This is a genomic window from Pseudomonas putida (genome assembly GCF_050990305.1).
GTDB lineage: Bacteria > Pseudomonadota > Gammaproteobacteria > Pseudomonadales > Pseudomonadaceae > Aquipseudomonas > Aquipseudomonas putida_AH.
The window spans coordinates 115,001-230,343 of record NZ_CP158817.1 but is presented as its reverse complement, the minus strand read 5'-3'; the positions used below and the strand labels follow the sequence as shown (position 1 = coordinate 230,343).

Sequence of the window (115,343 nt, the reverse complement as noted above, 5' to 3'; positions counted from 1 at the left end):
ATAAACGCGAGGAATTGGTCGAGAATCGCATCCATGTCTTCGATGTCGCGAACCATGTCGTCCGTTAAATCGTTGCGGTCCCCCATCAGCTCCAGGGACAGCCGCAGGCGGGTCAGCGGCGTGCGCAAATCATGGGATACCCCCGCCAACATCAGTTCGCGCTCTCGACCGGCCTGCTCGACGTCTTCGGCCATCTGGTTGAAGGCGCGGTACACCTCGGCCATTTCGCTGGGCGTATCGCTGATTGGCAGGCGCACGCTACGCCCCTGACCGAGTTGCCGCGCGGCGTAGACCAGACGCTTTAAAGGTTGATTGAGCTGGCTGACGAATATCCACGCCGAGGCCGTGGACAGCAAGCCGATGGCCAGGAACCAACCCAGCACATTCCAGATTTTCTGACCGCGCAACGGATGCGGATACAGCGGCACTTTCAGCCAGCCGTCACCCAGGCTCGGCGCCCGGACCCATAACGCTGGCGGCGAGTGCATGCGCAATCGCACTTCAGTGTCGGCCCCCAGTTCAGCCTGCATCTGCCGCTGATAGATTTCACTGTAAGGCCAATGTTGTTCGCCTTCCGGCACGCCAGCGCCCACCACCCGAATCAGGGTCGCAGCTTCGGCAATCTTGCCGCGATTGTTTTCATCGGCTGCCCAATAGGCGCGCAGTGTCAGGGCGACACCGTGGCTGTATTGACGGTCCACCAGCACGTCTTCGTTCATCAACAGATAAACCAGGGTCAGTGCCTTCGAGAACAGAACGACGATCAGCACCAGCCAAAGGGTGCGAGAGAAGAAACTCTGGGGGAACCAAACCGGGGTTTTCATGGATAACCGCTACACACTTGCAGGAGCGAGGGATGCTCGCACATTGCGGGTCGCGAGTCTGCGGGCAAGGCCATCTGACCCTTCGCCCCCACGACTCGCCCCTACAATTGGCCGATCATTTGGTGGCGGTGCCATCCGGAACAAACACGTAACCCACGCCCCAGACAGTCTGAATGTAGCGCGGCTTGGACGGATCCGGCTCGATCATCCGGCGCAGACGGGAAATCTGCACATCGATTGAACGCTCCAGGGCATCCCATTCGCGGCCACGGGCCAGGTTCATCAACTTGTCGCGGGTCAGTGGCTGACGGGCGTTCATTACCAGCGCCTTGAGTACCGCGAACTCACCGGTAGTGAGCATGTGCACTTCTTCGCCACGTTTGAGCTCACGGGTGGCCAGGGACAATTCGTAGTCACCGAAGGTCACGCTTTCGTCTTCGCTGCCCGGCGCGCCCGGCACCGGAGCCGACTGACGACGCAGGACGGCTTTGACACGGGCCATCAGCTCGTCTGGGTTGAACGGTTTGGCCAGATAATCGTCGGCGCCCAGTTCAAGGCCCTTGATACGGCTCAGCTCATCGCCCTTGGCGGTGAGCATGATGATCGGAATCTGATTATTCGCGCCGCGCAGACGGCGGCAGGCGGTCAGGCCGTCTTCGCCTGGCAGCATCAGGTCGAGAACGACCAGGTTGAACACTTCACGTGCCAGCAGGCGGTCCATTTGCTCGGTGTTCGGTACGGCGCGGGCGCGATAGCCCTTGCTGACGAAAAAACGCTCCAGCAGGCTGCTGAGGCCCGGATCGTCGTCAACAATAAGAATTTTTTCGCCTTCAGCAATGTTTGCAGTGCTGCTCATTGGATGCTCCTTTTAGCTCGGCGCGCATTATGGCGTAGCTGCCGTTATACGCACCGTGTGCATTGTTAGCAGATTTTTCCTTCACCGCCAGAAATCCGGGCATTTTGCCTACAGTCCGCGATGCCCCCGAAGGACAGATCGCTGGTTATAATGCGCGGCGTTTTGTGTCAGGCAACGTCTGATTGTTACGCCGGGTGACCCTGTTTTATTTTCAGGGCACTGGCAGTAATTGTTCGATTTTACGGGTCAACGGGATACCTTTTGATCCAGGTAGCGGCGCATGCCAGGCCGCTCAACCAGACTCGTCGGCCCCTTAACCCTGCGCCTGCGAGCCTGCTTTCACAATTTGTCAGGTGGTTTTATGGACAGCATCAACAGCCGCATCGCCGAGGAACTCGGCGTACGCCCACAACAGGTCGAAGCGGCCGTCGCGCTACTCGATGAAGGCTCTACCGTTCCCTTCATCGCCCGTTACCGGAAAGAAGTGACCGGCAGCCTCGATGACACCCAATTGCGTCATCTGGAAGAGCGTCTGCGCTACCTGCGAGAACTCGACGAACGGCGCATCAGCATCCTGGCCAGCATCCAGGAGCAAGGCAAGCTGACCCCTGCACTCGAACGCGACATCAAGCTCGCCGACACCAAGACCCGCCTCGAAGACTTGTACTTGCCCTACAAGCAAAAACGCCGCACCAAGGGCCAGATCGCCCTGGAAGCCGGCCTCGGCGAGCTGGCTGACGGCCTGTTCAACGACCCAAGCCTGACCCCGGAAACCGAAGCTGCGCGCTTCATCGACGCTGAAAAAGGCGTTGCCGACGTCAAGGCCGCCCTCGAAGGCGCCAAGTACATCCTGATGGAGCGCTTCGCCGAAGACGCGGGCCTGCTGGACAAGCTGCGCAACTTCCTCAAGCAGGAAGCCACCCTCAGTGCCCGCGTGATCGCCGGCAAGGAAGAGGAAGGCGCCAAGTTCCGCGACTACTTCGAACACGACGAACCGCTGAAAAGCATGCCGTCGCACCGCGCACTGGCGATTTTCCGTGGCCGCAACGAAGGCATTCTCAGCTCCGCGCTGAAAGTCGGCGACGAACTGCCGGGCACCATGCACCCATGCGAAGGCATGATCGGCCAGCAGTTCGGCATCCAGAACCAGAACCGTCCAGCCGATAAATGGCTGGGTGAAGTGGTGCGCTGGACCTGGAAGGTCAAGCTCTACACCCACTTGGAAACCGACTTGCTGGGCGAACTGCGCGACGGCGCGGAAACCGAAGCGATCAACGTCTTTGCCCATAACCTGCATGACCTGCTGCTCTCAGCTCCAGCCGGCCCACGCGCCACACTGGGCCTCGACCCGGGCCTGCGTACCGGCTGCAAGGTCGCCGTGGTCGACGCCACCGGCAAGCTGCTGGATCACGCCACGGTTTACCCGCACGTGCCGCACAACAAGTGGGATCAGACCCTCGCGATTCTGGCGGCCCTGTGCGCCAAGCACTCGGTGGACCTGATTGCCATTGGCAACGGCACCGCCAGCCGTGAAACCGACAAGCTGGCCATTGAGCTGATCAAAAAATACCCAGCCATGAAGATGACCAAAGTCATGGTGTCCGAGGCCGGCGCATCGGTGTACTCGGCATCGGAACTGGCGGCCAAGGAATTCCCGGACCTGGACGTGTCGATCCGTGGCGCGGTGTCGATTGCCCGTCGCCTGCAGGATCCGCTGGCGGAGCTGGTGAAGATCGATCCGAAATCCATTGGCGTTGGCCAGTACCAGCACGACGTGTCGCAGCTGAAATTGGCTCGCGGCCTGGATGCCGTGGTTGAGGACTGCGTAAACGCCGTTGGTGTGGACGTGAACACCGCGTCCGTGGCACTGCTGGCGCGCATCTCCGGCCTCAACGCGACCCTGGCACAGAACATCGTCAGTCACCGCGACGAGCACGGCGCCTTCAAAACCCGTGCTGCGTTGAAGAAGGTTGCACGCCTTGGCGAAAAAACCTTCGAACAGGCCGCCGGGTTCCTGCGCGTCATGAACGGCGAAAACCCGCTGGACTCGTCCGCCGTGCACCCGGAAGCCTATCCGCTGGTACAGCGCATTGCCGCCGAGACTGACCGTGACATTCGCTCGCTGATCGGCGACGCCGCGTTCCTCAAGCGCCTCGATCCGAAGAAATTCACCGACGAAACCTTCGGCCTGCCAACCGTCACCGACATCCTGCAAGAGCTGGAAAAGCCGGGCCGCGATCCACGTCCGGAGTTCAAGACCGCTGAATTCCAGGAAGGCGTCGAAGATCTCAAGGATCTGGAACTGGGCATGATCCTCGAAGGCGTGGTGACTAACGTGACCAACTTCGGTGCCTTCGTCGATATCGGCGTGCATCAGGACGGTTTGGTGCACATCTCCGCACTTTCGGAGAAGTTCATCAAAGATCCCCGCGAAGCGGTCAAGGCCGGCGATGTGGTGAAAGTGAAGGTCATGGAAGTCGACATTCCGCGCAAACGCGTGGGTCTGTCGATGCGCATGAGCGACACCCCGGGTGAGAAAATTGACGGTGCCCGTGGCGCGCGTCCGGGTTCGGCGCCACGCCAATCCCAGAACACAGCCCCACGCAAGGAAACCACGGCAGCGGCTCCAACCAACAACGCCATGGCTTCGCTGTTCGCCAACGCCAAGCAGTTGAAGAAACGCTGATGGACATCCCTGCCGGCCTGACCGAAAGCGCGTTTTTCAATCTGCTGGGCTGTCGCTTGCACAGCCTGGAAACCGGGGTGGCGCAAGTCGCCCTGGTGCTGGAACCAGAGCTGCGCAATCGCGCCGGCAAGCTGCACGGCGGGGCGTTGTTCAGTCTGGTGGACATTGCCATGGGGCTGGCCTGCTCCAGCACCCACGGCTTTGACCAGCAGAGCGCGACCATCGAGTGCAAGATCAACTACATCCGCGCCGTCGCCGACGGCGAGGTAATGTGCACCGCCCGGGTGATCCACCCGGGCCGTCGCACGCTGGTGGTCGAGGCCGATGTGGTGCAAGGCGACAAACTGGTCGCAAAAGCACAAGGCACGTTCGCTGTCCTGTAGCTAGTCGCCATCAATTTGAGTTAATTTCGCCGCAATGCCTTTCCCTGTAGGAGCGAGCATGCTCGCGATGGGCGTCAACGCTGACGCTGCAAGCCTGACACCTCGCGGTGTTCTCGGGTCCATCGCGAGCATGCTCGCTGCTACAAGGGATCTGTGCAGTTTTTGATCAATCGGCGACAAAAACCAGGCGATAACGCCAGTTTTAACTTCACCCTTGTAGACCGTCCTGCCCACCCCCATATTGGGGCGACTGACGCGTGAAGGAATCCAACTTGAGCGAACTTCTCAACCGCCGCCTGGCCCTGCTCGGCGAGCGTGCCAACCTCTCTCTGCTCGAACAGTGCCTTCACGGCATCGAACGTGAATGCCTGCGCGTGACCGGCGAAGGTCGCCTGGCGCAAACGCCGCACCCGGAAGAACTGGGTTCCGCGCTGACCAACGAACAGATCACCACCGACTATTCCGAATCGCTGCTGGAGTTCATTACCCCGGCCCTGACCGATCCGGCCGATACGCTGGCGAGCCTGGACAGCATTCACCGTTTTGCCTACAGCAAGCTCGGCAACGAGTACCTGTGGAGTCCATCGATGCCGTGCCCGTTGCCGGCCGAGGAAGATATCCCGATCGCCTATTACGGCACGTCCAACATCGGTCAGCTCAAGTATGTGTACCGCAAAGGCCTGGCCCTGCGTTACGGCAAGACCATGCAGTGCATCGCCGGGATTCACTACAATTTTTCCCTGCCGGAAAAACTCTGGCCGTTGCTCAAGGCGGCTGAGGGCAGCGATGCCACCGACCGCGATTTCCAGTCGTCGTCCTACATCGCACTGATCCGTAACTTCCGCCGCTACAGCTGGCTGCTGATGTACCTGTTCGGTGCATCGCCAGCGCTGGACGCCGGTTTCCTGCGCGGTCGCTCGCACCAGTTGGAACAACTGGACCCGGACACCCTGTACCTGCCCTACGCCACCAGCCTGCGCATGAGCGACCTGGGTTACCAGAGCAACGCCCAAGCCGGCCTGACGCCGTGCTACAACGATCTGACCAGCTACACCGACAGCCTGCGCAAAGCGGTCGCCACGCCGTACGCGCCGTACGTCGAAGTCGGTACGCACAAGGACGGTGAGTGGGTTCAGCTCAACACCAACATCCTGCAGATCGAAAACGAGTACTACTCCAACATCCGCCCCAAACGCGTGACCTACTCCGGCGAGCGGCCGATTCAGGCGTTGATGGCCCGTGGCATCCAGTACGTCGAAGTGCGTTGCCTGGACATCAATCCGTTCCTGCCGATGGGTATCGACATCACCGAGTCGCGTTTCCTCGACGCGTTCCTGCTGTACTGCGCCTTGAACGACAGCCCGCTGCTGACCAACACCAGCTGCGGCAACGCGACGTCGAACTTCCTCAGCGTGGTCAAGGAAGGCCGGCGTCCTGGCTTGCAGTTGCAACGCGACGGTCACCCTGTGGACCTGAAAGACTGGGCCGGCCAATTGCTGGAAAACATTGCACCATTGGCCGCGCTGCTGGATCAGAGCCACGGTGGCGATGCCCACAGCAAGGCGCTGGATGCGCAAATGGCCAAGGTCAAGGACCCGTCCTTGACGCCATCGGCCCAGGTCCTCGCGGCGATGGCCGAGCACAAGGAGAGCTTTGCCCAATTCTCCTTGCGCCAGAGCCAGGCCCATGCGGAGTTTTTCCGCAGCGAGGCGCTGCCCGCAGACGTGCAGGCGACCTTTGAAGAGCGCGCACGCTCGTCGCTGGTTGAACAAGCGGAGCTGGAGCAGAACGAAGTCGGCGATTTTGATGTGTTTGTCGGGGCTTATCAGGCCAGTATTCTCGCGATCAGCAATTGATCCCTTGAAGGTCCTGCGGACCTTTATCGCCAGCAAGCCGGCTCCTACAGGAACTAAACAAACCCTGTAGGAGCCGGCTTGCTGGCGATGACCGCGCAGCGGTCATTTGAAAATTTTCCACTCATAAGCTCATTCGAAAAAGTTATTTATTTTCGAATTCTTAGATCATTTAGTCTCCTTTCACGCCGACTCTCGGTCGCCTGACAAGGAGCTTCCCCATGAAATTCACTTTCCCCCTTCGCTTGCTGGCGGCCGCGTCTTTGGCTGCGGCGAGTTTGTTTGCCCAGGCGGCTGATGTCACCGTCGCCTACCAGACCACCGTCGATCCAGCGAAAGTCGCCCAGGCCGACGGCGCCTACGAAAAAGCCACCAAAGCCGATATCAACTGGCGCAAATTCGACAACGGTGCCGACATCATTGCCGCCATCGCGTCGGGTGACGTGCAGATTGGCTACCTCGGTTCCAGCCCGCTGACCGCCGCCATCACCCGCAAGGTTCCGGTGGAAACCTTCCTCATCGCCACCCAGATCGGTGCCGCCGAAGCCCTGGTGGCGCGCGACGGTTCCGGGATCAAGACCCCGCAAGACCTGATCGGCAAGAAAATCGCCGTGCCCTTCGTATCCACCGGCCACTACAGCCTGCTGGCCGCACTGAAACACTGGAACATCGACCCGTCGAAAGTCACCGTGCTCAACCTCTCCCCGCCAGCGATCATCGCCGCGTGGAAACGTGGTGATATCGACGCCACCTACGTGTGGGACCCGGCGCTGGGCGTGGCCAAGGAAAACGGCAAAGTACTGATCACCTCCGGCGAGCTGGCCAAGTTCGGCGCACCGACGTTCGATGCCTGGATCGTGCGCAAGGACTTCGCCGAGAAGCACCCGGAAATCGTCTCCGCCTTCGCCAAGGTGACCCTGGATGCCTACGCCGACTACCGCAAAGACCCGAAAGCCTGGCTTGCCAACCAAAACAACGTCGACAAGCTGGTGAAACTGTCCGGTGCCAAGGCCAGCGATATTCCGCTGCTGCTGCAGGGCAACGTCTACCCGCTGGCAGCTGATCAGGTGATCACCCTCGGCGCCCCCACCACCAAGGCCATCACCGACACCGCCGCGTTCCTCAAGGAACAAGGCAAGGTCGAGGCCGTGCTGCCGGACTACGCGCCGTACGTCAGCGCCAAATTCATCAGCAACTGATCGGGAGTCAACCGCGATGGCCTTGTTACAGCTGGAGCGTATCAGCGCACAGTACCCCGGCAGCCCTACACCGGTGCTGGCGGATATTTCCCTGACCCTGGGGCCCCAGCAGTTGCTGGTCGCCCTCGGCCCGTCCGGCAGTGGCAAGACCTCGCTGTTGAACCTGATTGCCGGTTTCGTCGAACCCAGCGCCGGGCGCATCACCCTCGATGGCGTACCGGTCAAAGGGCCGAGCGCCGAACGCGGCGTGGTGTTTCAGGACGACGCCCTGCTGCCTTGGCAGGACGTGCTGGCCAACGTCGGCTTCGGTCTGGAACTGGCTGGTATTGCAAAGGAAAAACGCGAGCTGCGTGCCCGTGAAATGCTCTCGCTGGTGGACCTTTCCGGTTTCGAACACCGTCGTATCTGGCAACTGTCCGGCGGCCAGAAACAGCGTGTCGGCCTGGCCCGAGCCCTCGCCGCCGACCCGCGTGTGCTGCTGATGGACGAGCCGTTCGGCGCCCTCGACGCCTTTACCCGCGAACAAATGCAGGAGCTGTTGCTGCAAGTCTGGCGACGCACCGCCAAGCCGGTATTCCTGATCACCCACGACATTGAAGAAGCAGTGTTTCTCGCCACCGACCTGGTTCTGTTGGCGCCGAATCCGGGGCAAATCGTCGAACGGCTGCACCTGGATTTTGGCCAACGTTACGCCGCCGGTGAATCGGCCCGCTCAATCAAGTCCGACCCGCGCTTCATCGAAACCCGCGAACACGTACTTGCCAAGGTGTTCTCCCAACGCAGCGCCGTTCAACGGCAGGAGCGCGCATGAGCAGTTATGAAATCCCGGCCGCCGCCATTAAACCCGGCACAACGTTAATTCCGGTACGTCGCCGTTTGAGCACTCGCTGGATCAGCGTGCTGACACTGGTTGCACTCATTGCGCTCTGGTGGGCCGTGACGGCGAGCGGTCTGATCGAACCGCTGTTTTTGCCGCCACCGTCCGCCGTGCTGCAAAAAGGCTGGTTGCTGGTGACCACGGGGTACATGGACTCGACGTTGTGGCAGCACCTTGGCGCGAGTCTCAGCCGCATCGGTCTGGGCCTTGGTTTTGCGGTGCTGACCGCCGTGCCAGTGGGAATTGCCATTGGTGCCAATCGCATTGCGCGAGGCGTGCTTGATCCGCTGATCGAGTTCTATCGCCCTATTCCACCGCTGGCCTACCTGCCACTGATCGTGATCTGGTGCGGCATCGGCGAGTTGTCGAAAGTCCTGCTGATCTACCTGGCGATTTTCGCGCCGATCGCCATTGCCACTGCCACCGGGGTGCGCACGGTCGACCCGGCCAAATTGCGCGCTGCACAGTCGTTGGGCGCAACGCGGACGCAGTTGATTCGCCATGTGATTTTGCCAAGTGCCTTGCCGGACATTTTGACCGGTGTACGTATTGGCCTGGGTGTCGGTTGGTCGACCCTGGTCGCCGCCGAGCTGATCGCCGCCACCAGTGGTTTGGGCTTCATGGTGCAGTCCGCCGCGCAATTCCTGGTCACCGATGTGGTGGTGCTGGGGATTCTGGTGATCGCCCTGATCGCCTTCGCCATGGAAATGGGCCTGCGCGCCCTGCAACGCAAGCTGGTGCCGTGGCACGGCCAGGCCCACTAAAGATTTTTGCCCCTTTTTGAATCACCCCCTGTAGGAGCTGCCGAAGGCTGCGATCTTTTGATCTTGCCCTTTAAAAGATCGCAGCCTTCGGCAGCTCCTACAGAGGCGGTGTTGCTCACAACATCCATGTAGACACCCCCGAATTGAAGAGAACTTTCATGAGTATCTTGAACATCGTCCCTTTAAGCTCCGCCCTCGGCGCGCAAATCAGCGGTGTCGACATCAGCCAACCGCTGAACCTGGAACAACGCGACGCCATCGAGCAGGCGTTGCTCAAGCATCAGGTCCTGTTCTTCCGCAACCAGCCGGTCACCCCGCAGCAGCAGGCGCGTTTCGCCGCCCACTTCGGCGACCTGCACATTCACCCGATCTATCCGAATGTGCCGGAACAACCGGAAGTGCTGATCCTCGACACCGCCGTCACCGACGTGCGCGACAACGCGATCTGGCACACCGACGTGACCTTCCTGCCGACCCCGGCCATGGGCGCGGTGCTCAGCGCCAAGCTGTTGCCGCAGTTTGGTGGCGACACGTTGTGGGCCAGCGGCATTGCGGCGTACGAAGCTTTATCCGCGCCCTTGAAAACCCTGCTCGAAGGGCTGACCGCCACCCACGACTTCACCCGCTCGTTTCCGCTGGAGCGCTACGGCAACACGCCAGACGCGCTGGCCCAATGGGAAGAAGCACGACGCAAGAATCCGCCGCTGTCGCACCCGGTGATCCGCACGCACCCGGTGAGCGGACGCCGCTCGCTGTTCGTCAATGAAGGTTTCACTTCGAAGATCAACGAACTGTCGGACACCGAGAGCGAGGCAATCCTGAAATTCCTGTTCGCCCACACCACCCGGCCGGAATTCACCATTCGCTGGCGCTGGCAGAAAGACGACATCGCGTTCTGGGACAACCGCGTGACCCAGCATTACGCGGTGGATGATTACCGCCCGGCGCGGCGGGTGATGCAGCGGGCGACGGTGTTGGGGGATGTGCCTTTCTTTCGCTGATCAGTCAGTTTTGCACTGACTCTGATGGCCCCTTCGCGAGCAAGCCCGCTCCCACAGGTACTACGGTGAACCTGTGGGAGCGGGCTTGCTCGCGAAGGGGTCGGAACAGGCGCCGAAAAAATCGGCGCCAAATACTTACTCCGCCGTCGAAGGCTTCTCCCAAAGATTGATCCCACCCTCCTGGGCAAACCGATCAATCTCCGCCAGTTCCTCCACGCTGAAACTCAAGTTCTTCAACGCCCCGACGTTCTCGACAATCTGCTCCGGCCGGCTCGCGCCAATCAGCGCCGAGGTCACCCGAGGATCGCGCAGCGTCCAGGCCAGCGCCAGTTGCGCCAGGCTCTGGCCACGACGTTTGGCGATCTCGTTCAACGCTCGCACATGAGCGATGTTGGCTTCGGACAAATGCGAGGCTTGCAACGAACCACCACCCGGACGATTAACCCGCGCATCCGCCGGCACGCCGTTGAGATACTTATCCGTCAGCAATCCCTGCGCGAGTGGCGTGAAGGCAATCACACCAGTACCGAGTTCGTCGGTGGTATCCAGCAAGTCTTTTTCCACCCAACGATTGAGCAGGTTGTAGGCCGGCTGATGAATCAACAGTGGCACCTTCCACTCTTTAAGCAAGGCGGCCATCTCACGGGTTTTCACCCCGGAGTAAGACGAGATGCCGATGTACAGCGCCTTGCCCTGCTGCACGGCTGTAGCCAGGGCGCTGGCGGTTTCTTCCAGCGGCGTGTCCGGGTCGAAACGGTGCGAATAGAAAATATCCACGTAATCCAGACCCAGCCGTTGCAGACTCTGGTCGAGGCTGGCCAGCACGTATTTGCGCGAACCACCGCCCTGGCCGTAAGGACCCGGCCACATGTCCCAACCGGCCTTGCTGGAGATGATCAGCTCATCGCGATATTGCTTGAAGTCTTCGCGCAACAGACGACCGAAATTGATCTCGGCGCTGCCGTAGGGCGGGCCGTAGTTGTTGGCCAAATCGAAATGGTTGATCCCCAGATCGAACGCGGTACGCAACAGCGAACGCTGGGTATCGATCGGCGTGCTGTCGCCGAAGTTGTGCCACAGGCCCAGGGACAACGCCGGCAGCACCAACCCGCTGCGGCCCACGCGGCGGTAAGGGATGGAGTCGTAGCGGTTTTCGGCAGCGGTGTAAGTCATCGAATCCTCTCTTGTCTGTCTTGAATCTGGTCTCGACTGCTTCGCCAGTCGCCCAGCATACGCCCGGACAAACGCCAAAAAACCTCTGACTCGACCAATTGCTGAAACGTTTCACACAAATGCAAAAGATCGCAGCCTTCGGCAGCTCCTACAGGGGAACGATGTACGTCTGTAGGAGCTGCCGAAGGCTGCGATCTTTTGACTTTTACCTTGCCCCGGCAAACACCTCCCCCAACCAATCCACAAACACCCGAACCCGTGGCGACATGTGGCGGTTGTGCGGGTACAGCACCGAGACCGGCATCGGTGGCGGCGGTATGCCGGGGAGAATTTCCTTGATCAGGCCCTGGGCGATCTGGGTTTCCATGCGGTAATGCGGGCACTGGATCAGGCCGAGGCCTGCGATGGCAGAGGCGGCGTAGATTTCGGCGCCGAACACCGACAGGGCGCTGTCGATGGCCACCTCCCTGAGTTCACCATTGAGCATGAATTCGAAGGGGAACACCTTGCCGTCAGTGCGCGAAACGTAGTTCACCGCGCGATGGATTTTCAGGTCCTCGAGGCTTTTCGGTTCTCCATATTTACGCAGGTAGGCAGGGCTGGCACAGGTGATCTGTCGCAGATTGGCGACCCGTTTGCCGATCAGCGTTGAGTCGTTCAAGGTGCCAGCGCGCAGCACGCAGTCGACGCCTTCGGCGATTAAGTCAACCAGGCGGTCGGCCTCGCTGATGGACAGTTCGATCTCGGGGTAGCGCGCCATGAATTGCGGCAGTGCAGGAATCACAAAGTGCCGGGCCAGGGTGCCATGCACATCCACCCGCAATCGCCCCTTCGGCGCCACGCTGCGAAACGCCAGTTCGGCTTCTTCCAGCTCCGACAGCAACTGCACACAACGGTGGTAGTAAGCCTCGCCATCCAGTGTCGGACGCACCTTGCGCGTGCTGCGCTCCAACAACCGCGTGCCAAGCCAGGCCTCGAATTGATTCAGGGTGTGGGTCAGGGCCGCGCGCGGCAAATTCAAGTCCTGCGCCGCGTGGGTAAAGCTGTTGCGTTCGTAGATCCGCACGAACACTTTCATCGCTTTGACCTGATCCAAGGCGGAATCCTCGATTGTTGGCGATTTTTGAACAGTCAAGGCAACTCTGCTGCATTTATCGGCTTGGGTAAACATGTGAAATTGGCCTCATACCCACACCACAGGATCACCGACATGACTCACCCAACGTCGAAAGTTGCCCTCGTAACCGGCGCCTCCCGGGGCATTGGCGCGGTCATTGCCAAACAACTGGCCAGCGAAGGTTTTGCTGTCGCCATCAACTACGCCAACAGCGCCAGCGAAGCCTCGAAGCTCGCGGTGGAATTACGTCAGGCCGGCCACCAAGCCATAGCGATCAAGGCTGACGTAGCCAATGCCGATGACGTGCGGCGGATGTTCGAGGAGGTCGAAGCGCATCTGGGCAAGGTCGACGTGCTGGTCAACAACGCCGGCATTCTCAAGGTCATGCCATTGGCGCAGCACAGTGACGAGCTGTTCGAGCAGACGTTCAACATCCACGCCCGCGGGACCTTCAACACCCTGCGTGAAGCCGCCACGCGCCTGAACGATGGCGGTCGGATCATCAACTTTTCCAGCAGCACCGTCGGCCTGAACCTGCCGGGTTATGCGGTGTACATCGCCAGCAAAGCGGCTGTGGAATCCCTGACCCAGGTGTTCGCCAAGGAAATGCGCGGACGCAACATCACGGTCAATGCCGTGGCGCCGGGTCCAGTGGCGACTGAGCTGTTTTTGCAGGGCAAGAGCGAGGAACAGATCCAGACCTTTGCCAAAATGGCGCCGCTGGAGCGACTGGGGCAGCCGGAAGATATTGCCCGTGTGGTGTCGTTTTTGGCCGGGCCGGAATCGGCGTGGGTCAATGGGCAGATTTTGCGGGTCAATGGTGGGTTGGTCTGACTATGCTCAAGCGGATACCGAGGTGACCCCTTCGCGAGCAGGCTCGCTCCCACAAGGACTACCGCAATCCACTGTGGGAGCGAGCCTGCTCGCGAAGGCGGCCGCCCCGTCAACGCACACCTGGCAGGCAAAACCCACCATGCACACCACTATCATCATCACCTTCGGCCTGATCCTTCTGGCGCTGATGCTCTATATCGGCGAGAAAATCGGCTTCACCCGCCAGACCCTCGCCTACAGCTTTGTCGTGCTGTGGCTGGCGCTGACGTTGATCAATGGCGCGGTTGGCATGGTGCACGCCGGCCAGTCATTGAGCACGGAGCTGGCGGTCGGCAGTGCCGTGTTCGGTGTCCCAGTGGCCGCCATGGTGTTGTTCATGGTGCTGACCACCGAGACGTAACGGTGCGATCAACGCACCAAGTGCAAGAACTGCATGTGCCGCTCGTACTGATCAAGAATGTCGTTGATCACCTGCTCCCGGGTGTAGCCCACCAGATCGTAGTCCTGGCTCCCCTCGCTCAAATGCACTTCAGCCCGGTAATAACGGCGGTTGTTGAGTTGCTTGGAACCCATGCCGCCACGGGCAAACGACGGCGTGAAATAGCCGCGCATCTGCACCTGATAAATGAACGGGTGCTGATCGCCGTGCCCGATCTCCAGGCTGACGCAGTCATTGACCGGCTCGGGGTGGGTGACGACGTTAAGGCCCTTCTCGATGAACACCGCCGACACCTCTTCGATGGCCGGCCGTACCGTCGTATCGAGGAAGCGATACACCTCGTCCCGTGATGGGAAATGCACCGCCTGACTCAAGCGCTGACGCCAGCCACCGCGCCGTGCTCCGGAAACCGGCGCCAGGGAGCGCATCTGCGCAATCTGCTTTTGCGACTCCAGATAAAACGCCTTGTGCAGCCCCCACATCATCGTCAGCAAAATCAACGAGAACGGCAGCGACGTCAGCACCACCGCCGACTTCAGCGCATCGATGCTGCCGGAGAATAGCAATGCACTGGTCACCAGCGCCGTCATCGCGCCCCAGAACACCCGTAGCCATTTCGGTCCGTCCTCATCAGGACCACCGCCCTTGGCAGACAGCGTCGACAGCACCACGGTGCCGGAGTCGGCCGAGGTGACGAAAAACACGAAGCTGATGAACACCGTGACCGCGATCACGGTTTTGCTCCATGGGTAGGTTTCCAGCAGCAAGTAAAGGCTCATCGACGGATTGTCGAGGGCCGACATACCCAGCGCCGACATGCCGTGGTTGAGCACTTGGTCGATGGCGCTGTTGCCGAAAATCGACATCCACGCCAGGGTGAAACCGAGTGGAATCAACAGCACGCCGAAGACGAATTCGCGAATGGTCCGACCACGGGAAATCCGTGCGATGAATAGGCCCACGAATGGCGACCATGCAATCCACCACGCCCAATAGAACACCGTCCAGCCACCCAGCCAGTCGCTGGGTTTGTCGTAGGCGTACAGATCGAAACTCTTCATCGGCAAGGCGCCGAGGTAATCGCCGAGGTTCTGGATCAGGGTGTTGAGCAAGTGCTGCGTGGGACCGGCGAACAATACGAACAGCAGCAGCGCGCAAGCCAGCAGCATGTTGATGTCGGACATCACCCGCACGCCCTTATCGACGCCGGACACGGCCACGATAATCGCCGCGCCCATCATCAGCGTGATCAAGCCGACTTGAATCCACTGGGTATGAGCAATGCCGAATAGGTAATCCAGACCCGAGTTGAGGTGCAACACACCAAAGCCCATGTCGGCGCCGAGACCGAACACCGTGGCGATGATGCCAAAGCCGTCCACCGCGTAGCCGATGGGGCCGTTGATGCGCTTGCCAATCAGTGGATACAGCGCCGAGCGCAGGGCCAGCGGCAGGTTGTGCCGGTAAGCAAAGTAAGCCAGCGCCATCCCGACGAAGGCGAACACGCCCCAGCCGTGCAGACCCCAATGCAGAAACAGAATCTGCATCGCCTGACGCGCCGCATCCGCCGTGCCCGCCTCGCCTTGGGGCGGTTGGATCATGTGGGTCAGGGGTTCCGACACGCAGAAGAAAAACAGGGTGATGCTGATCCCGGCGGCGAACAGCATGCCGGCCCAGGACAGGTAACTGAATTCGGGTTCGTCGTGGTCGGCACCGAGTTTGATCTTGCCGTAGCCCGATAACGCGGTGACCACCACGAAGACCAGATACAGGGTCATCGCCAACATGTAGTACCAGCCGACCGTGTTGGCCGCCCAGTTTTGCGCTGCCAACAACCAGGCGCCAGCCTGTTCGGGCATGGCCATGACCACGACGCCGAATAACAGGATGAAGCTGGCGGCGAACCAGAACACCGGTGGATTCATGCGGACCTGGCCGCTTGAAGGGAGGGACGATGCACTCATCAACGGTGCACCTCGAAGCGGTAAAACGTGGCTGTAAAAATCGGACTCAGCAAAGGCAAGCCTCCTGTTGTGAGCGGGCGGCGAACCACCGGTTTAACTTGAATGAACGTTCAAGTTAAACATGGATAGGGGGCTAAGGACTAATCGCAGGGCTGGGCGGTTTTGTTCGAACACCAGATTTAGCAGGGTATGAGGCAGGATTCGCGGGGCCTGAAATCAATCGCGAGCAAGCTTTGCTCCTACAGATTTGTGTCGTTCACAGAATGATTAACTGACTCAAAACTGTAGGAGCAATGCTTGCTCGCGATGAGGCCCAAAAGATCAATAAAAATTCTGGCCCTTACTTCTGGGTCCCATCATCGAGCTGCAAATTGGCCTGAGTCAGGTTGCTGCCCGCCGGCACGCTGCGGGTCAGCCAGACGTTGCCGCCAATGGTCGAGCCCTGGCCGATGGTGATGCGCCCCAGAATGGTCGCGCCGGCATAGATCACCACGTCATCCTCGACGATCGGGTGGCGCGGCTGGCCCTTCTGTAATTGACCATCCTCGTCCGCCGGGAAGCGTTTGGCGCCCAGGGTCACGGCCTGATAAATCCGCACCCGCTCGCCAATGATTGCCGTCTCGCCAATCACCACACCGGTACCGTGGTCGATGAAGAAACTGCGGCCAATCTGCGCGCCGGGGTGGATGTCGATGCCGGTCGCCGAGTGGGCGATTTCCGCGCTGATCCGCGCCAGCAACGGCAAGCCTGCGCGATACAAATGGTGAGCCAGGCGATGGTGAATCACCGCCAGGATGCCCGGGTAGCACAGCAACACTTCATCGACGCTACGCGCCGCCGGGTCACCGTGATAGGCCGCCAGCACGTCGGTATCCAGCAGGCTGCGCAGGCCCGGCAGGGCGAGGGCGAAGTCCTGGATGATCTGGATGCTCTTGGCTTCGACTTCGGTCTCAGCCTGGGCACTGTGGCGTGCGGCGTAACGCAATTCGAGTCGCGCCTGAGCCAGCAGCGCATTGAGCGCCACATCGAGGGTATGGCCGACGTAGAAGTCCTCACTCTCCTCGCGCAGGTCCACCGGGCCCAGGCGCATTGGGAACAATGCCCCACACAACGCTTCGAGAATCTCGGCCATGGCCGCGCGGGACGGCAGTTCGCGTCCACCTTGTTCGGTGCTGGCGCGGCCGTTTTGCGCGCGCCACTGTTCACGTGCGGTGCGCAGCTGGCTGACGATGGTCTGCAATTGCCAATGGCTGGAACGCTCACTCACGGTAAAAACTCCTCACGGGCGACCGGACTGTCTGGCCGCGCTGACGGCGATTACTTTACGGCATGGCGCGCGCGCCAAATTAAGAACCAATTGTGCTGGCCTAAGCACCATTGGCTATAAGCGATTGGCGGTTGCCCAGACTTTTACCCGTGCCTATAGTCCAGAGATCATTCCCCGCCAGTACGGAACCATGATCATTCAACAACCGATCAAACAACAGCTTGCCCGCTTTAACCGCCTCGACCTGCTTGGTCAGCCCACCGCCCTGGAAAAACTCGAACGCCTGTCGTCCTGGCTGGGACGCGATGTGTACGTCAAACGCGATGACTTGACGCCACTGGCGATGGGCGGCAACAAGCTGCGCAAACTCGAATACCTCTGCGCCGATGCCCTCGCCCAAGGCGCCGACACCCTGATCACCGCCGGTGCGCTACAATCGAACCATGTGCGCCAGACCGCCGCCATCGCCGCCAAACTGGGCCTGGGTTGTGTTGCCCTGCTGGAAAACCCCCTCAATACCGAAGACCCCAACTACGTCGGCAACGGCAATCGCCTGTTGCTGGACCTGTTCGATGCCAAGGTTGAATTGGTAGAAAACCTCGATAACGCCGACGATCAACTGCACGCCCTGGCGGCGCGCTTGCGCAGCAACGGCAAGAAGCCCTATCTGGTGCCAATCGGCGGCTCCAACGCCCTGGGCGCCCTGGGTTACGTGCGCGCCGGCCTGGAGCTGGCCGAGCAGATCAAGGACACCGGGCTGAATTTTGCCGCCGTCGTCCTCGCTTCGGGCAGCGCCGGAACCCACAGCGGTTTGGCGTTGGCGCTGAGCGAAGCACTGCCGGAGCTGCCGGTGATCGGCGTCACGGTGTCGCGCAGCGAAGAAGATCAGTTCCCGAAGGTTCAGGGTCTGGCCGAGCGCACCGCCGAATTACTGGGCGTGACATTGCCGAAAAGCTTCAAAGTCGAGTTGTGGGACGAATATTTCGCACCGCGCTATGGCGAGCCGAATGCCGGGACGCTGGCGGCGGTGAAGCTGGTGGCGAGTCAGGAAGGCCTGCTGCTCGACCCGGTGTACACCGGCAAGGCCATGGCAGGACTGCTGGACGGTATCGGTCGCCAGCGTTTCGACGATGGCCCGATCATTTTCCTGCACACCGGCGGGGCACCGGCGTTGTTTGCCTACAAGGATTTCCTGTAACAGCGCGCCCCTGTAGGAGCGAGCATGCTCGCGATGGACGACAGGACACCGCTGGGTGTCAGGTTGCCAGCGTTATCGTTGACGACCATCGCGAGCCTGCTCGCTCCTACAGGTAAGAACCTTATTATTCCAACATGGAATAAATAACAGAAAAATCATTATTTTCTAATCTAAAAACGCCATCCTATAGTCATGCTACAGGCGAATTTCCCGAGAGACGCATAAGCTGCTTTAAGGCAGGATAGCGCTGTCGTGAAATTCCCTATTTCGCCAACTTTTTTAAACGCGTCTTCCATAAGAAAACACAGGGGCTAGTCATGAATTTTTCCGCACTACGTCGCAATCTGCTGGTGGGTTCGCTGGGCCTGGCACTGAGCGCTGGCCTGATCGGCCAGGCGGTTGCCGGTGAGCAGCTGCAAAAAATCAAAGATGCCGGCGTGATCAACGTCGGCCTGGAAGGCACTTATCCACCGTTCAGCTTTGTCGACGAAAACGGCAAGCTGGCGGGTTTCGAAGTCGAGCTCTCCGAGGCTCTGGCGCAAAAGCTGGGCGTCAAAGCCAAGATCCAGCCCACCAAGTGGGACGGCATTCTCGCTGCTCTGGAATCCAAGCGCCTGGACGTAGTGGTCAACCAAGTGACCATCTCCGAGGAACGTAAGAAGAAGTATGACTTCTCCGAGCCTTACACCATCTCCGGGATTCAGGCGCTGGTGCTGAAGGACAAGGAAGCCGCGCTGAACATCAAGACCGCCGCTGACCTGACCGGCAAGAAAGTCGGCGTAGGCCTGGGCACCAACTACGAACAGTGGGTACGAGCCAACGTGCCGGGTGCTGATGTGCGCACCTACGACGATGATCCGACCAAGTTTGCCGATCTGAACAACGGCCGTACCGACGCCATCCTGATCGATCGCCTGGCCGCACTTGAATACGCCAAGAAAGCACCGAAGACCGTGGCTGCCGGCCAAGCGTTCTCCCGTCAGGAGTCCGGCATCGCCCTGCGTAAAGGTGAGCCAGAGCTGCTGGCCGCCGTGAACAAGGCCCTCGACGAGCTGCGTGCCGACGGGACTCTGGCCAAGATCTCGGAAAAGTACTTCCAAGCTGACGTCACCAAATAATGGAAGCAGCTTTCCAACTCGCACTGGATTCCGCGCCCTTTCTGCTCAAGGGCGCGTACTACACAGTAATCCTGAGCCTCGGCGGGATGTTCTTCGGCCTCGTGCTGGGCTTCGGCCTGGCACTGATGCGCCTGTCGCGTTTCAAATCGGTCAGCTGGCTGGCCCGCATCTACGTGTCGTTCTTTCGCGGCACGCCGTTGCTGGTGCAACTGTTCGTGATCTATTACGGCCTGCCGCAGTTGGGTCTGGAACTCGACCCGCTGCCGGCGGCCCTGATCGGCTTCTCGCTGAACATGGCCGCCTATGCCTGTGAAATCCTGCGCGCCGCGATCGGCTCCATCGAACGCGGCCAGTGGGAAGCGGCTGCCAGCATCGGCATGACCCGCGCGCAAACCTTGCGCCGGGCGATCATTCCGCAGGCAATGCGCACCGCATTACCACCGCTGGGCAACAGCTTCATTTCGCTGGTCAAGGACACCGCGCTGGCAGCCACCATTCAGGTGCCGGAGCTGTTCCGTCAGGCGCAACTGATTACCGCCCGGACTTTCGAAGTCTTCACCATGTACCTTGCCGCCGCGCTGATTTACTGGATCTTGGCCACGGTGCTTTCGCACCTGCAGAACCAGTTGGAAGAGCGGGTCAATCGGCACGATCAGGAGTCCTGACCCCATGATTGTCGTGGAAAAACTGACAAAGCAGTTCAAGGGTCAAGTCGTGCTCAACGGCATCGATCTACAAGTGAAGGAAGGTGAGGTCGTGGCGATCATCGGGCCCAGCGGCTCGGGCAAGACCACGTTCCTGCGTTGCCTGAACTTCCTGGAGACCCCCACCAGCGGCCGGATCAAGGTCGGCGACATCGAAGTCGACACTAGTCGCCCGCTGAACCAGCAGCAAAGCCTGGTGCGCACATTGCGCCAGCACGTGGGTTTCGTGTTCCAGAACTTCAACCTGTTCCCCCATCGCACTGCCCTGGAGAACGTCATCGAAGGCCCGATCATCGTCAAGAAGATCCCGCGCGACGATGCCATTACCCTGGCGAAAAAACTGTTGGCCAAGGTCGGCCTGGCGGGTAAGGAAGACGCTTACCCGCGCCGCCTCTCAGGCGGCCAGCAACAACGCGTGGCGATTGCCCGCGCGCTGGCGATGGAACCGGAAGTGATCCTGTTCGACGAACCGACCTCAGCCCTCGACCCTGAGCTGGTGGGTGAAGTGCTGGCGACCATCCGCGGCCTGGCCGAGGAGAAACGCACCATGGTCATCGTGACCCACGAAATGGCTTTCGCTCGCGATGTGGCCAACCGTGTGGTGTTTTTCGACAAGGGCGTGATCGTCGAACAAGGCGAAGCGAAGGCGTTGTTTGCCAATCCTAAAGAAGAACGTACCAAACAGTTTCTCAGCAAGTTCCTGAACAACTCGCACCTTTAAAGCTTCCATCATAGAACCCCAACTTCCATGGATGGAAGTTACCTTCCCCAAGCCCCACACAATATATGCACTAAATATATATGTGCACTCCTGCGCCTATGGTGGTGAACACCATCAACTGTAGGAGCGAGCACGCTCGCGATGGTGGTCAACGATAACGCTGGCTTACTGGCGCCCCGCGGTGCCTTCAAATCCATCGCGAGCATGCTCGCTCCTACACAGATCGTGTTTATTTGCGACATTCCCTTAGCGCTAATTAACTACCCCACGTAGGAAACTTCTGAATAACAGTTGAACTCTCCTTTAACTAACCCACACCATTGACTCAACTTAAGCCGCGTTCTTATCTACTTCGGCTAGATAACTTTCTGCATGTTCCCGATATGGATTTCATTGAAATATCTCAAGGAGAGATACCCATGAACTGCATCCCGCGCATCCCGTCTTTAGCACCACCCACCCTGCCCCAGGCCAACAAGGCTGGTATCAATATCCTTGCGGCGACCAACCTACAGGTCGACATAGGGCCGTACACCGACATGGACACCGGTGACCTGATCGAATTGTTCTGGGACGGTTACTTCGTTGCCTCCTGCGCGCTGACGGCTCAGGACGTTGGCCATAGCGTCAGCCTGCGAGTACCGGAAAGCTTTATCGTCAGCGGCGCCACTTGGGTGCACTACCGAGTGATGCAGGTCGGCAGAAACCCGGCGCTGTCTTTGGCGACGCGGGTAGCAGTCAAGCTCGAGTGCCCGGGCGGCCCGCTCGGTGATGACGAAAATCAGTTCCTGACGCCGGTAAGTCTTCCCACCCCCATCCGCCGCCGGGGGCTTAACGCACGACAGATCCGGCGCGGCGTGCCGCTGACCATCGAACCCTATATCAACATGAGCGAGGACGACGCGATCACCTTGCGCTGGGGTGACGTACGGATGGATTTACCCAAGCTCAAGGCCTGTGATGTGGGCCTGCCGATCCAGGTCTGGGTACCGTCAGCGATCATTGTCGAAGCCGGCGAAGATCTGCGACTGGAAGTGACCTACTGCATTCTCGACCGGGTCGGCAACAACTCGCGCTGGGCGCCGGTGCGGACGCTGAGGGTTGGGTGTGCCGCCCCCTGCCTCAAAACCCGCACCCAACTGTAGGAGCGAAGCTTGCTCGCGAAGAACGATAACGCGGTGTGTCAGATTCGACGCCTTCGCGGGCAAGCCTCTCTCCTACAGGAAGGCGTGGCGCCTCTTCTATATATATTCCTAAAAGTTAGTTCATAACTTTTTTATAAACGCTTAGGGTATATACACCGGACCACCGGACATTCTTTTTCCGTTCGCCGCACAGCGGCGCTTCCATAAGATGTGAGGTAGGTATGGTCCGGAACACAATCACCCCAGTGCAGATCGCCAGGGCATTGCGTGTCGCCAAGGAGTGGCACTGATGTCCAGTCTGGCAGATGCAATCGTCCAGAGTGATCTGGATATCGCCCCATTGTTGTTGCCCGCACAAGTGCTGCGCAACGACGCACAAGCCATCAAGGCCGCCCAGGAGCTGGCGCAAGTCGCCCGCCTGCAAGCGGCCAAACGTGACCAGCAGCGCAAGCTGCCGTGGTCGGAAATCGAACAATTCACCCGCAGCGGCCTGGGCAGCATTGGCATCCCGCGCGAGTACGGCGGGACGCAGGTTTCGTTCGTCACCCTCGCCGACGTTTTCGCGATTATCTCCGCCGCCGATCCGGCGCTGGGGCAGATCCCGCAGAACCAGTTCGGCATCCTTAATCTGGTGCTCGGCTGCGCCACCGAAGCGCAGAAAAAGCAGCTGTTCAAAAGCGTGCTCGAAGGCTGGCGCATCGGCAATGCCGGGCCGGAACGCGGCACCAAAAACACCCTGGAACTCAAGGCGCGCATCACCGCCGACGGCGACGGCTTTGTGCTCAACGGACAGAAGTTTTACTCCACCGGCGCGCTATTCGCCCACTGGGTTGCGGTCAAGGCGCTCAACGACGACGGCAAGCAAGTGCTGGCCTTCGTACGTCGCGGCACGCCGGGGCTGCGGATCGTCGATGACTGGTCCGGCTTCGGTCAGCGCACTACTGCCAGCGGCACGATATTGCTCAACAACGTGCGAGTCGACGCTGAGCTGGTGGTGGATAACTGGAAGATCAACGACCAGCCCAACACCCAGGGCGCCGTTTCACAGCTGATTCAAGCGGCCATCGACGCGGGTATCGCCCGAGGCGCCATCGATGACGCCATCGAGTTCGTGAAGACCCGCGCGCGGCCGTGGATCGACGCCAACGTCGAACGGGCCAGCGACGACCTTTACGTGATCGCCGACATCGGCAAGCTGAAGATCGAGCTGCACGCCGCCGAAGCCCTGCTGCGCAAGGCCGGGCAAGTGCTCGACCAGGTGCACGCCGCGCCCCTCACTCCCGAGTCCGCCGCCCGCGCGTCGATCGCCGTGGCCGAAGCCAAAGTGCTGACCACCGAGATCTCGTTGCTGGCCAGCGAAAAGCTCTTCGAGCTGGCCGGCAGCCGCGCCACCCTCGCCGAATTCAACCTCGACCGCCACTGGCGCAACGCCCGGGTGCACACATTGCACGACCCGGTGCGCTGGAAGTACCACGCGGTGGGCGCCTATCACCTGAACGGCACTTTGCCGGCTCGCCATTCCTGGATCTGACGACCAGACATCTGGAGAAGCTAATGACTCTTTCCCAACACGTCGCGGTCATCACCAGCGATGAGCAAGCCCTGATCGTCGCCAGCGACCTGGCCGAAGACTTCAAACGCGACAGCGCCCTGCGCGACCGCGAACGCCGCCTGCCGCACCCGGAGCTGGAAGTGTTTTCCCGCTCTGGCCTGTGGGGCATCAGTGTGCCGAAGGCATACGGCGGCGCCGGTGTTTCCAACGTCACCCTGGCCAAAGTCATCGCGCTGATCGCCCAGGCGGACGGCTCCCTCGGCCAGATCCCGCAGAACCATTTTTATGCCCTGGAAGTGCTGCGGGTGAACGGCAGCGAAGAACAGAAAAAACGCCTGTACGCTGAAGCGCTTGCCGGTCAGCGCTTCGGCAATGCGCTGGCGGAACTGGGCACCAAAACCGCCCACGACCGTGTCACCCGCCTGACCCGGGATGGTAGTGGTTATCGCATCAACGGCCGCAAGTTCTACGCCACCGGTGCAATCTACGCCCAGCGCATTCCGACGTCGGTGGTTGATGAATACGGCGTGCAGCAACTGGCCTTCGTCCCTCGCGACAGCAAAGGCCTGACGGTGATCGACGACTGGAGCGGCTTCGGCCAGCGCACCACCGGCAGCGGTTCGGTGGTGTTCGAAGATGTCTTCGTGTCTGCCGAAGACGTGATTCCGTTTCAAAGCGCCTTCGAACGCCCGACCCCGGTCGGCCCGCTGGCACAGATTCTCCACGCCGCCATCGACACCGGCATCGCCCGCGCCGCCTATGAAGATGCGCTGCACTTCGTGCGCACCAAAACCCGGCCATGGATCGACGCCACCCACGACATCGCTATTGAAGATCCGCTGACCCTCAAGAGCTTCGGCCACTTGAGCATTCGCCTGCACGCCACCGAAGCGCTGCTGGAACGAGCCGGTGAATACCTCGACCAGGCCCAGGCCGACACCAACGCCGAGACGGTCGCCGCCGCCTCGATTGCCGTCGCCGAAGCCCGGGCCATCAGCACCGAGATTTCCCTCGCCGCCGGCACCACCCTGTTCGAACTGGCCGGCAGCCAGGCGACCCTGCGCGAACACGGCCTTGATCGCCACTGGCGCAACGCACGGGTGCATACCCTGCACGACCCGGTGCGCTGGAAGTATCACGCTGTCGGCAATTACTACCTCAACGATGAAAACCCGCCACTGCGGGGGACCATCTGATGAGCGCGCCCAAGAAAAAAATCCTGCTCAACGCGTTCAACATGAACTGCATCGGGCACATCAACCACGGCCTGTGGACACACCCACGGGACAACTCGACTCAATACAAGACAATCGAATATTGGACCGAACTGGCGCAGCTGCTGGAGCGTGGGCTGTTCGACGGTTTGTTCATCGCCGACATCGTCGGGGTCTACGACGTCTACCAGAACTCGGTGGACGTGCCGTTGAAAGAGTCGATCCAGCTACCGGTCAACGACCCGTTGCTGCTGGTCTCGGCCATGGCCGCCGTCACCAAAAACCTCGGCTTCGGCCTGACCGCCAACCTCACCTACGAGCCGCCGTATCTGTTCGCCCGGCGCATGTCGACGCTGGACCATCTGAGTCGCGGCCGGGTGGGCTGGAACATCGTCACCGGCTACCTCGACAGCGCCGCCAAGGCCATGGGCCTGAGCGAACAGGTCGAGCATGACCGTCGTTACGACCAAGCCGACGAGTACCTGGAAGTGCTCTACAAACTCTGGGAAGGCAGCTGGGAAAACGGCGCGGTGCTCAACGACCCGCAGCAACGCATCTACGCCACGCCCGAAAAAGTGCACAAGGTCGAGCACAAGGGCGAGTTCTATCAGGTCGAGGGTTATCACCTGTGCGAACCCTCGCCACAACGCACGCCGGTGCTGTTCCAGGCAGGTGCTTCCGATCGCGGCTTGCTGTTCGCCGGGCGCCACGCCGAGTGCGTGTTCATCAGCGGCCAGAACAAACCGTCGACCAAAGTGCAGGTGGACAAGGTGCGCGCCAGCGCCGTGGAGTCCGGACGCAATCCCGAAGACATCAAAGTGTTCATGGGCCTGAACGTGATCGTCGGGGCCACCGAAGAGCTGGCCTGGGCCAAGCACGCCGAGTACCGCCGCTACGCCAGTGCCGAAGCGGGCGTGGCGCATTTCTCGGCGTCCACCGGGATCGATTTTTCCCAGTACGCCATCGACGAACCGATCCAGTACGTGAAGAGCAACGCCATCCAGTCCGCCACCAAGCACCTGCAAAACAACGACTGGACCCGCCGCAAATTGCTCGACCAGCACGCCCTCGGCGGGCGCTACATCACCGTGGTCGGCTCGCCCGAGCAAGTGGCAGATGAGCTGGAATCGTGGATCGCCGAAACCGGCCTGGATGGCTTCAACCTGACGCGCGTCGTCACGCCGGAAAGCTATGTGGATTTCATTGAGCTGGTGATTCCGGAGTTGCAGCGGCGAGGGTCGTACAAGACGGCTTACGACGATGGCAGCTTGCGGGAAAAGCTGTTTCGCGAAGGGGCGTATTTGCCTGAGCAACATACCGGGTCCGCTTACAGGCGCTAAAAGCATCGCCAGCAAGCCGGCTCCTACGAGAACAACGCGATCCCCCTGTAGGAGCCGGCTTGCTGGCGATGAAACCCGAATAAACACCACAAATTTTATGCACTGACTGGAAACCCGATCATGACCAAAAACTACCTATCTCACCCAGTCAAAGCACTGGCCCTGGCCCTCGGCCTCTTCAGCTCCGCCACCTTCGCCGCCGACCCGGCGCTGAAAATCGGCACCACCGCCGCCTTCGCCATTCCGCTGGAAGCGGCCGTCGAGGAAGCCGGCAAACAAGGCCTGAAAGTCGAGCTGGTGGAGTTCACCGACTGGATCGCTCCCAATGTCAGCCTCGCCGCCGGCGACATCGACGTGAACTACTTCCAGCACATCCCGTTCCTGGAAAACGCCAAGTCCGCTTCCGGTTTTGACCTGGTGCCGTTCGCGCCGGGGATCATCAATAACGTCGGCCTTTACTCGAAAAAATACAAAAGCTTCGACGAGCTGCCAGAAGGCGCCAGCGTGGCCATCGCCAACGATCCGATCAACAGCGGCCGTGGCTTGCAGCTGCTGGCCAAGGCCGGTTTGATCACCCTCAAACCAGGCGTTGGCTACAAAGCCACCGAGGACGACATCGTCGCCAATCCGAAGAAAATCAAGATTCTCCAGGTCGAAGCGGTGCAACTGGTACGTGCCTATGACGACGCCGATCTGGTCCAGGGTTACCCCGCCTACATCCGACTGGCGAAGACTTTCGATGCCGGTTCCGCGCTGCTGTTCGACGGCCTGGATCACAAGGAATACGTGATTCAGTTCGTCATTCAACCGAAGAGCAAAACCGACCCGCGCCTGATTAAGTTCGTCGACATCTACCAGCACTCGCCCGCTGTCCGCGCCGCCCTGGATAAAGCCCACGGCAAGCTCTATCAAGCCGGTTGGGAGAGCTGAGCATGACGGCTGCCACGCAACTGCGACTGGAAATTCCAGCGCCTAAGCAAGCGATACACACCGAACTGCACCCGGACCTGAACCACGCCCACGTGCGCTTCATCAACCTGGGCAAAACCTACGACGGTCAGCAAGGCCCGGTGGCCGCGCTGCACGGCATCGATCTGGCGATCCAGCGCGGTGAAGTGTTCGGCATCATCGGCCGCAGCGGCGCCGGCAAGTCGTCGCTGATCCGTACCATCAACCGCCTCGAACAACCGAGCAGCGGCCGAGTGCTGATCGATCAGGTGGACATCGGCGAGTTCGATGAAGACCGCCTGGTGGCACTGCGTCGGCGCATCGGCATGATCTTCCAGCACTTCAATTTGATGTCGGCCAAGACCGTTTGGCAGAACGTCGAATTGCCGCTGAAAGTCGCCGGTGTGCCGAAGGAAAAACGCGATCAAAAGGTTCGTGAACTGCTGGATCTGGTGGGCCTGGAAGCCAAGCACAAGGCCTATCCTTCGCAGCTCTCCGGCGGGCAGAAACAGCGGGTCGGCATCGCCCGCGCGCTGGTTCACGACCCGGCGATCCTGCTGTGCGACGAAGCCACCTCGGCGCTGGACCCGGAGACCACGCAATCGATCCTCGGCCTGCTGCGCGAGATCAACCGACGCCTGGGCCTGACCATCATTTTGATCACCCATGAAATGGCGGTGATCCGCGAGATCTGCGATCGCGTGGTGGTCCTCGAACGTGGACGCGTGGTCGAGCAAGGGCCGGTGTGGGAAGTCTTCGGCAACCCCCGGCATGAGGTTAGCAAGACCTTGCTCGCGCCGTTGCAGCATGCCCTTCCTTCCGAGCTGCAAAACCGTTTGCAGGCGCAACCACAGTCTTCGGAGGACGCTGTGGTGCTGCGCCTGCAATTCACCGGAACGGCGCAGGACGAACCGGACATCGCCGCCCTGTTCGCCGCTCTCGGTGGCCGCGTGCGCCTGCTGCAAGGCGGCGTGGAGCGGATTCAGGGCCATGCGCTGGGGCAATTGCTGTTGGCGGTGACGGGTTCGTCGTTGGGCGCGGAAGAATTACGTCAACGCGCCGGCCAATGGGCGCAGCAAGTGGAGGTGTTGGGTTATGTGGTTTGATCGCTTGCTGCAAGGTTTCGTCGACACGTTTTTGATGGTCGGCGTGTCGTCGCTGATCGCGCTGCTGGCGGGCATTCCGCTGGCGGTGATCCTCGTCACCAGTTCCAAGGGCGGCATCTACGAAGCCCCGACGGTAAACCGCGCACTGGGTGCGTTCGTGAATCTGTTTCGCTCGGTTCCGTTCCTGATCCTGATGGTGGCGTTGATTCCCTTCACTCGGCTGATCGTCGGCACCACCTACGGCGTTTGGGCCGCCGTGGTGCCGCTGACCATCGCCGCTACGCCGTTCTTTGCGCGGATTGCCGAAGTGAGTTTGCGCGAGGTGGATCACGGCTTGATCGAAGCGGCACAGGCCATGGGTTGCCGGCGCCAGCACATTGTTTGGCATGTGCTGTTGCCCGAGGCGCTGCCGGGGATTGTCGGGGGGTTCACCATTACGTTGGTGACGATGATCAACTCGTCGGCCATGGCCGGAGCGATTGGTGCCGGTGGGTTGGGGGACATTGCGTATCGGTATGGCTATCAGCGCTTTGACAGCCAGATCATGCTGACGGTGATTGTGTTGCTGGTGGCGTTGGTGGCGGTGATTCAGTTGGGTGGGGATCGGTTGGCGCGGGGCCTCAACAAACGTTAATCCCGGTAACCCCGTACTTGTAGGAGCGAGCATGCTCGCGATGGACGTTAACGATAACGCGGGAAACCTGATTCCCCACGGCGCTCTCAGGTTTTTCGCGAGCATGCTCGCTCCTACAGGAGAGGCGATCCTGTCGATATTTCGTACAAGAGTTTCAGTAATTCCGAAGGTCGAATCCCTTTCCTTTGCAGGACATTTCCTAGATCATTTCGCCCGCTTGCGCCTGCCAAATCCGGTGGCTAGTCTCGGCCGGTCACTGCTCATCAGTGATCGGGTTTAGTAGCCCCGGACAATAGGTGCATAGCAATTCCATGCTCGGCAGTTCTTGCCGCATGCAAAATGGTAGCTGTGCGTGGGGCATCTTCGGATGCACCGGTTTTCCTATTGACCGGCCTACTACCTGCGCACAGCCACCACCCAATCGCTTAGTAGGCGGTAAGTGATGGCTCCCATGCAGCAATAGGAGCAACACTCATGGAAAAATCCGTTCCCGATCCACCCGAAAACCCTTCCAACGAATCCGTCACTGACGACCTACTCAGAGACCGTTCCGCCCTCTACCGCGCCATCGATTTCTACCTCACCGGCGATCAACCCTCACCACCGGATGAACTGCGGTTCTACAACGTCAGCAAGGACGTGAGTTTCGAAGACACCCAGCTCTACATCGCGGACTTGCTGCGCTGTGCATCGGTCACGGCCTATCAGTGTGGCGACCACCTCAAGGGCGCCGACCGGGCCATGGTGTTTTCGGTGTGGCATTTGCTGGAGATCGCCAAAGCGATGGTGGATCGGTCGATTGAGTGTTTGGGGATGAAGCAGGGCTGAGCCAGTACCACCGCCATCGCGGGCAAGCCTTGCTCCTACAGGTTTTGGGTCGTTCATGGGGTCGGGACGTACCAATACCCTGTAGGAGCAAAGCTTGCTCGCGATGGGCTGCGCAGCAGCCCCCGGCGCCATGGCGTATATTCGGAAGATATCAATCGCCTGCGCAGCCCACCATGAAACAGACCCCCACCGACCTCGACCAGATCACGTCCACCACCCTGGCCCATTACAACTCGGTGGCCGAGAGCTTTCGCGAAGGCACCCGTGACCACGATGTCAGCCAGAACATCGACGCGCTGTTGCGGCACATCCAGGGCGAGGCGCCGTTCGACATTCTCGACTTTGGCTGTGGGCCGGGTCGTGATTTAAAAACCTTCACCCGCATGGGCCACAAGGCAGTCGGTCTCGATGGTTCGGAGAAACTCGCGCAGATGGCGCGCGAGGACAGTGGTTGCGAAGTCTGGCAGCAGGACTTTCTGAAGCTTGATCTGCCCGCCGAGCGTTTCGACGGGATTTTCGCCAATGCGGTGTTGTTTCACGTCCCGCGCCAGGAATTGCCTCGGGTGTTGAAGGAACTGCGTGCAGCGTTGAAACCCGGTGGCGTGCTGTTCAGTTCCAATCCTCGTGGCGAGAATCAGGAAGGCTGGAACGGGCCGCGTTATGGGGCGTATCACGATCTGGCGGCGTGGCAGCAGCTGCTGACTGAGGCAGGGTTTGTGGAGCTGGAGCATTACTACCGGCCGGCGGGATTGCCGCGGGAACAGCAGCCTTGGTTGGCGAGTGTTTGGCGTAAATCGGCGTAGCCCATTCGGACGCCATCGCTGGCAAGCCAGCTCCCACAGGTACAGCGTCGGGCACAAAATATGTGAACGACGCAGAACACGGTGGGAGCTGGCTTGCCAGCGATGAGCGCGAAGCGCTCGCCTTTATGCGGCCTCTTTCTTCGGTTCGCGAATCTTGTACCAGGCCACATACAGCGCCGGCAGAAACAGCAGTGTCAGCAGGGTCGCGATGATGATCCCGCCGATCATCGCGTAGGCCATCGGCCCCCAGAACACTTCCCGGGCAATCGGGATCATGCCCAGGCTCGCCGCCGCGGCCGTCAGCAGAATCGGCCGACGGCGGTGCTCCGTGGCCTGCACCACCGCATCCCACTGTGAATACCCTTCGCTGACGAACGCATCGATCTGGGTCACCAGAATCACCGAGTTACGGATGATGATGCCGATCAGTGCCAGGATCCCCAGAATCGCCACGAAGCCCATGGGTGTTCCGGTTGGCACCAGCGCCAGCACCACGCCGATCAACCCCAGCGGCGCCACGCTGGCCACCAGGAACAGCTTCTGCACGCTGTGCAGCTGGATCATCAGAAAAGTGGCCATCAGGAACAGCATCAACGGCACGACCTTGGCAATCGGCCCCTGGGCCTTGCCGCTTTCTTCCACCGTACCGCCGGTGGCGACCGTGTAGCCCACCGGCAGCGCCGCCGCGAATTTGTCGATGTCCGGTTTGAGCAGGGTCACCAGGTCCGTTGGTTGGATGTCGCCCAACAGCGTGGCCTTGATGGTGATAGTCGGCTTGCGGTCACGGCGCCACACCAGCGGTTGCTCCAGTTCGTAGCGCACGGTGGCGAATGCCAGCAACGGAATCGAGATGCCGCCCGGTGTGAGTATCTGCAGGTTTTGCAGGGTTTCCGGCGAGCCACGCTCGGCATCTATCGCACGGCCAACCACGTTGATCAGGTAGATGTCATCGTCGACCTGAGTCACCGTCGAGCCGCTGACGATGCTGTTCATCAAGTTCGCCACGTCCTCGGACGACAGGCCGAGCTGACGCGCCTTGTCCTGGGCGATGTCGATGCGCAATACCTTGCCCGGCTCGTTCCAGTCGTAAATGATCTCGCCGATGTGCGGGTTCTTGTCCAGCTCGGTGGCCAGGTCGATGGCGTGCTTGCGCACTTGATCGATGTCCTTGCCGCTGACCCGGTATTGGATCGGCCGCCCCACCGGCGGGCCCATTTCCAGCGCCTGCACGTAGCTGCCGATACCGACGAAGTCCTTGCGCAAGCGCTCGCGCAGGCGAGCACTGAGGGCTTTGCGGGCCTCGAAGTCCTTGCTGACGATCACCAGCTGCGCGTAGTACGGGTTCTGCAATTGCTGGTCGAGTGGCAGGTAGAAACGGATCGCGCCCTGACCGATGTAGGTGCTCCAGCGCACGATGTCCGGATCGCCCTTGAGCGTCGCTTCGAGCTTGTCCACCGCCTTGCGGGTTTCCTCGATGGAGGCGTTTTGCGGCAGGTTCAGGTCCAGCAGAATTTCCGGGCGATCCGAGGACGGGAAGAACTGGTTCTGCACAAAGCGCATGCCCAGCACCGACAGCACGAACAGCAACACCGTGATGCCGATGGCCCACCAGCGATTGCGCATGCTCCACAACAGCCCCGCATTGAAGGCCCGGCCCAGACGCCCGGGCTCCTCTGAATGCGGTTTCACCTGGGTGCTGAGGATGTGCACGCCGATCACCGGAGCGAACAGCACCGCGACAATCCACGACACGATCATCGCCACGGCAATCACCGCGAACAGGGTGAAGGTGTATTCGCCGGCAGAGCTGGCGTTCAACCCGATCGGCACGAAACCGGCGACCGTCACCAGGGTCCCGGTGAGCATCGGAAACGCGGTCGAGGTGTAGGCGAACGTCGCCGCCTGATCCTTGGTGTCGCCCAATTCCAGGCGCGAGACCATCATCTCCACCGTGATCATCGCGTCATCCACCAGCAGGCCCAGGGCGATGATCAGCGCGCCGAGGGAGATCCGTTGCATGGTGATGCCGCTGTATTCCATGAACACGAATACCATCGCCAGCACCAGCGGAATCGAGCACGCCACCACCAACCCGGCGCGCAAGCCAAGGCTGATAAAACTGACCACCAGCACAATCACCACCGCTTCGAACAGCGCACTGGTAAAGCCACCGACGGCCTCTTCCACCACCTGTGCCTGGTCGGAGACGGTGTGCACGCCGACACCGACGGGCAAGTCGGCGGTCAGTTCTGTCATGCGCTGGTGCAACGCCTTGCCGAAGGCCTGAATGTTGCCGCCACTCTGCATGGCAATCGCCAGGCCGATGGCCTGCTGGCCGTTGTAGCGAAACTCCGGAGACATCGGGTCGACATAACCACGACGGATCTCGGCGACATCGGCCAGGCGATAGAAGCGGTCGTTGAGCCGCAGGTTGACGCTGGCCAGGTCTTTTTCGGAGGCGAACTGACCGGAGGTGCGCACGGAAATCCGTTCCGGCCCCGCTTCGATCACCCCCGCCGGGGTCACTGCGTTCTGCCCTTGCAGGCTCTGCAATACCTGGCGTTCGTCAATGCCCAGCGCTGCCAGTTTGCGCGTGGAGAAATTCAGGTAGAGGACTTCGTCCTGCTGACCGATCATCTCGATCTTGCCCAGCCCCGGCACATCACGGATCTCGGCCCGGGCTTGTTCGACATAGTCACGCAACTGGCGCATCGACAAGCCGTCAGCCGTAAACGCGTAGACCGAACCGAACACATCACCGAACTCGTCGTTGAACGACGGTCCCTGAATACCCTGGGGAAACTGGCCCTTGATGTCGCCGATTTTCTTGCGCACCTGGTACCAGATTTCCGGGATGTCCTTGGCCTTGGTGGTGTCGCGCAGGTTCACGTAAACCGTGGATTCGCCGGGACGGGTGTAGCTTTTCACGTAGTCGAGTGAGTCGAGTTCTTCGAGTTTTTTCTCGATGCGGTCGGTGATTTGCTTGAGGGTTTCTTCCTGGGTCGCACCGGGCCAGCGGCTCTGGATCACCATGGTCTTGATGGTGAACGACGGGTCTTCCTCACGCCCCAGGTTCATGTACGAGAACACGCCCATCAGCAGGCCGACGAACATCAGGTACCAGACAAACGACTGATGTTTAAGCGCCCATTCGGATAAGTTGAAACTCCCTTTCATTGCGCGCTTTCCTCATCGACTTTCACTTTTTGCCCCGGTTTGAGGCTGTTCACACCGGCACTGACCACCCGCTCGCCAGACTTCACTCCGCCCGCCAACACCACGCTGGTTTCGGTGCGGCTGACGACGCTGACGTCCCGCGGCGATACGGTTTGCGACTGTGTATCGACGACCCAGATCCGGGTTTTACCCTCGACGTCCTGCAAGGCGTTCAGGGGCAGTTCAATACGCGGCTTGACCGTCGAGCTCAGGGTCACGCTGATCGCCGTGCCCAGGCGAAATGCGCTCGGTGTTTCGTCCAGGGTCAGGCGTGCACGCCGGGTGCGGGTCGCGCTTTCAGCCTGGGGTTCGATTTCCCGCACGGTGGCCGTGGTGTTGATTTGCGGGTTGAGCTGCGAGGCAACTTGAAACACCACGTCCTTGGGCAATTGATCGACCAGGGTGTCCGGCAAATCAATCACCGCTTCCTTGATGTCCGGTTGTGCCAGGGTCACCACTTGCTGGCCGGCGGTGACGGTTTGCCCGGCTTCGGCATTCCACGCGGTGACCACTGCCTTGTGGTCGGTGCGCAACTCAACATAGTTGAGTTGATCCCTGGCCTGATTGACCGAGGCCTTGGCCTGATCGAGGGAGGCCTGGGTGGTTTTCAGATCAGTCAGCGCGGCATCGAGTTGCGCCTGGGAGCCTACGCCACGGTCGAACAATTCCTGTTGTCGCCGCGCGTTGGCCTGGGCGTTGATGAATTGCGCCTGGATACTGGCCAGATCGCCCTCGGCCGAGCGCAATTGGTTTTGCTGGTCGGTAGGGTCGAGGGTGGCGAGTAATGCGCCTTTTTCGACTTCGGCGCCGACGTCAACGCTACGGCTGGCAATGCGTCCCGGCACCCGGAAGCCGACATTGCTTTCATAGCGGGCCTGGATGCTGCCGGCGAAACGCCCGAGGTTCTCCTCACCCTGTACCTGGACCTTGATCGACAACACCGGGCGTATCGGCTCCGGCGGCGGTTCTTTCTTTGAGCAGGCCGCCAGCATCAGACCGGCCAGTATCAGTAAAAGAGGCTTCATGGCTTCGCCTCCGTGGCCAGTTCTTTGTAGGTGTTTTCGGCGACTTCCACCGCCACGCCGGGGTGCAACAACTGGCCTCCGGCGATGACGACTTTATCGCCCTCGTTCAGGCCCGCGCTGATGATGACTTTGCCGGTCAGGTAGCGACCGACAGTGACAGGATGCAGTTGTGCCTTGCCCTCCCCGTCCACCAACCACACGGCCGGCTCGCTTATTTTTTTGGTCAGCGCCGACCATGGCAATTGCACGGCGGCTTTGCCACGGGTCGTGCCGGTGGCACTCACCACCGAACCCAGCTGCATGCCTTGCGGCAAACTGTCGAGAGTAACTTTGACTTGCACCGTGCCGGTCTGCTCGGACACCGCCGGGGTGACTTCACGTACGGTACCCATGGTTTTGATCGCCGGGTTATCGAGCAGGCTGATCACTACCCTCCTGTCGTCAGGCGGTTCGGCCAGCAGCGACTCATAGACGTTGAACACTGCGTCGCGATCACCGTCCTGGGCCAGGCTGAAAATCGGCACCGTGGCTTGCACCACTTGGCCGACTTCCGCCTGACGCGCCGTAATCACACCCGGCGCATCGGAAGTCAGCGCGGTGTAGCTCAATTGCTCCTTGGCATTGGCCAGTTGTGCCTGAGCCGCCGCCAGCGAGCTCTGGCTGCTGCGCAACGCCGCTTGTGCAGAGTCGTATTCACTTTGACTGGTGTAGCCTTTGGGCAGGAGCTTTTGCTGGCGCACGAACGCAGCGGAGCTCTGTGTCACCTTGGCCTGTTCGGCCACTACCTGAGCCTGGGCCGAGTCGACGTTGGTTTGCAGGTCCTTGGGGTCGAGCCGGGCGAGCACCTGCTTCGCCGCAATCCGATCACCGACATCGACCGTACGCTGGATGATCTTGCCGCCGACACGAAACGACAGTTCGGTCTGCACACGCGCCTGTACATCGCCGGTCAACGTGACGCTGGCAGCGTAGTCAGCTAGCTTGACCTCTTGTACGAACACCCGTGGCCTATCCTTCACGACCGGTTTCTCTTCACTGCAAGCACTCAGCAAGGCCAACAGGCTCAAACCCAGCACCATTTTCAATCCGGGACCAGCCATGCAGACTCCTTTGCGTTTAACGGGCGTAATTCGCCTGTCAGCTTAGAACAGGGAACAGCCTTCGACCGCGCAAATTATGCATTTGCTTCTGTAGGAGCTGCCGCAGGCTGCGATCTTTTGCCTTTAAATGATTAAGATCAAAAGATCGCAGCCTGCGGCAGCGCCTACCTGAAGCAATTCAGAGAATTATTTAATGCTCAAAACCCTCGCGGTGGCCAATTACCGCTCGATCAACAAACTGGTCATTCCACTGGGCCGGCTGAACCTGATCACCGGTCCCAATGGCAGCGGTAAATCCAATCTCTACCGTGCATTGCGCCTGCTGGCGGAAACCGCTCAAGGTGGGGTGGTCAATGCCCTGGCCCGCGAGGGTGGGCTGGATTCGACGTTCTGGGCCGGACCGGAAACCCTCACGCGGCGCATGCGCAACGGTGAAGTCCCCATTGAAGCCACCGTGCGTCACGGCGTGAAGCGCCTGCGCCTGGGGTTCGCCGGTGAGGATTTCAGCTACTCGATTGCCCTGGGGCTGCCGGAGCCGAGCCGATCCGCGTTTTCCCTCGACCCGGAAATCAAGAAGGAATGCATCTGGTCCGGGCCGTTCTACCGCCCGGCCAGTCTGTTGGTGGATCGCGATGGTCCGATGATTCGCGCCAGGGCCGACCGCAGCTGGGAGGTGCTGGCGCAACACACGCCGAACTTCGACAGCCTGTTCGATCAGGTTGGCAGCCTGCGGACCTCGCCGGAAGTCCTGCAGATGCGCGAGTTCATTCGCCGCTGGCGCTTCTACGATCACTTTCGCAGCGATGCCGACGCACCGGTGCGCCAGCCTCAACTGGGCACCCGCACGCCGGTCCTGCATCACGATGGACGCGATCTGGCAGCGGCGTTGCAAACCATCATCGAAATCGGCGACCCCGAGGCCTTGCAGGCCGCCATCAGCGATGCGTTTCCCGGTGCACGGCTGCACATCCAGCCGCTGGCTGGCGGGCGGTTTGCGATCGAGTTTTATCAGGAAGGTTTGCTGCGGCCGTTGTCGGCGGCAGAGTTGTCCGACGGGACGTTGCGTTATCTATTGTTGGTAGCGGCGCTGTTGACGCCCCGGCCACCGACGCTGATGGTGCTGAACGAACCGGAAACCAGCTTGCACCCGGACCTGTTGCCGGCATTGGCGAGGTTGATTATCCGAGCGTCCGGGCAGTGTCAGGTGTGGGTGGTGTCCCATGCGCGGCGGTTGATTTCGGCGTTGCAGGAGGACCCGGAATGCAATTGCATCGTGCTGGAGAAAAACCTCGGGCAGACCGGGATCGTCGGACAGCGGGTGCTGGATGAGCCGGCGTGGTACTGGCCGGATTGATTTCAAGCACTGAAAAGATCGCAGCCTGCGGCAGCTCCTACACGGCGATGCTGGGTTTGCCGGGGCGACGTAAGACGACTATTTTCCCCTGCGCCGTAGGAAGGATCTTTTTTTCAAATTGCCCCTCCAAGGACGGACCGCTTTTGGCCAGACTCCCCGGCCGAACCTCACAAGGAAGAAAAAAATGGCAGACGTGAAAGTGCCCCAGCCGATGAATCCACAGGACATCGTTAAGTTGCTGGTGGCGTTGCGCAGGGCGTTGAAGGCCAGGGCAGCTTAAGAGTTCTGTAACTCAGGTGGTTACTTGTGGTGAGGGGATTTATCCCCGTTGGACTGCGCAGCAGTCCCATTTTTTGGGGCCGCTTCGCAGCCCAGCGGGGATAAATCCCCTCGCCACAAAAGCTTGCTCCTACATGAAAGGCCGACACAAAAAAACGCCGACGCTGTATCAGCCGTCGGCGTTGGAAACCTTGAAGCGGTTTTCCTCGCGAATCAGAACGCTGGCAGTACCGCGCCGCTGTACTTCTTCTCGATGAAGGCTTTGACTTCCGGGCTGGTCAGGGCTTTGGCCAGTTTCTGGATGGCGGCACTGTCCTTGTTGTCCGGACGTGCAACCAGGAAGTTCACGTAAGGCGAATCAGCGCCTTCGATCACCAGCGCATCTTTAGCCGGGTTCAGGCCTGCTTCCAGCGCGTAGTTGGTGTTGATCATGTCCAGGTCGACCTGATCCAGCACACGCGGCAACATCGCGGACTCAAGCTCCTTGAACTTGAAGTTGTGCGGGTTCTTGGCGATGTCTTTCGGGGTCGCCAGGGCGTTTTTCGGGTCTTTCAACTCGATCAGGCCAGCCTTTTGCAGCAGGATCAGGGCACGGCCGCTGTTGCTGCCTTCGTTAGGAATGGCAATGGTCGCGCCGTCTTTGAGCTCGGCCAGGGTTTTGACTTTCTTCGAGTAGCCGCCGAAGGGTTCAACGTGAACACCGACCACGGTTTCCAGGTGAGTGCCTTTGCCTTCGTTGAAGCTTTTCAGGTACGGCAGGGTCTGGAAGTAGTTGGCGTCCAGACGCTTCTGGTCGACCTGTACGTTCGGCTGAACGTAGTCGGTAAAGACTTTGATTTCCAGGTCCACGCCTTCTTTGGCGAGGGTTGGCTTGATCAGTTCGAGAATTTCAGCGTGTGGAATCGGGGTCGCCGCAACCACCAGTTTCTCGCCAGCCTGGGCCAGGCCCGCGGTCAGGGCAGCCGCCAGTGCGGTGAACAACAGAACCTTTTTCATGCAGTGTCCTTATCGAAAATCTTGGTCGCTTGTGGCGACGGCATTGAATACGAGTGCCAGTGAAGTGCTATCGCTGGCGTGACGCGGACATTACCCGGATTTTTTATTCCCGAACAATATCTTTTATTCACTTTCATATTCCATTTTGCTCATACAGCTCTAGCCCGCGGGTTAAATGCTATCTGTAGGAGCAGAGCTTGCTCGCGATGGCGTCTTTGCGGTGAACCGAGTCGCCTGGATCGCGAGCAAGCTCTGCTCCTACAGAAGTAGGCCAGTGTCCTTAAGTATTTGTTTCAGAGCGTCTTTTTCGGTGTTTGAACCATTGCCGAGTATCTGCTTGAGCTGATGCTTGAGCTGCCCCAGACCTTCATCCGGCAAGTTCAAATGCTCCGGCAAAATCTCGTCGCCAGTACTGACCAACAGTGCAAAGTGGATGACGTTTTCCAGCTCCCGGGTATTGCCCGGCCAACTGTGTCGCTCCAGCACGCGTTGTGCCGCTTCGCTGATCAGCGGCACTGGCAGGTCCAGGCGCTGGCTGTAGATGCCAAGGAAATATTCGGCCAATGACAGGATGTCGCCCACTCGCTCGCGCAATGCCGGCAGTTCAAGCTGGCCTTCGCTGAGGTAGTGATAGAGGCGTTCATGGAATTTGCCGGCGGCGACGGCCTGGGCCAGGTCGATGCTGGTGGCGGCCACCAAACGCACGTCCACCGGGCTCGGCTGATGGGCGCCGACACGGGTGACTTCGTGGTTCTCCAAAGCGGCGAGCAATTTGATCTGAATCGGCAATGGCAAGTCGCCAATCTCATCCAGGTACAACGTGCCTCCATTGGCCGAGCCGAACCAGCCGGCACGACTGCTGGCCGAACCGCTGAAGCTACCTGCGGCATAACCGAACAACTCGGCATCGGCGTAGGTCGGGCTGATCGCGCCGCAGTTGACCGAGACGAATAATCCACCGCGATCACTGGCGCGATGGATGTGTCGCGCCAGCAATTCCTTGCCGGTGCCGGTTTCACCACGGATCAAGACCGAGATCGCACGCGGTGCCAGTTGTTCCAGCTCCTGGCGCAATTGGCGCGAGCGCGGATCGACGAACACCAGCGCCTTGGCGCGGATGCTCAGGGGGCTTTTTTCAGCGTCGGGAAAGGTCAGCAGCGGCTGACCGAAGGTTTCAAAGCTCATGGCAGTCTCCCGCCCAAAACCGCCGGGAGACGGGGGGCGTTGATTAAGGGTCAGGCACGGCGCAGGGCGTGGTGCTCCATGCGGTTTTGCAGGCGGTAGAGATAGGCAAAGCCCTGCTCCCAACGTTGGTGGCCGGACTTCACGTTGATGTGGCCGGCACCGGCCAGGATTCCCGCTTCCGCGCCCCAGTTGCGCGCCAGCTCCAGCGCCCGCGGCGCGCTGACGGCGCTGTCGTTGTCGGAGCTGACGACCTGACTCGGAAACGGCAGCAGGTCGGTGGGAATCGGCGCAAAGTTGCGCAACGCCGGCGCACAAGCCGGACGTTCGACATCTGCCGGAGCGACCAGCAAGGCACCGCGAACCTGACGCAAAAACTGCAGCGGCGCCGTCGCTGCCCAATGGGCGACCGTGATGCAACCCAAGCTATGCGCGATCAGGATCACCGGCGTACTGTCGGCGGCAATCGCCTCGGCCAAGGCCGCGACCCAGTCCTCACGACGCGGCGTCAGCCAATCGGCCTGCTCCACCCGTGCACTGTTCGGCAGGCTGTTCTGCCAGTGGCTTTGCCAATGATCTTCTGGCGATCCTTGCCAGCCCGGCACAATCAGGTAGCGAATTGATTCGTTGCGCATGGGGAAGCTCTCCTGCATGTCTGTTCCCGGACGAGTATAGGGAGGAGAGTTATATTCGTTAAGGAATAAGAAGCTATTTATTAAGATCCATATCGAATATACAACGCACTTTGTAGGAGCTGCCGAAGGCTGCGATCTTTTGATCTTAAATGCGCTGTTGAAAAGCAAGATCAAAAGATCGCAGCCTGCGGCAGCTCCTACAGGGGCCATATTCCAGGCAAAAAAAAGGGGCCGCACCCTGCCAAGGAGACGGCCCCGGAAACTCAGAATCTGTTTAACAACCTGGCGCCGATGATTGGCGAAAACGGTTATCCAATAAAGGAATATTTAATTACTTTAATAGACCTAAATTGCATATGCCGATGACCCCACGTCAATCGCCAATCATCGTTGCTTGCGTCACAACCTAACGCCCCTTTGGGTCAAATTGATGACGAAGACTTTCGCTTCTGAGTTTCCGGGTTTCGTGCATGACTCAGACCTGAGCGGCACGCGCCTGCTGCGATTCTGTCGCCTCCTTGCGCTCGAAACGGTTGGCTCGGCCAAAGGTGCCGAAATCATTGAAACGCACGCCCATCTCACGCATCACCTTGTGCGCCACCGGTGCGGTCAACTGGCGGATGTAAAACGGCTCCTTCACCACGAAGTGATGAATGCCATGAGTGCTGCCGAAGTTGAAGCAGAACGCCTGCAACGGCCACAGCCACCAGGCGTTCAACACCTGGCACTGTTGCATCACGTTGCCCGGCTCCACGTCGCCGTAGTAATGCATGTTCGAGCTGATGAAATGCAGGCAAAAGGTACGCAGCACGTTCGGGCCGATGATCACCACTGCCGCGATATCAATGACCTGCATCACCGATAACGTGGTCGCCGACCACTCGATCGGCGCGCCCAGCAAATGAGCAATGCCATTGGCGGCATGGAAGCCCAGGAAGACATACCAAGCGCCCCAATGCAGCAGCGCCAACGGCGCGTAGACCTTCAATGTGCGCTGGAGGATGCTGATTTTTTGCGCCCGGGTTTTCGCCCGCAGCAGGCGAATGAACGACGACATCATGTTGTCGCCGACCATCAGAAAGCGCGCGATGCCCCAGGGTTCGCCGTTGGTGATCGCCCGCTCTTCCATGTCGGTTTCTGTGCCGGAGACCTTGTGATGGTTGAGGTGCAAATGGCGGCGAATCCACGGGTTGATGGTACTCGGGCGCGCGAGCCACACCAGGCCCATCATCAGGTTGTGCGGCACCCGCTGTTTGCGAAAATACATGCTGTGGATCAGGTCGTGTTCCAGTTCGTGGGTCAGCGACGCGAAGAAGGCATTGAGCAACAGGCACACCCACCACGCCATGTGCCCGGTCACGTAGAGCACCGCCGAACCGATCATGCCAGCCAGCGCGAAGGCCAGAATGCCGGCGCCGAGGGCGTCCTGGTGTTTGAGAATCGGGTAGCGCTCGCGCCATTCGACGCCCTTGGCCAACACCACTTCACGAATAAGTGCTGATCGCTGAGCTGCATTCAGTCGCTGGGGACTTGCAGAAGTACCGTGCATGCTTCCATCCTCTGGTTATTGATGGTTCGCATCTTCACCGCTGCGCCCTCCTGCAGCGGTAGCCGTGAACGCCAACCTGTTGACCGGAAGCGCCAATCAGCATGACTGAACCGACCTCCCTCGCCAGCTGGACCCGCGCATTGCGCAAGCAACTCGATGCCTTGGGCCTCGACAGCACCGCGTTGTGCCAACAAGCCGGGCTCGACCCGCAGTTGATGGACGACCCCAACGCCCGCTACCCGTTGTCCGGCACCACGCGCTTGTGGGAATTGGCGGTACAGGTCAGCGGCGACCCGGCGATTGGCTTGCGTGTCTCGCGCTTCGTCAGCCCCACCACGTTCCATGCCCTCGGTTATGCATTGGTCGCCAGCGGCAGTTTGCGCGAAGTCTTCGAGCGCATCGTGCGCTATCACCAGGTGGTCAGCGATGCCCTGGAACTGGAGCTGACCCGTGCTGACGATCGCTACCATTTCCGCCTGAAAATCCCACCGGGCAATCCTGCCCCCGCCTTCGAAGCCATCGACGCCTTCACCGCGATCTACGTGCGCACGTGCCGCAATCGCCTGGGCCGCGAATACGCCCCGCTGGCGGTGTACCTGCGCCGCCCGGAGCCTGCAGACCCGCATCAATGGCACAAGGTGTTCCGCTCGCCCGTGTACTTCGACACTGACGAAGATCGGCTGGAGTTTTCGCTCATCGATTTCGACAGCCACCTGGACGACGCCAACCCGGAACTGGCCGAGCACAACGAAACCGTGCTCAAGCGCACCCTGGCGCAGCTCAAACCGTTGACCTGGGAACGCAAGGTGCGCGATGCCATCGAGGAGCAATTGCCCGAAGGCGAACCGAGCGCCGAGCACATCGCCAAGGCCTTGCACCTGAGCCTGCGCAGCCTGCAACGGCATCTGGCGGATGAGGGATGCCGGTTCGACACGCTGCTCAACGAAAGCCGCGAGAACCTGGCACTGCTGCACCTGCGCGATCCACAAGTGTCGTTGAGCGAGATCAGTTATCTGTTGGGGTTTGCCGACACCAGCAGCTTCAGCCGGGCGTTCAAGCGCTGGACGGGGATGACACCGGGGCAGTTTCGGGATGGGTTGAGGTGACAGATCTGGACGGTGGACTGCTGCCCCACTAACAACGCGACCCTCGGTAGGAGCTGAGCTTGCTCGCGATAGCGTCGGGTCAGTGACATCAATATCGACTGGGCTGGCCCCATCGCGAGCAAGCTCGGCTCCTACAGGGTTAGGTGATTGCCTCTAGAGGGTGGTTTGCCGACACCAGCAGCTTCAGCCGGGCGTTCAAGCGCTGGACGGGGATGACACCGGGGCAGTTTCGGGATGGGTTGAGGTGACAGATCTGGACGGTGGACTGCTGCCCCACTAACAACGCGACCCTCGGTAGGAGCTGAGCTTGCTCGCGATAGCGTCGGGTCAGTGACATCAATATCGACTGGGCTGGCCCCATCGCGAGCAAGCTCGGCTCCTACAGGGTTAGGTGATTGCCTCTAGAGGGTGGTTTGCCGACACCAGCAGCTTCAGCCGGGCGTTCAAGCGCTGGACGGGGATGACACCGGGGCAGTTTCGGGATGGGTTGAGGTGACAGATCTGGACGGTGGACTGCTGCCCCACTAACAACGCGACCCTCGGTAGGAGCTGAGCTTGCTCGCGATAGCGTCGGGTCAGTGACATCAATATCGACTGGGCTGGCCCCATCGCGAGCAAGCTCGGCTCCTACAGGGTTAGGTGATTGCCTCTAGAGGGTGGCCAGTGCTCGCAACCGTTGAGCATCCAGGATTTCGATTTCGCCGTAAGCCAGCCCAATGATCCCCTGCCCCTGCAAATCCCTGAGGATCTGGTTGGTGGTCTGGCGCGACAGCGACAGCATCGCCGCCAGCTGTTCCTGCGGCAGTTGCAGAACCCGACGCGGTTTGTCGAGCTGGCCGTAGCCTTCGGCGATCATCAGCAAGCGATGCGCCAGCCGTGCCGGGGCCGGCATCAGGCTCAGCTGTTCGAGATTGATGAAGGTCATGCGCAGTTTCTGGCTCATCAACAGAGCGAGTTGCCGCCAGTGCGCCGGCTGTTGCTCCAACAAAGCGAGCAGCGCGGGTTGAGGGATGTGCAGCAGCGTGCACTGGCCCGCGGCGAACGCATCGTGGGTGCGTGCCTGACCGTCGAACAGGCAGATCTCGCCGAACCAGTGCGGCGCTTCCACCAGGCTCAGCAACGCCTCTTTACCCTGCTCGTTAACGGCGCCAATGCGCACCGCGCCTTCGAGCACGGCGTACAGGCCGCAGGGCGGGTCGCCGCGCTGGAACAGGCACTGGCCCGCAGACAACTGCCGAACCCGCGCCACACTCAGCAGACTATCCTGTAGGGAAACAGGCAGATGGCTGAACCACTGACCGCGCATCAGGCGCGCACGCCAGACCTGCATATCCATGAAAACTCCTAAAGATTGTCGCCTGGCTGACAGAGCGTGAAACGGCCCCCGAGGCAAGATCAGTCACCCTACAGGAGGAATAACAATGAAAAAAAGCCTCGTTGACCATCTCAGTCAATACGCCGCCTACCACCGTGATCCGCGCAATATAGCCACCCACTTCGTCGGCATTCCGCTGATCGTCCTGGCAGTGGCTGTACTGCTGTCGCGCCCGCAATGGGGCGGTGGCTGGCTATCGCCGGCAGTGTTGGCGTCGCTGGCGTCGGCATGGTTCTACCTGCGCCTGGAACTGCGCCTCGGGGTGCTGATGACCGTGTTGCTGGGGCTGTGCGTGTGGGCAGGTCAAATACTGGCACAGCAAAGTACGCTGGTCTGGCTGGCGAGCGGCCTGGGGATGTTTGTGATCGGCTGGGCGATTCAGTTTGTCGGGCATCACTACGAGGGGCGCAAACCGGCATTTGTCGATGATGTGACGGGGCTGATTGTCGGGCCGTTGTTTGTGGTCGCTGAGTTGGCGTTCATGCTGGGGATGCGCCATGAGCTCAAGGATCAGATCGAGGCGCGGGCGGGCGGGGTGCGGGTCAATCCGAATCGCGCTGCTGTTTAGATCGCATTCGCGAGCAAGCCCGCTCCCACAGTTGACCGAGTTGTTCTGACTGACACGGTCTAATGTAGGAGCGGGCTTGCCCGCGATGCTTTTGCTTTAGATATTGGCGACTTTCTGCCAGACCTTGGGCTTGAAGAACAAGGTTTCACCCTTGGCCAGACCAATCAGGCTGTCGTGATCCTTCACCACTTCGGCCTCGATCAGATCAGTCTGCCCTTCCACCTTGAGCGTCACGCGGGTGGTCGCGCCCAGCGGACGGATATCCCGCACTTCGGCCGCATGGTGATCCTCCAGCTCATGCCGTGACAGCGACACTTCGTGCGGGCGGAACAGCACGTGCTTGTCTTCGCCCAAATGCAGGCGGTTCGAGTCACCGAGGAAGTGGTACACGAAATCGCTGGCGGGGTTTTCGTAGACGTCGCCCGGTGAGCCGATCTGTTCGATCACACCCTTGTTCATCACCACGATACGGTCGGCGACTTCCATCGCTTCTTCCTGGTCGTGGGTCACGAACACCGAGGTCAGGTTGATGTCTTCGTGCAACCGCGCCAGCCAGCGGCGCAACTCCTTGCGCACTTTGGCGTCGAGGGCGCCGAAGGGTTCGTCGAGCAGCAGCACTTTGGGCTCCACCGCCAGAGCACGGGCCAGGGCGATACGCTGGCGTTGGCCACCGGAGAGCTGTTCCGGGTAGCGATCCGACAGCCAATCGAGCTGGACCATGTTCAGCAGTTCATGAACCTTGGTTGCGATCTGGCTTTCGCTCGGGCGCTGGTTTTTCGGCTTCATGCGCAGGCCGAACGCGACATTGTCGAACACCGTCATGTGGCGGAACAAAGCGTAGTGCTGGAACACGAAACCGACGTTGCGATCGCGCACGTCGTGACCAGAAACGTCTTCGCCGTGGAACACGATGTTGCCCTGATCCGGGGTTTCCAGACCGGCGATGATCCGCAGCAACGTGGTTTTGCCGCAGCCGGACGGCCCCAGCAGCGCTACCAGTTCGCCGCTTTGGATATCCAGGCTGATGTTGTCCAGCGCCTTGAACGCATGAAAATTCTTGCTGACGTTACGCACTTCGATCGACATGAAATCATTCCTCCGCGGCGCTGGCGCGCAGGCGGTTAATACGGTTTTCGCTCCACTGCTTGAGCAGCAGGATGAAGAGCGCCAGGATCAGCAACAGGCTCGCCACGGCGAACGCGGCCACGTGGTTGTATTCGTTGTAGAGGATCTCCACGTGCAGCGGCAAGGTGTTGGTCACCCCGCGAATGTGCCCGGATACCACCGACACCGCACCGAACTCACCCATCGCCCGCGCCGTACACAGCACCACGCCGTAGATCAGGCCCCATTTGATGTTGGGCACCGTGACGTGCCAGAACATCTGCCAGCCATTGGCCCCCAGCAGGCGCGCTGCCTCTTCTTCCTGGGTGCCCTGTTCCTGCATCAGCGGAATCAGCTCGCGGGCCACGAACGGCACGGTGACGAAGATCGTCGCCAGCACGATGCCTGGCAAGGCGAAGACGATCTGGATGTCGTGATCTTGCAACCACGGGCCGAACAGGCCTTGAGCGCCGAACATCAGCACATAAACCAGACCGGCAATCACCGGCGACACCGAGAACGGCAGGTCGATCAGGGTCACCAGCATGCTCTTGCCGCGGAACGTGTATTTGCTCACGCACCACGCAGCGCTGACGCCGAACACCAGGTTTAGCGGCACCGAGATCAGCACGGCGATCACCGTGAGTTTCAGTGCCGACAGGGCGTCGGGCTCAAGGATCGCGGTGAAGAATCCACCCAGACCATTTTTCAATCCCTGGGACACCACGATGAACAGCGGCAGCAACAGAAACAGCGCAAAAATCAGCCACGCAAGGCCGATGAGGAGGCGTCGCGAGGTGGCACTGCCACGGCGGGCAGCGTTCGCCGAGGAAGCGGCAGCAATAGACGATTGGGACATGTTCTGCGCCTCCTTATGGGGTTTCGATGCGCCGCTGCAGCAAGTTGATCAGCAGCAACAGAATGAAAGAAACCACCAGCATCAGTACACCAATGGAGGTAGCGCCGGTGTAATCGTACTGGTCGAGCTTGACCATGATCAGCAGCGGTAGGATCTCGGTTTTCATCGGCATGTTGCCGGCGATGAAAATCACCGAACCGTACTCGCCGACCCCGCGGGCAAAGGCCAGGGCGAACCCGGTCAACCAGGCAGGCAGTAGCGCCGGAACAAGGATATGGCGGAAAACCTGCAACGGTTTCGCCCCCAGGCACGCCGCCGCTTCTTCCACTTCACGGGGAATATCGGCCAATACTGGCTGTACGGTACGTACTACGAATGGAAGTGTCACAAAAGTGAGGGCAAGGGTAATGCCCAAAGGCGTGTAGGCGATCTTGAATCCCAGATCTGCCGCAAACTGGCCAACCAGGCCGGTCGGGGTGTACAGCGCCGTCAACGCAATACCGGCAACCGCCGTGGGCAATGCGAACGGCAAGTCGATCATGGCGTCGATGACTTTGCGTCCGGGGAAGGTATAGCGCACCAACACCCAGGCCAGTAGCGTGCCGATGATGCCGTTGATGATTGCGGCGTAGAGTGCGGTGCCGAAGCTCAGCTTCAACGCCGCCAGCACCCGGGGTGCCGAGATGATTGCCCAGAACTGATCCCAGGTGAGTTGGGCGGCATGCACGAACATCGCCGCCAGTGGTATGAGCACAATCAGGCTGAGGTACACCAAGGTGTAGCCCAGCGTCAGCCCGAAGCCGGGTATGACGGGGGAGATACGACGCGACATAAAAGTCCTTGGTTGATTACACAATCACTGTAGGAGCGGGCTTGCTCGCGAAAGCGGTGGGTCAGCTACATCTTTATCAGCTGACACTCCGCTTTCGCGAGCAAGCCCGCTCCCACATTTTCAATGCGCCTCATAGAGGCTCATTGATGGCTATTTAAGATTACTGCGCCTGGTAGATCTGGTCGAACACGCCACCATCGTTAAAAAATTTCGGTTGCGCGGTTTTCCACCCGCCGAAGTCTTTGTCGATGGTCACCAGTTCCAGTTTCGGGAACTGATTGGCGTATTTGGCGGCGACATCCTTGTCACGTGGACGATAGAAGTTTTTCGCCGCGATTTCCTGACCCGCCGGGCTGTACAGGTGCTTGAGGTAGGCCTCGGCGATTTGCTCGTTGCCCTTTTTCTCGGCGTTCTTGTCGACCACGGCCACCGGCGGTTCGGCGAGGATCGACAGCGAAGGCACAACGATGTCGAACTTGTCGGCGCCGCCATCTTCCTTCAGTGCCAGGAAGGCTTCGTTTTCCCAAGCCAGCAACACGTCGCCCTGACCGTTATTGACGAAGGTAATGGTCGAACCGCGAGCGCCGGTGTCCAGCACAGGTACGTGCTTGAACAGGGTTTGCACGTATTCCTTGGCCTTGGCTTCGTCACCGCCATTGGCTTTCAGACCATAGGCCCAGGCCGCCAGGAAGTTCCAGCGTGCACCGCCGGAAGTTTTCGGGTTCGGGGTGATGACCGAGACGTCGTTCTTCACCAGATCGCCCCAGTCCTTGATGCCTTTAGGGTTGCCCTTGCGTACCAGGAACACGATGGTCGAGGTGTAAGGCGTGCTCGCCTCCGGCAGGCGCTTCTGCCAATCCGCCGGCAGGGTTTTGCCCAGCTTGGCGATTTCGTCGATGTCGCCGGCCAGGGCCAGGGTCACCACGTCGGCACGCAGGCCGTCGATCACCGCCCGGCCTTGCTTGCCCGAACCACCGTGGGATTGCTGGATTTTGACGGTGTCGCCGGGGTTGCTTTTCTTCCAGAAGTTGACGAATTCGGCGTTGTAATCCTGATACAGCTCGCGGGTCGGGTCGTAGGACACATTGAGCAGTTCGTAGTCCTTGGCAACCGCGGAACCGGCAAACAGGGCGCTGGCCAGGGCGGCCAAAGCGAAATGGCGAATCGACGACATGGTGAAAGCTCCTGGAATTCTTGGGTGTATTGGCTTTTTTCTTATGGACTTCTGGAATTGCGGTGCCTGTTCAAAGATCGCAGCTTGCGGCAGCTCCTACAGGGAATTGCGTGCATCTGTAGGAGCTGCCGCAGGCTGCGATCTTTTGACTTTTGCCTCAGCCGGTTTTGTTACCTGGCTGCTGCAAGCGGAATTTTTCCTTGCGTTCGATCTGAACCACCTGGGCGTTGTGGACGGTGATTTCCACCGCGCCAAACCGCAGATCGCGCAGGGCGCTCTGGATTTCACGCAGGATGGTTGCTTCGTCCTGGCCGTCAACGCTACGTAGGGATGCGCTCATGGTGCTGCTCCTTCGACTGAGAGGTTGCCTGGCAGTGGCGGCACTGCTTGCGGCGTGAAACCAATAGTAGAGAGGCACAGATATTCTTAAAAAGACTATTTAAGAATGTTTATATAACCAGAAGAGATTATTTGACGAGACAAGGGTTTGCGGCCGGAAAATCAAAAGATCGCAGCCTTCGGCAGCTCCTACAGGGAAATGCGTACCTCTGTAGGAGCTGCCGAAGGCTGCGATCTTTTCAACATTCAACGAATCACAGGTGCCCGATTCCAATCCAGTTGCGCGGCCGGCACCGGTCGCCCGAACCAGTATCCCTGCCCCAGATGGCTGCCATGTTCGAGCAGGAACGCCGCCTGTTCGCGTTGCTCGATGCCCTCAGCCTGCACCTGCATGCCCATGCTCTGGGCCAGGGCGATGATGACCCGCACAATGGCTGCATCGTCCTCGTCGCACGGCAGCCCGGCGACGAACCCTTGGTCGATCTTGAGTTTCTGCACCGGCAAGCGCTTGAGCCGCAGCAACGATGAATAACCGGTGCCGAAGTCGTCGATGGCCAGCCGCACACCCAGTTCACGCAGGCGATGCATTTGTTCCAGCGCCACTTCCGGGTCTTCCATCACCGCACTTTCGGTCACTTCCAGCTCCAGGTAGGCCGGGTCCAGACCGGTTTCGCGCAGCACTTGCGCCACTTGCCGGTACAGCTCGCGGCGGGCAAACAGGCGCGAGGATACATTCACCGCAACGAACGACAACGCCACGCCGGCCTGCTGCCACAGGCACATTTGCTGGCAAGCCTGCTGCATCACCCAGGCATCGATTTCGGCGATCAACCCGGTTCGCTCCGCCACCGGTATGAACTCGGCCGGCGACACCAGGCCGCGCTGCGGATGCTCCCACCGCACCAGCGCCTCGACGCCGATCAGACGGCAGGTCTGAAGGTCGTGAACCGGCTGGTAATAAACACGCAATTGCTGCTGATCGAGTGCACGGCGCAACTCGAAGGCAATTTCGACTCGCTGCTGGGCATGGGCTGTCAGTTCTTCGGTATAGAGCGCGTAGCCGTTGCGACCCGAGCTCTTGGCCTTGAACAGCGCCGAATCGGCATTGCGCAACAACTGCTCTGCGCTCAAGGCATCACCGGGGAACAGGCTGATACCGATGCTGGTGTTGATATACAGCTGGTGCCCGTCGATCGGGAACACTTGCTTGAGCCCATCGATGATGCGCTGCGCCAGCGCCGCGGCCTGCCCCAGTTGCGGACAGTTCTCGGCCAGCACGGCGAATTCGTCGCCGCCAAGCCGCGCCAGGGTGATGCCAGGACCGAACATGGCCCCCAGGCGTTCCGCGACAGCCTTGAGCAATTGATCGCCGATGGTATGGCCGAGGCTGTCATTGATCATCTTGAAATGATCCAGATCAACCAACAGCAGCGCACAGCCTCGCTTGTGGATCTGCGCTGACGCCAGGGCCTGCTCGGCACGGTCGGTGAACAGCAGGCGATTGGGCAGGTCCGTCAGTGGATCGTGGTGTGCCAGGCGCATCAGTTCGTGTTCGGAATTCTTGATCGCACTGATGTCAGAAAACACCGCCACGTAATGGCTGAGTTGCCCCAAGTCGTCATGAATGACGCGGATGGTTTGCCATTGCGGATAGATTTCGCCGTTTTTACGGCGATTCCAGATTTCCCCACTCCACTCGCCGGCACTGTGGAGGGCCGCGAACATCGCTTGGTAGAAATCCCCGGAATGACGGCCAGACTTGAACAAGTTGGGCCGCTGTCCCATGACTTCTCCAGTTTGATAACCGGTAATGTCCATGAAGGCACGATTGACATGCACGATCAAACCTTCGCGGTTGGTGACCAGTACCCCTTCGCGGGTGCAATCGAATACCGCAGCCGCCTGTCGCAACCGCTCCCGATCTTCGCTGCGCTCGCGCAATTTGGCGCCGATACCCAGGCAACGCAGCAATCGCGCCCGAGCAAGGAAGATCAACCCGGCGCTGATCATCACCCAGACGTAACCGTTGATCAGTTGCCACCGCGATATCTCGATCGAGCTATCGAAGAAACTGTTCAATAAATAGTCACTGAGCTGTAGCCAGACCACAGAAAACAACAGGTAAAGCAGTACAACGCGCAGGGCGTCGCGATAGCTGGCAGACATAAGACTGTCCATGTCCCTACAAAAGTGCCGGGATTATAAGTTAAACACGCCACCCGTTACTCCTATCTGAAAGGGCGACTGGTTTTCTCTGTGGGCTTGGTGATAATGCACCCGCTGTTTTTTCTTTTATCGAGGGCCCTATAGCCTATGTGGTACGAAGGTTTTCTTGGCTTGTCGCCCTGGTCGCTGGTGGCAGTCACCCTGCTGATGACCCATGTGACGATCATCGCCGTCACGGTCTATCTGCACCGTTATTCAGCCCATCGCTCTCTGGAGCTGAATGCCGGCCTGAAACATTTCTTCCGCTTCTGGCTGTGGCTGACCACGGCACAGAACACTCGCGAGTGGACCGCTATCCACCGCAAGCACCACGCCAAATGCGAAACCGAAGATGACCCGCACAGCCCGGTTATCAAGGGCTTGTCCACGGTGCTGCGCAAAGGTGCCGAACTGTACCGCGCCGAAGCGGAAAACCCTGAAACCCTGCGCATCTATGGCAAGAACTGCCCCGAAGACTGGATCGAGCGCAACCTTTACACCCCCTACCCGCTGCTGGGTGTGGCGATCATGGCCGTTATCGACCTGCTGCTATTCGGCACTATCGGTATCACCATCTGGGCCATCCAGATGATGTGGATCCCGGTCTGGGCGGCCGGCGTGGTCAATGGCCTGGGCCATGCCGTTGGCTACCGCAACTTCGAATGCCGCGATGCGGCGACCAATCTGGTGCCGTGGGGCATTCTGATCGGCGGCGAAGAACTGCATAACAACCATCACACCTACCCTAACTCGGCCAAACTGTCGGTGAAGAAGTGGGAGTTCGATCTGGGCTGGGCCTGGATTCAAGTGTTCAGCTTCCTGCGCCTGGCCAAGGTTCAGCGGGTCGCGCCGATTGCCCACCGTGTCGAAGGCAAGGGCAACCTGGACATGGACACCGCCATGGCGATCCTCAACAACCGCTTCCAGATCATGGCCCAGTACCGCAAGCTGGTGATCGGGCCGCTGGTCAAGCAAGAACTGGCCAAGGTCGATCACTCGGTCCGCCACCAGTTCCGCCGCGCCAAGCGTCTGTTGTCGCGGGAAACCAGCCTGCTGGATGACAAACACCACGTACGCATCCAGAACATGCTCGAGCACAGCCAGGCGCTGAAGGTTATTTACGAAAAACGCCTGGCCTTGCAGCAGATCTGGGTCAAGACCAGCTCAAATGGTCATGACATGCTGGCCGCCATCAAGGATTGGGTACACGAAGCCGAAGCCAGCGGGATTCAATCCCTGCGCGATTTCGCCGATCAGTTGAAAACCTACTCCCTGCGTCCTGCCGCCTGACTGACACCCGGCCGCCACTGTAGGAGCTGCCGAAGGCTGCGATCTTTTGATCTTTTAAAAGCAAGATCAAAAGATCGCAGCCTCGTTTCACTCGACAGCTCCTACACAGCTCCTACACGGCTCCTACAGGGGACGGGGTTGCTACCGTATGGCGGGATCCCTGCGCTTCGCCCTATAAAACGGGAACTTCATCCCGTATCCCCTATCTCAAAGACACTTCGCCACCCAGGCGAGCTTCCCGCTTTCGAGCCTCGAGCGGCGCACGCCCTTTGAGATTTGTGTCGATGGTCAATAACAACCTTAAAGAAACCTCTGCAGCGCAATGGCCCGATGCGGCGCAAACGCTGTTGGCATTAATGCACGCCCAAGGCGAAGTTGCGCGCCTGAGCGAGCGCGAACAGCTGTTCAGCACCTTGCTGGTGAGCGTCAACGCGGTGCTCTGGGCATTCAACTGGGAAACCCGTCAGGTGCTGTATGTCAGCCCCGCCTATGAACGGATCTTCGGTCGCTCCGCCGACCTGCTATTGGCCGACTACAACCAATGGCGCGACGCTATTTACCCCGATGACCTGGAATACGCCGAGCGCAGCCTCGCGGACGTACTGGCCAAAGGCGCCATCGAAGACCGCGAGTACCGAATCATCGACGCCGACGGCCAAGTGCGTTGGCTTAGCGACAAATGTTTCATCAACCGCCAGGCTGAACCGGGCCAGCCGGTGATTATTGTCGGCATCGCTGAAGACATCACCCACAAGAAGCAAATGGAAGCCGAGCTGCAACGCCTGGCCACCACCGACGCCCTGACCCAAAGCAGCAACCGCCGGCACTTCTTCGAAGGCGCACTGCGCGAATTCGAACTCGCACGCCAACAAGGCACACCGCTGTCGTTCCTGATGCTGGACATCGATGACTTCAAGGTGATCAACGACACCTACGGCCATCAGGCAGGCGACAACGTGCTGCAGCATATCGCCGACTGCGGCCGCGCGGCATTGCGCCGTGGCGACCTGTTCGGGCGCATCGGTGGCGAGGAGTTCGCGGCTGTGTTTCCCGGCTGTACGCCGGACATGGCCTTGCAAGTGGCCGAGCGTCTGCAACGGCAGATCCAGCATTTGAGCTTCGACCAAGACGGCAAGACATTCGGGATTACCGTCAGCCAGGGACTGACCAGCCTGACCGCCGAGGATGAAAACGTCGAAAGCCTGTTTGGCCGGGCGGATGCGGCGATGTACCGAGCCAAGCGTGAAGGCAAAAACCGGATTGTGACCGGCTGACGCAGCATCTCCCTGTAGGAGCTGTCGAGTGCAACGAGGCTGCGATCTTTTGATTTCTTGAAGCAAGATCAAAAGATCGCAGCCTGCGGCAGCTCCTACAAAGGCTCTGCGGCGCTACTACTTGCGCATCCGCATCAGCTCCGGCAAGCCGATCTTGAGCAATCGTGCCGTCCGGCTTTGGGCCAGCTCCTCTATGCCCTCATGCGCGGTCAGGCGCGCCAGTTGCGCTGCCATGTTCATCACCAGGGCTTCGCGGGAGTAAACCCCGCCACCGAGCTGATAGGCTGCCGCAATCAGCTGCCGCAACTCCAGCGGCAGGCGCCAGCGGGTACGCAGCGCCGAACCGTAAGCTGCGCCGAATTCGACCAGCGCTTCGCCTACCGCTTCCTGATCGTCCAGCTTGCCGCCGGCCTGCTTCCACTCCTGCAAACAACGCAGCAACGCCAAATCGCCGAGGCGATGCAGCATGCCGGCGCAATAGCAGCGCTCCTGATCCAGGTCCAGCAAACGCGCCAGGGTTCGCGCGTATTCGGCGGTGTGCAGTGACAGCTCCCAATAGCGCTCGGCATAGTCCGCCAGGTAGGGATCGCTGAGCTTGGCGCTGCGTTTGAGGGCCAGGCCCAGGATCAAATTCATGCTTTGCCCGGTGCCCAGCCGATGCAGTGCCTGGGACAGGGTTTGCACGGCAGCACCATGGTGCTGGGCGGCGCTGTTGGCGGCCGCGATCAGCACGGCAGTCACCTGCGGATCGGTGCGGATCTCGTCTTCCAGCTTGATGAGATCGAGACCATTGGGATTGAGGCTGCGCTCGACCGCCAGTTGCACGTCAGTCATCAGCGGCGCGCCTTCCGCCAGTTCACGACGCCGCTCCAGGTACACCGACAAAGTCATGCCCGGCGCCAGCGACGGCACCTCACAGGAAACCGCTTCACCGGCATTGAGCAGCAAATTCTGTAGCCGATGGGTCAGGCTTTCCATGTTCAGGGGTTTGGTCAGGTAGGCGGCAGGCGCCAGTGGCAGGGCTTCGCGCACGCTGGCGCTGTCGTTGCGGCTGCTCATCAGAATGAAAGGCAACGGCGGATTGCGTTTACGCTGGCGCACACTGCGCAACACGTTCAGACCATCGACACCGGGCAACTCCCAATCGGCGATCACCAGATCGTAGGGATTGGCGGCCAGCAGATGCAGCGCCTCTTGGCCGTCGGCACACAGATCCAGACGCGCATCGCAGCGTACGCTCAGCAGTACTTCCTTGAGCAGATCGCGGGACCAGGGGTCGGCCTCGGCGATCAGCACTCTGGGAACAGCGGGTAAATTGACGACAGTCATACAGCTCTCCCTGGCAATGCCTGAACATTAGCGAATGCTGGCCATTCGATACAGCAGCTTGAGTTTCACGGGGCCAAAAAAAACCCGCCGAAGCGGGTTTTTTGTCGATCAAGTCACACTCGGTGATCAGATCTCGGCGAAGCACTCTTCGATGATCGCCAGACCTTTGTCCAGTTGCTCATCCGGCGAGGTCAGCGGTACCAGGACGCGCAGGACGTTGCCGTAGGTGCCGCAAGACAGCAGGATCAGACCTTTCTCGCGAGCCTTGGCCACCACGGCTGCCACGGCAGTCGGGTTTGGCTTGTGGCTGTCGCCGCCTTCGAACAGCTCGACGGCGATCATCGCGCCCAGGGCACGGACTTCGCCGATCACTGGGTACTTGGCCTGGATAGCCTTCAGGCCAGTCACCAGACGCTCGCCGACAGCCTTGCAGCGGTCCAGCAGGTTTTCTTCTTCGAACACTTCCATCACGGCCAGGGCCGCGGCGCAAGCGATCGGGCTACCGGCGTAGGTGCCGCCCAGGCCGCCTGGAGCGATGGCGTCCATGTACTCGGCCTTGCCGCACACACCGGCCAGCGGGAAGCCGCCAGCGATGGATTTGGCGAATGTGGTCAGGTCGGCAGCAACGCCCATCTGTTCCATGGCGAAGAAGGTGCCAGTACGGCCAGCGCCGGTCTGTACTTCGTCAGCGATCAGCAGGATGCCGTGCTGGTCGCACAGGGCACGCAGACGCTTCATGAACTCTTTAGGCGCGACGTAGAAACCACCTTCGCCCTGAACCGGCTCGATGATGATCGCGGCGATGTCTTTCGGCTCAGCGTCGTTCTTGAAGATGCGCTCGATGCTGGCGATCGAATCGTCGATGCTCACGCCGTGCAGTTCGTTCGGGTACAGCGCGCGGAAGATGCCGCCTGGCATCAGACCCATGCCGGCCGAGTAAGGCACGACTTTACCGGTCAGGCCCAGGGTCATCATGGTGCGACCGTGGTAGGCGCCGGTGAAAGCGATCACGCCGGCACGGCCAGTGGCGGCACGGGCGATCTTGATGGAGTTTTCAACGGCTTCGGAACCGGTGGTCACCAGCAGGGTTTTCTTGGCGAAATCACCTGGAACGCGAGCGTTGATTTTTTCGCACACTTCTACGTACGGCTCGTAGGCCAGAACCTGGAAGCAAGTGTGGGTCAGCTTGTTCAGCTGCTCGGTCACGGCGGCGATGACTTTTGGGTGCACGTGGCCGGTGTTCAGCACGGCGATACCGCCGGCGAAGTCGATGAACTCGCGACCTTCAACGTCGGTCACGGTAGCGTTCTTCGCGGAATCGGCGAAGATCGGGTGAATCTGGCCAACACCACGTGGAACTGCAGCGGTACGGCGGGCCATCAAATCAGCGTTAGTCTTGCTCATTACATTCCTCATTCGCCGCTCATCGGTCGGCGTGGTTCAAGGATTAAGCGGCGGGGAACAACAGCGGCAGCATGCGATGATCGACTGCCACAGCGTTCCCGGCCACCGAGAAAATTCCGTTTGAAGCACGCAAAGGGTCAGCGCTCTCGTGCCCTTTGCGTTTGAAGCAATGCCTCGCCGGGGAGCTTAGATGCCCAGGCAGAGGTATTTGATTTCCAGGTAATCTTCGATGCCGTACTTGGAGCCTTCACGGCCCAGACCCGACGCCTTGATGCCGCCGAATGGCGCGACTTCGTTGGAGATCAGACCGGTGTTGACGCCGACCATGCCGTATTCCAGGGCTTCAGCCACACGGAACACACGACCCAGGTCGCGAGCATAGAAGTACGAGGCCAGGCCGAACTCGGTATCGTTCGACATTGCGATCACATCAGCTTCGTCTTTGAAGCGGAACAGCGGCGCCAATGGACCGAAGGTTTCTTCCTTGGCCACGGCAGCGTTGTTCGGCACGTTGGTCAGGATGGTCGGCTCGAAGAAGTTGCCTTCCATCGGCTTGCCGCCGGCCAGTACGGTCGCGCCTTTGCTCAGGGCGTCGGCGATGTGTTCTTGCACCTTGGCCACGGCTTTTTCGTCGATCAGCGGACCGGTGGTGGTGCCGGCTTCCAGACCGTTACCGATCTTCAGCTTGGCCACAGCGGCTTTGAGCTTCTCGGCGAAGGCGTCGTAGACACCGTCCTGAATGTACAGGCGGTTGGCGCAAACGCAGGTCTGGCCGTTGTTGCGGTATTTGGAAATGATCGCACCTTCGACGGCCTTATCCAGGTCCGCGTCGTCGAACACGATGAACGGCGCGTTACCGCCCAGTTCCAGGGACACTTTCTTGATGTCCTTGGCGCATTCCGACATCAGTTGACGACCGATTTCGGTCGAACCTGTGAAGGACAGCTTGCGCACGATCGGGTTGCTGGTCAGCTCGGTACCGATGTCGCCGGCGCTGCCGGAAACAACGCTGAACACACCGGCAGGAATGCCGGCACGCTGGGCCAGTTCGGCCAGGGCGAATGCGGAATAAGGGGTCTGCGAAGCAGGCTTGAGCACCATGGTGCAACCGGCGGCCAGTGCCGGGCCGGCTTTACGGGTGATCATCGCGGCCGGGAAGTTCCACGGGGTGATCGCTGCGGTCACGCCGATTGGCTGCTTGATCACGATCAGGCGCTTGTCTGGCTGGTGGCCCGGAATCACGTCACCGTAGATGCGCTTGGCTTCTTCGGCGAACCACTCGATGAAGGAAGCGGCGTAAACGATTTCGCCCTTGGCTTCGGCCAATGGCTTGCCTTGTTCCAGGGTCATCAGGCGAGCCAGGTCGTCCTGGTTTTCGATCATCAGTTCGAACCAACGACGCAGTTTGCCTGCACGCTCTTTAGCGGTCAGTGCACGCCAGGCCGGCAGCGCTTTATCAGCAGCTTCGATGGCACGGCGGGTTTCGGCAGCGCCCATTTTCGGCACGGTGCCCAGAATTTCGCCCGTTGCCGGGTTGTTGACCTTGATGGTCTGACCATTGTCCGCATCGACCCACTCGCCATTAATGAAGGCTTGCTGGCGGAACAATTGGGTGTCTTTAAGCTGCATGTCGGCTTTCCTTAACAGCACCGCGCGGGGCGGAGCAATTTTGTGATTGTCGAAAGGCGCCTTCAAAGGCTGCCGTCAGGGAAATCATTCACCGGGCTGAAGCACATAAATAGCGCACGTGATGGACTCGTGCGGTTCAGCACCCAGACAAGAGCGTTTGAAATCTCAAACGAATCCTAGGATCAAAGGGGGTAAAGGACAATAGGGCGTTCGAAAAAAAGAACGAAAACGTCCCATTTGCCTGTTTTTTCTGATCAACGTAGCGAACGCAGGTTACGCTTGTGATAACCGCAAGCGATTGAGCAGCATTGGACGCCCGCCATGCATATGAGTATTATGGCGCCCGCATTGCACCAGTAGCTCAGCTGGATAGAGTACTGCCCTCCGAAGGCAGGGGTCGTGGGTTCGAATCCCGCCTGGTGCGCCATACGCAAAAACGAGAAAGCCCCGGACCGCAAGGTCTGGGGCTTTTTTGTTGCCGCTCGAACCCGTCAGATCCGGAAGCTGCCCACCAATTGCTTCAAGCGGCTGGCCTGCTGCTCCAGGTCCGAGCAGGCGCGCAAGGTGGACTGCAAGTTCTCCAGGCCTTCCTGGTTCAGCATGTTGATCTCGTTAATGTCCATGTTGATCGAGTCAACCACAGCCGTCTGCTCTTCAGTGGCGGTGGCCACCGACTGGTTCATGCCGTCGATTTCCCCGATGCGCTGGGTCACGCTGCCCAGGCGTTCGCCCGCCTGGTTGGCGATCGACACGCTGTCCTGGCTGTGGCGCTGGCTTTCACCCATGGTATTGACCGATTCCCGGGCGCCGACTTGCAGCTCCTCGATCATGTTCTGCACTTGCTGCGCCGATTCCTGGGTGCGGTGGGCCAGGTTGCGAACTTCGTCAGCGACCACGGCAAAGCCACGACCGGCCTCGCCAGCACGCGCCGCTTCGATGGCCGCGTTGAGCGCCAGCAGGTTGGTTTGTTGGGAGATGCTGGTGATCACTTCAAGGATCTGACCAATGTTCACGGTCTTGCTGTTCAGCGTTTCGATGTGCGAACTGGAGGTGACGATCAAGTCCGACAGGCGGTTCATGGCCTGAATGCTGCGATCGACCACTTGCTGGCCCTCTTCGGCCAAGTGGCGGGCGGAGCTGGCGTGTTGCGAAGCCTGTGCGGCGTTGTGTGCGATTTCCTGAGCGGCGGCCCCCAGTTGATTGATCGCGGCGGCGACGCTGTTGGTGCGGTTGACCTGCTCGTCGGAATTGACCATCGACGAGTTCGAGGCGCTCACCACGCGCAAGGCCACTTCGTTGACCTGCTCGGTGGCCGACGACACTTCGCGGATCGAGGTGTGAATACGCTCAACGAAGCGGTTGAAGGCGTTCCCGAGAATGCCGAACTCGTCCTGGGTATGAATGACCAGGCGCTTGGTCAGGTCGCCTTCACCTTCGGCGATATCTTCCATGGCGCGGCTCATGGCCTGCAGCGGTTGTAGCAGCAGACGAATCAGCATGCCCAGCAGGGCAATGATGAAGACCACGGCGAACACCGTGGCTACAACCGCTGAAGAACGGAATTCACTGAGCCTGGAAAAGGCCTTGTCCTTGTCGATGGACAGGCCGATGTACCAGTTCACCGAAGGCAGGCCTTTGATCGGGGCGAACGTGACGAGGCGGGTCTGGCCATTGGCCTGGACTTCAGTCAACTCGCCGTTGATCCGTGGCGTGCCCTGCGGGAAGAGATCGCTCAGGCTCTTCATCTGCATGTTTTTGTCGGGGTGGACCAGCACCTTGCCATCGGAGCTGACCATGAAGGCGTAACCCGCTCCGCCCAGATCCAGCTTGTTGATGATGTCGACCAGCGCACCGAAGCTCACATCACCGCCGACCACGCCAACGGTCTGCCCCGACTTGCGAATGGCCGTCACCATCGAGACCACCAGCGTGTTGGTGGCCATTTCGACGTAAGGCTCGGTCATGGCGACGCTGTTGTTAGCCTCGGCAAGCTTGTACCAGGGGCGCGTGCGAGCATCGTAGCCGTCCGGCATCTTCGCATCAGGCAGGATGGCGAATTCGCCTTTGGCGGTCGCGACGTAGGTGCTGGGGAAACTCGACACCAGCGTTTTCTGTGCCATCAACGTGGTGATGCTGGACATCTCCGGGTTCAGGGCCGCGTTTTGCGCCAGGTTTTCCACCAGCAGGGTGCGACCGTCAAACCAGTTCTTGATGTTGGCTGCCGTGACTTCGCCCATTTCATGGAGGTTGTTTTCCAGATCCTTGCGGATGGCGTTGCGCTGGAGGTAGTCGTTGTACAACGTGAATAGCGTGAAGGCGGCTACCACGATCAGCGACGCCGCAAGAAGGATCTTGTGGCTGAAACGGAGGGTTTTATTCATAACGGGTCGTGTCCACGAAGGCGTTATTGGTGATTGGCACGAGCTATATCGATAGCTACGGCACTGTATCGACCGCTTGAATAAGATATTGAACAGGTTTGTTTGTTTTTCTATACGCATTGTGAGCCGCGGCATTTTGAAACTTGATTCTGAATGCCGGATTTCAGGGCTACGAAGGAAGGGCGTGTATCGAGTCGCGTCTGGAGTGCGATGAATAAATGTGAGAAGCCTCGGGTCCGATGGGTCTGGGGCTTTTTACGGACGGAACATATTGTGGTTGCGCTCGGGCTAAGAATCCATGCCGCCCTTTTCGAACAGCCGGCTTATATCTCTAGCGCCATGTAACACACGCTCGACCTTAATACTGTTGTCCTCAAGACAATAAAAGATCAGATACCTGCCGTGGGAAATCACTCGCAGTCCCTTGGCACAGTCTTCTCTGGCGATGCCAAGGTTCGGCAGATCGAGCAACTGCGAACAACGTTGACGCAACTCACCGACAAACGTCCGTGCGCGCTCAGGGTTGTCGCGGGCAATGTAGCGAGCAATTTGCAGTAGGTCTTCTCGTGCCAATGCGGTGAAGAACAGCTGCCTCATCGATTAGTGTGCTCTGCCGCTGCCTCATCGATGAGCGCATCAAGCTCGGCAAAAACAGCATCAGCTGCGACCGCCGGTCGTGGGTCATTTCGGCTAGCCGTAATCGCCTCCCGAATTTCTGCGGCGTGTAACCGATCAAGCAACTGCTGATACACAGCATGCGGTAGAAGATAGGCGGCGGGCCGATTGTGGTTGAGCACGGCAACAGGCTCGGAGCCCGCTTGCTCGATCACAGTGCTCGGACTGCGTTTGAGTTCCGTAATGCTGACCGAACGGCTTGCAAGTAATTGCTCCACAATGGCTCCAAATGTACCAAAAATAGTACTTTATAGTGTTCGATCTTCAAGGTATCGGTCAACAAGCACCTGACCAGTGCGGACGTGGCCCACAAAAAAACCGCCGAGGCGGTTTTTTTATTCTGTCGTCCAATCAAACTCGTCGTACTCATCATCCTCGTCGTCCTCAAAGAATTCCTCTTCAAGGTCGTCATCCTCAGCCTCTTCCGGCTGGTTCAGCAGAAAATCCTTACGACTCTCGGTAATCGCTCGCCGAAGTTCTTCGCCCTTTTCCGGGCAGTTGAGCATTTGGGCGATGCGGTCGATTTTTTTTGTCACGGCATCCTCCAACGCATCGACTATGGCCCGATAGTGCGCGCTTTCGGGCCGGGTTGCCAAATGCTCGTGTGGTTTGCCGATCAGTTTTTCTGCATGTCTTTGAGTCGGTTGCCGAGGTTTTCTTTGGGGTAGCGTTTTTGCAGGTCGGCCAGGAGCTTGTCGGCGGCTTGGGTTTTTCCGGTTTTTTGCAGGTGGATGACTTCGCGCAGTTGGTCGTCCAGGGATTTTGCCGGGGCGGCTGCACGTTTGCTGACCTTGGCTTCATCGGCCATGTCGGCGCTCAAGGATTCGCGTTGTGCAGGGGCGGCCGATTCGGCCATGGGCGCTGCGGGTGCAGGGGCAGATAACGAGCGAGCAATCGCTGATGGCTCAGCTTCCTGTTTGGCGACCGGTGCAGAGGCTTTGGGCACAGGGGCGAAATCGTAGCTCGGTACGGACTCCGGCGAGCGCTGCACCAGCGCCAGCATCAGCCCGACGCCCACGAGGCTGGCGAACGCGACTTGCCAGCGCGGCTTCTGGCAGGCCTGTACCCAACGCTGCCACAGGCCGAGTTTCGGCGCGGGCACTTCGCGCTGCGCGGCGGCCAGGATGAAGGCATCGAGATGGGCCGCAGGTTCGCCACTTCCGTGCTTACGATAATGTTCAACCACCTGTTCTGGCGGTGTCTGGCGGGCGTCAGTCATGTCAGTACCTCCTCGGCCAGCAGCCGACGCAGTTTTTGCTGGGCGTACCGCAGGCGGCTCTTGACCGTTTCCAGCGGTGTTTCGGTGAGGGTGGCGATTTGCGGCAGATCCAGATCGCTGTAGGCACGTAGCAGGAACACTTCGCGCTGATCGGCGGGCAACGTTTGCAGGGCGGCGTCGAGGCGTTGACTGTCGCGGCTCAGGCTCAGCAGTTGCTCGGGATCGGTGGTTTCGTCGGCCAGGGCGTGGGCCTGTTCGTCATAGCTGTCGTGCAGCGGTTGATGAACACCATGCTTGCGCCAGTGGTCAATCAAGCGGTTGCGGGCAATCTGGTACAGCCACGTACGAAAAGTCGCCCTGCCCTGTGGCTGACTGCCGCTGCGGATCAGGCTCAGCCAGGTTTCCTGATACACCTCTTCGGCCCGTTCCGCACTGCCGCTGAGCCCCAGCAAAAATCGGTACAGCCCCTGACGATGGCGTGTGTACAGAATCTCGAACGCCGCACTGTCGCCCTCGCGATAACGGGCCAGCAGCGATTCGTCGCTGCTGGCCTCAAGGCTGTTGGCGGGTGCAAACAGCTGGCTGATGAACCCCTTGAGTCGGCTCACTATTCAATCCGTCGCACAGTGTCTGTCGGATTCGTCGCCGTGGTGGTGCGCAGGCTCTGCGCCAGCGCCACCAGTTGCACGAACTCTCCGCGCAGGCCGAAGCGATCATCGCCCCGCGCGCCACGGGCCAGCGCTTCGGTATCTTTCAGGCTGAATTCGCCGGTGTAACGGCCGTCCTTGAGTTGCTGGGAAAACGCCGCCACGGCGGCGGCAAACCGCAGATCGTCACTGGCCGGTTTCACGCTGTCGGTGATGGGGCGCTCGATCAGGCGACTGTTCCCACCCTCCGGTAACTGATAACGCACGCGCAGCATTGCCAATTCCCCGTTCTTGCCAGAAACACCGATGTCCGATTGGCCGTAGCGCAACGGCTCCAGCCAGCCCTTCTCACCCACCGGTACAATTTCGTACAACGCCGTCACCGTATGCCCTGCCCCGATTTCGCCAGCATCAACCTTGTCGTTGCTGAAATCCTCACGCTTCAACGCGCGATTCTCATAACCCAGCAACCGATATTCGCTGACCTGCGCCGGATTGAATTCAACTTGCAGCTTCACGTTTTTCGCCACCACCGCAAGGGTTGAACCGAGTTGATCCACCAGCACCTTGCGCGCCTCGCGCAGGTTGTCGATGTAGGCATAGTTGCCATCGCCGGCATCGGCCAGTTGTTCCATCAGGTGTTCATTGTAGTTATCCACACCGAAACCCAGGGTGGTCAGGGATACGCCTGTCTTGCGTTTATCCACAGCCATTTGCTTGAGGCTGTCGAAGTCACTGACACCGACATTGAAGTCCCCGTCAGTCGCCAGCAGGACGCGGTTGATGCCCTTGGGGATAAATGCCAGTCGTGCCTGTTGATAAGCCAGTTCGATGCCCGAGGCGCCGGCAGTTGAGCCGCCCGCGGTCAGTTGATCGATGGCCGTACGAATCCTGGCCTTTTCCCGCCCGGACGTGGGTTCCAGTACCACTCGGGATTCGCCGGCGTAGACCACCAGCGACACCCGATCCTGCTCACGCAGTTGATCGACCAGCAATTTGAGTGTGCTTTTGACCAGCGGCAAGCCCTCGCGGCGATCCATCGAGCCGGACACGTCCACCAGAAACACCAGGTTCGCCGGGGGCAACTCCGCCACTGCACGGTCCGACGCCTTGATGCCGATGCGCAGTAAGCGGGTATGCGGGTTCCACGGCGAGGCCGCCAGTTCGGTGGTCACGCCAAAGGGTGAGCCATCGGTGGGCAAGGCATAGTCGTAGGGGAAGTAATTGACCATCTCCTCAAGCCGCACCGCCCCTTCCGGCGGCAGACGCCCCTGATTGAGCAGGCGGCGGACGTTGGCATAGGCGCCGGTATCGACGTCGGCGCTGAAGGTCGAGACCGGCGCCTGGGCGACACTGTGGATCGGGTTATCGGCCAGGGCCTGATATTGCTCGCGCTCTTCGTCGCGATAGCCCTGTGGATAAGAGCCCTGGGGATAAGTTTCACCGGCCGGCATCGGTGCAAGGCTTGCCAAGGGTGCAGCGCGTACGCTGCGCTTGGTCATCGCCGTATCGGCCATGACGGATTCATGCGGCACCAAGGCTTTCAGCTCGGGCTGTGCCGGGGCCGGCACCGCCGCAGACTCGGGTTTCGACGAAACGCCACAACCGGCCATGGCCAGCAGCAGCCCGGCAGCAAAACCCTGGGCGGTCGGACGAAGGTAATGCAGAGGAAGGAACATGGGGGCTGACCTCAGGAGGAAAAAATCCATTCATCCTCTGAGACGGACAGCCCCAACGCTTCGGGTTAACCCTGGTGAAAAAATATTCAGCGGTGATAACGCCGCACCACGCTGCTGTTTCTCAACACATGGCCTTTGATTTTTTCCAGGAACTGCGCACGGGTCAGGCCGGCTGGCAAGGCGTCCGGGGCCAGATCCAAGGCATAGAGCTGGATGATGTAGTGGTGGGCACTGTCGCCCACCGGCGGGCAAGGACCGACATAACCCGTGGTGCCTTTGCTATTGGTGCCGCCCACCCCTTCCAGCGAGGATTTGGTGCCGACGCCGGCCGGGATCTGATGGGTGGTGGCCTTGATGCCGTAATGAATCCAATTATCGACGCCCTGGCCTTTCTGGCCATCCGGGTCGTGCATGACGATGGCGTAGCTCTGCGTGCTTGCCGGGCCGGCGTTCCAGTTCAGTGCCGGCGATATATTGTGCCCGCCGCAACCCGCGCCATCGCTGGCCGCGGCCAAGGTGAACAAGCGGTCATCCGATACGCCTGGGATGTTCAGGGTGAAACGTTCCTGGGCCTGCGCCGCAAACGGCACGCAAAGGGCGACTGCTGCGGCCGCCAGCCAGGGTTTCAGAGAGGTCAATCGGGTCATTCCGGAGCACCTTAAGCGGGTGAGGCCGTCGTCGGCGTGCAAACTATAGCCGGACCGCTCGCGCCGTGGCACCAGGATTTGGCTGAACCTCAAGAATGGGGCCAGACTCTTAAATGAAACGCCTGCCTGGAGAGCGATCATGACCCTGCATCGCGTCGCCCGTTTCGCCGATATTCCCGACAATCGCGGCCTGGAAGTCCGGATCGCGGACAGCAAAATCCTGCTGTTGAAGGTCGGCGATCAAATGCGCGCCTATCAAGGCGAATGCCCTCACGCCGGAGCGCCACTGGTTGACGGCGCGCTGTGCAATGGGCGCCTGACCTGCCCATGGCACAAAGCTCAATTTCGCATCGAGGATGGCGGGTTGTGTGAACCACCGGCCCTCGACAACCTCAAGCGCTACCCCATCGAAGTGCGTGACGGCGAGGTCTGGGTGGATGATCAACCGCTGGCGGATGCCCATACGCCGCCGGCCGATGATGAGCGAACTTTTGTGATTGTCGGTGCTGGCGCCGCAGGTACGGCGGCGGCATCGGCACTGCGCGAAAAGGGTTTTGGCGGCCGCGTACTGTTGATCGACCGCGAATGCGCTGCCGGATACGACCGCACGGTCCTGAGCAAATTTGTGATTTCCGGAGAGACGCCACCGGATGATGTCCCGCCGCTGCGCGATGAAGATTTTTATAAACAACAGCGAATTGAACGAATCAACGCTGCAGTGACGGACCTGGACTCCCAAGGCCAAACCCTACACCTGAGCGATGGCCAATCGCTGGACTATGACGCCGCACTGCTGGCAACCGGCGGCACGCCCAAACAGCTGGAGATACCCGGCGCCGACCTGCCGCAAGTGTTTGTTTTACGCTCGAGGGAGCATGCGCAGCAGATCCTGCAAAGCGCCAAACCCGGTCAGAGAGCGGTGATCATCGGCGACAGCTTTATCGCCATGGAATCCGCTTCGTCCCTGCGCCAATACGGCCTCGACGTCACTGTTCTGGCTCGCGCGCCGGTGCCTTTGGCTAAACAGTTCGGCGAGACCGTCGGCCAGGCGATCCTGGCACTGCATCAAGCCAATGGTGTGGTGTTTCATACCGAGGGCGAAGCCACGCAGATCGAAGGAGCAAACAAGGTCGAAGCGGTGCGACTGAGCAATGGCACCCGGTTGCCAGCGGACCTGGTCCTGGCGGGAATCGGCGTAAGTCCGGCGACCGCAGCGTTTGCCGATTTACCGACGGAAAAGGACCTCTCGCTACGGGTCGACGGTGGCATGCGCGTCACGGACGGGCTCTGGGCGGCGGGTGACATTGCGACGTTCCCGCTCAACGGCCAGTCCCTGCGTATCGAACACTGGCGCCTGGCGCAACAGCAGGCGCGGATCGCCGCCGCAAACATGCTCGGTGGCGATGAGCATTACCTCGACGTGCCGTACTTCTGGACTTGGCACTTCGGTAAAAACTACGACTATCTGGGCCACGCGCAAGCCGGGGACGACGTCGAATTCAAGGGAGATCCGTTCAATCCGCCCTTTATTGGCTTGTTTGGCAAGAACGGCGTGGTGACGGCCGTCGTGGCCTGCGATGAAGAGCAGACCGTGGCGATGCTGGCCGAGCGGATGAAGCAGCCGCTGGCGGTAGACGAGGCGTGGCGTTTAATTAGGGAGTGAAACGATCTTGCGCCTCATGCTACCCGTGTAGGAGCTGCCGAAGGCTGCGATCTTTTGATTTTCAAGATCAAAAGATCGCAGCCTTCGGCAGCTCCTACACGAGTGCATGTCTTACTGAACTTCGACAGTCCCGCCAAATTTGCTCATCAGGAAACCGACGAACTCTTCGACGGTCATTTTCTGGCCGTTGAACTCCACTTGATTGTTGGCGTAGTGCAGTTTGCTGACCACGTTGTTGCCGTCCAGTTTGGCCAGCTGGCTACCGACGGCCATGCTGCTGAACATGTCGGCCGTAGCCGTCGCTTGATCGGCGATCAGTTTGGCATCGGTCTGGCCGTCGATTTGCGACTGCACGGTGAGCACGTCAACGATCATCGGCTTGGACACTTGCACATTGATGTCCAGCAGTGCGATCAACTGGCGAATCAACTGGTCGGACGGCAGGTCGATTGAAGGCGGCTTGGTCAGATCGAGCACCAGATTGGCGCGGCTTTCACCGTTGGCGGTATTGAAGGACAGGTTCTCCAGGGCCAACTTCGGACCGGCAGCGAGCAGTTGCTCCAGATTGGCCTTGAGCTGTGCCTCTTCGGCTTCGGTCAACTTCAGTTCCGGCACCGGCAGGCCGGCCTCGGTCGCTTGGGCGGCAGCCTGCTCGTACGGTTGCAGTTTGGTCTGGTAGATCTGCATCAGCGACAGGGTGGACGGAATGTCGAGGTTCTTCAGGCTCATGGCCAAGTGTGCAGACCCCACCGTCTTGCCGTTCAGGGACACTTCGCCAATCTTGTAATCGGCACGCCCGGACGCGCTGGTACCCGATTCCTGAGACTGGTTCTTCATTTCGAAATTCTTGAAGCCCAACACCGATTGTTTCGGGCCGAAGGTGGTTTTGCTGTTATTCAGCTCAAGGGTGTTCTCGCCGGTGTAGTAACCGTAGGTGCTTTTGGTCAGGTTGCTGGCCAGGGTCAGACCATTCAATTCGACCTGCACCGGTGCCTGATCTTCGGCAACGGTGGTCAACTTCAAGCTGTCCATGTAGCCGTCGGCCTTGACCTTCTGCGCCTGGGCACTGGCCGAGACGTCGACCTTAAGACCGGAGAACTTCAGGCTGGATTTTTCATCCAGCGCCGACTCCAGCGGCAGCAACTCCAGAGTGCCGTTGGTGGAGTTGTCGTAGCCAATGCTGACCACGCCCTTGAGCGGCGAAGCGTCCTTGGTGGCGGCGAACCATTTTTCCGTGAGTGGTGTTTTTTCCAATTCGTAATGACTGGTGGCCATCACCGGCAGCCACTTCAGCGACACCAGCCGCGAGAACGGCAACGGACCGTGTTCGAGACGATCGACGAACAGCAACTCGACCGGCGCCTCGCCGAACATTTCTCCTTCAGCCTTGAGGCGATAGTGCGCGGTGCTGCTGAACAGGTGGCGCTCCAGCGACACCAACTCCACGGACGCCGTGCCCTTGTGTCCGACCATCGCGGCCTGCAATTGCTGGTTGGCGTCCGCCAGGGTGGTGTTCAGCACGCTTTCGATTTTGGTGCCGGTGTACCAGGCACCGCCGACGCTGATTGCACCGATGGCGACAACGATTCCCAGTAGCACGCCTGCAGATTTATTCATGAATGACCCGTTCAATATCCGTTGTGAAGGTGTGGTCGTCTTCCCTGAACCCAAGTCGGGTTGCGGTCGCGACTGCGCTTGAAATGGCGTGCAGATTAGCATCAGGCGCGCGGGGCGGCCCAATGATTAAAGGTTAAAGAGTATCTGTGGGATCGTTGTAAGGCTTGAGCGTTTCGGTGTTCATTGAATCGCCATCGCGAGCAAGCTCAGCTCCTACAGAGGTTCGCGTTTCCCTGTAGGAGCTGAGCTTGCTCGCGATGGCGTCAGAACAGCCAGCATCAATTCAGGAATACTGCACTTCGATCTCGTCCAACTGATGATCAAAGGTTTTGAGCCGTGCGGTCCAGGTGTACACCAGCACTTCAAAATCCCGGTTGATCACCGCCCCGCCCGTCACTTCCCCACGCGGGTCGCAGAAGTCCAGTTGATAACGCTCGCGGGCCATGGCGGTGGCGACATCGGCCAGTTCCCGAGCATTGTTGAGCCAGTGCCGACCGTCGTCAGCCACTTGTTTGTCGAGCTCCAGACATTGCTTCTTCAGGGTTTCAAGGCTCTTTTCCAGCGGCGTGCCGGTGAGTTCGCCCATGACTTCCTGGAACGTGCGCCCCGGTTGCCAGTAGCTGCCCCAGAAATAGCGGTCGAACACCGTTTCGACACGGCGCAGCGCAACCTTGGTGTCCCAGATCAACACCAGGGTTTTGCCTTGTTCGAGCTGTCTTTTTTTGATCCGCTGTGTCTGGACAGACGCCCAGGCCACCGCTGCGATGGACATCGTGGCGATCAATGCCACGGCACTGTCAAGAAATGTCAGCGCCTGGTCGATCGGATGGGCCAGCATGATGCCGTAGAAGTAGGTTGCCGTGAGCAACACCAACGCCACGACGGCACACCAGAAGCCGAGAGCATAAGGGTTTTTCATTATTGGTTTCCCCATGACCTGCGCAAGCCTTGTGCGAAGCAAGGGCGTTTTTTAAGAACGCCCCGTCAACACTTCAAAGCATAGCAACGGCCTCAGGGTTTGCTGGCGTTCGACGCTTGCGTTCGTCCGCTTTCCCAGCCGCCACCCAGGGCCAGAAACAGATTGATCTGGCCAGCGGCAACCTGCGTGTTGGCCGCGGCCAGCTGCGCACGGACATCGGTGTAGGTGCGGGTGGCTTGCAAGTCGGCCAGGAACGACGCGCGTCCAGCCTGGAAGAAACGGTGAGTCTGGTCAGCCGCCAGTTTCGCCGATTGCTCGGCGTCCGCCAGGGCGTCGCGGCGTTGCAGCAACGCGGAATACTGGGCCAGGCTGGTCTGGGTTTCGCGGATGGCATTGAGTACCACGCCATCGAACTGCGCCAGAGCACCTTGAGTGACCGCTTCTGCTTCGCGGATGCGCGCGCGGGCACCGTTGGTCGGTACGCTCCAGGTCAGCGAAGGTCCGAAACCCCAGCGGTTGGTGGAGGGCTCGCCGAGGTTCTCCAGGATACCCACGGTGCCGACCGTCGCACCGAAGCTGACGTCCGGGTACAGCTGAGCCGTGGCGATGCCGATGGTCGCGGTGGCTGCCGCCAATCGACGCTCCGCTTGCCTCACATCGGGACGGCGCTTGAGCAGTGCTGCGCCATCGCCAACAGGTATCAATTGCGCGATTTTCGGCAACTCGTCACAGGTGGCGGTGCCGGCTGGCAATTGATCCACTGGCTTGGCCAGCAGCATCGACAGACGGTACAACCCGGCCTGACGCTCCGCCTCATAACGAGGCATGTCCGCGCGCAGGGATTTGAATTGGGTTTGCGAACGGGTGACCTGGGTTTCATCGCCACGCCCAGCGTCGCGCAAACGTTGAATCAGCGTGGTGCTCTGGGCTTGCAAGTCGAGGGAATGTTGGGCGATTTCATGCTCTTCGTTGGCCGCACACACTTGGGTGTAAGCACGCACCACGTCGGCCACCAGGGTGATACGCGCGGTGTCGGCGGCGGCTTGCGTCGCATCGGCATTGGCCTTGGCCGCTTCGATACCGCGCTGCAACTTACCGAACAGGTCGAACTGGTACGACGCGCTGATGGCGATATCGCCGATGTTGGCCACCGGCACTTTTTCCGGCAGCAAAAAGGCTTCGCCGGATTCCTGCAAGCGTTGGGCGCCCATCTTCACGCCGCCGCTCCAGCCACCCGCGGCCTCGGCTTCGTCGACCTGAGCGCGAGCCCGAGACAGGCTCGCCGCTGCCACGCGCAAGTCGGTATTGGAGGCCATGGCTTGCTGGACCAACTGGTCGAGTCGCGGGTCGTGGTACAGGCGCCACCAATCGGCAGGCACCGGCGCCGAGACCACCGGCTTACCATTCACCTCAAGTTCGCCCTGCAAATCTTCGCGGTGAATGGCCGCTTCGTCCGGCAAGTGATAGTCAGGCCCAACGGCCTGGCACGCCGACAACAGCAAGCCCAATCCGGCGACCGCCAAACCCGAGGCCTTGCTCATTGCGCCGGCTCCTGGTTTTTGTCGTCGATGATCGACACCGTGGCGGTACGCCCGGCGATCATGCGGAAGTCCGCCGGCACGTCATCGAAGGCAATTCGTACCGGAATCCGCTGGGCCAAACGCACCCAGCTGAAAGCCGGATTGACGTTGGGCAACAGGTTGTTGCCGCTGGTGCGATCGCGGTCCTCGATACCGGCGACGATGCTTTCCACATGCCCGCGCAGACGCGCATTGTCACCGATCACCCGGATATCGACGCTCTGGCCAACATGAATGCCGCCCAGCTTGGTTTCCTCGAAATAACCGTCGATGTGGAAGGAGTTGCTGTCGACCACCGACAACACCGGTCGCCCGGCGCTGACGAACTCCTGGGTACGCGGCGCGCGGTCGTTGACGTAACCGTCCACAGGGCTGCGGATCACCGAGCGGTCGAGATTGAGCTGAGCACTGTCCACTGCGACTTGGGCTTCCATCAATGCCACTTGGGCACGGGCTACCTTCGACTGGCTTTCTTCCAGTTGCTCGCCCGGCACCAGGTTGCCCAGGCCTTTGTTGCGCTTGGCCTCACGCTGGGCCTGGGCCAGGGTTTCTTCGCGATCGGCCACTGCCGCTTTCGCCTGGCGCAAGGCCAGTTTGAAGCGGTCCTGGTCAATGCTGAACAGCACCTGCCCGCGTTTGACCCACTGGTTATCGCGCACTTCAACCTGCTGGATCAGACCGGACACGTCCGGTGCGATCTGCACGATGTCGGCACGGATGTGCCCGTCGCGGGTCCAGGGGGCGAACATGTAATACATCACCATGCGCCAGACCACGACGACCGCGAAACTCACGATCAACAGGGTCAACGCCACACGGCCGATGGTCAAAAAAGGTTTTTTCATGTCATCAGGTATCGACTGAGTGAGTCCACGGCGCCCAGCAGCAAGGCGTAGAGAGCCACGTTAAACAATGCCCGGTGCCAGACCAGGCGGTAAAAGTGCAGGCGCGTCAGCGCCCCGTGCACCAGTAGGTACAGCACATACGTAAGACCCATCAGCACCAGCAACGTGGGCAAGAACACCCCGCTGATGTCCAGATCACCGATCATAAAGGCGCTCCATCGATGCCATGGGGAAGCGGTTCTTCAAGCTCTGCGGAACCGACGAATTCGACGCCAGGCAACAACGCCAGACGCAAGCCGCTCAGGGCGTGCAACAGATGCCGACGGGTTTCATCGTCACCGGCGCCCGACAGGGCACGGCGGGTGCGATCCATGGTCATCAGCAACGGACTCGGCGCCGGCAGGCGTTCGCCAGCCTTGAGACAGTCCTTGAAGTACTCGCCGACCTCAGCCACTACCTGACGCAGTAACGCTTGCGCTTGGCCCTGAATCCTTGGCGTGTAGGCGAGCAGGTCGAGCATGTTCAACGCCACGCGTACTTCCCGCAGGGCGATGCCGGTGTCCTGGCCGGTCATGGCCAGACGCGGCAAATGCTGCATCAGGCGATCCAGAATCTGTACACCCAGGTGCCGATGCTCGGCCAGTGAGGCCGGTTCGGTCAGGCTGACAATGTCACGCCAACTGAAGCGGGTCAGGCGCTTGGCCGCCAGCTCGGCACCGAATGGCCGAGCGATCAGGGTCCAGATGAAGGCAAACAGCAAGCCCATGGGACCGGCCAGGTTGGAATTGGCGAAACTGAGGAAGTCGGCGTCGTAGGCGCCCTGAATACTGATGAAGGACGAGGTGTTGACCAGGGTCAGCAACATGCCCAGATAGAACTGCGGCTTGACCGTCAGAGTGCCGATGACAATGAACGGCACGGAGAACGCCAGCACCAGCATCGGGAAGTCATGCAGGTTGGGCAGCACCAGGAACAGGTAAAGGCTGGCGAACAGCACCGACATTGCCGTCCAGAAAAAGAACCGGTAGATCTGCGGCGCCGGATCGTCCATCGAGGCGAAGAAACTGCACGACACGGCCGCCAGAATCACCGCGGCGCCGCCGTCGGTCCAGCCCAGCAGAATCCACAGGACCGAGGCGACAATGATCGCGGTGACGGTAGACGCCGCCGAATACAACATCAGGCCACGGTCCAGAAATGGTGTCAGCCGGCCCAGGCGCCAGTGCCGATAGACCGCGCGCCAGCTGTCCTGGTTTTCGCACTGGATGGCGATTTGCAGGCTGCGGCAGTCCTGCCACAAATCGATCCATTCGCCGAGACGATAGATAGCGTTGGAGAACAGCAGTTGCTTGCGATCTTCCAGCGCTTCGGGGCTCGGTTGCAGGGCTTCGAGTTGGTCTTTTAACGCCTGCCATCGGTCGATGTCAGCGTCTTTGTGCTGCAGCCATTCGGTGGCGGCGTCCAGCAACGGCGTGAATTTTTCCACTAACTCCGGCGTGCGCCGTTCCAGCGCGTACAACGCATCGTCGAGCGCATCGATCACAGGCATCAGGTGAATCATGCGCCCGCGCAACTCCTTGGTATTGCGTACGGTTTGTGGCCGCGAGCCTTCGTGGGGCAACTGGCCGATCATCAATTCCAGGCTGTTGAACGTTGTCACCATCGAGGCGCGCAATGCGCTGACTTCCTCGGGCTGCACGTTGCGGCCGAGAAAACGCAGGCTATAGGTCGACGCATCGGTAAACCATTTGCTCACCGAATCGTTGAACACCGGCGTCAGGCGCCGTGGCCAGAACATCGCGCTCATCACTGCCGCGACGGCGATCCCCAGAAAGATCTCTTCGGTGCGCGCTTCGGCCACGTCCCACACCGCCAACGGGTTATCCACCACCGGCAGGGCGATCAATGGCAAGGTGTACCCGGCGAGCATCAAGGCGTAGTTGTTGGCGGTGCGCAGGTGCAAGGACAGGAACAGCAGCGTGCCGGTCCACAGGGCAATGACCAGCACCAGCACATAAGGACTCTGGACGAACATGGGCACGAACAGCACTGCTGCAGCTGCGCCAACAAAGGTGCCGATCGCGCGGTACAGCGCCTTGGACGTGGTCGGGCCGAGAAACGGATTGGAGACGATGTACACCGTGGCCATCGCCCAGTAAGGACGAGGCATTTGCATGAGCAGGGCGATGTACAGCGCGATCATCGAGGCGGCGAACGTGCGCACGCCATAGAACCAGTCGCGGGCCGGGGGCATGCCGGCAAAGAAACCGTTCAAGAATTGACCACTGGCATGTGTTCCGCCGATTCGAAAGCCCTCAATACACGCAGCGTAGCTTCCAGATCACGCTGGTCGATGCCTTCGAGCACTTGGTTGCGCAAACGCACCAGTTCCATTTCGACCGTTTGCACCAGTGTGCGACCGCTTTCGGTCAGGCTCAGGCATTTGGCACGACGGTCTTGGGCATCTTCGGTGCGGCAGACATGGCCGGCATGGCATAGCTGGTCCAGTAACCGCACCAGGGACGGGCTCTCCATCCCCGACGCCTGCGCCACCGCCACCTGCCGCACACCATCGCCCAGGCGCCCAATCATCAACAACGGGACGGCACAGGCTTCGGAGATTCCATAGTTGACCAGCTTGGTCTGGCAGATCTTCCGCCAATGCCGCGCGGCCACCACCATGGAGCTGCTGATGTTCTTTTGTAGAGCGTCGAGGTCGTTTGGCACGAGGGAATGCCCATACTGTTAGTTTGCTAACTATCAATATCGCATTGGAGGGGATTTTTCGTCAAGTTTTGAAACACTTTGGAATCCATCCGTCGTGACGGAAGGATAGTTGGATAACCGACGTAATGAATTTGTATATACTTTTTCATTACACCAAGCAGGGACCAACCAATGTCAAAACAAGCCGTGTTTACGATGAAGCTCGAGTCAGATCTGCGCGAGCAGTTCATGGCCGAAGCCGAAGCCGCCCACCGCCCTGCCTCGCAAATTGTTCGAGAATTGATGCGTCAATTTGTTCAAACACAACGAGAGTCACGTGAGTACGAAGCATTCTTGCAGCGCAAAGTGGATGTCGCGCGTATGTCGATGCGTAAGGATGACGGGCTGACGAATGAGGAAGTTGAAGCAGAGTTCGCCGCCAGGCGTCGGCGAGCAGCCATATCGGAATGAAGATAATCTGGACGAAAGACGCAGCACAGGATCGTGCAGACATTTGGGATTACCTGCACGCCGTTAACCCAAAAGCGGCCATCGACATGGACAATCGCTTCAGCGATGCAGTATCCAGATTGGCCCAATATCCTGAATACGGCCCGGCTGGAATCATAGCCGGCACTCGCGAACTCATTCCGCATCAGAGTTATCGCATTGTTTATGAACAGGCGCTGGATGCCATTTGGATTCTTGCCCTGGTTCATACCTCCCGACAGTGGCCACAAGAGCATTGAGCGTCTACACCCCCCGCCCCTTCCTCAACAGCACATCCAGTTGATCCACCACTTCCGCCCAATCGGCGTCGTCCAACACCTCGTCACGCAGAAAGTCCGCCTGGGCCTTGCTCCAGAAAAACGCGTCTGCCAAATGCAGTTCCGGTTTGAGCGGTGAATGGGTGGCGATGAATTTGTCGATGCTCTCGGCGTCGTCGGGCAAGCCGAGTTGTTTGAACAGTGAGGGGAGGCTGTGGGTTGGGTTTTCCATGTCGGGCTCCTGTTAATGAATTAGGGTGACCGCTTTGTGGTCAATCGCGAGCAAGCTTTGCTCCTACAGGGGTATGCACAAGCTGTAGGAACGAGGCTTGCTCGCGATGGTGTCCGTGAAGACGCCGCATATCTAAGTACTCACCTCCCGCACCTCCGCATGCGGCACCATTTTCAGGAAGTCGGGCACGTTCATGTGCAGCAGGTTGATGTGGTTGCCGGCTTCCAGATAGATGTCCTTCTGTCGGGTCAGCAAGGGGTCGATGACCACGTCCAGCCCATAGGCTTCGCCCAGGGCAGGCACAGCGCCGCGTTCACAGTCTTCGAACAGGTGCGGCAGATTGCTTTCCCGGGAAACCTGCCATTCACCGCTGCTGCGGACTTTGCTCAGGTCCAGGTGACGGCTGGCGGGCAGCACCGCCATCAGGTAATGCCCGTGGTTGTCATCGAGGATGACGGATTTGGCCACCCGTTCGGCGGGAATGCCCGCGACCCGTGCGGTTTCAAGGCTGCTGGCCGAATGAGGATGGCTAACAATGTCGTAGTCGCATTGAGCCCTGTCCAGACTTCTCTGCACGGTTTTTGCCATACGCATGATGCACCTCGGTGTCCGCCATCACTTGGGGCGGACGATGGTTGACGCTTTTCTCCGTAGTGAAAGTCTAGGCCCGCGGGGCTGATCCGGCGGGAAATCCGCCCATCGGCCAGAGCGACAACTGCGCAAAATTCATACAAGTGGTGCGTCAACTAAACTGTATACAGAACCACCAGCGACTCTCCCGGAGGGTCACGTGAAGACGCGTTGTTTTGCCATTGCATGGCTGTTGGCGTTGAGCGGCTCGGCTCTCGCCGCGGACACTGCCGGCGTACCGGCCCCCGACCCCGTCGGGCTCTGGTTGATCACCTTCGGCATTGCGTTTTTGATCGCTGAAGCCGCCCTGCCCAACTATGGCGTGATTGGCCTGGGCGGGATCGTGATGTTCGTGATCGGCGCGGTGATCCTCACCAACGCGCAATTGCCCGCCCCCTTGATGATCGGCCTGGGGCTGATCAGCGCCCTGCTCCTGATATTCCTGCTGATCCGCGCCCTGAAAACCCGACCGCGCCATACCGTCAGCGGCGACGCCGGACTGCTGGGTAGTGTGACGCCGGTATTGGCGTTGCAGGCCGGCGACGCCCGTCAAGGCTGGGTGCATTTGCAGGGTGAACGCTGGCAAGTATCGAGCGCCAAGCCGTTGCAAATCGGGCAGCGAGTCCAGGTGGTAGCACGCAAGGGATTACTGCTGGAAGTGGCCGCGACTGACGCGGTATCGATGGGAGAATAGCCATGGGTTTGCAGCTGGGTTTTGCCGCGCTCCTGTTATTGCTGATCGCATTGGCAGGCGCGACGTTCCGCATCCTGCGCGAATACGAGCGCGGGGTGGTGTTCCAGCTCGGCCGCTTCTGGCAGGTCAAGGGTCCGGGCCTGATCCTGTTGATTCCGGTGATCCAGCAAATGGTCCGCGTCGATCTGCGCACCGTTGTGCTCGATGTGCCGGCACAGGACGTGATCACCCGCGACAACGTTTCGGTCAAGGTCAATGCGGTGCTGTATTTCCGCGTCCTCGATCCACAGAAGGCCATCATCCAGGTCGAAGACTTCCTCATGGCCACCAGCCAACTGGCGCAAACCACCTTGCGCGCGGTGCTCGGCAAGCACGAACTCGATGAATTGCTGGCCGAACGTGAACGGATGAATATCGATATCCAGCAAGTACTCGACGCCCAGACCGATGCCTGGGGCATCAAAGTGGCCAACGTCGAGATCAAGCACGTGGACCTCAACGAATCGATGATCCGCGCCATCGCCCGCCAGGCCGAAGCGGAACGTGAACGCCGAGCCAAAGTAATTCACGCCGAAGGTGAATTGCAGGCCTCGGAGAAACTCATGCAAGCCGCCGAAATGCTTGGTCGACAGCCTGGTGCCATGCAGTTGCGGTACATGCAGACGTTGAGTTCGATTGCCGGTGACAAGAGTTCGACCATCGTCTTTCCGTTGCCCATCGAATTGCTCAAGGGCATGGCCGATCTATCACAGAAATCATAAATGTAGGAGCGAGCATGCTCGCGATGGTCGTTAACGATGACGCGTGTCAACTGACTCAACGCGGCGCCCTTGAGTCCATCGCGAGCATGCTCGCTCCTACAGTTTTTTCCATCAACGGGACTCGGTGCCCATCACGAACAACCGCGCCCGGTTATTACCCGCCTCGGTCTCCCTGACTTTTTGCCAGCCATCGGGCAGCGGCGCGAATTCGTCCGGTTGGTCGGCCGTGCTGATCAGCCACACGCGCCCGGTTCCTCTGGGCAATTGTTGGAGGTGATCGAGATAGATCCTTTGCGCGTCGCCGTTGACCAATGTGCCAAAGCCGTAGTCGTTCGGGCGACTGGAGCTGCCATCGGCCAAGGGTGGGGTATAGAGCATCGGCGCTGCATCGGTGCGGTTGTAATAGACATAGGGCATGTACCAGAGCATGTCGCTGATGACGATCCGGTCCCCCGCCTGATAATGCTGATTAACAAACTCGACCATCACGCTGGCTTGGTCATTCACATCGACAGTGGCATTGGTTTTCAGGCCGACCAGTTCGGTGCCGACGAACAGCGCCAGCAATCCGAACGCCAGCAGGCGAAAACCCTGAAACAAGCGGTCGATGGCCAGGGCCATGACCAGTGGCAAGCCCAGGGCAAAGGCGTTCAGATAGCGCTCGATGAACACCGGCGAAATGAAGGAAACGCCGTAGACCAGCAACATCGGCAACAGGGTGTAGAGCGCCAGCAGGACACTCCAGCGATACCGGCTGCGATCACGCAGAACCGTCATCACGATCACGACCAGCAACAGCGCCGGAAGCGTACCGAACAGCAGCCACGGCAGGTTATCTCCATCATCCTGGATCAGAAAATCCCACACCATCGACGGCAGGGAGCTCAGCGTGACCGGCAATTCCCAACCCACATCACCGTTGGCCTTGAGTTGGTCCATATGCTGGATCAGATCGATCAAACTGGGAACCCACGGTGCAAACAACACCACAATTGCAACGTTTGCCAGCCACCAGGTCGGTTGGTGGATGAGCTTCAGGGGATGGGTCGGCTGCAAACGCAGCACCAGCAAATACGCCCAATGCACCAGCACGCACAGCGCAGTGAAATAGTGGGTGTAAAAACCGGCAGTCATCAGCAGTGCGTAAATCGCCAGCGCACGCGTGTGACGGGGTTGCTTGACCCAATACACCAGCGCAATCGTGGCCCCGAGCAACCACACCCCCAGCCACGCATACATCCGCACTTCCTGGCTGTAGCGCACCGCCGTGGGCAAGAGCGCCAGCATCAACCCGGCCAACAACGCCGCCCGAGGAGTGGCCATCAAGCGAACCAGCCACATGCCCAGCAATACCGCGACAATCCCCGGCAACGCACTCAAGCTGCGGAGAGGGAAAATGCCGTCGCCAAACAGCTCGATCCAGCCGTGCAGCAGCATGAAATACAGTGGTGGGTGTACGTCATGAGCGGCATGAACCCAGATCCCGGGCAGGGAGTAGCGACTCATCAACAAACTGGAACCTTCATCGCCCCAGATGGCGGCGGCGGTGAGGTCGTAAAAACGAATCAGCGCGGCCAGCACAAGAATCAGCAGGCCGCCGGTCAACATCGGGTTCAGGCCAGATCGTTGGGGCTTGACCAACGACTCTTGTCTTTGCAACTCCATGAGCACTTTCTTCACCTCGACCGGAATATGCCCCTCACTTTAGGCCAACGACTGACGCGACGGCCAGTGGATATACCGACTCCCACACTTGGTCGGTGTGACCACAAAACCTCTGAACAACCGATAATCCAGTGGGAGTGGGCTTGCTCGCAAAGGCGACTGACCAGACGGCCTCGGGTTTCTGGGAGTCCGGGCCGACGGTGCAGGCTGAAAGGCCCATCACAAGCAAGGCACAAAGGGTGAGTCGTGGCGGATGGCCTCTTCGCGGGCAAGCCCGCTCCCACAGGGGTTTGCGTCGGACGCAGGATTTGTATTCAAAATAGAAACCTGTGGGAGTGGGCTTGCCCGCGAAGAGGCCAGATCAAACAGCACAAATGCAGACAACTACCGCTGCATCCCCCACCGTTTGACCGTCACTCGCTCCAGCGAATCAAACACCAGATTCTCCACCAGCAACCCAATCAGAATCACCACCGCCAACCCGGCAAACACCTTGTCGGTGTACAGCTCATTGCGATTCTGAAAGATGTACCAACCCAACCCGCCCTTTCCACTGGTCGCACCAAACACCAGTTCGGCGGCAATCAACGTACGCCAGGCAAACGCCCAGCCGATTTTCAGCCCGGCAAGGATCGATGGCAGCGCGGCGGGGATGAGGATGAACAGCACGAACCGCATGCCCTTGAGGCCGTAGTTGCGCCCGGCCATGCGCAGGGTTTCTGATACACCGAGAAAGCCCGCGTAGGTGTTCAGTGCCAGCGCCCAGAGTACCGAATGCACCAGCACGAAAATCAGGCTGTTCTGCCCCAGGCCAAACCACAGCAGCGCCAGTGGCAATAGGGCGATGGCCGGCAGCGGGTTGAACATTGAGGTCAGGGTACTGAGCAGGTCGCGGCCGAACTGAGTCGAGACCGCTAGGGTGGTGAGGCCGAATGCCAGGACGATGCCGATCAGGTAACCCTTGAGCAGCACCACCAGGGAAATCCACACCTTGCCCAGTAATTCGCCGCTGAGCAGGCCGTCGTACAACGCATTGGCGGTTTGCAGGAAGCTCGGCAGCAGCAGGTCGTTGTTCTGATAACGGGCGACGGCTTCCCATAGTACGGCGAGCAAAATCAGGATCAGGCTTTTGCGCAGCCAACCCTGTTGCCACAAACGTTGACCAAGGGGCAATTCGCGTTCCAGCGGCACACTGGTCAGCGGTTGCAATACGGTCTCGAATTCTTCACGCGGGGATGATAAATGGCTCATCGGGCCCTCCTCTCAAACGGCTCAATAAGCGATACGGATATCGGTGAAATCCAGTTCACGCTCGGTTTCCGGCGACTGACCCTCATCGAACAACAACCGATGAATACGCCGCGCCGATTCCTGAAACGCCACGCCGCCAAGGCTATGCAAATCGTATTGATGGCTGTGGACTTCCGCCCTCACCCGCCCCGGATGCGGTGACAGCAACAGGATGCGATTGCCCACCACCAGCGCTTCTTCGATGGAGTGGGTGACGAACAGCAACGTGAAGCGCACCTCTTCCCAGAGCAGCAGCAATTCTTCCTGCATCTTGCGTCGGGTCAGGGCGTCGAGGGCGGCGAAGGGTTCGTCCATCAGGAGGATTTTCGGCTGCATGGCCAAGGCCCGGGCAATGGCCACCCGCGCCTTCATGCCACCGGACAGTGTATGCGGATAGGCGTCGGCAAATGCCGCCAGTCCGACCTTCTCCAGGTAATGCAGCGCGCGTTCTTCGGCTTCTTTTTTCTTCAGGGTTCGGGAGGCCAGCAGCGGAAACATCACGTTCTGTTTGACGGTTTTCCAGGGCGGCAGCTGATCGAATTCCTGGAACACCACGATCCGGTCCGGCCCCGGCGCATTCACGCGCTGGCCTTGCAGGCGGATTTCGCCTTCAACCGGCTGGATGAATCCGGCGGCGGCCTTGAGCAGAGTCGACTTGCCGCAACCGGAGGGACCCAGCAGGACAAAACGGTCCGCCGGATCGATCTCGAAACTGACTTGATGGGTCGCCCGCACCACTCGCTGCGGCGTGCGGTATTCCAGGCTGACGTTATCGACCGACAGCAGCGCTTGGGCTGCCGTGGCCGGTTTGCTGACCGTGTGGCCTTGCAAGGGCGCGTTCATGCAAATCAGCTCCCTTGCAGCGGTTTGGCGTCCTGGAAGAAGTAATCCTTCCACGAATCCGGTTTGTTTTTGATCGCGCCGACGCGGTAGAGGAACTCGGCCAGCGGGTAGGTATTTTTCGGCGTGACGCTGAATTCGAACTGCGGGTTGTCGATGATTTTCAGCAACTCGGCGCGGTCGATCTTGGCCTTGGTGACGCGGATATAGGTGTCCGCTGCCGCGCCTTTATCGTTCTGCGCAAACGTGGCCGCTTCGGTCAGGGCATCGATGAACGCTTTGTAGGTTTTCGGGTTTTCGTTGCGGAATTTCTCGGTGGCGAATAGCACTGTCGGCGAGTTCGGCCCGAGCAGGTCGTAGGTGTTCAACACCACATGCACATTCTTGTTTTCCAGCGCCTGGTCCTGGAATGGCGGGTTGGAGAAGTGCCCGGTCAACTCGGTGCCGCCGGCGATCAACGCCGCCGTGGCATCGGGGTGCGGAACGGCGATGGTGTACTTGTCCAGGCGATTGAATTCCTTGTCACCCCACTGTTTGGCGGCCGCGTATTGCAGGAAGCGCGACTGCACGGAAACGCCCACGGCCGGCACCGCGATACGGTCCTTCTCGGTGAAGTCGGCAATGGTTTTGACCTTGGGATTATTGCTCACCAGGTAGTACGGGAAGTTGCCCAGGGAGGCCACGGCCTTGACGTTCTGCTTACCGTGGGTGCGGTCCCAGATGGTCAGCAGCGGACCAACGCCGGCACCGGCAATGTCGATGGAACCGGAGAGCAACGCATCGTTGACCGCCGCACCGCCGGAGAGCTGCGTCCAGTCGACCTTGATGTCGATGCCTTCTTGCTTGCCATACTTCTCGATCAGGTTCTGATCGCGCACGACGTTGAGCAGCAGATAAACGATGCCGAACTGTTCGGCGATGCGAATTTCACCTTCGGCGTGGGCCACGGTTGGCGCTACCAGGCTGCCGGCGATCAGACTGAAACCCAGGCCGATGGCCGCGGCCAGCGGTGCGAATGGAAGACGTTTGGACATGATCGGATCTCCGACAAATCAGAAAGGCGCGTCGCCCTGGATGGTGGTGCGATACAGCTTGCGGCGCAGGTGGCTGGGGCAACCGGCGGCAAGGTGGATCAGCGAACGGTTGTCCCAGAACACCAGGTCGTGGGGCTGCCATTGATGGCGGTAGATGTTTTGCGGCAATACGCTGTGGGCGTAGAGCTCAGCCAATAGTTGCTGGCTCTCGTCCTCCGGCAGGCCAACGATGCGGGTGGTGAAGCCCTCGCTGACGAACAACGCTTTGCGGCCGTTTTCCGGGTGCGTGCGCACCACCGGATGGATCACCTCGGCGACCTGAGCGAGCTGTTCTGGGGTCAGGGTCGGGCGCCAGTTGCCTTCGAATTTGGTTTCGCTGTAACGCGCGGTGTAGGAGTGCGCCGCCGAGCGACCTTCAACCGCTTTGCGTAGCGCCTCGGGCAGGCTGTCCCAGGCTTTGTGCATGTCGGCGAACAGGGTGTCGCCGCCTTCCGATGGCAGTTCCTGGGCGTGCAGCATCGAGCCCAGGCTTGGCAGTTCCTTGTAGGAGAGATCGGAGTGCCAGAACTTGCCGGCATCACCGAGGCCAATGTTCTGGCCGTTCTCGACAATGTTGGAAACGATGAGGATTTCCGGGTGATCGGCCAGCAGGAACTGCTTGAGCACGTGGATCTGCAACACGCCGAAACGGCGGCTGAAGTCGATCTGTTGTTCAGGGGTAATGCGCTGGTCGCGGAACACCACGACGTGATGGTCCAGGTGCGCACGGTGAATGCGGGAAAAATCGTCATCATTGATCGGGCGGGACAGGTCCAGACCGATGATCTCAGCGCCTACCGCTCCGCTGAACGGGCGGATTTCAAAAAACTGTGACGCGATGCTTGGCGAAGCTGAAGCAGCAGACATAAATCACTCCCACGCACGGCGCGCTCAAAGGCGCGCGTCGATCAGAAACTCACGGAGATCCCGTGTTGGTTCGTGTCGTGCGGCGCGCCGATTGGTCGGCAGGTACGCAGGAGAGTGACTTTATAGGTATAAGAATTTAAATTTAAATACCGTTAATGAATAACGATATGGCGATTGAAAAGGCCCTGGGTGGATTTCGGCGTGACGTTATTTGTCACTTATTGACAGGGTTGTGGTGTTTTGACGGACGCTATCGCGGGCAAGCCCGGCTCCTACAGGTTTTGTGCCGAATACATGATCATGTGTTCGACAGAGAGCCTTGTAGGAGCCGGGCTTGCCCGCGAAGGGGCCACTGAATCCACTGAAGATCTAGCGCTCGTGCAGTGCCTCGGCCCGCGCCTTGATGATCGGTTTGATCAGGTAGCTAAGAATGGTCTTCTTGCCGGTAATGATGTCCACCGAGGCCACCATCCCCGGAATGATCAGCAGGGGTTTTTCGTCGGTGCCCAAGTGGCTGCGCTCGGTGCGCAACTTGATCACGTAGTAAGTGGTTTTCTTGTCTTCATCGGTGATGGTATCGGCGCCGATCTGTTCCAGCTTGGCCTTCAAGCCACCGTAGATGGTGTAGTCATAGGCGGTAAATTTAACCGTCGCTTCCTGCCCCGGATGCAGGAACGCGATGTCCTGCGGACGGATCTTCGCCTCGACCAGCAACGTGTCGTCCAGCGGCACGATCTCCACCAGGTCGCTGCCTGGTTGGATAACCCCGCCAATGGTATTGACCAGCAACTTGTTGACGATACCCCGCACCGGCGATGTGACCAGCGTCCGGCTAACCCGGTCTTCCAGGGCCTTGCCGGTGGCCTGGGCCTTGTTCAGGTCGGTGCGTGCTTCATTGAGCTGGGTCAGGGCTTCGCTACGGAACTTGCCGCGAGTTTCGTCGATTTTGCGCTGTACTTCCTTGATCGCCGACTCTGCTCGCGGAATTGCCAGCGTAGTGGCGTCGAGCTGTCCACGGGTCTCCGCTTCGGCACGCTTGAGGCGCAAGACTTCCACCGGCGATACCGCGCCCTGGGCCACCAACGGCTCGGACATGCTGATTTCCTGGCGCTGAAAGCCCAATTGCTGGCGATACTGCGCCTGCTTTGAAGTGAATTCGCGCAGCTCTTGCTGACGCTGGATCAACTGCTCCTGCAAGCCGCCGATTTCATCGTGCAACTGCTGGCGCCGGCTGATATAGAGCGACTCTTCGCTCTTGGCCTGGCCCGGCACAGCCTTCAGTACATCGTCGGGGAAGTTCAGCGGGCGATCTTCGACCTCGGCGCTCAGACGTTCGACCCGCAGCTGCATCGACAACCGATCAGCCTCGGTTTCGCCGACGTTCGAAGCAAATCGCGTGTCGTCCAGGCGAATCAGCGGGGCACCGGCTTCGACGATCTGGCCTTCCTTGACGAACAGCTCGGCAACGATACCGCCCTCAAGGTTCTGGATTTTCTGGATCTTCGACGATGGAATCGCCTTTCCGTCGCCCTTGGTCACTTCGTCGATGACCGCGAAGTTGGCCCAGAGCATCAGAAACACAAAGAATGCGATGATCGCCCAGATCGTCAGCCGCACCACCCGCGGTGCGTCCTCGATCAACGCCTTGTTGACCTCCGGCAGCGGCTGGCCCTGCAGCGATGCGGAGCCTTTGAAGTAGCGACGGATCGAATCCTTACCCGACTTAAGCAACACTGATCTGCCCCTTCTTCAACGCTTCCATCACCGCGGCTTTCGGGCCGTCGGCAAGTATTTGCCCACGGTCGATCACGATCAGTCGGTCCACTAGCGACAACAGCGATGCCCGGTGTGTCACCAGCACCACGGTTTTGTTTTCAATAACAGCGGCCAGACGCTGCTTGAGGCGCTCTTCGCCGGTGTTATCCATGGCGCTGGTTGGCTCGTCGAGCAGCAAGATCGGTGGATTAAGCAACAATGCACGGGCCAGGGCGACGTTTTGCCGCTGACCGCCCGACAAGTTCTGCCCACGCTCACCGACTTGCAGCTCATACCCCTGCGGGTGCAGGCGGGCATATTCGTGAACGCCGGCCAGCTCGGCGGCTTGCAGCACCAGCTCATCCTCGACATAACGCGCGCCGCAAACCAAGTTGTCGCGCAAGGTGCCAGCGAGCAATTGAATGTCTTGGGGTACGTAGCCGATGTTGTAGCGCAACTCGCTGACATCGATCTGGCGAATATCCACACCATCCACCAGCAACGCACCGTCATCGGGCTGATACAGGCCTACCAGCAGTTTCGCCAGCGAACTTTTGCCCGAGCCGCTACGGCCGATGATGCCGATCTTCTCGCCGGGGCGAATCGCCAGACTGATATTTTTCAGCGCCGGGTTTTGCTGTTCCGGGTAGGTGAAGTTCAACTGGCGACACTCAATGGCGCCTTGCAACACTTTGCGGCTGAGTGGGCGCTCTTCGAAATTGCGCTCCTGAGGCAACTCCATCATCTGGTCGACCGACTTCATGGTCACCTGCGCCTGCTGAAAGCGTGTCAGCAGCCCGGACAGCGACGCCAGCGGGCTCAGCGCTCGGCCACTGAGCATGTAGCAAGCAACCAGGCCACCCATGGTCAGGTCACCGGCAATGATCCGGTATACACCGAAGACGATCATGATCACCCCGGCCAACTGTTGAATCAGCAGGGTGATGTTCATCGCCAGGCCGGAAAGCATTTTCACCCGCAGTTCAAGGCGACTGAGGGTGCCGATGGTCTGCTCCCACTGGTACTGACGCTCGCTTTCGGCGTTGTTGACCTTCACCGCATCCAGGCCGGCCAGGGTTTCGATCAGGCTCGACTGACGCTCGGCGCCCAAGGCCATGGTGCGCTCCATTGTCGCCACCAGGGGTTTTTGCAAGGCATAGCCGATAGCCAGGGCAATCGGGAACGCCAGCACCGGTATCCACACCAGATGCCCGCCCAGGATCGCAATGACGATAAAAATCAAAATCGTGAACGGCAAGTCGATCAGGCTGGTGAGCGTGAGCGAGGCGAGGAAATCGCGCAGGCTCTGGAATTCATGGATGTTCTGGGCAAAGCTGCCAACCCTGGCCGGCCGGTATTTCATTGCCATGCCGACGATGCGCTCGAACAGCGTGGCCGAGATAATCAGGTCGGTTTTCTTGCCGGCCAGATCCAGGCACAGACTGCGCAGGCTTTTGAGGATCAGGTCGAAGAGGTAGGCGCCAGAGATACCGAGAGCCAGCACCCATAGCGTTGCTTCGGCCTGGTTCGGCACCACGCGGTCGTAAACGTTCATCACGAACAACGGCGCGGCCATGGCGATGATATTGATCAGAAAACTGGCGGCGATGGCGTCAGCGTACAACCAGCGCGAACGCTTGAGGGTGTCGCGGAACCATGAGCGTGCACGCGGAATCAGCGTGCCGTGATTGACGTCGAATTTGTGCTGGGGCTGAGCGAAAAAGACCTTGCCAGTGTAGTCATCGGCCAACAGCTCACGGTTGACCAGGGATTCACCGCCATCGCTTTCGCTGAGAAGTACCCGCGCCTGATCTTCGCCTTGCCAGCCGAGCAGGACGGCACTGCGACCGTCCTTGAGCAGCAACAATGCCGGCATGGCAATCGCCGGAATATCTTGCAGTTTGCGCTGCAGTACCCGCCCCTGCAGCCCCGCGCGAGCTGCCGCGCGAGGCAGCAAGTCAACACTCAAGCGCTGCTGAGGCAGCGGCAGACCAGTGGTCAGCATTGCCGCGCTGGCAGGCTTCTGGTGCAGCATGCAAAGAGCGAGCAGACCATCCAGTAACGGATCGTCATGCAACGCGCGCGGATCATGAATGAGTTGAACCCGACTGACTTCTGATTCCACGCTCGGCACTCTTGGCTAACAATTGAACAATGAAGGTCCCGCTCAATTCAAACCGGGCAATTGGACCTTGGGCTTCACGTCGTTCTGCACAACGGATGCCAACGGTGCGACCACTCCCTGGCTCTTGAGCAACTCGCCCATGGTCGCCTTGATTCGGTACTGAGTAAATAACTGAATGTTCTTGATCTCCACCAGACGGTGAGAGGAGGTAAACAGTTCGTTCTCGCTGTCGAGCAAATCGAGCAGGGTGCGTTCGCCAAGGCTGAACTGACGCTGGTAAGCGGTACGCACGGCGGTGCTGTGGTCAACGTATTGCTGGGCGATCGGTACCTGCGCGTTGGCGTTGTTCAAGGCGTTCCAGGCCAGGCCCAGCTCTTCATTCAATTGACGCAGGGCGTTGTTGCGGATGTCCAGCGCCTGGTTCGACTGGTAGGCCTTGGACTCCAGATCGGCCTTGTTGCTGCCACCGGAATACAGGTTGAAACGCATGCGCAGCATGGCTTGCCATTCGTTGTTGTGGCCGTTCTCACCATCAATATCGTTGTCCGCAGTGCGGCCCAACTCCGCATCGAAGCGTGGGTAGAACGTCGACTTGGCCGTGTCGTACTGCTTCTCGGCAGCAGCGATGTCGGATTCGGCCGAGCGCAGGATCGGGCTGTTTTCCAGCATCTGCGCGCGGGCTTCATTCAGGTTGGCCGGCATCAGCGCCAGGAAACTCGCCGGGCGCTCCAGCTGATCCGGCATCTGGCCAACGGCCGAGAGGTAGTTGGTTTCGGCGTCAGCCAGGTTGGTCTGCTCGGTGATCAGGTTGTTGCGCGCCTGGGCCATCCGCGCTTCCGCCTGTTCGAGGTCGGCGCCATTGCCGACACCACGCTGCGTACGCAGCTGGATCTGGTCGTAAATGCGCTGGTGACTCTTGAGGTTGTCCTCGGCCAGGCGCACGAATTCGCGACGAGTGAGCACGTCGAGATAGACCTGGGCCACGGTCAGCCCGGTACGCTCGGAAGTGCTCAACAGCGAATAGGCGCGGGAGTTGACGGTGGCTTGTTGACGCCCTACTTCGCTGGACGTCGCAAAACCGTCAAAAACCATTTGGGTCAGACGCACGCTCGACTCACCGCGATTGAGGGTTTCCCAATGATTGTTGCTGCCGTTCGATCGTGTGGTCACGCTATCGGTGCCTTCTCGACCATAACCGCCCAGCAGGTCGACCCGTGGCAGGTATCCACCTTGCGCGGCTTTCAACTGATAATCCGCAGCCAATCGACTATTAACACCCGCCTGGACCTCAGGATGGACATCCAGCGCTTGTTGCATGGCCTCTGGTAAGGATTGCGCCTGGACGAAAGACGCGGCGAGGGCGAAAGGTAAAGCCATGAACAAAGGCGAGCGCATTGTAGGAATTTCCCAGGACTTCTTGTCTTGAATCACAGCAAAAGAACGTGCCGTGTCGGAAGATGGCAAGCGGATTGACCGCATATCGGAAAGTTCAACAGCGGAACTGGATCACATACCGAAGACGGGTCACAGCTTAAATATCAATGTGACATTACTGGGGCGATTGTTTAGGATGGCTCCAAGAAGGTCAATAGTTTGGCATAAAGTTAATAGCGAAAAAATATAGCCAAATTATTGACGAAACAAAGCGTCAAATTTGTGCACCTATTTTGCAATGTACTTCCAGGCTGGTCGGCGCAGACGCCATCAGGCCTATGGAAGTCAACTGAACGTGACACCCCGGAGAGTCTTCAATGAGCAGTGTTGTTGCCATCGTCAAAAGCATTGTCGGTCAGGTTTTCGTGGTGTCCCCCGAGGGCATCCGCCGCGTTCTCGTTGAAGGCGACAAACTGTTCGCGGGTGATCAGATCGACACAGGCCTTTCTGGTGCCGTGTCTCTGGAACTGGCCGATGGCCGTACCCTCGATCTGGGCCGTGACACTCAGTGGAGCGCGGACGCCCCGGTCTCCAGCACTGATCTGGCTACCGCCACTGCGCAAGCCGCGCCATCGGTAGAAGAGCTGCAGCAGGCCATTGCCGCCGGTGCCGACCCGACCAAAGACCTTGAAGCCACGGCGGCAGGTCCGTCGGCGGCTGGCTCTGCTGGTGGTGCCGCAGGTGGCGGTCATAGCTTCGTGATGCTCGACGCCACGGCTGGCCGCGTCGACCCGACCATTGGTTTCCCAACCAACGGCCCTGATTCCACCGCTACCGCCACTACGCTCGATACTGGCAACCAGAACACCACGACCGTCAACACTCCAAGCGTACTGACTGCGGATACTGGCTCTCTGGCAGAAGACAGCGTCGCGACGGGCAATGTCCTGAACAACGATAGCGATGCCGAGACGCCGCTCAGCGTCACCAGCTTCACCATCGCCGGCGTGACCGGCAGTTTCACCGCCGGCCAGACGGCCACCATCGTCGGCGTCGGTACGCTGACCATCGACGCCAATGGCAACTACACCTTTACTCCGGACGCCAACTACAACGGTGCTGTACCGCAAGTCACGTACACCACCAACACCGGTTCTAGCAGCACTCTGGATCTCACCGTGACGGCGGTCGATGATCCGAGCGTTTTGACTGCCGATACCCAAACCATCGCAGAAGACACCGCTGCGACCGGCAACGTGCTGAGCAACGACAGCGACATAGATAACGTCCTGAACGTGGTCACCTTCACTATTGACGGCGTCAACGGAACCTTCAGTGCCGGGCAGACCGCGACCATCGCCAATGTCGGCACCCTGGTGATCGACGCCAACGGCGCCTACACCTTTACTCCGGACGCCAACTACAACGGCACGGTGCCAACGGTGAGCTACACCGTCACTGACGGTTCCACCTCGACCCTGAACATCAGCGTGACGCCGGTCGACGACAGCTTCACCGACGCCAATGAAAGTGTGAGCACCGCTGAAGACACCGCCGTGACCGGCAGCGTCCTCACGGGCACAAGCAGCGTCGACGGCCCGGTCAGCGTGGTTAATTTCAGCATCGACGGTGTGACTGGCACGTTCAACGCTGGGCAGACCGCGACCATCGCCAATGTCGGCACCCTGGTGATCGCCGCCAATGGCGATTACACCTTCACCCCGGCCGCCAACTACAACGGCACGGTGCCGACGGTGAGCTACACCGTCACCGACGGTTCGGGCACCGACGTCACCTCGACCCTGAACATCAGCGTCACCCCGGTTGACGACAGCTTCACCGACCTCAGCGAAAACGTGAGCACTGCGGAAGACACCGCCATCAGCGGTAGCGTATTGACCGACACCTCGAGCGTCGACGGCCCGGTCAGCGTGGTTAACTTCAGCATCGACGGTGTGACTGGCACGTTCAACGCCGGGCAGACCGCGACCATCGCCAACGTCGGTACCCTGGTGATCGCCGCCAATGGCGATTACACCTTCACCCCGGCCGCCAACTACAACGGCACGGTGCCGACGGTGAGCTACACCGTCACCGACGGTTCGGGCACCGACGTCACCTCGACCCTGAACATCAGCGTCACCCCGGTTGACGACAGCTTCACCGACCTCAGCGAAAACGTGAGCACTGCGGAAGACACCGCCATCAGCGGCAGCGTATTGACCGACACCTCGAGCGTCGACGGCCCGGTCAGCGTGGTCAACTTCAGCATCGACGGTGTGACTGGCACGTTCAACGCCGGGCAGACCGCGACCATCGCCAATGTCGGCACCCTGGTGATCGCCGCCAATGGCGATTACACCTTCACCCCGGCCGCCAACTACAACGGCACGGTGCCGACGGTGAGCTACACCGTCACCGACGGTTCGGGCACCGACGTCACCTCGACCCTGAACATCAGCGTCACCCCGGTTGACGACAGCTTCACCGACCTCAGCGAAAACGTGAGCACTGCGGAAGACACCGCCATCAGCGGCAGCGTATTGACCGACACCTCGAGCGTCGACGGCCCGGTCAGCGTGGTCAACTTCAGCATCGACGGTGTGACTGGCACGTTCAACGCCGGGCAGACCGCGACCATCGCCAATGTCGGCACCCTGGTGATCGCCGCCAATGGCGATTACACCTTCACCCCGGCCGCCAACTACAACGGCACGGTGCCGACGGTGAGCTACACCGTCACCGACGGTTCGGGCACCGACGTCACCTCGACCCTGAACATCAGCGTCACCCCGGTTGACGACAGCTTCACCGACCTCAGCGAAAACGTGAGCACTGCGGAAGACACCGCCATCAGCGGCAGCGTATTGACCGACACCTCGAGCGTCGACGGCCCGGTCAGCGTGGTCAACTTCAGCATCGACGGTGTGACTGGCACGTTCAACGCCGGGCAGACCGCGACCATCGCCAATGTCGGCACCCTGGTGATCGGCGCCAATGGCGATTACACCTTCACCCCGGCCGCCAACTACAACGGCACGGTGCCGACGGTGAGCTACACCGTCACTGACGGCTCCGGCACCGACGTCACCTCGACCCTGAACATCAGCGTCACCCCGGTTGACGACAGCTTCACCGACCTCAGCGAAAACGTGAGCACTGCGGAAGACACCGCCATCAGCGGCAGCGTATTGACCGACACCTCGAGCGTCGACGGCCCGGTCAGCGTGGTTAACTTCAGCATCGACGGTGTGACTGGCACGTTCAACGCTGGGCAGACGGCGACCATCGCCAATGTCGGCACCCTGGTGATCGGCGCCAATGGCGATTACATCTTCACCCCGGCCGCCAACTACAACGGCACGGTGCCGACGGTGAGCTACACCGTCACCGACGGTTCGGGCACCGACGTCACCTCGACCCTGAACATCAGCGTCACCCCGGTTGACGACAGCTTCACCGACCTCAGCGAAAACGTGAGCACTGCGGAAGACACCGCCATCAGCGGTAGCGTATTGACCGACACCTCGAGCGTCGACGGCCCGGTCAGCGTGGTCAACTTCACCATTGACGGCGTCAACGGAACCTTCACTGCCGGCCAGACCGCGACCATCGCCAACGTCGGTACCCTGGTGATCGGCGCCAATGGCGATTACACCTTCACCCCGGCCGCCAACTACAACGGCACGGTGCCAACGGTCAGCTACACCGTCACCGACGGCTCCGGCACCGACGTCACCTCGACCCTGAACATCAGCGTCACCCCGGTCGATGACCCGAGCGTCCTGATTGCGGATACCAGTACCGTCGATGAAGACCATGTCGCAACCGGCAACGTGCTTGGCAATGACAGCGATGTCGACAACGTTCTGAGTATCGCGACATTCACCATACAAGGCGTCCCCGGCTCCTTTACCGCAGGTCAAGTGGCGACTATCGCCGGCGTCGGTACTGTGACTATCGCCACCAACGGCGATTACAGTTTCACCCCCGCCGCAAATTGGAACGGCACCGTTCCACAGATCAGCTACACCACCAACACCAATGCCACCAGCACGCTGGATATTACGGTCAACCCGGTTAATGACGCGCCAACCGTTAACTCCACCTCGGCCACGGGTGATGAAGATCATTTGATCACCGTGCAGCTCGGCGGCAGTGACATCGACGGCAGCGTCAACCACTTCACCCTGACCAGCCTGCCGGCCAATGGCAGTTTTTACGCAGATGCGGCCGGGACCATTGCGTTGACCACCAGCAGCGCGATCGCCGCAACCGCCAACGGCGCAACGGTTTATTTCAAACCCACCGCCGACTGGAGTGGCACCACCAGCTTCACCTACAGCGCGACCGACAACGGGGGCACGCCATCTGCTACTTCGGCGACCGGCACCATCGTCGTTGCGCCGGTAACTGATACCCCGAGCCTGTCGCTGACCGGTGGCGGCACGGTTGCCTCGACTGACCTCCAGGAAGTCGCTATTAACGGCTCGACTGGCGACGTCGATGTCAGCAGGCTCGGCAACGGCGTCTGGCACACTGACAACCGCGATGGCATGGTCGAAATCGGCAAGGCCAGCGTCTACGGTGCTGGTGGCGATAACCAGGTCATCGAACTTGAGCGTAATGCCGGTGATGCGAGCAACCTCTACACCACTATCGATGCCAAAGCCGGCACCACGTACAACGTGTCGTTCGACTATGCGCCGCGTGCAGATGGACATAACTCGATCATCAATGTGTTCTGGGGCGGCCAGCTCATTGGCACCCTGAACACCCTGACCACGGGCATGCAGCACTACAGCTTCGACATTCCGGTCACTGCCGATGGCAACCAGAAACTTGAGTTCCGCGCTGGGGACAGAAACAGCCTGGGCGGCGTGCTGGACAACATCAATGTCACTCAGGTGCTCAACTCGGGCCTTGAAGACAACCCTATCCTGTTGTCAACCATTCAGGCCCACACCAATGATGCCGACGGTTCGGAAACGCTGACGCTCACACTGAGCGGCTTGCCGGCTGGCTCCAAACTCACCGATGGCAACCACACGTTCAACGCTACCGACAGCTCGACGTCAGTGGACGTTACGGGTTGGAACCTTTCCACGCTCAAGCTGACACCGCCGACGAACTTCAATGGCGACATTCCCCTGACCGTAACGGCCACCGCCAAAGACGGCGATGCCCCAAGTGCCAGCACCTCGCTGCCACTCGTGGTGCACGTGACTGCCGTCGATGACGCAAGCGTGCTGCAGGCGGACAGGATCACCGTCGAAGAAGACCACAACGCGATCGGCAACGTGCTGACCAACGACCACGATGTCGATAATGTCCTGAGCGTCGCAAGCTTCAGCGTGAACGGAGTCAACGGCAGTTTCACGGCGGGCCAGACCGCAACCATCACCGGTGTCGGTACGCTGATCATTGCCAGCAACGGCGACTACACCTTCAAGCCGGCTGCCGACTGGAATGGCAACGTTCCACAGGCGACCTACACCACCAATACCGGTTCGAGCACCACGCTGGACATCAGCGTCACGCCGGTCGATGACCCGAGCGTCCTGGTTGCAGATACCAAGACCATTGATGAAGACCATGTTGCAACCGGCAACGTGCTTGGCAATGACAGCGATGTCGATAACGTTCTGAGTATTGCGACATTCACCATACATGGCGTCCCTGGCAACTTTACCGCGGGTCAAGAGGCGACTATCGCCGGCGTCGGCACTGTGACTATCGCCACCAACGGTGATTACAGTTTCACCCCTGCCGCAAACTGGAACGGCACCGTTCCACAGATCAGCTACACCACCAACACCAATGCCACCAGCACGCTGGACATTAAGGTGAACCCGGTCAACGACGCGCCGACCGTTAACTCCACCTCGGCCACGGGTGATGAAGATCATGTTATCGCCGTGCAACTCAACGGCAGTGACATTGACGGCAGCGTCCATCACTTCACCCTGACCAGCCTGCCGGCCAATGGCAGTTTTTACGCAGACGCGGCCGGGACCATTGCGTTGACCACCAGCAGCGTGATCACCGCAACCGCCAACGGCGCAACGGTTTACTTCAAACCCACCGGCGACTGGAGCGGCACCACCCACTTCACCTACAGCGCGACCGACAACGAAGGCATGCCTTCTGCTACCCCGGCGACCGGCACCATCGTCGTCGCGCCGGTCGATGACCCGAGCGTCCTGGTTGCAGATACCAAGACCATTGATGAAGACCATGTTGCAACCGGCAACGTGCTTGGCAATGACCGCGATGTCGACAACGTTCTCAGCGTGACCAAGTTCAACATTGGTGGCGTCGACTACAACGCAGGGGGTACTGCCACCCTCGCAAACGTGGGCAAGCTGACGCTCGGTGCCAACGGTGACTACACCTTTACCCCCGCCGACAATTGGAGTGGCAAGGTTCCGACAGTGACCTACACCACCAATACCGGTTCGAGCACCACGCTGGACATCAGCGTCACGCCGGTCGATGACCCGAGCGTCCTGGTTGCAGATACCAAGACCATTGATGAAGACCATGTTGCAACCGGCAACGTGCTTGGCAATGACAGCGATGTCGATAACGTTCTGAGTATTGCGACATTCACCATACATGGCGTCCCTGGCAACTTTACCGCGGGTCAAGAGGCGACTATCGCCGGCGTCGGCACTGTGACTATCGCCACCAACGGTGATTACAGTTTCACCCCTGCCGCAAACTGGAACGGCACCGTTCCACAGATCAGCTACACCACCAACACCAATGCCACCAGCACGCTGGACATTAAGGTGAACCCGGTCAACGACGCGCCGACCGTTAACTCCACCTCGGCCACGGGTGATGAAGATCATGTTATCGCCGTGCAACTCAACGGCAGTGACATTGACGGCAGCGTCCATCACTTCACCCTGACCAGCCTGCCGGCCAATGGCAGTTTTTACGCAGACGCGGCCGGGACCATTGCGTTGACCACCAGCAGCGTGATCACCGCAACCGCCAACGGCGCAACGGTTTACTTCAAACCCACCGGCGACTGGAGCGGCACCACCCACTTCACCTACAGCGCGACCGACAACGAAGGCATGCCTTCTGCTACCCCGGCGACCGGCACCATCGTCGTCGCGCCGGTCGATGACCCGAGCGTCCTGGTTGCAGATACCAAGACCATTGATGAAGACCATGTTGCAACCGGCAACGTGCTTGGCAATGACCGCGATGTCGACAACGTTCTCAGCGTGACCAAGTTCAACATTGGTGGCGTCGACTACAACGCAGGGGGTACTGCCACCCTCGCAAACGTGGGCAAGCTGACGCTCGGTGCCAACGGTGACTACACCTTTACCCCCGCCGACAATTGGAGTGGCAAGGTTCCGACAGTGACCTACACCACCAATACCGGTTCGAGCACCACGCTGGACATCAGCGTCACGCCGGTCGATGACCCGAGCGTCCTGGTTGCAGATACCAAGACCATTGATGAAGACCATGTTGCAACCGGCAACGTGCTTGGCAATGACAGCGATGTCGATAACGTTCTGAGTATTGCGACATTCACCATACATGGCGTCCCTGGCAACTTTACCGCGGGTCAAGAGGCGACTATCGCCGGCGTCGGCACTGTGACTATCGCCACCAACGGTGATTACAGTTTCACCCCTGCCGCAAACTGGAACGGCACCGTTCCACAGATCAGCTACACCACCAACACCAATGCCACCAGCACGCTGGACATTAAGGTGAACCCGGTCAACGACGCGCCGACCGTTAACTCCACCTCGGCCACGGGTGATGAAGATCATGTTATCGCCGTGCAACTCAACGGCAGTGACATTGACGGCAGCGTCCATCACTTCACCCTGACCAGCCTGCCGGCCAATGGCAGTTTTTACGCAGACGCGGCCGGGACCATTGCGTTGACCACCAGCAGCGTGATCACCGCAACCGCCAACGGCGCAACGGTTTACTTCAAACCCACCGGCGACTGGAGCGGCACCACCCACTTCACCTACAGCGCGACCGACAACGAAGGCATGCCTTCTGCTACCCCGGCGACCGGCACCATCGTCGTCGCGCCGGTCGATGACCCGAGCGTCCTGGTTGCAGATACCAAGACCATTGATGAAGACCATGTTGCAACCGGCAACGTGCTTGGCAATGACCGCGATGTCGACAACGTTCTCAGCGTGACCAAGTTCAACATTGGTGGCGTCGACTACAACGCAGGGGGTACTGCCACCCTCGCAAACGTGGGCAAGCTGACGCTCGGTGCCAACGGTGACTACACCTTTACCCCCGCCGACAATTGGAGTGGCAAGGTTCCGACAGTGACCTACACCACCAATACCGGTTCGAGCACCACGCTGGACATCAGCGTCACGCCGGTCGATGACCCGAGCGTCCTGGTTGCAGATACCAAGACCATTGATGAAGACCATGTTGCAACCGGCAACGTGCTTGGCAATGACAGCGATGTCGATAACGTTCTGAGTATTGCGACATTCACCATACATGGCGTCCCTGGCAACTTTACCGCGGGTCAAGAGGCGACTATCGCCGGCGTCGGCACTGTGACTATCGCCACCAACGGTGATTACAGTTTCACCCCTGCCGCAAACTGGAACGGCACCGTTCCACAGATCAGCTACACCACCAACACCAATGCCACCAGCACGCTGGACATTAAGGTGAACCCGGTCAACGACGCGCCGACCGTTAACTCCACCTCGGCCACGGGTGATGAAGATCATGTTATCGCCGTGCAACTCAACGGCAGTGACATTGACGGCAGCGTCCATCACTTCACCCTGACCAGCCTGCCGGCCAATGGCAGTTTTTACGCAGACGCGGCCGGGACCATTGCGTTGACCACCAGCAGCGTGATCACCGCAACCGCCAACGGCGCAACGGTTTACTTCAAACCCACCGGCGACTGGAGCGGCACCACCCACTTCACCTACAGCGCGACCGACAACGAAGGCATGCCTTCTGCTACCCCGGCGACCGGCACCATCGTCGTCGCGCCGGTCGATGACCCGAGCGTCCTGGTTGCAGATACCAAGACCATTGATGAAGACCATGTTGCAACCGGCAACGTGCTTGGCAATGACCGCGATGTCGACAACGTTCTCAGCGTGACCAAGTTCAACATTGGTGGCGTCGACTACAACGCAGGGGGTACTGCCACCCTCGCAAACGTGGGCAAGCTGACGCTCGGTGCCAACGGTGACTACACCTTTACCCCCGCCGACAATTGGAGTGGCAAGGTTCCGACAGTGACCTACACCACCAATACCGGTTCGAGCACCACGCTGGACATCAGTGTGAAAGCAATCGCGGATGTGCCGACCCTGAGCGTTGCCAGTAACAATGTGAACGCCACCGGACTGATCAAGGAAGTCTGGACCGGTCTGTCGGGCCTGGGCACCAACGGCAACGGCGCGGATTCGACCACGCTGAAAAACGTGATCGATGCCGCAGGCACAGCGAATTCCAAAGGCACCGTCACCAACGTGCAGTCCGACGGTAATGTGGCCGTCGGTACGGCGTCGAAAATCTCCGGCCTGATCTACCTCGAAGCCGGCAAGACCTACACCTTCAGCGGAGTTGGCGATGACAGCCTGCTGGTGACCATCGGCGGCAAGAACGTCGCCGCGATCACCTGGGGCGCGGGCGGCAACCTCAATGGTTCGTTTACTCCGACCACCAGCGGCTATTACACCCTGGACATCTACCACCACAACCAGAGCGGTCCGGGCACCTATGACGTCAACCTGTCGGTCAATGGCAGCACGCCGATCGATCTGAGCAGTGCCGGCGTACCGATCTACACCGGCGTACAGGATCTGGTGAATGCGGGGGTAACCGTCTCGAACCTGCACGGCAGCAACGGCGAAGGCTACTACGACGGCTACAAGCTCAATACCGGTGCTGAAGGCTCCAGCGTGAAGCTGTCGTCGGTGAGCACTGGCCTGACCGACACGGACGGCTCGGAAAGCCTGAGCGTGAAGATCAGCGGCGCGCCGATCGGCTCGGTGCTCAGCGATGGCGCGGGACACAGCTTCACTGTCACTGCGACAAGCGGCGACGCCAACGTCACCGGCTGGAACCTCGGCACCCTGACCGTGACCCCGCCGACCTACTACAACGGCCAGTTCAACCTGACGGTGACCTCGACCTCGACCGAGAGCCTTGCTGTGGGGGAGGTGGCGTCGAGTACGGCAACGATCCCGGTCACCGTATACCCGGCGGTGTATAACCCGATCACCGCGACTGCAGCTGATGATGTTCGGGATGGTACCGATGGCAACGACATCATGATCGCGGACATCGCGGGTCTGACGGTCACACCTGGGCAGAACTACAACATCGCGTTCATGGTCGACAGCTCGGGCAGCATGAGCGATAGCACCATGAGCGCCGCGAAGAAATCCCTCGAAGCCGTGTTTACTTCGCTGATCGCCAGCGCCACCTCGAAAGGCTCAAATCCGGGCGTGGTCAAGGTGTTCCTAGTGGACTTCGATACCACCGTCAAGCAATCGATTTCGATCGACCTGTCGAGCAAAGATGCCTTCGCCAACTTGAAGGGAATCCTCGACGGCATGAAGTCGGGTGGCTACACCAACTACGAGGACGTGTTCAAGACTACCGCCAACTGGTTCTACAGCGATGATGCAAAGAGCAACACCAATGCGAAAAACCTCACCTATTTCATTACCGATGGCGAGCCGACCGCCTACACCACAAAGGAAATAGTCAATCCGTTGGTCGTCGACTACAAGTCCAGCAGCACGACCGATCTGACGCTGGACGACCTGTTGAAAGCGGGTCAATACAAGCCGGGAGAAGAGTTCAAAGTATTGATCGGTACCGAAATGCGGACACTGGTCGATGCCAATGGCTATGTCTACAAGTGGACTGAGAAGGGCAATAACAACTGGACCTCCTCGAAAGTCGACAGCAACCTGACCCTTCATGCGCAAGGCGATGGCACTTACGAACTGTCGGAAAACGCTGGCAATGGCTACGTCGATAAAACCAGTGCCAGCAATGCAGCCGCAGCTTTTGCGCTGTTTGCTGCCGCCAACTCGACCGTACAAGCCATTGGCCTTAACAATGATGTGAAGGAAAGCGACCTCGCCCCCTATAACAGCACCAACGGAAAACCGCTGGCCAACATCAACCCTGATGACTTGGCGAATGCGATTCTCGGCCACAGCGAGGCCACCTTGCCGGGCAAGGACACTCTCAACGGCGGCGAAGGCAACGACCTCATCTTTGGCGACCTGGTGAGTTTCAATGGCGTCACCGGTGAAGGCTACACCGCGCTGCAGGCGTTCGTGGGCCTGAAAACCGGAGTCGAAACCAGCCAGGTCACCCCAAGTAATGTGCACCAGTACGTCACCGAGCATTACAGCGAGTTCGACATGTCTGGCGCTCACGACGGGGGCGATACGCTGTTGGGCGGTGCCGGCAACGACATCATCTTCGGTCAAGGCGGCGACGACAAACTCTACGGCGGCACAGGCAATGACATCCTGCTCGGCGGTACCGGAAATGACTTGCTGGACGGTGGCGACGGCAATGACATTCTCTTGGGCGGAAAGGGCAATGACACCCTGATTGGCGGTTTGGGTGGAGACACCTTCGTCTGGAAAGCCGGCGACACCGGCAACGACGTGATCAAGGACTTCAACGCCAGTGAAGGCGACCGGATCGACCTGCGTGATCTGTTGCAGAACGAAACCGGCAGTACCATCGACAACTTCCTGAAGATCACCACGGTCGATGGCGTGTCGTCACTGCAAGTCAGCTCGACCGGTCAGTTCAACTCGGGCAACGCCGCAGCCGCCACGCCGGACGTGACGATCAAGCTGGAAGGTAATAACTGGTCAAGCGCCAACCTGCACAACCTGATTGCCGGTAGCGACCCGACCATCAAAATCGATCACAACAACAGCTGATGCATGAAAACGCCCGCTCCTTATGGGGCGGCCGTCACGTTTGCGTCCACTGCCCGGTGACGATTTTGTCGCTGCGCCACATACTGGCGCGCAGTTGACCTATGCTGCTGACAGCACGACGCTGGTTCAATTCTGAGGGATGCTCAATGTTTTACGTGCAACGCGATGCGCAGGGCCTGTTGGTACGCGTGGAACCCGCCGCCTACGCCGAGGCCACGGAAACGCTGCCGGCCGACAATCATGAAATCCAGACCTGGTTTGCCAACGCCGCGGTGGAGAACAGCCTCAAACAGCTAAAGCAAAGTGACCTGGAAATGATCCGGGTACTCGATGACTTGATTCAGGTGCTGACCCAGAAAGGCGTGATCCGCGTTACCGACCTGCCGACGGCGGCCCAGGCTAAACTCCTGGACCGAAACCAGGCCCGTGAAGCCTTGGGTGGTTTGAGCCAATTGATCGATGATGAAGAGACCGGGTTGATCTGATACACCCATCCGATCATTCCCACGAGCTTCGTGGGAGCGATCACATCAGCCCCAGGGCTTGGGCTCGCCGAACAACTGGCCCTGTACGCCGTATATCCCCATCTCGCGAATCACCGACAACTCGCCTTCTGTCTCAACCCGCTCGGCAATCAGCGGCAAATCGATGCTGTGCGCCGCGCGCTGGATCGCCTCGATGAACAGGCGTTTGTCACTCTCCAGATCAATCGAGCGAATGTAGCTGCCATCGATTTTCAGGTACGCCAGCCCCAGCCGTGCCAGGTTGCCGATCATGCTGAAGCGCCCGCCAAAACGTTGCAGGCTCAATGAGAAACCGAGTTCGCGCAGGCGCCGGGTCAACTGTTCCAGCACCGCTTGGTCAGGCAGTTGCTCTTCGCCAATCTCCAGGGTCAATCGTGGGCCGAGGCTGGAATGCGCACGCAGAATCTCAAAGATTTTGTTTTGCGCCTGCGGGTCGCCCAAGGTAGCCGACGACAGATTCAGCGCCAGCGACTCTTCATGCTCGCTCATTTGCTCCAACACCTGCTCCAGCATCAGCCGATCCAGACGTGCCGTCCAGCCGAAGCGCTCCAGCCAAGGCAGAAAGCGCCCGGCGGGGATGGTCTGGCCTTGTTCGTCGAGCAGTCGCGACAACACTTTGTAATGCAGTACCAGTTGCGTGTCCTGGGCAGCCACTACCGGCTGGAAATACAGCTCGAAGCGGCGCTGTGTCAGCGCCTGGTCGAGCATCCGGTGCCAGGCGTGGTGATCGTCGCCGACGCTAGTCGAGAAGCTGTGTTCGATACAGGCCCAGTTCTGCTCGCCCTGGCCTTCGGCTTGCGCCAGCGCCTGATCACCGAGGCTGAGCACAGCTTGCGGAGAGTCGCCGTGAGCAAAAGGCGCCAGGCCGATAGACGCCACGGCAGCCACATCGGTGGCGCCAGTAGCGTGCAGACTGGCCAAAGCGCTGTCGAGGTTTTGTGCCAGTTGCAGCGCTTCTTCGCGCACCAGCCCCGGCGCGAGCACGGCAAACTCACCCCCTCGGATACGCGTGATCAGGTTCTGGGTTTCGGGGTATTTGGCGCATTCGCGAGACAGTTGCTCGCCGACGGCCTTGATGACGTCATCGGTGCGCTGGCCACCGAGACGCTGGTTGAGACCTGCCAGATCCTTGACCCGCAATAGCAGCAGGTAACCGGAACTGGCCTGCTCCGGGTTGCTCACCCGTGCATTCAGTTGCATCTCGAAATAACGCCTGTTGGCCAACCCGGTCAATGAGTCCTGATAGGACTCGGCTCGTAGTTTTTCACTACGCTCCGCCTGCTCCTGAAACAGCGCCTTGAGCTTCTCGACCATCTGGTTCATGGCCTGCACGACCCGGCGCAGTTCCGGGGTGCGTGGCAGTTCCGGCAGGCTGAGGAATTCTCGCCGGGCGATGGCGTGGGACTGTTTGACCATGTAATCCAGCGGTCTCAATTGCTGGCGCAGCAACAATGCGCCGAGTACCGCACTCACCGCGCCGCATAACAGCAACCAGCCCAAGCTGCCCAAAGCGCTTTGCCACAACTTGGCCAGCGCGAACATCGGGTGGCTGACGACTTCGACCCGGGCGGCCTGTTCCCAGCCACGGCTAACAATCGCATCACCACCGGCGGACTCCAGGCCGATCAGTTTGACGAACCAGTCCGGAACGTTATTGGCCGCCGGAATGCCCGTGCGCTCAACCAGGGCCTGGTCGGTCTTCAGATCGACCACGCGGATACTCGCGTAGTAACCGCTGTCGAAAATCGAGCTGACCAGCAACTCGACCATCGCCGGGTCGTCGATATTCGGTGTCAGAGAAAGCGCCAGCGCTGTCGCTGCGTCCTGGGCATGGGAGCGCAATTGATTGACGTACTGAGTGCGCGAGCTCTCCAGGCTGACCATGAAACTGCCGGTGAAGGCGACCACCAGGAACAGACAGATAGCAATCAACAGCTGTTTGAACAAAGACATCTGAGCATGTGCTCCTAGTTAGTCGTTTCGACCGGGAATCCTTCGGCCTGCATTTTCTTCAACACATCCTGCCAGCGCGATAGACGTTTGGTATCGCCGACTTTTTTGTTGCCTTTGGTACCCGGCAGCCACAACCCTTCTGCATTGAAAGAGTAGACCGGCAGCAAATCCTTTCGTTGGCTGGCCGGTTTGATGGCTTCAATCAGGCTGTCGAGCACCAGGGGCTCAGCCTCCGGACTCGAGTAGTAGGTCAGCACCATGTGCGCGCGGTTCTGGGTCAGCGCCTTAACATAGGTAATACGCAGCTTTTCACTGGCTACACCGAGATGGCGCAGGCTGAAGTACTTGGCAATTGCGTAGTCCTCACAGTCGCCGGCGCCTTTCCAGAGAGCTTCGATCGGGGTTTCCCAGTAATCGACTTCATGCCACAGATCGATGTCTTCGACATAGCGCAGTTTTTTGTTGAAGAACTGATTGACCACATTAAGCTGCTCCAGCTCGCTGCGCTGTTTCTGAGTGGCCAACAACTGCTGCCAATCATCAATGCGCTGCTGACCTTCCCCTAATGGTCCGTACAATGCCTGCGCGCGGCGGCTGATAAGGGAGAAATCCCAATCGGCATGCAGGCTGCCCAGCATCACGCCAGCCAGCAGCAACGCGCCGCACAGCCAGCGCAATGTCTGTAAGATCGGGGAACGTACCACCAATGCGAGGCATCCAGGTTCGGCAAAGTGAATCGGTAGATGGTGTAGGTTAGCCCGGGAAAAAACAATGGCACGATGAGATCACCACCGGCGCGCTAAACTAAGGGAAATGCACTCAGTCGGGTCTTTGACAACCCGTCAGGCAGTTACTAGTGTCAGTTGGATCCAAAAACAGCTCAGCCACTCAGGGTGCTTCGTAGTGACACAAAAGCCCAATCCTCTCAGCAGTATCAAGGTTGACGGGCCGATTCCCGCGCATTTGGCGCGCTCGGTGATCGAAGAAACGTTGCGTTCGGCCATTCTCGATGGCCGCTTGCCTTGCGGTATTGCACTGCGCCAGCAAGACTTGGCCGACCTGTTTGGTGTCAGCCGCATGCCGGTGCGCGAAGCCTTGCGCCAGCTCGAAGCCCAGTCCTTGCTCAATGTGATTGCCCATAAAGGTGCTGTGGTCGCGCCCCTTGTGCAGGGCGATGCTGCGCAAACCTACGCACTGCGGATCCTGCTGGAGTCCGAAGCGCTGCGCTTGTCGATCCCGCTGCTTGAGGACGCGGACCTGGAACAGGCGGCTCGCTATATCGACGAACTGGAAACGGAACACGACTACACGGAGATTGGTCGACTCAATCGCCTGTTTCATATGTCGCTTTACTGCAGGGCCCCTAATAAACGTCTGCTGAAACTGGTCGAGGACGGGTTGAACGAGGAGGAGCGCTTCCTGCGTTTCAACCTCGAAGCCATGGGCCTGGGCAAACTGTCCCAGGAAGATCACCGGGCACTGTTGCATGCCGCCGAAATGCGGGACGTCGAAGCCACAGTGAAGCTGCTCGAACATCACCTCAATCGGGGCGTCGAGGTGATTACTCGCTACCTCAACAGTCCTGAAGCCCAAAGCAGAAACACCCAGAAGTGAGATTTGTTTTTTGTAGGAGCGAGGCTTGCCCGCGATGGCTTGATCGAAATCGCCGTCGCGGGCAAGCCTCGCTCCTACGAAAAGCCGTTCGGTGAACCATCCGCTTACAAAACTCCCTCTTCCAGATCCCTCCCCGACTCGCCGTCCTCGGTGATAGCCGCTGCCTTGAATTACGCTCACTCTTGGGGTGCCAATTACCGATGAACGGGTAAAGCATCACGAGAGTGGCGCAGTCCCCGCACCAAGAACCTACGGAAGGAGCCTTGTCACGGGAGCGGAAGAATTGGCTGGTTGCGGCCGACTTCCCCCCTCAAACCACTTCAACGATTTTCAATTAGAAAGTTGCTTCGAGTGAGGCATTCACTCTTTATAAAAATTCTGACCTGTATAAGCCGGAAGGAGCAACTACGCCCAAATAAAACCAAACGAAATAGTTTTATTGGAACTTGTCGAACGCGAAAAAGTTGAATGTTTAAATATCAATAAAATAACTTGTCCAACACTTTATTTGTGTACTAGCTTTCCAGCGTCGCCAATAAATACGGCCGCACCGCCTTATCAACACGGTTATGAAAGCAATGAATACAGATCAATTCGTTTGAGGCACTCGCTCGTTTGCAGGAAACCTCAAACAGCAGACTGTCATTGCCCCTCTGATATTCAACGAATTAAGGGCTTGTACATGAAAGCAAATAAAGAACGACTCGAACAAAGAAAATCCGAATTAAGTGCGCATCCGATTTTCTCCGAAATCCACTCACTGCCAGTATTGCAACGTTTCATGGAAACCCATGTTTTCGCCGTGTGGGATTTCATGTCGCTGACCAAGCGCTTGCAACAGGAATTGACCTGCACACAACTGCCTTGGCTACCGCCGCGTGATCCGCAGGCGGCGCGGTTGATCAATGAAATCGTGTTGGGTGAAGAGTCCGATGATTGCCCGGCCCAGGGTCATTACAGTCATTTCGAACTGTACCTGGATGCGATGCGTGAAGTGGGCGCCAGTACAGTTGCTGTCGAACGCTTCGTGGCGCTGCAACAGGAAGGTGTGAACTACGAGCTGGCGCTACAAAGCGTGGAGGTCGACCCGGCAGCGGCACGCTTCGTACGTCATACGCTAGACACTGCGTTGTATGCACCAGGCCACAGTGTCGCGGCCGCTTTTCTGCATGGCCGTGAGAGCGTCATCCCACAGATGTTCCAGCGCATTCTCGATGACTGGGGCATCGGTATCGAGCAGGCCCCAACCTTTCGCTACTACTTGGAACGACACATCGAGGTCGACGCCGAAGACCACGGTCCCGCCGCAGAAAAACTGCTTGAGCGACTGGTCGATGGCGACCCGCAACGCGAAGAAGACGTGTATGCCAGCGCCATCGCCGCCGTGGAAAGTCGCATCGCCCTATGGGATGGCTTGCGACTGAGCATGAGCGAACCCCTGGTGGAGGTGAACGCATGAACGCCGCCGACTACCTGTCGTTCGCCGACGCCTGGGAGAGCCGCGCCACCATCCGCACCCGCCCGCGACGCGTGCTGGAGAACGACGACAAATTGATCTATCCCCTGAGTCGCCAACCGCTAGTGCTCAGCGAAACCTTTTTGCGCGAGTGCCCCCAACAGCGCGACTTTGCTCTGGTGCAGACGCTGTACAAATTCATCAACGACGTGGTGATTTTCGAAACCGAGATCGTCGACAAGACCGCTCGCAGCATCGCCAAAAACCGTTTCGACATGGCTTTCCCGTTTGCCTGTCGCTACGACGCCATGACCGTGGTCGTAGACGAGGATTACCACGCACTGGTGGCCATGGACTTCATGCAGCAGACCGTGGCCATGACGGGCATCACGCCCATCGACCTGCCCGATGAAATCGAGCTGAGCCGGGCAATCCCGACCGCCGTTGACCTTGCACCGCCACACCTGCGCAGTGCCGTGGAGTTGATCTGCGTGGCTATCGCCGAAAACACTGTGACTGGCGATGTCGCGGCGTTCGCCAAGGACGACACGGTCAAGCAATCGATCAAGGGCTTGATGGCTGACCACTTGCTCGACGAAGGCCGACACTCCGGTTTCTGGTCGCGGATGGTGCGTATCTACTGGCACACCGCGAGTGAAGACGATCGCCAGTGCCTCGCGCACATCCTGCCGGTGTTCATCGGCCATTACCTGACCAATGACATCCAGAAGTCCTTCGACTTTCGCTTGATCGACGCCTTGCAGATCAGCGACGCCGCGCGCCATGACCTCAAACGCGAGGTCTCGGGGCTGGCTTTCCCGATTAATCGCAATCACCCGCTGGTGGCCAATATCGTGCGGTTCTTCCACAGCAGTTCGCTGTTCGATTCGCCGTGCGTGCAACGCGCCTTGAGCGATTACCTGATCTGACGAGGAGCACATCATGAAACGTCTCAACATTCTGCTCATTGGACGAAGCCAGGCATTGACCGAGCTGGGGCTGGAACTCGAACAAAACGGTCATGCGCTGACTCGATTGACGGCGCTAGATGGGCGTGCGCGGGTCTGCGCGGATCTTGTGATCGATGACGCTAGCCTTGCGGTTGAGGAGATCCCCGGGGCGCCGCGGCTGACCTTGCAGGTGGGTATCGGGCTTACGGATGCATCCGGCCTTGCGTCGATGGACTTGCTCTGCCTGCACGATTCGACGCTGTTCACCCGTGTGCCGATCGCCAATGAACCTTCGGGCAACGGTCAGGCGCTGCGCCTGCGCGCCATGGCGCAGCTGGTGGATCATGTGGCCTTGCTAGTGAGCCGCTACTCGCGGGACACCGAGTACTTTCTACTCGCCGATCCGACGCCTTCTGTTCAATTCGCGAAGGTCGAGAGCCTGGTGTACCTCGACAGCTTGGCCTTCATCCATCGATGCAATGCCAACACCGAGCCCCGGCTGCTGAAACTCGCCCAGTTGCCGATGATCGAGCGGCTTGAGCAGCGTTTCATTGCAAGTGCCGATCGACCGGCGTTGAACGTTGCGGGCAACACCCTCGACTACCGCCAATTGCATGCGATGAGCCGCGCGATTCAGCAGCGTTTACAACCCTTGCTCGATCAGCATGAAGGTCCGGCGGTGGTCGGGGTCTGCCTGCCAAAATGCGGCGCGTTGTATGCGGGGATTCTGGCGGTTCTGGGCAGCGGTGCGGTGTACCTGCCACTGGAGCCGAGCCATCCTCTGCAACGCCAGCAGCACATCCTGTCGAACGCGGGCGCCGTACTGCTGCTGCATGACGGGCAACATCCGCTCGCATGTGAAATGCCAGGTCTAGACATCAGCGCTATCGACGCCAATGAGGTGTGTCTCGATGTGCCGCTGATGCGCCAGCGTCCCGATCGCGATGCACCGTGCATGGTGCTCTATACCTCAGGTACCACAGGCCATCCCAAAGGTGTGCTACTCAGCCAGGTCAACCTCGCGCACTTCACCGCGTGGTACGCCGACTATGTACAAATGACCGATCGGAGCCGTGTGCTGCAATTTTCCTCGCTGGGTTTCGACTCGTCGCTGATCGATATATTTCCGACCTTGCTGCAGGGCGCTGAGTTGATCGTACCCAGCGATGATCAGCGTCGCGACCCATTGCAACTGATGGAGCTGATCCGTCATCAGCCATTGAGTCACGCTTTTTTGCCGCCAGCATTGTTGAGCATTCTGCCGCTGGATCAGCTGAGTAACGTCGACCACATCATGACTGGCGGCGATGTCTGCGAGCCTTGGGTCATCGAGCAACTGACCCGTCAGGACAAGCTCTATAACCTCTATGGCCCCACCGAGGCTACGGTGCTGATCACCGCACGACAGCTTCAGGCCGGTGATCACAATCGGATTCTGGGGCGGCCGATTGCCAATAGCCAGGTGCTGATTCTCGATGAGGATTTCCAACCGGTGGTCGAGCAGACCGTTGGCGAGTTGTACATCGCAGGTCCGGGCGTGTGCCTGGGTTATCTGAACGATCCACAGCAAACCGCCGAACGCTATTTGAACCTGACACTGCCTGATGGACAGGGCCTACGTGTCTACCGCACCGGCGATATGGCCAGGTGGACCGGCGATGGCATCGAATTGTGCGGCCGACGGGATAACCAAGTGAAGATTCGCGGCTTTCGCGTCGAGCCGGAAGAGATTGAACGCTGTCTGCGCGACAGCCAGTTGTTCCGCCAGGTGGCAGTGGTGATCGACAACCAGCGGCGCATTCTGGCGTTTTTCGCTCAACCTCAGGATGCGCGACCCGACGCCAGTCGCGACGCGCTGAAAGCACATGCGGCGCAATACCTGCCGGATTACATGCAGCCTGGTGCATGGACTGAAGTGGCGAGCATGCCGTTCGCCAGCAATGGCAAAGTCGATCGCCAGGCACTGCTGGCGTTACCAGTCGTTTTCAGTGAAAACACCGCGTTACGTTCGCCTGTCAACGCTGATGAAACCTTGCTGCGGGAGATCTGGGCCGGACTGCTGGAAATGCCGGCCAGCGATATTTCCACTGATGAAAGCTTTTTCAATCTGGGCGGTCACTCGATTCTGCTGTCACGGATGCTGCTGCGTTTGCGCGAAGTGTTCGGCCGCAGTATTTCTATCAATCGCTTCATCGAACTCCCCACCATCGCCAAACTGGCAACCCTGGTGCGCGGCTCCGGCCGTGAAGAAGTGCTGAGTGCACAGGCCATGGCCGATGCCTCGCGCGACCTTCAGGTGCAACCATTACCCACCAGCTACATGGGGGATGTGCACAAGGTGGTCGTCACCGGCGCCAACAGCTTCGTCGGCGTTCACATCGTCGAAGCGTTGTTGGCCTGGGGGGCCACCGAAGTCGCTTGCCTGGTCCGTGACGGCAATGGGCAAACGGCTGCCGAACGCTTCGCCCAGGCGCTGCTAGAGAACCGACTTGAGCATCTAGACCTGAGTCGGGTGCGGGTGTACGCGGCAGACATCACGCGCCCGCAATTGGGGCTAGTCGATGCCATTTACGAGCGCCTTGATCGTGAATTCGGCGCGCTGGTGCACAACGCCGCCAACGTCAATCACGTGCTCGATTACGCGTCGCTGGCACGGGACAACGTTGAACCGATTTTCGAGTGCCTGCGGTTGTGTGAAGGGCGTAGCAAAAAGATCTTCAACTTCGTCTCGACACTCTCGGCCTCCAGCTCGATATCCGCCGATGGCCGGGTGCTCGAACTACCCGCCGCGCAGTCCCCACCGATCTACATCAAGAACGGTTACAACCTGTCCAAGTGGGTGGGTGAGCGAATCCTTGAACGTGCGCGGGAGCGTGGTGTGCTGGTCAATCTTTATCGGCCCGGCAACATCAGTTTCAACAGCCTCACGGGCGTGTGCCAACCGCACAAAAACCGATTGATGTTAATGCTCAAGGGCTCGATCCAGCTCGGCCAGGTTCCGGAGTTCACGCTGAACTTCGACCTGATGCCGGTGGATTTCCTTGCCCGTTTCATCGCCTTCCATGCCAGCCGTTATCAGCCGAAAAAAGCGGTGTTCAACCTGCACAACCCCGAGCCTCTGAGCTGGGACTGTTATGTGGCCTCCTTTCGTGAAGCCGGTCTGGAGTTCTCCCTGGTGAGTGTTTCCGACTGGCAGCAGCAACTGGATCGGGTCGACAGCGACAACGCACTGTTCGGCGTGCTGGGCTTCTACCTCAACGGTTTCGAGGAAGACATCGGAGACATCTCAATGATTGGCCATGACAACGCTAGGGCCGGCGTGCGGCAGATGGGCGCGCGCTATCCGGAAAAATCCCCGGCGTTGCTGCGTCGTGGCTGTGATTACCTCAAGGAAATCAATTTCATCTGATTCATCCCAACCCCAATGGAGCAAACCCATGATCACTCTGCAACCCGATACCCTGATCAAAAATCCGCAAGGCTGCCAAGTTGTGTCTTCGGTGGAAGTCTCCGCCGACACCGCGCAAGTCTGGGCCGTGGTCGGTAACTTTGCCTGCTTCGACCGATTCATCCCGGCGCTGTCTCATATCGAGATGATCGGTGAGGGGGTGTCGTCCCTACGCAAGAAACTCTTCAAGGATGGCAACGTGGTGGTCGAGCAACTCAACTCCCGCGACGACGAAACCCTGCAGATGACTTGGACGACGATCTACAACACCCTGGGCGTGGCCAATCTATGGGCAGCGATGCAGGTCAAATCTGTGACTTCTGGCAAGTCCGTCGTGACCTGGACCATCATCGCCGAGCCAACACAGGATGGCGAAGAGGCATTGCCGGGCTTCAGGAGCTTTGTTCAGGGCTTCGCCGATGATGCGATGGATAATGTGCGCAAGCTGTTTGCGTGAACATCAGAAAGAGCCAGTCGCCGATTATTGGGATTGGCATTTTGAGCTTGCATTTCAACTGCCCCAGAACGACAAAACCCCTGTCTACGCAAGTAGACAGGGGTTTTGGAATTTAATCTTGACGATGACCTACTCTCACATGGGGAAACCCCACACTACCATCGGCGATGCATCGTTTCACTTCTGAGTTCGGGATGGGATCAGGTGGTTCCAATGCTCTATGGTCGTCAAGAAATTCTGTGACCAGCTCGTTAGAACACTAACGCGCCAGTGAAAATTGGTGACTTCTACTAAAAACAAAACCCCTACCTGCATACGCAGATAGGGGTTTCGGAATTTAATCTTGACGATGACCTACTCTCACATGGGGAAACCCCACACTACCATCGGCGATGCATCGTTTCACTTCTGAGTTCGGGATGGGATCAGGTGGTTCCAATGCTCTATGGTCGTCAAGAAATTCTTGAGCCGGGCCGTCTTGCGACGTTCCAGCGAATTGGGTATGTGACAGCTGTCGGTGATTTGCGAGTTACGCGAACTTTCGGTTCATTGCGTCTTCACACACCGCAATCTGATGCTCTTTCGAGTAGTCAAATTGCTTGGGTGTTATATGGTCAAGCCTCACGGGCAATTAGTATTGGTTAGCTCAACGCCTCACAGCGCTTACACACCCAACCTATCAACGTCGTAGTCTTCGACGGCCCTTCAGGGAACTCAAGGTTCCAGTGAGATCTCATCTTGAGGCAAGTTTCCCGCTTAGATGCTTTCAGCGGTTATCTTTTCCGAACATAGCTACCCGGCAATGCCACTGGCGTGACAACCGGAACACCAGAGGTTCGTCCACTCCGGTCCTCTCGTACTAGGAGCAGCCCCTCTCAAATCTCAAACGTCCACGGCAGATAGGGACCGAACTGTCTCACGACGTTCTAAACCCAGCTCGCGTACCACTTTAAATGGCGAACAGCCATACCCTTGGGACCGGCTTCAGCCCCAGGATGTGATGAGCCGACATCGAGGTGCCAAACACCGCCGTCGATATGAACTCTTGGGCGGTATCAGCCTGTTATCCCCGGAGTACCTTTTATCCGTTGAGCGATGGCCCTTCCATACAGAACCACCGGATCACTAAGACCTACTTTCGTACCTGCTCGACGTGTCTGTCTCGCAGTCAAGCGCGCTTTTGCCTTTATACTCTACGACCGATTTCCGACCGGTCTGAGCGCACCTTCGTACTCCTCCGTTACTCTTTAGGAGGAGACCGCCCCAGTCAAACTACCCACCATACACTGTCCTCGATCCGGATAACGGACCTGAGTTAGAACCTCAAAGTTGCCAGGGTGGTATTTCAAGGATGGCTCCACGCAGACTGGCGTCCACGCTTCAAAGCCTCCCACCTATCCTACACAAGCAAATTCAAAGTCCAGTGCAAAGCTATAGTAAAGGTTCACGGGGTCTTTCCGTCTAGCCGCGGATACACTGCATCTTCACAGCGATTTCAATTTCACTGAGTCTCGGGTGGAGACAGCGCCGCCATCGTTACGCCATTCGTGCAGGTCGGAACTTACCCGACAAGGAATTTCGCTACCTTAGGACCGTTATAGTTACGGCCGCCGTTTACCGGGGCTTCGATCAAGAGCTTCGCGTTAGCTAACCCCATCAATTAACCTTCCGGCACCGGGCAGGCGTCACACCCTATACGTCCACTTTCGTGTTTGCAGAGTGCTGTGTTTTTAATAAACAGTCGCAGCGGCCTGGTATCTTCGACCGGCGTGAGCTTACGCAGCAAGTGCTTCACCCTCACCGGCGCACCTTCTCCCGAAGTTACGGTGCCATTTTGCCTAGTTCCTTCACCCGAGTTCTCTCAAGCGCCTTGGTATTCTCTACCCAACCACCTGTGTCGGTTTGGGGTACGGTTCCCGGTTATCTGAAGCTTAGAAGCTTTTCTTGGAAGCATGGCATCAACCACTTCGTCACCCAAAGGGTAACTCGTCATCAGCTCTCGGCCTTAGAATCCCGGATTTACCTAAGATTCCAGCCTACCACCTTAAACTTGGACAACCAACGCCAAGCTGGCCTAGCCTTCTCCGTCCCTCCATCGCAATAACCGGAAGTACAGGAATATTAACCTGTTTTCCATCGACTACGCTTTTCAGCCTCGCCTTAGGGACCGACTAACCCTGCGTCGATTAACGTTGCGCAGGAAACCTTGGTCTTTCGGCGTGGGTGTTTTTCACACCCATTGTCGTTACTCATGTCAGCATTCGCACTTCTGATACCTCCAGCAAGCTTCTCAACTCACCTTCACAGGCTTACAGAACGCTCCTCTACCGCATCACCTAAGTGATACCCGTAGCTTCGGTGTATGGTTTGAGCCCCGTTACATCTTCCGCGCAGGCCGACTCGACTAGTGAGCTATTACGCTTTCTTTAAAGGGTGGCTGCTTCTAAGCCAACCTCCTAGCTGTCTAAGCCTTCCCACATCGTTTCCCACTTAACCATAACTTTGGGACCTTAGCTGACGGTCTGGGTTGTTTCCCTTTTCACGACGGACGTTAGCACCCGCCGTGTGTCTCCCATGCTCGGCACTTGTAGGTATTCGGAGTTTGCATCGGTTTGGTAAGTCGGGATGACCCCCTAGCCGAAACAGTGCTCTACCCCCTACAGTGATACATGAGGCGCTACCTAAATAGCTTTCGAGGAGAACCAGCTATCTCCGAGCTTGATTAGCCTTTCACTCCGATCCACAGGTCATCCGCTAACTTTTCAACGGTAGTCGGTTCGGTCCTCCAGTCAGTGTTACCTAACCTTCAACCTGCCCATGGATAGATCGCCCGGTTTCGGGTCTATTCCCAGCGACTAGACGCCCTATTAAGACTCGCTTTCGCTACGCCTCCCCTATTCGGTTAAGCTCGCCACTGAAAATAAGTCGCTGACCCATTATACAAAAGGTACGCAGTCACAGAACAAAGTCTGCTCCCACTGCTTGTACGCATACGGTTTCAGGATCTATTTCACTCCCCTCTCCGGGGTTCTTTTCGCCTTTCCCTCACGGTACTAGTTCACTATCGGTCAGTCAGTAGTATTTAGCCTTGGAGGATGGTCCCCCCATATTCAGACAAAGTTTCTCGTGCTCCGTCCTACTCGATTTCATGACTAAGAGATTTTCGCGTACAGGGCTATCACCCACTATGGCCGCACTTTCCAGAGCGTTCCGCTAATCTCAAAGCCACTTAAGGGCTAGTCCCCGTTCGCTCGCCACTACTAAGGGAATCTCGGTTGATTTCTTTTCCTCAGGGTACTTAGATGTTTCAGTTCCCCTGGTTCGCCTCTTGCACCTATGTATTCAGTACAAGATAACCATCTTATGATGGCTGGGTTCCCCCATTCAGACATCTCCGGATCAAAGTCTGTTTGCCGACTCCCCGAAGCTTTTCGCAGGCTACCACGTCTTTCATCGCCTCTGACTGCCAAGGCATCCACCGTATGCGCTTCTTCACTTGACCATATAACCCCAAGCAATCTGGTTATACTATGAAGACGACATTCGCCGAAAATTCGCAAAACTCTTAAGAGTCACTCACAAATTTTACCTTAGCCTGAACATACACCAGTGAAAGTGCTGTTCAGTCTATCTTTCTATCACATACCCAAATTTTTAAAGAACGATCTAGTCAAAGACTAGAAATCAACATTCACCATCACTCGATGGAATGCTCATTTCTAAGCTCTTACTTCAGAAGCAGTAGTGGTGGAGCCAAGCGGGATCGAACCGCTGACCTCCTGCGTGCAAGGCAGGCGCTCTCCCAGCTGAGCTATGGCCCCGTATTTCTACAGGCGTTTCCCACACAAAATTGGTGGGTCTGGGCAGATTCGAACTGCCGACCTCACCCTTATCAGGGGTGCGCTCTAACCAACTGAGCTACAGACCCAATTTCGGGCTGCTTCTATCGTCT

The 115,343-nt window shown here is 59.3% G+C and carries 88 protein-coding genes, 3 tRNA genes, 3 rRNA genes and 5 pseudogenes (1 of these 99 cut by a window edge); 43 read left to right on the top strand and 56 right to left on the bottom strand.

From position 1 onward, the window contains the following. A protein-coding gene (locus ABTV22_RS01065) for an ATP-binding protein (protein WP_433738154.1) crosses the window boundary here: on the bottom strand, positions 1 to 824 show its 5' portion. It extends 490 nt beyond the left edge of the window; the window shows 824 of its 1,314 coding nt (coding positions 1–824); the start codon lies at positions 822 to 824; its stop codon lies beyond the left edge, outside the window. 115 nt (positions 825 to 939) lie between these two features. Continuing rightward, complete coding sequence (gene ompR, locus ABTV22_RS01060) at positions 940 to 1,680, bottom strand: osmolarity response regulator transcription factor OmpR (protein ID WP_047536233.1); 741 nt, start codon at positions 1,678 to 1,680, stop codon at positions 940 to 942. Positions 1,681 to 2,041: 361 nt separating this feature from the next. On the opposite strand from ompR, the gene ABTV22_RS01055 reads away from it, so the two are divergent. The 7 genes from ABTV22_RS01055 (at position 2,042) to tauD (ending at position 10,443) form a co-directional block, all read left to right on the top strand. Continuing rightward, positions 2,042 to 4,366, top strand: coding sequence for a Tex family protein (locus tag ABTV22_RS01055; RefSeq protein ID WP_433738153.1), 2,325 nt, complete (start codon positions 2,042 to 2,044; stop codon positions 4,364 to 4,366). Continuing rightward, on the top strand, positions 4,366 to 4,749 hold the full coding sequence (locus tag ABTV22_RS01050) for a PaaI family thioesterase (RefSeq protein ID WP_433738152.1): 384 nt from the start codon (positions 4,366 to 4,368) through the stop codon (positions 4,747 to 4,749). Before ABTV22_RS01055 ends, ABTV22_RS01050 begins: the two co-directional genes overlap by 1 nt. 272 nt (positions 4,750 to 5,021) lie before the next feature. Continuing rightward, positions 5,022 to 6,605 (top strand): glutamate--cysteine ligase, encoded by a 1,584-nt coding sequence (gshA, locus tag ABTV22_RS01045; protein WP_433738151.1) that lies wholly within the window; start codon positions 5,022 to 5,024, stop codon positions 6,603 to 6,605. Positions 6,606 to 6,823: 218 nt separating this feature from the next. Continuing rightward, positions 6,824 to 7,801, top strand: coding sequence for a taurine ABC transporter substrate-binding protein (gene tauA, locus ABTV22_RS01040; RefSeq protein ID WP_433738150.1), 978 nt, complete (start codon positions 6,824 to 6,826; stop codon positions 7,799 to 7,801). A gap of 16 nt (positions 7,802 to 7,817) precedes the next feature. Next, on the top strand, positions 7,818 to 8,612 hold the full coding sequence (gene tauB, locus ABTV22_RS01035; RefSeq protein ID WP_433738149.1) for a taurine ABC transporter ATP-binding subunit: 795 nt from the start codon (positions 7,818 to 7,820) through the stop codon (positions 8,610 to 8,612). Next, positions 8,609 to 9,442, top strand: coding sequence for a taurine ABC transporter permease TauC (gene tauC, locus ABTV22_RS01030; protein ID WP_433738148.1), 834 nt, complete (start codon positions 8,609 to 8,611; stop codon positions 9,440 to 9,442). The genes tauB and tauC overlap by 4 nt, the downstream gene beginning before the upstream one ends. Before the next feature lie 158 nt (positions 9,443 to 9,600). Beyond that, positions 9,601 to 10,443, top strand: a complete 843-nt coding sequence (tauD, locus tag ABTV22_RS01025; RefSeq protein ID WP_433738147.1) for a taurine dioxygenase — start codon at positions 9,601 to 9,603, stop codon at positions 10,441 to 10,443. A gap of 135 nt (positions 10,444 to 10,578) precedes the next feature. Here the strand turns inward: tauD and mgrA are convergent, their stop codons facing one another. Then, the gene (gene mgrA, locus ABTV22_RS01020) at positions 10,579 to 11,616 is read right to left on the bottom strand and encodes an L-glyceraldehyde 3-phosphate reductase (RefSeq protein ID WP_433738146.1); all 1,038 of its coding nucleotides are present in this window, start codon (positions 11,614 to 11,616) and stop codon (positions 10,579 to 10,581) included. Positions 11,617 to 11,821: 205 nt separating this feature from the next. Beyond that, complete coding sequence (locus tag ABTV22_RS01015; RefSeq protein ID WP_433738145.1) at positions 11,822 to 12,712, bottom strand: LysR family transcriptional regulator; 891 nt, start codon at positions 12,710 to 12,712, stop codon at positions 11,822 to 11,824. A 114-nt stretch (positions 12,713 to 12,826) separates the two neighbouring features. Here ABTV22_RS01015 and ABTV22_RS01010 point away from each other — a divergent pair, with 114 nt between their 5' ends. Together ABTV22_RS01010 and ABTV22_RS01005 are read left to right on the top strand one after the other, a co-directional pair. After that, positions 12,827 to 13,567, top strand: a complete 741-nt coding sequence (locus ABTV22_RS01010) for an SDR family oxidoreductase (RefSeq protein ID WP_433738144.1) — start codon at positions 12,827 to 12,829, stop codon at positions 13,565 to 13,567. A 139-nt stretch (positions 13,568 to 13,706) separates the two neighbouring features. After that, the gene (locus tag ABTV22_RS01005) at positions 13,707 to 13,967 is read left to right on the top strand and encodes a hypothetical protein (protein WP_433738143.1); all 261 of its coding nucleotides are present in this window, start codon (positions 13,707 to 13,709) and stop codon (positions 13,965 to 13,967) included. Positions 13,968 to 13,975: 8 nt separating this feature from the next. Here the strand turns inward: ABTV22_RS01005 and betT are convergent, their stop codons facing one another. Together betT and epsC are read right to left on the bottom strand one after the other, a co-directional pair. Continuing rightward, positions 13,976 to 15,931 (bottom strand): choline transporter BetT, encoded by a 1,956-nt coding sequence (gene betT, locus ABTV22_RS01000; RefSeq protein WP_433741262.1) that lies wholly within the window; start codon positions 15,929 to 15,931, stop codon positions 13,976 to 13,978. A 379-nt stretch (positions 15,932 to 16,310) separates the two neighbouring features. Next, on the bottom strand, positions 16,311 to 17,237 hold the full coding sequence (epsC, locus tag ABTV22_RS00995; RefSeq protein WP_433738142.1) for a serine O-acetyltransferase EpsC: 927 nt from the start codon (positions 17,235 to 17,237) through the stop codon (positions 16,311 to 16,313). A 190-nt stretch (positions 17,238 to 17,427) separates the two neighbouring features. On the opposite strand from epsC, the gene ABTV22_RS00990 reads away from it, so the two are divergent. The 13 genes from ABTV22_RS00990 to ABTV22_RS00930 all read left to right on the top strand — a co-directional run bounded on the left by ABTV22_RS00990 (position 17,428) and on the right by ABTV22_RS00930 (position 30,548). Then, entirely contained in the window at positions 17,428 to 18,435 is a 1,008-nt protein-coding gene (locus tag ABTV22_RS00990) for a D-cysteine desulfhydrase (RefSeq protein WP_433738141.1), read from the top strand. A gap of 317 nt (positions 18,436 to 18,752) precedes the next feature. Next, positions 18,753 to 19,553 carry a cystine ABC transporter substrate-binding protein gene (gene tcyJ, locus ABTV22_RS00985; RefSeq protein ID WP_433738140.1) on the top strand — a complete coding sequence of 267 codons (801 nt, stop codon included), beginning with the start codon at positions 18,753 to 18,755 and terminating at the stop codon, positions 19,551 to 19,553. Further along, entirely contained in the window at positions 19,553 to 20,218 is a 666-nt protein-coding gene (gene tcyL / locus ABTV22_RS00980) for a cystine ABC transporter permease (RefSeq protein ID WP_433738139.1), read from the top strand. Before tcyJ ends, tcyL begins: the two co-directional genes overlap by 1 nt. A 4-nt stretch (positions 20,219 to 20,222) precedes the next feature. Further along, the gene (gene tcyN / locus ABTV22_RS00975; RefSeq protein WP_433738138.1) at positions 20,223 to 20,978 is read left to right on the top strand and encodes an L-cystine ABC transporter ATP-binding protein TcyN; all 756 of its coding nucleotides are present in this window, start codon (positions 20,223 to 20,225) and stop codon (positions 20,976 to 20,978) included. Positions 20,979 to 21,397: 419 nt separating this feature from the next. Continuing rightward, positions 21,398 to 22,123, top strand: coding sequence for a hypothetical protein (locus ABTV22_RS00970; RefSeq protein ID WP_433738137.1), 726 nt, complete (start codon positions 21,398 to 21,400; stop codon positions 22,121 to 22,123). Positions 22,124 to 22,412: 289 nt separating this feature from the next. Next, a complete protein-coding gene (locus ABTV22_RS00965) occupies positions 22,413 to 23,654 on the top strand; it encodes an SfnB family sulfur acquisition oxidoreductase (RefSeq protein WP_433738136.1) in 1,242 nt (413 codons plus the stop codon). A gap of 23 nt (positions 23,655 to 23,677) precedes the next feature. Continuing rightward, on the top strand, positions 23,678 to 24,871 hold the full coding sequence (locus tag ABTV22_RS00960; protein ID WP_433738134.1) for an SfnB family sulfur acquisition oxidoreductase: 1,194 nt from the start codon (positions 23,678 to 23,680) through the stop codon (positions 24,869 to 24,871). Then, a complete protein-coding gene (locus ABTV22_RS00955; protein WP_433738133.1) occupies positions 24,871 to 26,229 on the top strand; it encodes an LLM class flavin-dependent oxidoreductase in 1,359 nt (452 codons plus the stop codon). Before ABTV22_RS00960 ends, ABTV22_RS00955 begins: the two co-directional genes overlap by 1 nt. A gap of 120 nt (positions 26,230 to 26,349) precedes the next feature. Beyond that, entirely contained in the window at positions 26,350 to 27,159 is an 810-nt protein-coding gene (locus ABTV22_RS00950; protein ID WP_433738132.1) for a MetQ/NlpA family ABC transporter substrate-binding protein, read from the top strand. A 2-nt stretch (positions 27,160 to 27,161) separates the two neighbouring features. Further along, positions 27,162 to 28,283: a methionine ABC transporter ATP-binding protein gene (locus tag ABTV22_RS00945; RefSeq protein ID WP_433738131.1), complete on the top strand. Its 1,122-nt coding sequence runs from the start codon at positions 27,162 to 27,164 to the stop codon at positions 28,281 to 28,283. After that, positions 28,273 to 28,917, top strand: coding sequence for a methionine ABC transporter permease (locus ABTV22_RS00940; RefSeq protein WP_433738130.1), 645 nt, complete (start codon positions 28,273 to 28,275; stop codon positions 28,915 to 28,917). Before ABTV22_RS00945 ends, ABTV22_RS00940 begins: the two co-directional genes overlap by 11 nt. Positions 28,918 to 29,391: 474 nt before the next feature. Continuing rightward, a complete protein-coding gene (locus ABTV22_RS00935) occupies positions 29,392 to 29,745 on the top strand; it encodes a DUF6124 family protein (RefSeq protein WP_433738129.1) in 354 nt (117 codons plus the stop codon). A gap of 173 nt (positions 29,746 to 29,918) precedes the next feature. Next, positions 29,919 to 30,548, top strand: coding sequence for a class I SAM-dependent methyltransferase (locus ABTV22_RS00930; RefSeq protein ID WP_433738127.1), 630 nt, complete (start codon positions 29,919 to 29,921; stop codon positions 30,546 to 30,548). A 123-nt stretch (positions 30,549 to 30,671) separates the two neighbouring features. Here the strand turns inward: ABTV22_RS00930 and ABTV22_RS00925 are convergent, their stop codons facing one another. The 3 genes from ABTV22_RS00925 to ABTV22_RS00915 are packed head-to-tail and all read right to left on the bottom strand — an operon-like array spanning position 30,672 to position 35,889. Beyond that, positions 30,672 to 33,725: an efflux RND transporter permease subunit gene (locus ABTV22_RS00925; RefSeq protein ID WP_433738126.1), complete on the bottom strand. Its 3,054-nt coding sequence runs from the start codon at positions 33,723 to 33,725 to the stop codon at positions 30,672 to 30,674. Continuing rightward, the gene (locus ABTV22_RS00920) at positions 33,722 to 34,789 is read right to left on the bottom strand and encodes an efflux RND transporter periplasmic adaptor subunit (protein ID WP_433738125.1); all 1,068 of its coding nucleotides are present in this window, start codon (positions 34,787 to 34,789) and stop codon (positions 33,722 to 33,724) included. Before ABTV22_RS00920 ends, ABTV22_RS00925 begins: the two co-directional genes overlap by 4 nt. After that, complete coding sequence (locus ABTV22_RS00915; protein ID WP_433738124.1) at positions 34,786 to 35,889, bottom strand: efflux RND transporter periplasmic adaptor subunit; 1,104 nt, start codon at positions 35,887 to 35,889, stop codon at positions 34,786 to 34,788. Before ABTV22_RS00915 ends, ABTV22_RS00920 begins: the two co-directional genes overlap by 4 nt. Before the next feature lie 193 nt (positions 35,890 to 36,082). Here ABTV22_RS00915 and ABTV22_RS00910 point away from each other — a divergent pair, with 193 nt between their 5' ends. Then, positions 36,083 to 37,243: an AAA family ATPase gene (locus ABTV22_RS00910; protein ID WP_433738123.1), complete on the top strand. Its 1,161-nt coding sequence runs from the start codon at positions 36,083 to 36,085 to the stop codon at positions 37,241 to 37,243. Between the two features lie 492 nt (positions 37,244 to 37,735). Here the strand turns inward: ABTV22_RS00910 and ABTV22_RS00905 are convergent, their stop codons facing one another. From ABTV22_RS00905 to ABTV22_RS00890, 4 genes are all read right to left on the bottom strand, one after another. Continuing rightward, a complete protein-coding gene (locus ABTV22_RS00905) occupies positions 37,736 to 38,518 on the bottom strand; it encodes a MetQ/NlpA family ABC transporter substrate-binding protein (RefSeq protein ID WP_433738122.1) in 783 nt (260 codons plus the stop codon). Positions 38,519 to 38,776: 258 nt separating this feature from the next. Beyond that, a complete protein-coding gene (locus tag ABTV22_RS00900) occupies positions 38,777 to 39,703 on the bottom strand; it encodes a sigma 54-interacting transcriptional regulator (protein WP_433738120.1) in 927 nt (308 codons plus the stop codon). A gap of 50 nt (positions 39,704 to 39,753) precedes the next feature. Then, on the bottom strand, positions 39,754 to 40,335 hold the full coding sequence (locus tag ABTV22_RS00895; protein WP_433738119.1) for an alpha/beta hydrolase: 582 nt from the start codon (positions 40,333 to 40,335) through the stop codon (positions 39,754 to 39,756). A gap of 475 nt (positions 40,336 to 40,810) precedes the next feature. Continuing rightward, a complete protein-coding gene (locus ABTV22_RS00890) occupies positions 40,811 to 41,884 on the bottom strand; it encodes a fatty acid desaturase (protein WP_433738118.1) in 1,074 nt (357 codons plus the stop codon). 101 nt (positions 41,885 to 41,985) lie between these two features. On the opposite strand from ABTV22_RS00890, the gene ABTV22_RS00885 reads away from it, so the two are divergent. From ABTV22_RS00885 to ABTV22_RS00875, 3 genes and pseudogenes are all read left to right on the top strand, one after another. Beyond that, positions 41,986 to 42,990: an AraC family transcriptional regulator gene (locus ABTV22_RS00885; protein ID WP_433738117.1), complete on the top strand. Its 1,005-nt coding sequence runs from the start codon at positions 41,986 to 41,988 to the stop codon at positions 42,988 to 42,990. Positions 42,991 to 43,154: 164 nt separating this feature from the next. Then, positions 43,155 to 43,238 (top strand): annotated as a pseudogene (locus ABTV22_RS00880) (helix-turn-helix domain-containing protein); the annotation flags it as partial. A gap of 164 nt (positions 43,239 to 43,402) precedes the next feature. Then, positions 43,403 to 43,486 (top strand): annotated as a pseudogene (locus tag ABTV22_RS00875) (helix-turn-helix domain-containing protein); the annotation flags it as partial. A gap of 153 nt (positions 43,487 to 43,639) precedes the next feature. Here the strand turns inward: ABTV22_RS00875 and ABTV22_RS00870 are convergent. Then, on the bottom strand, positions 43,640 to 44,326 hold the full coding sequence (locus tag ABTV22_RS00870; protein ID WP_433738116.1) for a Crp/Fnr family transcriptional regulator: 687 nt from the start codon (positions 44,324 to 44,326) through the stop codon (positions 43,640 to 43,642). Positions 44,327 to 44,411: 85 nt separating this feature from the next. Between ABTV22_RS00870 and ABTV22_RS00865 the strand changes: the two genes are divergently transcribed. Next, on the top strand, positions 44,412 to 44,933 hold the full coding sequence (locus tag ABTV22_RS00865) for a DUF962 domain-containing protein (RefSeq protein ID WP_433738115.1): 522 nt from the start codon (positions 44,412 to 44,414) through the stop codon (positions 44,931 to 44,933). A gap of 96 nt (positions 44,934 to 45,029) precedes the next feature. Here ABTV22_RS00865 and ABTV22_RS00860 read toward each other — a convergent pair whose 3' ends face one another. The 6 genes from ABTV22_RS00860 to dibA all read right to left on the bottom strand — a co-directional run bounded on the left by ABTV22_RS00860 (position 45,030) and on the right by dibA (position 51,407). Then, positions 45,030 to 46,019: a sulfate/molybdate ABC transporter ATP-binding protein gene (locus tag ABTV22_RS00860; RefSeq protein WP_175388060.1), complete on the bottom strand. Its 990-nt coding sequence runs from the start codon at positions 46,017 to 46,019 to the stop codon at positions 45,030 to 45,032. 4 nt (positions 46,020 to 46,023) lie between these two features. Next, positions 46,024 to 46,896: a sulfate ABC transporter permease subunit CysW gene (cysW, locus tag ABTV22_RS00855; protein ID WP_433738114.1), complete on the bottom strand. Its 873-nt coding sequence runs from the start codon at positions 46,894 to 46,896 to the stop codon at positions 46,024 to 46,026. Between the two features lie 13 nt (positions 46,897 to 46,909). Next, positions 46,910 to 47,728, bottom strand: a complete 819-nt coding sequence (gene cysT, locus ABTV22_RS00850) for a sulfate ABC transporter permease subunit CysT (protein ID WP_053160682.1) — start codon at positions 47,726 to 47,728, stop codon at positions 46,910 to 46,912. Between the two features lie 160 nt (positions 47,729 to 47,888). Continuing rightward, positions 47,889 to 48,902 carry a sulfate ABC transporter substrate-binding protein gene (locus tag ABTV22_RS00845; RefSeq protein WP_433738113.1) on the bottom strand — a complete coding sequence of 338 codons (1,014 nt, stop codon included), beginning with the start codon at positions 48,900 to 48,902 and terminating at the stop codon, positions 47,889 to 47,891. Positions 48,903 to 49,059: 157 nt separating this feature from the next. Next, positions 49,060 to 49,242 (bottom strand): sulfur starvation response protein OscA, encoded by a 183-nt coding sequence (gene oscA / locus ABTV22_RS00840; RefSeq protein WP_433738112.1) that lies wholly within the window; start codon positions 49,240 to 49,242, stop codon positions 49,060 to 49,062. Between the two features lie 245 nt (positions 49,243 to 49,487). Continuing rightward, a complete protein-coding gene (gene dibA / locus ABTV22_RS00835) occupies positions 49,488 to 51,407 on the bottom strand; it encodes a phosphodiesterase DibA (protein WP_433738111.1) in 1,920 nt (639 codons plus the stop codon). A gap of 147 nt (positions 51,408 to 51,554) precedes the next feature. Between dibA and desA the strand changes: the two genes are divergently transcribed. Together desA and ABTV22_RS00825 are read left to right on the top strand one after the other, a co-directional pair. After that, the gene (gene desA, locus ABTV22_RS00830) at positions 51,555 to 52,736 is read left to right on the top strand and encodes a delta-9 fatty acid desaturase DesA (protein ID WP_433738110.1); all 1,182 of its coding nucleotides are present in this window, start codon (positions 51,555 to 51,557) and stop codon (positions 52,734 to 52,736) included. A 284-nt stretch (positions 52,737 to 53,020) separates the two neighbouring features. Continuing rightward, positions 53,021 to 54,010: a GGDEF domain-containing protein gene (locus ABTV22_RS00825; protein ID WP_433738109.1), complete on the top strand. Its 990-nt coding sequence runs from the start codon at positions 53,021 to 53,023 to the stop codon at positions 54,008 to 54,010. Between the two features lie 117 nt (positions 54,011 to 54,127). On the opposite strand, the gene ABTV22_RS00820 is transcribed toward ABTV22_RS00825, so the two are convergent. From ABTV22_RS00820 to gabD, 3 genes are all read right to left on the bottom strand, one after another. After that, positions 54,128 to 55,339 (bottom strand): HDOD domain-containing protein, encoded by a 1,212-nt coding sequence (locus ABTV22_RS00820; RefSeq protein WP_433738108.1) that lies wholly within the window; start codon positions 55,337 to 55,339, stop codon positions 54,128 to 54,130. 126 nt (positions 55,340 to 55,465) lie between these two features. Further along, entirely contained in the window at positions 55,466 to 56,743 is a 1,278-nt protein-coding gene (gene gabT, locus ABTV22_RS00815; RefSeq protein ID WP_433738106.1) for a 4-aminobutyrate--2-oxoglutarate transaminase, read from the bottom strand. A 186-nt stretch (positions 56,744 to 56,929) separates the two neighbouring features. Further along, a complete protein-coding gene (gene gabD, locus ABTV22_RS00810; protein WP_433738105.1) occupies positions 56,930 to 58,372 on the bottom strand; it encodes an NADP-dependent succinate-semialdehyde dehydrogenase in 1,443 nt (480 codons plus the stop codon). A gap of 350 nt (positions 58,373 to 58,722) precedes the next feature. On the opposite strand from gabD, the gene ABTV22_RS00805 reads away from it, so the two are divergent. Next, a tRNA-Arg gene (locus ABTV22_RS00805) sits at positions 58,723 to 58,799 on the top strand. A 64-nt stretch (positions 58,800 to 58,863) separates the two neighbouring features. Here the strand turns inward: ABTV22_RS00805 and ABTV22_RS00800 are convergent. The 9 genes and pseudogenes from ABTV22_RS00800 to ABTV22_RS00760 all read right to left on the bottom strand — a co-directional run. Further along, a pseudogene (locus ABTV22_RS00800) lies at positions 58,864 to 59,460 on the bottom strand (methyl-accepting chemotaxis protein); the annotation flags it as partial. Positions 59,461 to 59,769: 309 nt separating this feature from the next. Continuing rightward, a pseudogene (locus ABTV22_RS00795) lies at positions 59,770 to 60,609 on the bottom strand (cache domain-containing protein); the annotation flags it as partial. Positions 60,610 to 61,041: 432 nt separating this feature from the next. Beyond that, positions 61,042 to 61,350, bottom strand: coding sequence for a type II toxin-antitoxin system RelE/ParE family toxin (locus tag ABTV22_RS00790; RefSeq protein WP_433738103.1), 309 nt, complete (start codon positions 61,348 to 61,350; stop codon positions 61,042 to 61,044). Further along, complete coding sequence (locus ABTV22_RS00785) at positions 61,347 to 61,646, bottom strand: type II toxin-antitoxin system prevent-host-death family antitoxin (RefSeq protein WP_433738102.1); 300 nt, start codon at positions 61,644 to 61,646, stop codon at positions 61,347 to 61,349. Before ABTV22_RS00785 ends, ABTV22_RS00790 begins: the two co-directional genes overlap by 4 nt. Positions 61,647 to 61,763: 117 nt before the next feature. Next, a complete protein-coding gene (locus ABTV22_RS00780) occupies positions 61,764 to 62,024 on the bottom strand; it encodes a hypothetical protein (RefSeq protein WP_433738101.1) in 261 nt (86 codons plus the stop codon). A gap of 20 nt (positions 62,025 to 62,044) precedes the next feature. Continuing rightward, a complete protein-coding gene (locus ABTV22_RS00775) occupies positions 62,045 to 62,647 on the bottom strand; it encodes a hypothetical protein (RefSeq protein WP_433738100.1) in 603 nt (200 codons plus the stop codon). Further along, positions 62,644 to 63,225, bottom strand: a complete 582-nt coding sequence (locus ABTV22_RS00770) for an RNA polymerase sigma factor (protein ID WP_433741260.1) — start codon at positions 63,223 to 63,225, stop codon at positions 62,644 to 62,646. Before ABTV22_RS00770 ends, ABTV22_RS00775 begins: the two co-directional genes overlap by 4 nt. Before the next feature lie 29 nt (positions 63,226 to 63,254). After that, positions 63,255 to 64,973: a vWA domain-containing protein gene (locus ABTV22_RS00765; protein WP_433738098.1), complete on the bottom strand. Its 1,719-nt coding sequence runs from the start codon at positions 64,971 to 64,973 to the stop codon at positions 63,255 to 63,257. Between the two features lie 86 nt (positions 64,974 to 65,059). Further along, a complete protein-coding gene (locus ABTV22_RS00760) occupies positions 65,060 to 65,620 on the bottom strand; it encodes a YbhB/YbcL family Raf kinase inhibitor-like protein (RefSeq protein ID WP_433738097.1) in 561 nt (186 codons plus the stop codon). Positions 65,621 to 65,759: 139 nt separating this feature from the next. On the opposite strand from ABTV22_RS00760, the gene ABTV22_RS00755 reads away from it, so the two are divergent. Continuing rightward, entirely contained in the window at positions 65,760 to 67,283 is a 1,524-nt protein-coding gene (locus ABTV22_RS00755) for an FAD-dependent oxidoreductase (protein WP_433738096.1), read from the top strand. A 111-nt stretch (positions 67,284 to 67,394) separates the two neighbouring features. Here ABTV22_RS00755 and ABTV22_RS00750 read toward each other — a convergent pair whose 3' ends face one another. The 7 genes from ABTV22_RS00750 to ABTV22_RS00720 form a co-directional block, all read right to left on the bottom strand. Further along, positions 67,395 to 68,900, bottom strand: a complete 1,506-nt coding sequence (locus tag ABTV22_RS00750) for a YdgA family protein (protein ID WP_433738094.1) — start codon at positions 68,898 to 68,900, stop codon at positions 67,395 to 67,397. Between the two features lie 283 nt (positions 68,901 to 69,183). Beyond that, entirely contained in the window at positions 69,184 to 69,819 is a 636-nt protein-coding gene (locus ABTV22_RS00745) for an NADH:ubiquinone oxidoreductase subunit N (protein ID WP_433738092.1), read from the bottom strand. A 92-nt stretch (positions 69,820 to 69,911) separates the two neighbouring features. Continuing rightward, a complete protein-coding gene (locus tag ABTV22_RS00740) occupies positions 69,912 to 71,360 on the bottom strand; it encodes an efflux transporter outer membrane subunit (RefSeq protein ID WP_433738091.1) in 1,449 nt (482 codons plus the stop codon). Further along, positions 71,357 to 72,244 carry an efflux RND transporter periplasmic adaptor subunit gene (locus tag ABTV22_RS00735; RefSeq protein ID WP_433738090.1) on the bottom strand — a complete coding sequence of 296 codons (888 nt, stop codon included), beginning with the start codon at positions 72,242 to 72,244 and terminating at the stop codon, positions 71,357 to 71,359. Before ABTV22_RS00735 ends, ABTV22_RS00740 begins: the two co-directional genes overlap by 4 nt. Further along, positions 72,241 to 72,450, bottom strand: a complete 210-nt coding sequence (locus ABTV22_RS00730; protein ID WP_433738089.1) for a DUF1656 domain-containing protein — start codon at positions 72,448 to 72,450, stop codon at positions 72,241 to 72,243. Before ABTV22_RS00730 ends, ABTV22_RS00735 begins: the two co-directional genes overlap by 4 nt. After that, complete coding sequence (locus tag ABTV22_RS00725; protein ID WP_433738088.1) at positions 72,447 to 74,519, bottom strand: FUSC family protein; 2,073 nt, start codon at positions 74,517 to 74,519, stop codon at positions 72,447 to 72,449. The genes ABTV22_RS00730 and ABTV22_RS00725 overlap by 4 nt, the downstream gene beginning before the upstream one ends. Continuing rightward, positions 74,516 to 74,926, bottom strand: a complete 411-nt coding sequence (locus ABTV22_RS00720) for a MarR family winged helix-turn-helix transcriptional regulator (protein ID WP_433741258.1) — start codon at positions 74,924 to 74,926, stop codon at positions 74,516 to 74,518. Before ABTV22_RS00720 ends, ABTV22_RS00725 begins: the two co-directional genes overlap by 4 nt. A 216-nt stretch (positions 74,927 to 75,142) precedes the next feature. Between ABTV22_RS00720 and ABTV22_RS00715 the strand changes: the two genes are divergently transcribed. Both ABTV22_RS00715 and ABTV22_RS00710 read left to right on the top strand, forming a co-directional pair. Continuing rightward, positions 75,143 to 75,421, top strand: a complete 279-nt coding sequence (locus ABTV22_RS00715) for an antitoxin of toxin-antitoxin stability system (RefSeq protein ID WP_433738087.1) — start codon at positions 75,143 to 75,145, stop codon at positions 75,419 to 75,421. Then, on the top strand, positions 75,418 to 75,699 hold the full coding sequence (locus ABTV22_RS00710; protein ID WP_433738086.1) for a type II toxin-antitoxin system RelE/ParE family toxin: 282 nt from the start codon (positions 75,418 to 75,420) through the stop codon (positions 75,697 to 75,699). Before ABTV22_RS00715 ends, ABTV22_RS00710 begins: the two co-directional genes overlap by 4 nt. 4 nt (positions 75,700 to 75,703) lie before the next feature. Here the strand turns inward: ABTV22_RS00710 and ABTV22_RS00705 are convergent, their stop codons facing one another. Further along, positions 75,704 to 75,949 (bottom strand): DUF2789 domain-containing protein, encoded by a 246-nt coding sequence (locus tag ABTV22_RS00705; RefSeq protein WP_433738085.1) that lies wholly within the window; start codon positions 75,947 to 75,949, stop codon positions 75,704 to 75,706. Between the two features lie 132 nt (positions 75,950 to 76,081). Further along, complete coding sequence (locus tag ABTV22_RS00700; protein WP_433738084.1) at positions 76,082 to 76,543, bottom strand: aminoacyl-tRNA deacylase; 462 nt, start codon at positions 76,541 to 76,543, stop codon at positions 76,082 to 76,084. A 196-nt stretch (positions 76,544 to 76,739) separates the two neighbouring features. Between ABTV22_RS00700 and ABTV22_RS00695 the strand changes: the two genes are divergently transcribed. Both ABTV22_RS00695 and ABTV22_RS00690 read left to right on the top strand, forming a co-directional pair. Continuing rightward, positions 76,740 to 77,273 carry an NfeD family protein gene (locus ABTV22_RS00695; protein ID WP_433738083.1) on the top strand — a complete coding sequence of 178 codons (534 nt, stop codon included), beginning with the start codon at positions 76,740 to 76,742 and terminating at the stop codon, positions 77,271 to 77,273. A 2-nt stretch (positions 77,274 to 77,275) separates the two neighbouring features. Beyond that, positions 77,276 to 78,034: a slipin family protein gene (locus ABTV22_RS00690; RefSeq protein ID WP_433738082.1), complete on the top strand. Its 759-nt coding sequence runs from the start codon at positions 77,276 to 77,278 to the stop codon at positions 78,032 to 78,034. 111 nt (positions 78,035 to 78,145) lie between these two features. On the opposite strand, the gene ABTV22_RS00685 is transcribed toward ABTV22_RS00690, so the two are convergent. The 8 genes from ABTV22_RS00685 to ABTV22_RS00650 all read right to left on the bottom strand — a co-directional run bounded on the left by ABTV22_RS00685 (position 78,146) and on the right by ABTV22_RS00650 (position 89,044). Further along, positions 78,146 to 79,642: a glycosyltransferase family 39 protein gene (locus ABTV22_RS00685; RefSeq protein WP_433741256.1), complete on the bottom strand. Its 1,497-nt coding sequence runs from the start codon at positions 79,640 to 79,642 to the stop codon at positions 78,146 to 78,148. A 441-nt stretch (positions 79,643 to 80,083) separates the two neighbouring features. Further along, the gene (locus ABTV22_RS00680) at positions 80,084 to 80,950 is read right to left on the bottom strand and encodes an ABC transporter permease (RefSeq protein ID WP_433738081.1); all 867 of its coding nucleotides are present in this window, start codon (positions 80,948 to 80,950) and stop codon (positions 80,084 to 80,086) included. Positions 80,951 to 80,971: 21 nt separating this feature from the next. Next, entirely contained in the window at positions 80,972 to 81,832 is an 861-nt protein-coding gene (locus ABTV22_RS00675) for an ABC transporter ATP-binding protein (RefSeq protein WP_433738080.1), read from the bottom strand. 5 nt (positions 81,833 to 81,837) lie between these two features. Continuing rightward, positions 81,838 to 82,863, bottom strand: a complete 1,026-nt coding sequence (locus ABTV22_RS00670; RefSeq protein ID WP_433738079.1) for an ABC transporter substrate-binding protein — start codon at positions 82,861 to 82,863, stop codon at positions 81,838 to 81,840. 18 nt (positions 82,864 to 82,881) lie between these two features. Beyond that, entirely contained in the window at positions 82,882 to 83,769 is an 888-nt protein-coding gene (locus tag ABTV22_RS00665; RefSeq protein ID WP_433738078.1) for a TauD/TfdA dioxygenase family protein, read from the bottom strand. Between the two features lie 369 nt (positions 83,770 to 84,138). Then, entirely contained in the window at positions 84,139 to 85,503 is a 1,365-nt protein-coding gene (locus tag ABTV22_RS00660) for an HlyD family type I secretion periplasmic adaptor subunit (protein ID WP_433738077.1), read from the bottom strand. Next, entirely contained in the window at positions 85,493 to 87,649 is a 2,157-nt protein-coding gene (locus ABTV22_RS00655; RefSeq protein ID WP_433738076.1) for a type I secretion system permease/ATPase, read from the bottom strand. Before ABTV22_RS00655 ends, ABTV22_RS00660 begins: the two co-directional genes overlap by 11 nt. A gap of 42 nt (positions 87,650 to 87,691) precedes the next feature. Next, positions 87,692 to 89,044: a TolC family outer membrane protein gene (locus ABTV22_RS00650; protein WP_433738075.1), complete on the bottom strand. Its 1,353-nt coding sequence runs from the start codon at positions 89,042 to 89,044 to the stop codon at positions 87,692 to 87,694. 356 nt (positions 89,045 to 89,400) lie between these two features. On the opposite strand from ABTV22_RS00650, the pseudogene ABTV22_RS00645 reads away from it, so the two are divergent. The 3 genes and pseudogenes from ABTV22_RS00645 to ABTV22_RS00635 form a co-directional block, all read left to right on the top strand. After that, positions 89,401 to 90,153, top strand: a pseudogene (locus tag ABTV22_RS00645) (retention module-containing protein); the annotation flags it as partial. A 48-nt stretch (positions 90,154 to 90,201) separates the two neighbouring features. Next, positions 90,202 to 100,989 (top strand): tandem-95 repeat protein, encoded by a 10,788-nt coding sequence (locus tag ABTV22_RS00640; RefSeq protein WP_433741254.1) that lies wholly within the window; start codon positions 90,202 to 90,204, stop codon positions 100,987 to 100,989. A 146-nt stretch (positions 100,990 to 101,135) separates the two neighbouring features. Further along, on the top strand, positions 101,136 to 101,474 hold the full coding sequence (locus tag ABTV22_RS00635; RefSeq protein ID WP_433738074.1) for a tryptophan synthase subunit beta: 339 nt from the start codon (positions 101,136 to 101,138) through the stop codon (positions 101,472 to 101,474). Between the two features lie 45 nt (positions 101,475 to 101,519). Here ABTV22_RS00635 and lapD read toward each other — a convergent pair whose 3' ends face one another. After that, positions 101,520 to 103,466: a cyclic di-GMP receptor LapD gene (gene lapD / locus ABTV22_RS00630; RefSeq protein ID WP_433738073.1), complete on the bottom strand. Its 1,947-nt coding sequence runs from the start codon at positions 103,464 to 103,466 to the stop codon at positions 101,520 to 101,522. A gap of 14 nt (positions 103,467 to 103,480) precedes the next feature. Beyond that, entirely contained in the window at positions 103,481 to 104,173 is a 693-nt protein-coding gene (gene lapG / locus ABTV22_RS00625; RefSeq protein ID WP_433738072.1) for a cysteine protease LapG, read from the bottom strand. Positions 104,174 to 104,369: 196 nt separating this feature from the next. Here lapG and ABTV22_RS00620 point away from each other — a divergent pair, with 196 nt between their 5' ends. From ABTV22_RS00620 to ABTV22_RS00600, 5 genes are all read left to right on the top strand, one after another. Next, a complete protein-coding gene (locus tag ABTV22_RS00620; protein WP_433738071.1) occupies positions 104,370 to 105,080 on the top strand; it encodes a GntR family transcriptional regulator in 711 nt (236 codons plus the stop codon). 682 nt (positions 105,081 to 105,762) lie between these two features. After that, entirely contained in the window at positions 105,763 to 106,539 is a 777-nt protein-coding gene (locus tag ABTV22_RS00615; RefSeq protein WP_433738070.1) for a DUF3050 domain-containing protein, read from the top strand. Beyond that, a complete protein-coding gene (locus ABTV22_RS00610; RefSeq protein WP_433738069.1) occupies positions 106,536 to 107,465 on the top strand; it encodes a diiron oxygenase in 930 nt (309 codons plus the stop codon). Before ABTV22_RS00615 ends, ABTV22_RS00610 begins: the two co-directional genes overlap by 4 nt. 13 nt (positions 107,466 to 107,478) lie before the next feature. Continuing rightward, positions 107,479 to 110,895: an amino acid adenylation domain-containing protein gene (locus ABTV22_RS00605; protein ID WP_433738068.1), complete on the top strand. Its 3,417-nt coding sequence runs from the start codon at positions 107,479 to 107,481 to the stop codon at positions 110,893 to 110,895. A 28-nt stretch (positions 110,896 to 110,923) separates the two neighbouring features. Continuing rightward, complete coding sequence (locus ABTV22_RS00600) at positions 110,924 to 111,391, top strand: SRPBCC family protein (RefSeq protein WP_433738067.1); 468 nt, start codon at positions 110,924 to 110,926, stop codon at positions 111,389 to 111,391. Between the two features lie 116 nt (positions 111,392 to 111,507). Here ABTV22_RS00600 and rrf (ABTV22_RS00595) read toward each other — a convergent pair. From rrf (ABTV22_RS00595) to ABTV22_RS00575, 5 genes are all read right to left on the bottom strand, one after another. Then, positions 111,508 to 111,623, bottom strand: a 5S ribosomal RNA gene (rrf, locus tag ABTV22_RS00595). A 109-nt stretch (positions 111,624 to 111,732) separates the two neighbouring features. After that, a 5S ribosomal RNA gene (gene rrf, locus ABTV22_RS00590) occupies positions 111,733 to 111,848 on the bottom strand. A gap of 153 nt (positions 111,849 to 112,001) precedes the next feature. Further along, positions 112,002 to 114,893 (bottom strand): 23S ribosomal RNA (locus tag ABTV22_RS00585). A gap of 243 nt (positions 114,894 to 115,136) precedes the next feature. Then, a tRNA-Ala gene (locus ABTV22_RS00580) sits at positions 115,137 to 115,212 on the bottom strand. A gap of 30 nt (positions 115,213 to 115,242) precedes the next feature. Then, positions 115,243 to 115,319: transfer RNA gene (locus tag ABTV22_RS00575), tRNA-Ile, on the bottom strand. Positions 115,320 to 115,343: the final 24 nt, after the last annotated feature.

What these genes read in the sequence shown, in the direction of transcription:
- ABTV22_RS00905 (WP_433738122.1), bottom strand. Translation starts at nt 38,518, where the DNA reads ATGAAAAAGGTTCTGTTGTTCACCGCACTGGCGGCTGCCCTGACCGCG.
- ABTV22_RS00760 (WP_433738097.1), bottom strand. Translation starts at nt 65,620, where the DNA reads ATGACCCGATTGACCTCTCTGAAACCCTGGCTGGCGGCCGCAGCAGTC.
- ABTV22_RS01055 (WP_433738153.1), top strand. Translation starts at nt 2,042, where the DNA reads ATGGACAGCATCAACAGCCGCATCGCCGAGGAACTCGGCGTACGCCCA.
- tcyL (WP_433738139.1), top strand. Translation starts at nt 19,553, where the DNA reads ATGGAAGCAGCTTTCCAACTCGCACTGGATTCCGCGCCCTTTCTGCTC.
- ABTV22_RS00675 (WP_433738080.1), bottom strand. Translation starts at nt 81,832, where the DNA reads ATGAACGCGCCCTTGCAAGGCCACACGGTCAGCAAACCGGCCACGGCA.
- ABTV22_RS00730 (WP_433738089.1), bottom strand. Translation starts at nt 72,450, where the DNA reads ATGATCGGTGATCTGGACATCAGCGGGGTGTTCTTGCCCACGTTGCTG.
- betT (WP_433741262.1), bottom strand. Translation starts at nt 15,931, where the DNA reads ATGAATCCACCGGTGTTCTGGTTCGCCGCCAGCTTCATCCTGTTATTC.
- ABTV22_RS00925 (WP_433738126.1), bottom strand. Translation starts at nt 33,725, where the DNA reads ATGAAAGGGAGTTTCAACTTATCCGAATGGGCGCTTAAACATCAGTCG.
- ABTV22_RS00755 (WP_433738096.1), top strand. Translation starts at nt 65,760, where the DNA reads ATGACCCTGCATCGCGTCGCCCGTTTCGCCGATATTCCCGACAATCGC.
- ABTV22_RS00950 (WP_433738132.1), top strand. Translation starts at nt 26,350, where the DNA reads ATGACCAAAAACTACCTATCTCACCCAGTCAAAGCACTGGCCCTGGCC.
- cysW (WP_433738114.1), bottom strand. Translation starts at nt 46,896, where the DNA reads ATGTCCCAATCGTCTATTGCTGCCGCTTCCTCGGCGAACGCTGCCCGC.
- ABTV22_RS00820 (WP_433738108.1), bottom strand. Translation starts at nt 55,339, where the DNA reads ATGACTGTCGTCAATTTACCCGCTGTTCCCAGAGTGCTGATCGCCGAG.
- ABTV22_RS00735 (WP_433738090.1), bottom strand. Translation starts at nt 72,244, where the DNA reads ATGAAAAAACCTTTTTTGACCATCGGCCGTGTGGCGTTGACCCTGTTG.
- ABTV22_RS00775 (WP_433738100.1), bottom strand. Translation starts at nt 62,647, where the DNA reads ATGACTGACGCCCGCCAGACACCGCCAGAACAGGTGGTTGAACATTAT.
- ABTV22_RS00870 (WP_433738116.1), bottom strand. Translation starts at nt 44,326, where the DNA reads ATGGATATGCAGGTCTGGCGTGCGCGCCTGATGCGCGGTCAGTGGTTC.
- tcyN (WP_433738138.1), top strand. Translation starts at nt 20,223, where the DNA reads ATGATTGTCGTGGAAAAACTGACAAAGCAGTTCAAGGGTCAAGTCGTG.
- ABTV22_RS00965 (WP_433738136.1), top strand. Translation starts at nt 22,413, where the DNA reads ATGTCCAGTCTGGCAGATGCAATCGTCCAGAGTGATCTGGATATCGCC.
- ABTV22_RS00600 (WP_433738067.1), top strand. Translation starts at nt 110,924, where the DNA reads ATGATCACTCTGCAACCCGATACCCTGATCAAAAATCCGCAAGGCTGC.
- ABTV22_RS00790 (WP_433738103.1), bottom strand. Translation starts at nt 61,350, where the DNA reads ATGAGGCAGCTGTTCTTCACCGCATTGGCACGAGAAGACCTACTGCAA.
- tauA (WP_433738150.1), top strand. Translation starts at nt 6,824, where the DNA reads ATGAAATTCACTTTCCCCCTTCGCTTGCTGGCGGCCGCGTCTTTGGCT.
- ABTV22_RS00745 (WP_433738092.1), bottom strand. Translation starts at nt 69,819, where the DNA reads ATGAAAAACCCTTATGCTCTCGGCTTCTGGTGTGCCGTCGTGGCGTTG.
- ABTV22_RS00960 (WP_433738134.1), top strand. Translation starts at nt 23,678, where the DNA reads ATGACTCTTTCCCAACACGTCGCGGTCATCACCAGCGATGAGCAAGCC.
- ABTV22_RS01005 (WP_433738143.1), top strand. Translation starts at nt 13,707, where the DNA reads ATGCACACCACTATCATCATCACCTTCGGCCTGATCCTTCTGGCGCTG.
- lapD (WP_433738073.1), bottom strand. Translation starts at nt 103,466, where the DNA reads ATGTCTTTGTTCAAACAGCTGTTGATTGCTATCTGTCTGTTCCTGGTG.
- ABTV22_RS01010 (WP_433738144.1), top strand. Translation starts at nt 12,827, where the DNA reads ATGACTCACCCAACGTCGAAAGTTGCCCTCGTAACCGGCGCCTCCCGG.
- ABTV22_RS00970 (WP_433738137.1), top strand. Translation starts at nt 21,398, where the DNA reads ATGAACTGCATCCCGCGCATCCCGTCTTTAGCACCACCCACCCTGCCC.
- tauC (WP_433738148.1), top strand. Translation starts at nt 8,609, where the DNA reads ATGAGCAGTTATGAAATCCCGGCCGCCGCCATTAAACCCGGCACAACG.
- ABTV22_RS00860 (WP_175388060.1), bottom strand. Translation starts at nt 46,019, where the DNA reads ATGTCGATCGAAGTGCGTAACGTCAGCAAGAATTTTCATGCGTTCAAG.
- ABTV22_RS01050 (WP_433738152.1), top strand. Translation starts at nt 4,366, where the DNA reads ATGGACATCCCTGCCGGCCTGACCGAAAGCGCGTTTTTCAATCTGCTG.
- ABTV22_RS00720 (WP_433741258.1), bottom strand. Translation starts at nt 74,926, where the DNA reads ATGGTGGTGGCCGCGCGGCATTGGCGGAAGATCTGCCAGACCAAGCTG.
- tauB (WP_433738149.1), top strand. Translation starts at nt 7,818, where the DNA reads ATGGCCTTGTTACAGCTGGAGCGTATCAGCGCACAGTACCCCGGCAGC.
- ABTV22_RS00915 (WP_433738124.1), bottom strand. Translation starts at nt 35,889, where the DNA reads ATGGCTGGTCCCGGATTGAAAATGGTGCTGGGTTTGAGCCTGTTGGCC.
- ABTV22_RS00615 (WP_433738070.1), top strand. Translation starts at nt 105,763, where the DNA reads ATGAAAGCAAATAAAGAACGACTCGAACAAAGAAAATCCGAATTAAGT.
- ABTV22_RS00635 (WP_433738074.1), top strand. Translation starts at nt 101,136, where the DNA reads ATGTTTTACGTGCAACGCGATGCGCAGGGCCTGTTGGTACGCGTGGAA.
- ABTV22_RS00690 (WP_433738082.1), top strand. Translation starts at nt 77,276, where the DNA reads ATGGGTTTGCAGCTGGGTTTTGCCGCGCTCCTGTTATTGCTGATCGCA.
- mgrA (WP_433738146.1), bottom strand. Translation starts at nt 11,616, where the DNA reads ATGACTTACACCGCTGCCGAAAACCGCTACGACTCCATCCCTTACCGC.
- ABTV22_RS00710 (WP_433738086.1), top strand. Translation starts at nt 75,418, where the DNA reads ATGAAGATAATCTGGACGAAAGACGCAGCACAGGATCGTGCAGACATT.
- ABTV22_RS00750 (WP_433738094.1), bottom strand. Translation starts at nt 68,900, where the DNA reads ATGAATAAATCTGCAGGCGTGCTACTGGGAATCGTTGTCGCCATCGGT.
- ABTV22_RS00890 (WP_433738118.1), bottom strand. Translation starts at nt 41,884, where the DNA reads ATGCACGGTACTTCTGCAAGTCCCCAGCGACTGAATGCAGCTCAGCGA.
- ABTV22_RS00955 (WP_433738133.1), top strand. Translation starts at nt 24,871, where the DNA reads ATGAGCGCGCCCAAGAAAAAAATCCTGCTCAACGCGTTCAACATGAAC.
- ABTV22_RS00705 (WP_433738085.1), bottom strand. Translation starts at nt 75,949, where the DNA reads ATGGAAAACCCAACCCACAGCCTCCCCTCACTGTTCAAACAACTCGGC.
- ABTV22_RS00940 (WP_433738130.1), top strand. Translation starts at nt 28,273, where the DNA reads ATGTGGTTTGATCGCTTGCTGCAAGGTTTCGTCGACACGTTTTTGATG.
- ABTV22_RS00895 (WP_433738119.1), bottom strand. Translation starts at nt 40,335, where the DNA reads ATGCGCAACGAATCAATTCGCTACCTGATTGTGCCGGGCTGGCAAGGA.
- ABTV22_RS00930 (WP_433738127.1), top strand. Translation starts at nt 29,919, where the DNA reads ATGAAACAGACCCCCACCGACCTCGACCAGATCACGTCCACCACCCTG.
- ABTV22_RS00685 (WP_433741256.1), bottom strand. Translation starts at nt 79,642, where the DNA reads ATGTTGACCGGCGGCCTGCTGATTCTTGTGCTGGCCGCGCTGATTCGT.
- ABTV22_RS00865 (WP_433738115.1), top strand. Translation starts at nt 44,412, where the DNA reads ATGAAAAAAAGCCTCGTTGACCATCTCAGTCAATACGCCGCCTACCAC.
- gabD (WP_433738105.1), bottom strand. Translation starts at nt 58,372, where the DNA reads ATGCAGCTTAAAGACACCCAATTGTTCCGCCAGCAAGCCTTCATTAAT.
- tauD (WP_433738147.1), top strand. Translation starts at nt 9,601, where the DNA reads ATGAGTATCTTGAACATCGTCCCTTTAAGCTCCGCCCTCGGCGCGCAA.
- ABTV22_RS00670 (WP_433738079.1), bottom strand. Translation starts at nt 82,863, where the DNA reads ATGTCCAAACGTCTTCCATTCGCACCGCTGGCCGCGGCCATCGGCCTG.
- ABTV22_RS00715 (WP_433738087.1), top strand. Translation starts at nt 75,143, where the DNA reads ATGTCAAAACAAGCCGTGTTTACGATGAAGCTCGAGTCAGATCTGCGC.
- ABTV22_RS00605 (WP_433738068.1), top strand. Translation starts at nt 107,479, where the DNA reads ATGAAACGTCTCAACATTCTGCTCATTGGACGAAGCCAGGCATTGACC.
- ABTV22_RS00885 (WP_433738117.1), top strand. Translation starts at nt 41,986, where the DNA reads ATGACTGAACCGACCTCCCTCGCCAGCTGGACCCGCGCATTGCGCAAG.
- tcyJ (WP_433738140.1), top strand. Translation starts at nt 18,753, where the DNA reads ATGAATTTTTCCGCACTACGTCGCAATCTGCTGGTGGGTTCGCTGGGC.
- ABTV22_RS00610 (WP_433738069.1), top strand. Translation starts at nt 106,536, where the DNA reads ATGAACGCCGCCGACTACCTGTCGTTCGCCGACGCCTGGGAGAGCCGC.
- ABTV22_RS00935 (WP_433738129.1), top strand. Translation starts at nt 29,392, where the DNA reads ATGGAAAAATCCGTTCCCGATCCACCCGAAAACCCTTCCAACGAATCC.
- ABTV22_RS00700 (WP_433738084.1), bottom strand. Translation starts at nt 76,543, where the DNA reads ATGCGTATGGCAAAAACCGTGCAGAGAAGTCTGGACAGGGCTCAATGC.
- ABTV22_RS00740 (WP_433738091.1), bottom strand. Translation starts at nt 71,360, where the DNA reads ATGAGCAAGGCCTCGGGTTTGGCGGTCGCCGGATTGGGCTTGCTGTTG.
- gabT (WP_433738106.1), bottom strand. Translation starts at nt 56,743, where the DNA reads ATGAGCAAGACTAACGCTGATTTGATGGCCCGCCGTACCGCTGCAGTT.
- ABTV22_RS00825 (WP_433738109.1), top strand. Translation starts at nt 53,021, where the DNA reads ATGGTCAATAACAACCTTAAAGAAACCTCTGCAGCGCAATGGCCCGAT.
- ABTV22_RS00920 (WP_433738125.1), bottom strand. Translation starts at nt 34,789, where the DNA reads ATGAAGCCTCTTTTACTGATACTGGCCGGTCTGATGCTGGCGGCCTGC.
- ABTV22_RS00665 (WP_433738078.1), bottom strand. Translation starts at nt 83,769, where the DNA reads ATGTCTGCTGCTTCAGCTTCGCCAAGCATCGCGTCACAGTTTTTTGAA.
- ABTV22_RS00845 (WP_433738113.1), bottom strand. Translation starts at nt 48,902, where the DNA reads ATGTCGTCGATTCGCCATTTCGCTTTGGCCGCCCTGGCCAGCGCCCTG.
- ompR (WP_047536233.1), bottom strand. Translation starts at nt 1,680, where the DNA reads ATGAGCAGCACTGCAAACATTGCTGAAGGCGAAAAAATTCTTATTGTT.
- cysT (WP_053160682.1), bottom strand. Translation starts at nt 47,728, where the DNA reads ATGTCGCGTCGTATCTCCCCCGTCATACCCGGCTTCGGGCTGACGCTG.
- dibA (WP_433738111.1), bottom strand. Translation starts at nt 51,407, where the DNA reads ATGTCTGCCAGCTATCGCGACGCCCTGCGCGTTGTACTGCTTTACCTG.
- ABTV22_RS00650 (WP_433738075.1), bottom strand. Translation starts at nt 89,044, where the DNA reads ATGCGCTCGCCTTTGTTCATGGCTTTACCTTTCGCCCTCGCCGCGTCT.
- desA (WP_433738110.1), top strand. Translation starts at nt 51,555, where the DNA reads ATGTGGTACGAAGGTTTTCTTGGCTTGTCGCCCTGGTCGCTGGTGGCA.
- ABTV22_RS00680 (WP_433738081.1), bottom strand. Translation starts at nt 80,950, where the DNA reads ATGAGCCATTTATCATCCCCGCGTGAAGAATTCGAGACCGTATTGCAA.
- oscA (WP_433738112.1), bottom strand. Translation starts at nt 49,242, where the DNA reads ATGAGCGCATCCCTACGTAGCGTTGACGGCCAGGACGAAGCAACCATC.
- ABTV22_RS00910 (WP_433738123.1), top strand. Translation starts at nt 36,083, where the DNA reads ATGCTCAAAACCCTCGCGGTGGCCAATTACCGCTCGATCAACAAACTG.
- ABTV22_RS00945 (WP_433738131.1), top strand. Translation starts at nt 27,162, where the DNA reads ATGACGGCTGCCACGCAACTGCGACTGGAAATTCCAGCGCCTAAGCAA.
- ABTV22_RS00765 (WP_433738098.1), bottom strand. Translation starts at nt 64,973, where the DNA reads ATGTTCCTTCCTCTGCATTACCTTCGTCCGACCGCCCAGGGTTTTGCT.
- ABTV22_RS00990 (WP_433738141.1), top strand. Translation starts at nt 17,428, where the DNA reads ATGATCATTCAACAACCGATCAAACAACAGCTTGCCCGCTTTAACCGC.
- ABTV22_RS00900 (WP_433738120.1), bottom strand. Translation starts at nt 39,703, where the DNA reads ATGAGCTTTGAAACCTTCGGTCAGCCGCTGCTGACCTTTCCCGACGCT.